Below are 115343 nucleotides of genomic sequence, written 5' to 3' on the forward strand. Positions count from 1 at the left end.
GTGGACCACCACCACCAAATGCCACCATTGTAAAGTCTTCAGGATCGTAGCCTTTACGAATAGAGATCAGCTTCAGTGCATTTAACATATTGGAGTTTGCAATATCTAAAATACCTTGTGCTGCTTCTTCTGCTGACACATTAAATGGTTTCGCAATTGCTTCAACAAGAGCCTCCTCCACTTTGTCAATGGATACTGGGTTATCAAAGTTTGCTAAGGATAATCTTCCTAAATAAACATTGGCATCTGTAATTGTTGGCTGTGTATTCCCTAAGCCGTATGCTACAGGCCCTGGCTTTGCCCCAGCAGAATCTGGTCCAACCTTTAATGAGCCAAACTGATCTACACGTGCGATAGAGCCACCGCCATTTCCTATTTCCACAATATCCACTACAGGTGTTTTAATTGGATAGCCCGCAAATTTTTCATTTCTTTCAATATAGTAATCTGTTGTAACATTGACTTTGCCATCTGTAATAAGCGAACATTTTGCTGTCGTCCCACCAACATCAAAAGCTATGATATTCGATTCATTTAAAAGTTGACCTAATTTAGCTGCCCCAAACATCCCTGCTACAGGTCCAGATTCAACGAGGTTGATTGGTAGCTCCATTGCTTTATCAAAGCTTGTAGTCCCGCCATTCGATTGCATAATTTTTAAATGGTCTGTAATGCCAATTGTGCTTAATTTCTCTTTTAGGCTTTTTAAGTAGGCATGTGCAATTGGCTTTACATAAGAATTAAGGACTGTTGTGTTTGTTCTTTCATACTCACGGTATTCTTTAATCGTTTCACTTGAAAGTGTGATATATACGTCAGGCCAAATTTTTAAAATGGCTTCTTTTAACTGTTGTTCATGAATTGGATTTTTATAGCCGTGTATCAAGGAAATGGCAATCGCCTCAACACCTAATTCCTTAAATTTATATACGATCTCGTCAACTTCCTCGGTATTAAGCGCTTTCATAATATTTCCTTTAAAATCAATTCGCTCATCAATTTCTTGACGTAAATAACGCTCTACAAATGGTTCTGGCTTTTTATATTTAAAGTTATATAAGTCTGGTCGATTTCCACGAGCAATTTCTATAACATCACGGAAACCCTTTGTTGTAATTAACCCAACTACGCCCCCTTTTCTTTCCGTTAATGTATTGATGATAACCGTCGATCCATGAATAAATGATTCAATGAAAGAATCTTCCGTTACATGTCGTCCTAATACATTTAATATGCCATCCTCAAAGTGACCAGGTGTCGTATGTCCCTTATCAAAATGAAGATTTCCTTTTTCATCTGTGAAAACTAGGTCAGTAAAAGTACCGCCAATATCTGTTGCGATTTTCAAGACTTCATCCCTCCGTGTTCCTATAATCGGTACAGTGTTCCGAATTAGAATTAAATAAATTATATTTAAAAGAAAAAGAAAATTCAATGTATTTTTTAAATAAAAATTCATTTGACAATTGTCCTTCGTTGTAAAAACCCGCTCTATCTTTCCAATATCAGAGAACTATTTATAAAAAATACCAAATACATTTATATAAGGAAAGTTCTCGTGATTTTTGTGCAACATAAAAAAGATCCTAGTTTTCACTAGAATCTTAAAATCACTTAAAAAAATTAATTTTTGCGAATTTTTACTCAAGGGGTAGAGGCAGGAAGCATCCGAAATTTCACTTTTATACCATGTTTGCATTGTAGATAGTCGATGAGTTAGGCCACTTCCAACGAACCAAATTTACCAAAATTATCAATAAAAAAAAGCTGCCGATTTAAGTAGGCAGCTTTTAATATCATTTAGAACAATCCTACCGCATGTCCTTCGTTGTCGACATTCATGCGTAGAGCAGCTGGTGCTTTTGGAAGTCCTGGCATTGTCATAATATCGCCAGTTAGACAAACTAAGAAGCCTGCACCAAGCTTTGGAATAACTTCACGAATTGTGATGGTAAAGCCTTCTGGACGACCAAGTAAACTTGGTTGGTCTGATAAAGAATACTGGGTTTTCGCCATACAAATTGGAAGGGAGTCCCAACCAAATTTTTCGATTTGGGCAATTTGTTTTTTGGCTTGGTCTGTAAATTGTACATCTTTCCCGCCATATACCTTTTGCACAATCGTACGTACCTTTTCTTCAATCGACTCCGTTATATCATATAAAGGAGAGAAGTTGTTTTCTTCCTCTAGCACAGCTAGTACTTGCTCAGCTAAGGCTAGACCACCTTTACCGCCCTCTTCCCAGACATTTGTACGGGCAATGCGAACATGATTTTCTTGACACCAGTTTAGAACGGCTTCTAGCTCAGCCTCTGTGTCCGTAATAAAACGATTTAACGCAATAATTGGTTCAACGCCAAATGTACGAACTGTATCTACATGTTTAGCTAAATTCTCAATCCCTTGTAGAAGTGCTTCCACATTTTCGCCTACAAGCGCTGTTTTCGGTACACCTCCATGCATTTTTAAGGCACGAATTGTCGCTACAATGACAACTGCGCTTGGTTTAAAGCCTCCCTTACGAGCTTTAATGTTCATGAATTTTTCAGCACCTAAATCAGAGCCGAAGCCCGCTTCTGTCACCACAATATCAGCTAGCTTACGAGCGGTTTGTGTCGCCATAATGGAATTACAGCCGTGAGCAATATTCGCAAATGGACCACCATGGATAATAGCAGGTGTTCCCTCTAATGTTTGAACTAGGTTTGGCTTAAAGGCATCTTTTAATAATAGTGTTAAGGCACCCTCTACCTGTAAATCACGCACAAAGACAGGCTCACGCTCGAAAGTATAGCCAATCACGATACTAGCGATTCGCTCACGTAAATCCTCAATGCTTGTTGCTAAACAGAATACTGCCATAATTTCAGAGGCAACCGTAATATCAAAGCCATCCTCACGCGGCATGCCTTGAACAGGACCACCTAATCCCACCACTACCTTACGAAGGGCACGATCATTTAAGTCCATGACACGCTTCCAAATAATGCGTCGTGGATCAATGTTAAGTGTATTACCTTGGTGGATATGATTATCAATAAATGCGGATAAAGCATTGTTAGCTGTTGTAATCGCATGAAGGTCGCCAGTAAAATGTAAATTAATATCCTCCATTGGTATAACTTGTGCGTAACCTCCGCCAGTTGCGCCACCTTTTACGCCCATAACTGGACCTAATGATGGTTCACGTAATGCGACCATCACCTTCTTATCTAATTGATGAAGGGCATCTGCTAGTCCAACAGTCACAGTCGACTTTCCTTCACCAGCTGGGGTTGGACTAATAGCTGATACTAATACTACCTTTGCATCCTCGCCCTGAGCAGTAATTTTTAATGGGTCGATCTTTGCTTTGTAGCGGCCATACTGTTCAAGAGCATCCTCTGGAATACCCGCAGCATTGGCAATTTCCGTAATAGGTTTGATCACTGCTTGACTAGCGATTTCTAAATCTGATAATGGTTGATTTTTCGTTGTCATTTGGCATCCTACTTTCTATGTTGTTCATTTCCATTATAGTCTTAATTGTGAAAAAAAAGAAAGCCAGATATGCAAGCATTTCGTCAATCAATTGACATCTTTGTTCAATTCCTGTATGTTCTAAGAGAAAATGCAATTTTTTCACATTTTCTCAATGAGTGCACCATTTATTTAACTTTATTTTACATTCAAGCGCATTGGAGGCGAATGCTTATGCAACAGGGGATCGTAAAGTGGTTCAATAATGAAAAAGGTTATGGCTTTATTGAATGTGATGATGGCGAAGATGTATTTGTTCATTTTACGGGCATCCAGGAGGAAGGCTTCCGTACACTTGAAGAAGGTCAAAAGGTTTCATTTGATGTTGTGGAAGGCAATCGTGGACCCCAAGCATCAAATGTTGTAAAACTATAAGCATAATGGGGCTATCCATGTAGTTCCAGATTAGCAGCGGATTAGGAAATGCATCGTTTCCTTCATCCGCTTTTTGTATTGTTTTATAAGCTGAATGCCCCCTCCATGTTATAATAGAAGTAACAATACGTAAGGAGGGATCTCGATGCAAAAACAAAATAAACCCATGACTGAAGTTATTTTGAAGCATAAAGAACGACAAAGTGTAGCAGAATTTGCAGCAACACTGGAAACGATTGCAAAAAAGCTTAAAGAAAATGGTGAATTCACTTTTGTTCAAGACACAGAGCCAACAGTTGTCAGCCCAAGTGAACAGCTCAAAATCGAATACTCCTATACAAAAAAGGGCGACAAGCATTCATTTGAAATTGAATTTGATTGGTATACAGGTACAGAAACACCGAAAAAAATGACAATTGAATAATAATTGGCAACGAAAATCCACTTCTCTGATGAAGTGGATTTTTCCATATTGTTGAATTAAAGATCATGTCACTGCTAAAACTTTTTAGCAAGGTGAGGGGGTGATTTCGCTCCAGGGTCTCCTCTATAACGCTAAATCCACAGGAAAGCAAGTAGCCAGCATAATAAATTCTATTGATGGTTTTGTTTTTCAATACTTATGTAAAAAGGCGAGAGCAAAAGTGTTTCAGCCCATAAAAATACCGAGCTATCCACTAAAACGCTTACGAAGTGTTTCGGAATAGTTCGGTTTTTCTAGTTATCATGTTTGTTAATGTAAAGATTATTCGGCTTAATGAAGGTCCCTGTTAGTGATGTTCCAGCCTTTTCTCCTTATCGATTTATCCAATAAAAAGCACCAGGGCAAACTAAAGTTTCCTTTGTTCGTTTAGAATCCTTTAATGTCACACCAAATGGTCCCTCTTTGACATGACCAAGTGTCATTGTCATCGCGCTCTCTTCCTCATAGAAATCTAAACGCATATTCGGTAGCTGTAGTGACATATACTGCTCATATTGCGTAGGCACTGGTAGCTGTAACACCTCTTGCCACAGTTGTACTGTTGCCTGCATGTCCTTGACGTAGAATTGGACGGATTCCATGGTTATAGCCTGTTTGACATCAATGGCACCACTTGCCTTTAATTGAACCAAACGCTCTTCATCTGCCTCCGCCCATTCAATCAAAAATGGAAAATCAATTGGCAGATCTGGCTTACCAAAATGCAATAGCTTCCATTCTACCACAGTGCCATCTGGTCTTGTTCTGCTACATGCATCTGGTCCATATACTTCATAGCCCAATGCTCGCAAGCGTCGACCCTCTTCCTCAATATTTTTTGTGCGCAGAGCAATTCGAGAAAATCCCTGGCGCTCTTGATCACGTTTAAACGTATAATGTAGGGAATATGGGTATTGTGCCGCTTGCTCAAATAAATCACGATCATAGATAGCAATTTGTTCAATATAGCTTAAGCCAAAGTAGCTTAACGTATTATAAGTCCCCCACATCGTGTGCTGCCCACCATTCACTGTATGGACATTTCGTTTATTGAAGAAAACCTTTATATTTTCTGGTGATTCCACTTGATGAACCAAATGATCAAAATATAAAGTCATGGCCATTCCCCTTTCTTTCCCCATTACCTTTACCTGTATGTTTGATTAGTTTAAAATTTACTCAAGAAAAGGAGTTACTAGTAGGATATGAAAAAAAGTTTCGTTTACCTACAAACTCCGTTCACTAATTTCATAAAGAGGTGATTTGAATGACAGATTTAGTAGCTGCTTTTAAATTGGCATTAGGTAATTATCCTACAGGCGTAACAGTTGTCACGACATGTCATGACACAAAACCGATTGGCTTAACCGTCAATTCCTTTGCATCTGTTTCAATCGACCCGCTCCTTATTTTGTGGTCACTCGATAAAAAATCTCAGCTCCATCCTTATTTCACGACTTCGCCAAATTTTGCGGTCAATATTTTAGCGAGTGATCAAGAGCATTTATGTACACTATTTGCCAGTAAAATCCCTGATCGCTTTGCACAAGCAAAATGGTCAACTTCCTCTTTAGGACTACCGATTTTACATGATACAGCAGCTAATTTACAATGTAAAACATTTCAGCAAATCGATGCTGGCGACCATACCATTTTTATTGGGCAGGTCGTAGACATTACAAATGCTCAAAAAGAGCCTTTGCTTTATCATCGCCGTCATATCGGTCCCATACCAAAAAGCTTTTATAGCTAGCCTTTACACAAAAAAAGGGCCATTTGTAAGCACAGGAAATCCTTCATGCTTATAGGTGGCCGTTTGACATAAGTTCTACTGAAATCATTGTTATTTTTTCTGCGGAAATCTCTGCTTTTCAAGCCTATTAATTTGCACAATCACACCATCTTGAATCGTAATATGCACTTCACCAAATTCAAGATTTTGAATCGCCTTCGCAATTGCCTCTAGTTTCTTATCATCTACTTTTACTGACTGAGCCATACGATACACCCCTTCTTTTTTATCCTTATTGTTCATAAAGAGGCCAACGCATCAAACTGATTGATAGCCCCTCCTATCTCTCAGACACCATCTGTTGGATTTGGCACCTGTTGTTCGGTTGCCGAGGCTTCATTGGGCCAAGTCCCTCCACCTCTCTTGATAAGAGTACTGCGTTTCTTGAAAATAATTCTATAATTCTGCTATAGGAATGTCAATACAAAATATTAGAAAACCTAGTTGAATACTATGCAATATGTCGTTTAGATTAAAAGACTCCCTATACCTAAAGTATTTTATGCCTAGTCAGTGAGAAATAGATGGCAATCCATTAATTTATTACAAGCTCCATTTCCTCATCATGAATTCAAGTGGGCCTCGATGATGTTTAGTCCTCCACCATACAGAAACCACGACACATCCTAAAAAATAACAGCAGGCATACAGCATGGAAAAAGCAAGTGTTTGGTTCTCCAGCTTTTGGCAAATAATTAGTATTCCAATGCCTATAACAACATGGCCAACATAATGCGTTAAAGACATTTGTCCAGTTAATATGAAAGATTGAATAACTTTATTTTTACATGTCTCTACAAGATAGATGGAGCCAACAATGATAACAATAGCCGAAGCCGAATTAGAGAGGACATACATCATATTCGGTGGAATCGGTCCTGTATCAAATAAATACAATGCACTCTCTACATCTAATAAATGAATGGTTGTCATCTTAATGAATAACGTTGAACAAGTCTCAGTCACGATGACTAGCAATAAGCCTATCACCAGTAAGTTTTTTCTTAATGTATGATTTGTTAAATCTAATGTGCCCATTACCATCCCTATCAGAAAGAAGCAAATCCAGGGGAATAGTGGATGATAGCCATTAAACATCAAATTTCTTATAAATCCAGCTGGTGTCCAAAAATCAAGATACTCTAGTAGCACATATGTTGGATGCCAACCAGCAAGGTAACTAAATTGAATTTGAAGCCATTGTGAAAGGATAAGGATGGCACCAATTATGAAGATCATCATTTTCTTGGATTGGGCAATCAAACAAGCAGCAACAAACATATACACGCCATAATAATGTAAGATATCTCCTGTCCAGCCGATTGCATATAATATAATCCCTATCGTAAATAACAAAAGCGCCCTCTTCCACAAAGTAAGTCGATTTTGACGAAGAAGGATTGGGTCCTTACTCTCTCTAGCCTGACGAGTCATTAAGGCTGTCCCTATTCCTGCTAGCATGACAAATACGGCCGAAGCACGTCCCTCGAAAAGATGTTGGAAGGCCATTAACCATGTTGAACCATTCGTTGTAGAACCTGTTATGACGCCAAAATTGACAATGAACATGCCAAGCATGGCGAGAGCTCTTGCAAAATCAAGACCTTCAATGCGCCGATCATCATTTCTTTTTGTCATCTTTGCCCCCTTGGATAACGCTATTCACTGCCTCCTTCCAAATAGCCCTATAGTTCAATTGGTTGCCTGTTAACATGAAATTACCGATATTATCATAGACGAGGGCTAGCATCTGTGCCTTCGCTTCTATATGGGGAGTATCCTCTAGCACGCCTAGCTGTACGCCATATCGTAGGATAGCAACAAAGCTCGTTAAAAAGCTTGTTTCTAGCTCTACTAATTGTCTTTTATAGTTTTCATCGCGGGCCGCTAATAGTACATATTGATTAAATATTTTATTAAAATAAGGGTCCTTGTCCTGTGCCTCAATAGATTTATAGCCTAGCTTAAGTAATTCCTCCTTAAAATTAGCAGAAGAAAGCTCTTTATACTCCACAGCGACATCATGTTTAATTTCTTTATACAATTCATCAAATATGAAAGCGATTAATTGATCTTTTGATTGAAAATAATAGTAAATGGCTGGTTTTGAAATACCGACCTCTGTAGCAATCATTGCTAAGCTTGTTTTTTCAAATCCATTTTCCGCAAACATCCCATAAGCAATTTCTATAATCTTTTGAAAAGTTTGTTCTTTATTTCCCATTATTACCCTCCTTTTTTTACCGACCGTTAAGTAAATATTATAGGATGCTAACCTTTTAGACAAGAAAAAACTGCGTAGAAATATTTCTCTACACAGTTCATATTTATTGATTTTGTAAATACATCATTAAAGCTTCTGCTGTTTTTTGCTTGCCCATTACTTTAAGAGGCTGTCCATCAGCAGGTACAATCCAATGAGGTTCATCCCCCCCATATAAAGACTGAGAGCTATTTGCTACCATAAATTGTGCATTGGCTGTTTCCATACGCAGTCTGGCACGAGCTAACAAGAATTCCTCATCATTCGTTGCTTCGAGCTTAAAGCCTACTAACGTTACATTCGGTTGCCATCCCTTAATTTGACCTAATACTTTTGGTGCTTTTTTAAAATGAATAATAGGTGGTTCGTCAGAAGGCATTTTCCCCGTTTCCTCCATTAAATTACCTGATTGATCATATACTTTGTCAATGACCCAATCAGAGCCCGCAGCCGCCATAATGACGATATCGACATGTTGTTGTTGAACTGCATGACGCACCTTTTGTCCTAAATCCTCTATGCCTTCAAATTGAATCAATGTCATATCATTTTGGTTTTCTGGGAGCTGTGCAAAGTAACCATGCATGTATACTACGTTAGCGCCAGCAGCCAGCGCCGCCTCTGCTAAATAACACCCCATTGTGCCTTTTGATAAATTCGTATGACCTCGTACACGATCCCATTTTTCAAGTGTTCCCCCACTTGTAATGAGTACGGTTTTGCCCTGTAATGTCCCCATACACTCACCTATTTTCTGAAATATATACAAATACTATTTTAACGTAATGTAAGGATAGGCTTCAATAGCCACTATTTTAGGGAGCTGTTTTGTTCTTTTAGCCAAGCACTTAATATCTCTGCAAATTTCTTTGTGACGGGCGAAGCATGGTGTTTCATGGCAATACCAATTGTTCGGTAGCCACCTTGCTTTAATGGAATCGCTCTCAATGTTGGCGGTAAATTTTGAATAACCAACTGAGGTAAAATACTGATCCCTAAATGATGGGAAATCATGGAAAGAATCCCTACCTCCTCGGAAAGCTCAAAGCGGATATTCGGCTTAACATGATATTGCTCTAATAGCACCTTGACATCATTTGTCCCTTTATAGGAAGTCATAATAAATGGCATATCCTCTAAATCTACGATATCAATTTCTGTCTTATCAAACAATGGACTTTTATCCGAAACAATACATAATAATGGGTCTTGTTGGAGCTCAGTGAACTGATATTGCTCTGACTTTTGACCATTCAAAAATCCTGCTTCTACTTCACCACTTAAAAGCCATTGTTCAATTTCATAGTAATCTCCCTCTCGTAACTCCACCTGTATCCCTGGAAATTGATTATCCATAATTCGAACAATCTCTGGCATCCAATTGGAAGAAATACTCGATATCACACCAATTCGAACCTTACCTCGTGTCACGCCATGAATGTGAGCTGCTTCCTGTTGCAATAATTCTTGAGCATCCAAAACCTGACGCATTGCCCTTAGCATTGTTTGTCCCTCACTCGTTAATGTCACACCCACACGACTTCGATGAATGAGCGCAAAGCCAAACTCTTTTTCTAAACTCGACACGGCATGACTCACAGCAGATTGTGTTAACCCTAGCGCATCAGCTGCTTTTGTAAAGCTTGCCACCTCTGCCACCTTTGTTAAAATCTCATATTTCACTAAGCTCATCCGCAATCCCTCTATATACATGAATTTTTTTAATCCTATTCATTATAAACATTCGTTTTACTAATCACAACACAAGATATATAGTAATTTTTAGTATAAAACTGTTTTAGTACACAGATGGTAGGTGAACATAATGAGTATCCAAGGAAAAGCAAATGTATTGATGGTTATTGTCACAATGTTTTGGGGGCTCTCTTATACCTTTATGGTCATGGGGCTAGAAACGTTGGCAGTTTATAATGTGGTGGCATTACGTTGTATCATCGCATTTTTCGTAGCAGGACTTATTTTTTACAAACGGATGATCAAAGTAAATGGTAAAACATTAAAATATGCGGCTATTCAAGGATTTTTATTATTCATTGTGTTCGCGTTAAGTTTATTTGGTTTACAATCTACTTCTGTTTCAAATGCTGGCTTCATCTTGAGCCTAACGGTCGTGTTAGTGCCGATTTTTAGCAGCTTTATTGAAAAAAAATTACCTTCTCGAGCAGTTAGCTTTGCGATCATTTGTACCATGATTGGTATTACCGTTTTAACAGCACACGGCTCATTCACATTCCATAAAGGTGATTTATTAGTAGCAATTGCTGCGTTATGTTATTCAATTTATTTACTTTTAAATAGCTCATTCACACGAAATGTAGAGTCCATTTCATACGGAATTTATCAGCTTGGCTTTGCTGGTATTTATGCACTTGTGTTAACCTTTCTATTCGAAACACCGACAATGCCAAATTCAGCAATATCCTGGATTGCAATTTTAGGGCTTGGCATCATCTGTAGTGCGTTTTGCTTTGTGGGTCAAACTGTTGCACAACAGTATACTTCTGCTACACATACAGGTCTTATATTCTCCTTAGAACCAATTTTTGCCGCTATGTTTGCCATGATGTTTATCGGAGAAGGCATAACAATGAAATTAATGATTGGTGGCAGCTTCATTCTTATAGGGAATTTAGTAGCACAATTAGAGCATTTCCATGTATTACGTTTTATGAAAAAGGATGCACAGGAAAAAGTCATACAATAATATAGTGCATATGAATAAAAAAGGAAGCTGAGCGTTATTTCTCAAGCTTCCTTTTACTATGTATTGATTTTATAGCACGATTGCATGTAAAATAGACTAATTTTTACAGGTACGAAAATAAAGGAGATTCATACATGCAATTTCAAACCTTACATACGTCATATTATTTACCAAACAAGGATAATCAACCAATTCAAACACAAAACCTACTGGATTTAATGAGACATGTCGGTGGCCGTGAAGAGGAAGACGAAAAAAAGAACAAATCGAAAACTGAGGTCAGATACGAAAATGGCTATGTACGTCAATACCTTGTCAAACCAACAGGACAAAGGGTTCTCCTCATGGAAACCAAACAAAGCCTTGATATTAGAGAATCTACTAATTTACAAGACCTGCTTTCGCAACCTTTTAAAAAGAAAACAAGTGATCCTATTCTCTCAATACTAAATGCGAAAAATAACATTTCTAAATATAAAGATGGCATTTAAAAAATAGCCCTTCTTTTCAAGAAATGCTAGATAAAATAATAGACAAAGTCGAAACAATCGACTTTGTCTATATTCAAACTAGCGAGGAATAGTCATATCTCGTTAGTTTGATTCATTATAAAAATCTTCTATATTGCTCTGCCTCTGCCATACGCTGTTGATTTCTTAAACGCTCCTCTTGCTCTTCAGCTGTCTCTGGATATGTTTGGAGTGTATCAACATCATCCTCATGTTCTGCATATAAGACAATACTTCCTTGTTCTACAAGATGCGCATAGTAAGCGATTTGTCCCTCTGACAGATTAAATCGTTTTAAACCCTCTGTAACGGCTGAGTCGCCTGTAAACCAAGATTTAAATTGATCTACCCAATTTCCAGCCTCATGCGTTTGCACATCGGCATCCCATTTTACATCCTCAAACTGTTGGGGATCTCTCGCAATAATATGAATATCGTCTTGGTGATAACCTTCCATTCGCATATTCTCTAAAATGTGAAGCATTTCATCCCTTGTATGGGCCACCTCAATTTTTGGATTTTGTTCATTCATCATGTTCAATTCCTCCTATGTTGTATGGCTTACTAGGTAATTACCCGCACTACACACAAACAAACCCAATTTACTAAACTGTAATAATTGTTAAATTGCCTTAAACTACGTTGCTGATTTGACATAATAAGTTTAGGGCAGAAAAAAAGCATGCTGGAGAGAATTTCTTCTTCAGCATGCAAATTGTCAATTTTTACTTGTCAAGAAAGGCCTTTAACATCCATGTATGCTTTTCAAGAGACTGATACATGGCATTGAGTAAATCCTCTGTACGGTCGTCTCCTTCTTCTGCAGCTAGCTCCATTGTAGAATTTAAAGCTTTCATCAACTTTTGGAAATCTGAGATTGTCGTTGCAACCATGTCCTCTGTCGTTTCTTCACCTGTTGCTTCATCTACATAGGATAGCTCTAGATGCTCTTTTAATGTTGCCACTGGCTTGCCATCCTTTGATAAAATACGCTCTGCTATTTCATCTAAATTCAATGTTGTTTCATTATATAGCTCTTCAAATTTTGCATGCAGTGTAAAGAAGGCTGGACCTGTGACATACCAATGATAATTGTGTAGCTTTGTATAAAGCACAGACCACGTCGCCACTAGCTTATTTAATTGTTTGTTTAAGTTTTGTGTCATAATCAATTTCTCCTCCAATATGTCTTGTTCTAGCCATTAGTATGAGTCATAAAAGATGTTGGCTATACACTCATTGTTCCCGACCGACAATATTTCAAACATCCTTCATGAGAAACGATTTAGAGTAAGAATATTTCAACTATTCTATGAAATTATTTCACTTTCCGAAATAGTTTCGTTATAATGAAATCACTTATATGTAAAGGGGTGTCCATAAATGAAAGTTTTACCATTACGAAAAGATGTTGCAGTAGAGGAAACTTGGGATTTAACAGATTTATTGAGCAATGAGGCTGATTTTGAACCTACCTTAGCACAATTAGTGGAAGATGCACTTAGCTTCGAGCAACAATACAAAGGTACGATTACAAATGCACAAAAAGTAATCGACGTGTTAACAGCCTTTGAAGAGCTACAAAAAAAGTTTGTTCCGATTGGCACATATGCAAGCTTAAATCTTGAGACAGATCGCACAAATGATGTAGCACAAATGCGTGCGGCAAAGTTTGGTACAGCTATCGGAAAAGTCAGCAGTGCACTATCCTTCGTGCGCAGCGAGTTACTGGCATTGGATGAAGCTGTTTTACAAGAAGCAGCGACATTAAGCCCTCTTTACAAACGATATCTAGAGGAATTATTAAAACGAAAACCACACCAGCTCCATCATGAAGTGGAAAAAGCGCTGGCAGCCTTCAGTGCCACATTTGATGCACCATATAAAACGTACAATACGACAAAATTAGTGGACATGGATTTTGGCGAATTTGAAGCCAATGGCGAAAAGCATCCTCTTAGCTTTGTGCTGTACGAAAATGACTGGGAGTTTGAAGCAAATACAGATGTACGCCGTGCTGCCTTTCAAGCCTTTTCAAGCAAGCTACGCGATTACCAGCATACAACGGCACAAGTATATAACACACATATTCAACAAGAAAAAACAATGGCTGACCTAAGAGGCTTTCATTCTGTCATTGACTATTTACTATTTGATCAGGATGTCGATCGTTCACTCTATAATCGTCAAATTGATTTAATCACTAAAGAGCTTGCCCCACATATGCGTCGCTATGCAACGTTAATTCAAAAAGCCAACGGAATCGACCAAATGACATTTGCAGATTTAAAAATTGCACTTGACCCTGATTATGATCCAAGATTATCGATGGCTGAGGCAAAAGAATATGTTGAAAAGGCTTTAGCCGTTATGGGGAATGACTATAATCAATTAATGGAGAGAGCCTTTAATGAACGTTGGATAGACTATGCGCCAAACAAAGGAAAATCTACAGGGGCATTTTGTTCAAGCCCGTATGGTAGCCATCCTTATATTTTAATGTCCTGGAATGAACAAATGAATGAAGTCTTTACACTTATTCATGAGCTTGGTCATGCTGGGCATTTTGCAAATACGTATGAACATCAATCGTATCTTAATAGTCGTCCATCCCTATACTTTATTGAAGCGCCATCGACAATGAATGAAATGCTGTTAGCAAATTATTTACTAACACATAATGAAGATCTACGCTTTAAACGTTGGGTAATTTCCAATATTGTAGCGAAAACATATTATCATAACTTTGTTACACATTTACTAGAAGCTGCCTATCAACGCAAAGTATATGAATTAATTGATGCTGGAGAAGCAGTTAATGCAACCATCCTCAATCAATTAAAACGTTCCGTGTTGGAAGATTTCTGGGGCGATACAGTCGCTATTTCTGAAGGTGCTGAACTCACATGGATGCGCCAGCCGCACTATTATATGGGCCTTTATCCATACACATATAGTGCAGGGTTAACCATCTCCACACAAGTGTCTCAACGTATTTTAAAAGAGGGCGCTCCAGCTGTTGAAGATTGGCTAGCAGTTCTTCGGGCTGGCGGTACAAAATCACCAGTGGAGTTAGCGCAAATGGCTGGTGTTGATATTACGACTGACCAACCACTTCGTGATACAATTGCCTACATTGGCCATTTAATTGATGAGCTTGAACGTCTAACAGTGGAAATCGAAGCGGTTCAGCAATAATTTAACTAGAAGACGGTCCTGCCTATTCAAGGTATAGATCGTTTTCTTTTTTTAGTTCTAAGTAGAAAAATACGTACATATACTAGAATCAGGGCGTCCCTCTATATTTTTTAGATATTTCAAAATAGACAATTATTTTTCTTCATACAAAAGTACCGTTATTATTAAGAGTACGCAAATTATTTAGCAATATACGATTAACAATGATTAAAGGAAGTGTTCTAATTATGGTAAAACGTAATGATCCATGCCCATGCGGTAGCGGCAAAAAATATAAAAAATGTTGTGAAGGCAAACAACAAGTAACAGTGGAAGCAGTACAAATCGAAGAATTAGAGCGTGTGCTACAAACATTTTACTTAGAATATCCAGAACGTAAAGATGTTCGTGCCTATATTGAGCATGTGGGCACATGGCAGCCTAAATTAGAGAGCGTTTTACAGCGAGAGCTTATTGAAGCCATCGCTTTAGACGACTTTTTCTTCCATCAAGAGCCATCTATTTGGAAAAATTATTTGAAGAAAACGAAGAAAAAAGCGGTAAGACCTTCTACAGTCAAAGTACTTGAAGATTGGTCTCAGCCTACTTTATTTATTGGTACGGTGTCTGTTGTTGAGGAAAAATATTTCAAGGCTAATCATATACTTACAAATGATGAGCTTTATATTCGACGTGAAAATAACAAACCGATTCCTGAAGGTATGCATGTATTTGCCTTCATTTTACCAGATGGCACAAAGAAATCGGCTCATTATTTAGCTGTGTCTACACTGATTTTCTTCCCAGAGGATCATGCGAAGGTCTTTGAAGAATTTAAGAAGCGCTTTGAGGCTTCAGAGAAGAAGGTTGGCTCCTTCTTAAAAGAAGAGCACCTAGCATTTTGGGAGTTATTAGTATCAAATGGCTATAAAGGTGAGGAATTCTCAAACTTTGAGAGCAATGTCCTGACACAAGTAAAAGACTTCCTAGAGCAAAATGAGCGTGAAACAGCACCGATGCTTGAGCTTTTAGAAGACTATTTAATTGAAGGTCAACCGACTGCGCGTAAAGAAGCGGCCATTGCAGCTGGTGCTATTCGTTACGGTCAGGAAAAGGAGCTGTTTGAGTCCCTTTCTATGACGGTAAAAGAAATCGCTGCGACATTTGATATTTCGGCTTCCTCTCTTACAAAGTATTATCAAGATCTAAGCAGCTATGCTGAAACGAAATAATCTTGGCAATTAAAGAAGCTACATGTACTAGCGTTTTGCTAATACATGTAGCTTTTTCTCATGTGTTTATTTGCTATAAACTTTTAAAAGTTCTTCCCCTAGGAACTGTAGCTTTTCTCCAACTGAACAGGCTTCAATGCAGAAACGATGAGCCCCTGGTTTACCACGTTCTTTACGTAATTGCTTAATCACTAAGCAATCCGAACAATACGTATCATGCAGTTCATCAATATCCTTCATAACCGTCACTTTATCCATGTTGAACTCTCGCTCCTTTCACGTCCAAAATTCACTTCCTACTATTATGAAGCGTTCAATTTCAACAAGCAACTATTTTGTTTACTTCCTACGTATTTTTTTCAAACACGATTTGCCCCACAAGGATGCTTTGCCCATAGCCTTGTTGTACAATTATAGAGAAGTCAAATCACAAAGTAGGGATGATATGTTAGAGGTTTATATAGATGCTGCCAGTGCAGGAAATCCTGGGCCAAGTGGTATAGGAATATTTATTAAAGGTGAAGGTCACCAGATCCAAATTAGCGAGTATATTGGGGAAACAAACAACCATATTGCTGAATTTTCGGCATTGGTTCGTGGTCTTGAAGAAGCACAAAAGCTAGGCTCCCCTCTTGTCTCGGTGCGTTCAGATTCCAAAATCGTTGTTGCTTCTATGGAAAAAGAATATGTGAAAAATGAGGAATTTAAACCTTATTTAGAAAAAGCTTTAGCGCTTGCTACTAGCTTTGATTTATTCTTTATCAAATGGGTGCCCGACTCACAAAACAAAGCGGCCGATGCCTTGGCACGAAAAGCAATCCAAAGCAAAAATAGTTAGCCTCATTTCACAGGACTGTTCTATAGGAGCAGTCCCTTTTTCTTTTCCCTATTCTTTAGTTACTTACTATCCCCCAATTTCATAATTTTATGATATTCAAAAAAATGCTAGAAAACGCCGCTCATTTTCTGATTAATCCAAAACGATATTGACATTGCTAGAGTACGATGTTATCCTTTAACACATTAGTAGTTTAGCAAACGAAAGCGTTAGATTATAGGGGGAAACTAAAATGAAACGTGTATTGACTTTATTTATGATGCTGACAGCTGTCATCGTTTTAGCAGCATGCGGGACTTCAAAAGAAAAGACAGCAGAAAAAGACGAAACAGCAGCAGATCAAGAAAAAATTATTATCGGAATTGACGATAAATTTGCACCAATGGGCTTCCGCGATGATAAAAACGACATCGTTGGATTCGATATTGATTTAGCTCGCGCTGCAGCAGAGCATATGGGCGTTGAAGCAGAATTCCAGCCAATCGATTGGAAAACAAAAGAGGCTGAATTATTAAGTGGACGTATTGATTTAATATGGAACGGTTATACCATTACAGATGAACGTAAGGAAAAGGTTTTATTTACAAAGCCTTATCTCGAAAACTCTCAAGTTGTGATAACAAAGGCAGATTCAAAGATTACGAAGCTAAGTGATTTAGCTGGACAAGAAGTAGGTATTCAATCCCTTTCTTCTGCAGCAGATGCATTAAACGGTAACCCAATTCACAAAGAAGTGAAAAAAATTACAGAATTTGCGGATAATGTTTTAGCATTATCAGACTTAAAAACAGGCCGTGTTGATGCTGTGGTAATTGATGCTGTAGTTGCAGAATATTACATGACACAAGAGCCTGACACATTCAAATTATTAGAGGAATCACTCGCACCTGAGCAATACGGTATTGGTGTGAAACCAGGAAATGAAGCCTTATTAGAAAAACTACAAGCCGCATTAGACAAAATGAATGAAGACCGTACTGCGGCTGACATTTCAACAAAATGGTTCGGTGAAGATAAAGTATTAAAATAATGACAGGATACATCAACTGTAAGAGTTTCCTTAGCGGAACTCTTACTCTTTTTGGAGGGACATCGTTATGGCGGATTACTGGCAAACTATGATATTACCGATGCTAGAAGGGGCAAAAATGACAGTTTTACTGTTCTTCATTGCCATTCTGGTATCGATTCCATTTGGCTTTTTACTAACACTCGCCGTAAAAAGTCGGATAAAACCACTCGCTTGGCTTGCACATACGTATATTTATATCATGCGTGGTACACCACTATTACTACAATTATTATTAATTTGCTTTGGTTTACCTATGCTGCCAGTAATCGGTGAATATTTAGTATTGGATCGTTTTGTGGCCGCTTGTCTTGGCTTTATTTTAAATTATGCTGCCTACTTTGCAGAAATATTCCGTGGTGGTCTTCTTGCCATCGATAAAGGACAATATGAGGCAGCCCAGGTACTCGGCTTATCCAAATGGCAAACGACGACACGTGTTATTTTGCCACAAATGTTTCGTGTCGCCTTACCCGCATTATCAAATGAATCCGTTACACTAATTAAGGATACAGCCCTACTTTATGCAGTTGCTGTTCCCGAATTACTACATTTTGCGCAAACGGCTGTCAATCGGGACTTCACAATTACACCGTTCTTTATTGCTGGTGCAATTTACTTAGTCATGACCCTTGTCTTGACGGTGTTCTTTAAATGGCTAGAAAAACGCTTTAAATTCGAATAGAGGTGACACATATGGCATTAATGGAAGTAACAAATTTGAAGAAATCTTTCGATCAGGTGGAGGTTCTGAAACAAATTACATTTTCAGTAGAGAAGAATGATGTCATTGCAGTTATCGGTCCCTCTGGATCTGGGAAAAGTACAATGCTTCGAAGCTTAATACATTTAGAAGAAATCGATGGTGGCAGTATTGTAGTAGATGGCGATTATTTAGTGCAAGATGGTCGATATACAAAGCCACAAGACATCAAAGCAATCACAGCTAAAATGGGGATGGTCTTTCAACACTTTAACCTGTTCCCCCATTTAACCGTTCAGCAAAACCTTGAAATGGCACCGAGCTTATTAAAAACAGAATCGACAGAAGCCATTACAAAACGCTGTCAAGATTTACTACAAAAAATTGGTCTTGCCGACAAGGCCAAGGCTTATCCAGCCAATCTTTCTGGTGGTCAAAAACAGCGGGTAGCAATTGCACGTGCCCTTATGATGAATCCTCAAATTTTATTATTTGATGAGCCTACCTCTGCCTTAGATCCTGAGCTGACAGGCGAAGTATTAAAGGTTATGAAAAGCCTAGCAGAGGATCAGATGACGATGATTGTGGTAACACACGAAATGGGCTTTGCACGAGAGGTAGCAAATAAGGTAGTCTTTATGGATGGTGGTCAAATTATCGAATCCGATCATCCAGACAACTTCTTTACAAACCCTCAAAACGACCGTACAAAGGCATTTTTACAAAAGAATTTTAACTAAGTTAAGGGAGAGTTGGCTTATGCCGCTCTCTTTTTTTATCTTCTTTACGTACACAAAAGGAATAGGACTCGCATGTATCCTATTCCTTTATTACATTATTCATTTGGAAATTTAGGTAGATAAATCATGACCTTAAATAAATCACCATCTACTTGAACTAAGAATTTGCCATTCTGGATGTGAATAAGGCTTTCAGCAATCGACAACCCTAATCCGCTACCTTGACTTGATCTTGATTCGTCACCTCGTTTAAAGCGTTCCATTAACTCATCAACTGAAATATTTAATTCATATGCTGAAATATTTTTAAATGTCACAAGTATTTCATTCCCTACATCTTCAACACCAATATATACCCTTGATGTAGGCAGTGCGTATTTAAAAATATTCGAGAATAAGTTTTCGATGGAACGCCATAGGAGTTTACCATCAGCCTTCACATACACTTTTTCTGTTGGATGGGCTAACTTAAAATCTAATGACGAGGCTTCAATTTTTTCATCCATTTCTCCAATTCCTTGCGTTAGTAATGAGACGATATCAATCCGTTCTAACTGAACAGGTATACTACCACTTGATGCTTTAGCCGCTTCAAATAAATCATCCGTTAAAAGCTTGAGTCTTTTCGATTTTTGATCTAACACATCTACATATTCTTCAATCATTTTAGGATCGTTTTCTAATTTCAATAAATCAACATACGTAATAATTGACGTTAAAGGCGTTCTAATATCATGCGAAACATTCGTAATAAGTTCTGTTTTTAAACGCTCACTCTTGATTTCACTATCCACTGCCTTTTTTAACCCATCAGTAATACGGTTAATATTTTCTGCAAGTTGATTAAACTCCCCTTTTCCGTCAACTTCAATTCGATGATGAAGATCTCCATTTTTAATTTGCTCTACGCCCTCTTTAATGCGGTTAAACGACTTCACCTTTCTCATTGCCAACCAGGCAGCAATCCCCATCGTAATAGGAAACATAAAAAACGTAGCCGCCACTACTAATGGATAGCCAATAATTAGCAGCACAATTTTGACGCCTGTACTGCCACTGTCAAAAACATGTTTCAGCAAAATAAATAGCTTTTTGAAAAGTTGATAGAGGAGTGTATGCTGAAATAACGTTCTGTTTTTAATATGCTTTACGAGTGATAAAATCAATAGTAAGCCAATGATAAATATAGGCACGGTGAAGAACATGTACATATCACGGAAGACTTCAACAATCATGGCGATCCACATCGCTGTTAAGCAACCGATAAGCACAATATTAAGGTCATTATAAAGTTTATCTATGACATGGAAATGAATTTCTTCTTTATCCAATGGCGTTCTTCCAATAACTATGATTAAATACACAAAACTTAAAATAAACCCTGCTAGAAATACTATCCATTCATTCAGAAAACCTTGGGCAGCCGCTTTATCTTTTTCCCATTCCGATATTTTTTGCTGTAGGTAAGAATCTTTAAAGGCCACATAAATAACATCTGTTTGTGGGTTCAACATGTTAACTTCGTGTGTAAAGTAATCCAAGTATTGACTTTCTTTCACTTCATTTGGGTAAAGCTTTTGTTGATAATCTTCAAATAACATATAGGCATCAAAGGATTCAAATTGCTCTTTCTTTGTGAGATCACTATTGGAGAACTTATGTTCACCGTCACTCGCATAAAAAACAATTCCTTCATAGGCTTCGAGCGTACTACGTAATTGATAAAAATTTCTTACCTGTTCTGTCATACTTTCTTCTTTTGTTCTAGCAATGTCTTTTGCATATTTTTCTTGATAGATGTGCTTATTTTCCTCTTCACTCAAATTAGGATTATATCTGTAAGAATTGCGGAAATCATAATATAATTCCTCTTCGATTCTTCTACTATCCTCCCCTGTTAGTGTCTTACCACTTAAAATATATTCTTCACTTTTGTATTTTCCAATTAATTGCGCTAAAGGAGCAATAATGCTGTAACTTTCATCAGCGAATGCTCGGCTTTCAAAATAGTTATCTTGATTTATACTACTAAGATGAATCTCATTAAATTCCATGTTAAACATTACTCTCGCTATACCAGTTAAACAAGCGACAGCAATTAGAAACACAACTACTTTCGTAATAAGTGCATGACTAATACTTCTCAACTTTCTCAACCTTATACCCAACTCCCCATACAACTTTTAAATACTTCGGCTCTTTTGGATTAATTTCAATTTTTTCTCGAATCTTTCGAATATGAACCGAAACCGTATTTTCAGGATTAATAGCCCTGACATTCCATACCTTTTCATAAATTTCTTCAATCGTGAATACTCTTCCAGCATTGGCTGTCAGAAGCTTTAAGATTTTATATTGCACTGGTGTCAAATGAACCTCTTGTTTATCAACAGTAATGATTTTCTGTTCATCATCAATCACAAGACCACCCGTTTGAAATACAGCACTACTCCTCTCAAGACTTCCAAAGGTCGTATACCTTCTGAGCTGCGATTTCACTCTAGCCACAAGTTCTAATGGGTTAAACGGCTTGGCCATATAATCATCCGCTCCGATATTTAATCCCAGTATTTTATCATAATCCTCTGATTTAGCAGAAAGCATAATTAATGGAATCATATTATCTTGCCGAATCTTCATCGTCGCCGTAATCCCATCCATTTTGGGCATCATAATGTCCATAATAATAAGATGAATAATGTGATCTCGAATAAGATCGATTGCCTCTATCCCATTGTAAGCTTTGAATACTTGATAGCCCTCATTTTCTAAATAAATGCTAATCGCCCTAACAATTTCTTTATCATCATCACAAATCAAAATGTTCAACTACATTCACTCCTCCACCGCTTTAGGTTTATGTCAATCACCCCTATAGGATTCGTATAAGGATATAATACTAATTAAATCTTAACAAACTCAGACATCAATTCTTAAGATTTTCTTAGTGTTTTCCTTTATGCACACTTTATGTCAAATACAAATTCGAAAAAATCGACGAATACAATAAAAAATGGAGAGCTGGTTTGAGCGGCTCTCCTTTAATCGTCAAATAGACAATTCATATTATTCAGCTTGAGATGTCCATCAAAATAGTTAGGTAAATGTAGATTATTTAAATGACAAAAAGCTAATTTTACTTGTGATTCGGTATTTCTAGCCATTGATAGAGAGGGCGTTCATTTTCAGCAAAGAACGCAACAGCGTTAGTTTCCATGCCTTCTTCTGCCCGTCCTTCAATGATTTCACATTGGATAAACATTTTATAGACATGGTAGAGAGATGGTGGATGAGGGTGGCACTTCTTATCTAATACACTTATGAGTTTGATTGCTTTTACATCAAATCCTGATTCTTCTTTCACTTCTTTGATGGCTACTTCACTAGGTGTAAGGCCGATGTCGCCCCAGCCACCTGGTAATGACCATCACCATCCATTTTTTCTTTAACCATTCCTATTTTATTGTCCCTAAAAACCATCGACCGAATATCTATTTTGGGGTGCATAACCCGTCTCATGAGCAAATAAATCACGTATAACTGTCTTATCGCTCTCTGTATGGTGTGCTATAATAGCAACGCTTATTTCTCTTAATGATTCAAACCTTTCCAAGTCATAAATATCCTTCGAATAAGTTAGTCCTGCCTATGCAATTGATTGTAGTTGTTTTACCAACTCAAGCCATTTAGGCTCCATATATTTTGTTTCCTAAAAATCATTGTAGTACATGACAATTAAATTTAAATTATTTGAAAAAAACTGTTTATCCATGTTATAATCATTAGTGAAGATGTATATAAGTAAATAAGACCATTGGTGCTGGAACACCAATGGTCCTAGTAACAAGACGAATCGCTTCAAAGGCGATTTGCAAAGTGATAAAAGTAAACCATCTCACATGCTGGCGAGGCAGGGGCGGTTTACTTTTTTTGTGTAAAAGTAAATGACAATGCAAGGACAGAAACAATAAGTGTTGAAAGACTTATCGCAACCATTATTGCTTCAAAAATAGTCAAAGGCATCAACTCCTTTCTCTTCCATAAGTTGAATGAGATAGGTTAATATTGTGCCAACCGCCCATGAAACCTCTATCTAGTTACTCTCTTATTATACCATATTTTGGTCTAAAACAGCCACGCTACCTGATTGCCTATAATCATAAAAACAGTTGGGACAGACCCAACTGTTTTACTATATATTCACTACTTTTTTCGGTTTCATCTTTGCAAGTCGTAATAGATAAATAATAAAGACAACTCCTAGTAAGCCTGCACCTGACAGGTAGACTGAAGCATAGCCTGCCTGCACGGCTACCATTCCTAAAATATAGGAACCTAGTGCGATTCCAAGGTCAAACATCGTAAAATAGGTTGCTGTAGCATAGCCACTTCGCTGGATGGCTGTGGATTGAACGGCTAATGCTTGCAAGCTTGTCGTCACAGCACCATAGCCGAAGCCTACAAAAATAGCAGCACTCAAAAATAATACGGGCCCCTCTACAAAAGCAAGCATAACGAGCCCGATGGCGAAGGAGATAATGCCGGGAATAATAACAAATTGAGGTCCCTTCGTATCATAAAGTTTACCTGTGTACGGACGCGTAATTAGCATGGATGCAGCAAACACCGCATAAAAAAGACTGGCCACAGCCATTAAATCCTTTTGCTGTGCATAGACCGATAAAAAGGATAAAACACTGGCATACGAAAAGGCTACTAAACTAGCAATCGCAGCAACAGGTAACGCTTTTCGCTCAAACAAATCATCAAATTTAAAGGTTAGTTTTCCTTCATGTGCAGGTTTCGGTAAATCATCAGTATTGACCGTTAACGCTAGAATTCCTCCTGCTAGAATACAGATACTCATAACGATGAACAATACGTTAAAGGTACTATATTGTATTAATAATAGTCCGATAAATGGACCAATAACGACAGCTAGATTTGTAGACATCGTGAAATAGCCAAGGCCTGCTCCTTTTCGTTTAGCTGGAACGATATCAGCTGCTAAAGATCCTGCAGCTGTTGTAATAATACTAAAGAAAATCCCTTGTATAAAACGTAGACCAAGTAAAAGTCCGAATGGATGAATAAATAAATATAAGACGGTACATATAAAATAGCCCATGATTGAGAGGACTAACAGTTTTTTCTTCCCGAATACATCCAACAGTTTTCCTGAAAACGGGCGTACAATGATAGCTGACAATAAAAAGCCAGACAACAGAAGCCCTGCCTCTTTATCTGTCTGATGTAGCTCCCCTATTGCATAAAGCGGCAAAGTCGTTACAAGTCCATAAAATACAAAAAAAACTGAGATATTCGTTAAAAATAGACTAATGAAACGCTTCGTCCATATTTGTGTATTCTCTTCTTGCTGCATGTCCATCAACCTTTCATTTTTTCCAATAGCTTCAGAAATTGCTCTTGTTCTTCAGCAGTTAAAGAACCTACCATTTCCTCCTCAAACGCTCGAATAGTCGCTGTAATGGCTGGTAGGCGCTCCTCTGCTTGTGTGGATAAAGTCACTATCTTTTCTCGTTTATCCTCACCATCTAATCGTTGTACCCAGCCCAATGCCTCAAGCCTTGTAATCGCCCTGGTGATACTTGGCGCTTCCACATTTAAATATTTCCAAATTTGCGTCAATGTCATCGGTCCATTTTTATGTAAGCAATATAAAATGGTCCACTGAGAACTATATAAATGATGCTGCTTCAGCACTTCATTTAAGCAATTAGTTAAATAGCGATTTTTTTGGAATAAAGCATGGAAAATTGGATTCATCACTATCTACCTCCTAAAATTATTTACCTAGCTAAATAAATACTATACGCTTCATTTTTTTCTTTGTAAAGGAAGTAATTTGGCAAGATGGCTTGACCAGCAGCAGGAAATTTTTTGCATGTGTCGAATAAAAGTTAATAAACTTTCAATGTAAAGGAGATGGAATCATGGGGAAAAAAGTTTTAATACTTGCAGGAGATGCAGTAGAGGCTTTAGAGATTTTTTATCCTTATTATCGTTGTCTTGAGGCAGGCTATGATGTCACAATCGCAGCACCGTCAGCTAAGAAATTACAAACTGTACTACACGATTTTGTAGATGGCGTCGATACATACATCGAGCGACCTGCCTATGGTTTAGAGGCACATGCTTCTTTTGCTGATGTTGATCCAACCCATTTTGATGGATTGATTATTCCTGGTGGTCGTGCGCCAGAATACATTCGTTTAAATGAGCATGTACCACCACTCGTATCTCACTTTTTTGAAACGAATAAACCGATTGCAGCCGTTTGCCACGCAGCACAAATTTTCGCAACGATTCCTGAAGTGCTAAAAGGACGTGAGCTGACAGCCTATATTGCTTGCAAGCCAGAGGTGCAAGTGGCTGGCGCTACTTATATTGATGCCAATCTTCATACAGATGGCAATTTAGTAAGTGGACATGCATGGCCTGATTTACCAGGCTTGATGCGTGCATTTATTCAAAAGCTTGAAGGTTAAATGAATGAGGATGCCTTTTCTGGGCATCCTTTTTTTCATGACGTGCTTTCTTGTAATTCAATTTTTTCTACCTTTTGTGTGGCACTTTGATAACTAATTCTTACATAGACACCAAATTCCTTATCGGGTTGCTTGAGCCAAAGCTTAAACTTTTCGATTGTTGACGCCCCATGTACTTCTTTACCCTCATGCAAATAATCGATAATTTTGGCTGAAGGATATTTTGCCTTTACCTCTTTGATGGCCAGTTGTCCCCATTTGGCATAGGCGGGTGTTTCTTGTTGTGCATTTGCGACCATTGCTGTTTGTATGAACACAGTAAGACAAACAAGCACAACCCCAAATAAATACAACTTCCTCACTCGAATCACTCCTTTAAAAAAATAAGCGCTCCAAAAAGCTTTGGAGCAGCTTGTCTTTATTGCTTTGGTTGTTGAGGATTATTATGAATGACTTGGTTAAACTCTGCTGAGTACTCCTCACGATCATTCTTTTTATGTGTATCTTCCTTCTTTTTCTTTTTAAAGCTTGTTTTTCTCTTTTTTGCCATGATTTGTACCTCCACTATTTCGTTTTATTGGACTGCTGGTTTTTATCATGATTCGTTTTATTGTTTTTATTTTTAGCTTTCGCATCAAATTCTGCTGCGAATTCTTCATTTAAGTTGTCATTCGGATTGTTATTATTGCTATTACTTCGATCAAGATCCTTGCTTTTGTATGTCCCAAAAGGATTATGTGTTCGCATATTCATGGTTTTACTGTTATTTCGATTATTACGTTTCCCCACGTAACATCACCTCCTGTACATAATTTGTTCAAATAGAGGCGTTACTATGTAGATCAGTTTCTTCGCAAATTGTAAAAAAATGAACATGACTAATGTGCATTAGTCATGTTCATTATCCTTAGACAATTGTATATTCTGTAATGTTCAGCAATGCTCCAACAGCACCTGAAAAACCATGATCGTTAATAAAAACAGGTGTGTGCTTCTTTGTGCGTGTATAATTTGCAATCACACGGGCAAGATGAGCATTATTACTAAGAGTTGATCCAATATAAACAATATGCTGTGCCTTTTTTTCCTCCGCATATTGAATGCTAAGTGTTGTAATTACTTCGCCTACTAGACCCTGAACCGTCGCTATAATATCCTCTGCTGGATGTTTCATGGACCGTGTAATGCCCACTTTCCCAAAATTACTTGCAGTTAAATGACCATCAATAGGTGTATCCATTCCCTGATAAATGTCCTTAACTAATAAATCAATGCTCTCTCGATGACCATTGTCAGCCATTTCTCGTATCTCATTGTAATCTGTAATCCCTGTTGTAAGCGCTGACAATCCAATTAATGTCCCTCCACCAACGCCTGTCCCGCCAACGCGAATATGGGTATTGCCCTCCATGTAATGAATGGAAGTGCCTGTCCCAATATTGGTAATCATGCTACGCTCAAAAAAGTAGCCTTCTTTATTTAATAAAAATCGGACACCCTTTAATGTTGCTTCAAATTCCACTATATAATGAATCGATTTCATTGTTTTAATGACATCAAGTAATTGCTCTGTACGTCCCCCCGTAACACCAATATCCTCAATATCTGGATGATCAATAATCCATTTTTTTACAGACTGTAAATCATTAGACGGAAAGGTTGTTAAAACAAGTTCATTGTGTTGATCTAAATATGCAACCTTTGTCAATGTGCCGCCTGCATCAATACCTATAGCCTTTGGCATACAATTCTCCTTTGTTTTTATTACGCAACTTTGTCATATTTGCAGTTTACGCGATGATTAAGGCAACTTTTAAAGTACATGCCCTCTTTGGTACGAAGGATTTTGCAAGGAGTTTTGTGTGCCAAAATCCTGACCAATTAATTTGTTTGTACAAAAGCAAAACGCTCCGTACAATCCCCCAAATTGTATAATGACATTTTCGCCCTTTCTAAACTTTAACGCTGTTGAAATGATTGTGCAATAACTTCGTAAACTTTCATGAAAAAATCATGGAAAATATCAAATTTTTTCTATTGGGTAGCTGAATGTTCTATTGCATATCTAAAGCTTTATCATCATTCTACTAAAAAAATAAAGCTTTGTTAAAGTATAATGCTGTTTTTGAAATTTAACGAAGATTTATATAGGCAGATTCCAGGAGAACGCTTACTAGTGCATGAAAGGAGGAGTTTAACTATGCACGATGCCTATCATATTGGGAAAATTGTATTCCTAAATAAAATGCAAGGCGTTTGGGATGGCTCGTGAAATAATGATGGGAGTGTCCAAATTGGACGTTCCACTATTTCACCTTAAAAAAATGCAAAAAAAAAGTGAAAATGCACTGCTTGAGCAGGCACTTTCACTTTCCTAAAACGATTAATTAGCGTGCTGAATAGCCACCATCAATGACAAGCTCAGCACCTGTAATGTAAGAAGCTTCATCAGATGCTAAAAATAAAATAGCATTCGCTACTTCTTCTGGTTGACCAAGGCGGCCCATTGGTGTTGTTCTTACTAACATATCCATTGCTTCTTTTGCTTCTGATAATTTAGCAGTCATTGGTGTTTCAATGACACCAGGGAATACTGTATTAACACGAACATTGAAAGCACCAAGCTCAGATGCCGCTGCACGAGCAATCGCACGTAAAGAGCCTTTAGAAGCTGTATAGGCATTAAAGCCTGCACCAATAATCGCTGTGTAAGAGGATGTATTAACGATAGAGCCTTTTCCAGCTTCTTTCATATAGTTAGAGACATGTTTAATGCCCAAGAAAGGTCCAAAAGCATTGATATTATGCATGATTGACCAATCCGCTTGTGTAATTTGATCTGGTCCTTTTTCGGATGATATACCAGCATTGTTAATTAAAATATCAATGCGACCATATTTCTCCACAATGGCTTTCGTCACTTCTGCCCAGTTTTCGTCAGAGGAAACATCTAATTTCATCCCCTCTACATGATCAAGCTCCGAAATTTTTGCTAGGTTATCTTCATTAATATCAGCTGCAATTACCGTAGCACCCTCTTGTGCAAACAATTTCGCCATTGCTGCACCCATACCAGATGCGCCACCAGTAATCATCGCAATTTTATTATCTAAACGTCCCATTTTTCTAAACTTCCTCTCTTCTGAAATGTGGTTTAACTTATACTTTCGTCCACAATGAAAGTATAGGTTTAAATAGTTTACTATTAAACTATATCACTTTTAGTAAACGTTTTCAAAGAATATCTCTCTAAATATGAACAATCTGTTTTATCTTTCCCTATTTTTACGATACGATATACTATAGATGTGGAACCATTTGAACGGAGGAATACAAGTGAACGAGCAAAAAAGACTTTACAAAGAAGCGATGCAGGTTTTGAAAGATACAAGCCGCACGTTTTATATACCTATTACATTTTTAAAAAATGATTTAAAGATATCAGTAGCTGCAGCCTATTTAGCAATGCGTGCCATTGATGAAATTGAAGACCATGAAGAACTTTCTAATGATGTAAAATTTGATTTACTGTCAGCTACGAGTGAATTACTAAAGGACAATTTCAATAACGAAGCCTATCAGTCATTACTTGCACCTTATGCAGAGCTATTACCTGAAGTATCCCTTCGTTTAGCAGATTGGCTGACATTTTGCCCTGAGGAATCCAGAAAAATTGTACAGGCTTCCACAAGTGAAATGGCTTTTGGGATGGCAAAATGGGCAAAGGCGAATTGGCAGGTCCGCACACGTGAGGATTTAGACGATTATACATACTACGTGGCTGGGCTTGTAGGGACGATGCTGTCTGAGCTTTGGGCATGGGGTGCAGGCGTTCAAACGGATCGCGAGCTAGCAATAGGCTATGGCCGTGGATTGCAGGCTGTCAACATTTTACGTAATCAGCATGAGGATTTAGATGAACGTGGTGTAAGTTTCGTACCAGAGGGATGGACACGCGAGGATTTATTTGCGTATGCAGAAGAAAATTTAGCCAAAGCAGATTTATATATGAAGGATATCAACAAACGTACTATTCTGCTGTTCTGTCGCCTACCACTTGCCTTAGCCCACAAAACACTAAAGGCAATGCAAGAAGGGCGAGAAAAAATGACTCGTGCCGAGGTAGAGCAAACTGTTGAAGAGGTACAGGCAGACTAACATCAAAAGCCCCAGTAAACGATTACTGGGGCTTATCTTATTTATATCGCATCAATAAATCTTACAATTAATTCATAGCTCAAATAGATGGATAGCATCGATAACAACATCAGTACGACACCTTCTACCTTGCTACCAGTTTTCGTTGTCAGCGGAAAACGAATGGAGACAGTCGCAGGGAAAAATAGTTTAACCCCTTTTTTTGTACACATATCAAGTATGATATGACTAGCCATCCCGATAATTATTCCAATAGATATCGCTCGATAAGGAATCAACATATGTAATAACACCATCATGCTTATTAAAAACAACAAACTATGTGTAAAGGAACGATGTCCAAATACTGTATTTACTAGCTTCGCGATGAGGGGAAATGTTCGACCTATTTTACTACCTCTATGACAAATATCTGGAAGTAACGCACCAATAACCCCTGCACCAACTAAGACAAGTGGGTTATCATTTGAAAACTGTGCAAAGGCAAGACTTGCTGTAATGCCCCCTACGATATGGGTATTCCCTTGCATAAATTACTTCCACTCCTTTTCTCTTATTTTTCCTTCTTAATGTAACATAATTCGACACAAAAGGGAACGTACATTCCGAACGTACGCTCGAAACTTTTTTCCTATCTGATTGTATAGCTAGTTAAATTATGGATAAACATAGGGATGGAGGTTAAATATGAGAGCCTATAAAGGAATACTTTTTATTTTCATCATTTTGTGTGGTAGTGCTTTGCTTTGGTATTTTAGCAAACCCATGGCACCGATCCATCCGTTAAACACACTAAGTCATGTCATTGGAGGCTTAGCCATAACTTGTTTATTTCTTGTATTCTTATTAGCTACAAGAATAAAAAAGTTGGAGCGTTGGTTTAGTGGTCTAGCGCATGTCTATTTTTATCATAAATTACTAGCAATCCTTTCACTTGTATTGATTCTTATTCACGGGCAATTACAAAAAATGATTCCTGATGAAGAGCTAACACAACAAACACCACTCAACGAATTCGCAAAAGATCTTGGCGAGCTTGCTCAATACGGCTTTATCTTCCTAATCATTCTTGCCTTTATTGCAAAATTCCTGAAGTACGAGCATTGGCGCTGGCTTCATCGATTATTACTTGTGCCCTATACACTGGGTATTTATCATGCTTATTTTTCTAGCCACTATGATTTATTACAACCCTCAGCTTTAGGGATTTTTACAGCATTAACAACTACGATTGGATTTATGTCAGCCCTTTATATGCTGACAATGTATCAGGATATGTTCTTTCCCTATAAAGGTCAGATTTCATCCATTCAAAGGCTGACTCCTGAGATATTGGAAATTAAGTTGAAGCTTACAAAACAGCTGGATTATCGACCAGGACAATTTCTCTTTCTGAAAGTCTTTCAAGAGGGTATCGAAAAAGCACCGCATCCCTTCTCTATTTCTGGAGGGTGTGGACAACAAATCAATCTTACAATGAAAGCTATTGGAGATCATACCAAACAGGTCTACAACCTTATTCAGGTTCATACAGAGGTTGCTGTAGATGGCCCCTATGGTCATTTTGACTTCGGCAACGGGAATGCACAGCAGCTATGGATTGCAGGTGGTATGGGCATCACCCCATTTCTTGCCTATTTACACACGCAGCCTGATAAGAAAATTGACTTATATTATTCTTTTCACGGGCAAGACAATGTCATCTACAAAGATTTTTTAGAGGATTATGCACAAGCAAATGACCATTTTACTGTCACATTTATTGATACAACACAGCGCAATAGACTCTCTGTTGATGAGTTATCCGTTTCTCCACAAACTAGTATTTATATATGTGGACCAGAAAAAATGATCAAGCATTTCAAATCGGCTGCACCTAAGAAAAATGTAAAATGGGAAGCTTTTTCATTTAGATCTTAAAAAGGTGTACACCTAAATCTAGATGTACACCTTAGCACTAAATCGTGAATTTAGTTGCTTCTTCTTGCAGATTTTGAGCAAGTTGCGCTAATTGCTCTGAGGCTACAGACATCTCATTCATTGTCGATGCCTGCTCCTCCGTGATGGCCGATACATTTAATGTATGATCATTTGTTGCAAGTGCCTGTTTGCTAATTGCCTGTACTTTTTCGGTTACTGCCTGCAACTTTTCAAAAGCATCAGATGTCGTTTTGCTTGTCTTTTGCATGGTGTTTTGGAGACCTTCAGTTGCACTGGCAATTGTATCGAAGGTCATGCCTGCTTGTTGAACAGAGCCAATGCCTTGATGAGCTATTTTTCGACTTTGCTCCATCATCTCTACTGCGTCATTCATTTGTTCCTGAATCGTCTGCACAACCTTTGCAATATCTAACGAAGCACGGCTAGTTTGTTCAGCTAGTGCTTTCACCTCTCCTGCAACAACGGCAAAGCCTTTCCCTGCTTCCCCTGCTCGTGCTGCCTCAATGGCAGCATTAAGAGATAGTAAATTAGTTTGGTCGGTAATAGCCGAAATGAGCTGACTCATCTGCTCGATTTGAATCGAATGCTCCTTCAAGCCATTCACCAGATTGGCACTACTGTCAACCTGTGCATGTAGGTGGACAATATCATTTACGAAACCATGTATTTTTTGTGATCCGCCAGTAGCGAGTTCAGAGGTTTTTTGTGATTGTTGGACTGCTTCATGTAAATCGTCCATGGCGGTCTTCATATTCCCACCTAGTTGTGTTGTTACACCCTCTAACGCCCCACTCACCTGTTGTTGTGAACTCGTATTTTCTGCCACCTCTTGCATAGAAATCGCAACTTCTGTGACAGTTTTATTGACCTCTTGCACACTTGCCGTTAATTCCTCTGCAGTAGAAGCAACTGTGTCAGTTTCAGCTACAATGCGGTGCATCATCGAACCTAATGCTTCCACAGAGTCATTATAATATTGCGCCATTTCACCAAATTCATCCTTTGTATGAATGGCCATTTGTTGCGTTAAATCACCCGTAGCAAGATAGCCTAAATGAGTATTCATCGTTTTCACTTCCCCACGGATATAACGAGCAAGGAAATAAATACTAATTGCGATAAGTAAAATTAGAACGACACTCATCACGATTTGCTGTTGAAGCATGGCCTGTATTTCGCCATAAAGCTCCGTTGTCGGAACCAGTAACACTAACTTCCATGGCATATCTTGTATTTGCATAAATTGTAAGGTAAAATCACTACCCTGACTGCTTGTATGTATTAACTTTTTTTGATCAGAAATCTGCTCCACAGGCATGTTCAACAACTGCTGGATCGTTTCTTTATTCACTTTATTTACATCAGGGTGCGTTAAAATTTTGCCACTATCATCAATTATAAATGCATAACCACTCTCTCGAATTTTCACGTCAGAAACAATGGATTGAATTGAATCTAATACATAATCCCCTGTAATAACGCCAATGGGCTTAGAATCTTTGACAATTTGTGTACCAAATGAGATAAACATTTCCCCCAGAGCTTCATCAAAATAAGGTGCAGTATGAACTACCTTATTAGATTGGATACTATTGCGATACCATTCTTGCTCGTGAAAATGATAGGCAGGATCTTCATAAGCATCCGTAGAGACAATTTTTTCTTCTTCCTTATAGGCATAAGGCCCGAAAATTTCTCCCTTTGCCACACCCTCCTCTAGCCATAATCCCATACCATACGTTTCCTTATTGAAAGGCAATAGCTGCTGTACGTAGCGAATAAATTGCTCTCTGGTCATCATACTGTCAGCCGATTCTATTGTTGTCTTTGCACTATTTATGAGCTGAATGTGTGCATGCAATTTGCCCTCAACGGAACCTGCAACATCATCCGCGAGTATAGACATTTCATTTTCAATAGAGCTTTCAAGTTCATTGGATACGTTCAAATAGTTAAGGAAGGTCATACCACCTAAAAAAACAGTGATGACAGGAATAAGCATTGCGATTTTTGCCATAATATTTAAATTTCCTAATAGCTTTTTCATTCACCTTCACTCCATATCTATTATTATTGCTCTATTCCATCTCTAGTATAAATGGATTATACCTACAAAAATATGTTTTTTTTGTAACTTTTAAATCCTATATTCGAGACTCTTTAATTCGAGCAATTTACTTGGAAAATGAATTCATTTATCGTATAGTAAAAAACGCATCATACCAAGAAGGAGACAAAATAATGACAGTGACAAAAAGTTCTTTAACTAAAGTTATGCACGAGCGTAAATCCGTTCGTAAATACGATGAAAACTTTAAAATCCCGCAGCAACAATTAGAAGAATTACTTGTAGAAGCGACGTCTGCTCCATCGTCTAGTAACCTACAGCCTTGGCGCTTTTTAGTAATTCAGGATGAAGCGGTCAAAAAAGAGCTACGTGCTATTGCCAATAACCAAGAACAAGTAGAAACTTCCTCAGCAATTATTGCCGTTTTAGGTGATACAAAGATGTACGAAAATGCCGAGGCTATCTATACAAAGAACTTCGATCTTGGCTATATCAATGAGGCAACAAAAGATTTAATGATTAACAACTCAATCAATCTATATTCTCAACTTCCCCAAGAAGTGTTAAAAAATATCGTTACATTTGATGCTGGTCTAATTTCCATGCAAATCATGCTACTAGCTAAAGACATGGGCTATGATACAGTGCCAATGGGTGGATTTAATAAAGAAGCCTTTGCTCAACGCTTTGAATTAGCTGACCATATCGTCCCAGTTATTTTAATTGCCATTGGTAAGGCAGCCGCACCTGCTTACAATTCTTCCCGCATTGAACTTGAGCACATCGCCAAATTCATTTAATACACGTGAAAATAGTCATCTTACAATGTAGTTAAGATGGCTATTTTTATTTTTTGTGGCATTTCTTGTGCATCTACCATCATAGGATAGTAATGTTTTTGTACGTAATTTTTGAAATTAATAAAACGGAAAATGATTCTCAAAAACTAGCATAATAATGTTTCCAAGGATATTTTTTGCATTTTTATCATAAGGCACTCAAAAAATCATCATTAAAGCCTTAAATAATCCACTTCATTCTAGTACATTTGTGCGATTTCTACTAAATATTACATCTAAATTGTTGTAGCTTTAACATTTGAGGATTGTTATGATTAGGAGGTATTTTCATATGAAGGGAGGTTTTTCTGATGAATTATGACTATAATGATTCTTATTATTACTCAGATTTAGATGCAGCCATGGGTGGTTTATTTTTTATCTTTATACTAGCCGCTCTTGCTATTGGTTTAATTGCCTACATTATTAGTGCACTTATTTATTTTATGACATCTAAAACAAATGGTTTTGGAGATGTAGCCTATATTGCTTGGATTCCCATTATTAATGTATATAGTCTCTTCCTGCTGACAGCTGGTGGGGATACTCGAGAAACAATACGTGCAACAGCTTTAAAAAATACCCTTATTTATGCAGGCTTGATCATTGTTTCGTTTATTCCATTTATCGGTATTCTGGCTTCTTTAGGAGCGGCAGGCTTTACACTGTATTTCACGTATCGCCTATTCTACCGCTGGTGTGGCGAAACAGGTAAGGCAGTATTATACACAATCTTAATGGTAATAACAGGTGGATTGTTCTTTGCCATCTACGGCTTAATGCGTATGAACAGACCTTTCGTTGCTTAATTGTTTAAAACCTCTTTATGCCCTTAGGCTAAAGAGGTTTTTTACGTAATTTCACAGAGTAATGGTGCATGGATTTAGGAATTCCCTTTAATTCAAAAACCCCGCTATATATTAAATAGCGAATTCTATATTCTAAAAAGAAGATATTTGGGGGGGCATCCATTCTTGTTAATAGCTCTGAGATGAATTCACCTGTTTGTATAAAATCAGTACCCCCTTGCTCCTTATGAAGTTGTTCAATCGTTGACATAATCAAATTATCATAATAATTCTCTTGGACTGCTTGAATTTGTCGATGTAGCCATAGTCGACAAACATCCTTTGTCTGTGCTAAACTTTCCCACTGTTGCTGAAAAATTAGACGCTCCTTTGCGGACATTCGCTTTATATCATACATTTCCATGTTCCATTGATGGTTGATAGCCCGCTGTTCACCTGTGTTGATAAGAACAACTTCATTGGTTTTATTACGTAATAAATAGAGTAGGAATCTAAGACCACACTGTTCTTCTGCATTGTACCCACACCAAATGTAAATCAGCAGGTTGCTTGGAATATCCTGTATCTCTCTGATTGTGTTCATTAATTTATTTCGATTTATAAAATCATCCATTCCATCATTAATATTTTCTCTTAGCCACTCATCACGGAATGCCTGTCCTCTTTTTTCATCGAGTTTCCACAATGGTCCAATCGACAAATCCTCTGGAAACCCGATCACATATTTCGGTGGAGCAAGTGTCGCTCGTAAGGAGCCTGCTGCAGATTCCGAGCAAACAATATGTACTATTTTTGCTGAAGTAGTGGTTATGACCTGTTGAATATAATCATTAATAATTTCTACCAACTGATAGAGCTCTTCCTGCCCCATAAAGAAAGACCATCCCTGCTGAGGTGTGCTTTGTTCATGATGAAATGCTGTAAAAGATTCAGATGGCTCAAGCTCATACCCCTGCCATTCCCCCTCCCTCATCACCTCTTCTATTGTGATATACTCTAACGCTTGAATTCTATATACTAGCACCTGGTTTGTGTCGTAGAAGAAATAGATAAATGGATAATGCATGGATGTTTCCATTCGCACTGCCTCCTTTTTAAAAATTGTACCACAATGACAATCTCTTCCATCATTTTTCAAAAAAGTAGTTAGCTAGCACCATAAATATGCTATTATTATAGTTAGAAAATTTTGAATTTCTAGCAAAGGGGATAAATGAATATGTATGAAAATATTTTAAGACATCCAGGGCCAACACCGATTCCAAAAAAGGTACAGCTTGCGATGAATCAGGATATTTTTAGTCATCGTAGTCAGGAATTTGTAGAATTATACCGAGAAACAATTGAATTAGTAAAGCCTGTTTTCGGTACGACACAGGACATCTTACTTTTACCTTCGGGTGGGACAGCCGCGCTTGAGGCTGCAGCTGTTAATACTGTATCTGCTGGTGAAGAGGTTGTCGTCATCACAGTTGGAGCTTTTGGCGACTATTTCGTTTCAATCTGTGAGCAATATGGCTTCCATGTACATAAGCTCGAAAAAGAATGGGGACAGGCTTGTACAGCCGAAGAGCTTCGAGCATTTTTACAGCCATTACAAACTATTAAAGCCGTTTTTGTGACGTACAATGAAACATCCACAGGTATTTTAAACCCTGTTGCTGAACTAGCCCAGGTAATCCGTGAAGAAACAGATGCCCTCGTTATTGTTGATGGTGTAAGCTGTATTGGTGGCGCTCCTGCTGAAATGGATGCTTGGGGCATTGATATTCTGGTGACAGGCTCTCAAAAAGCCATGATGCTCCCACCTGGACTCTCTCTTATCAGCGTAAGCGAAAGAGCTTGGGAAGTCATTGAAGAAAATCAAACACCTGCTTATTACTTAAATCTTCAAAGCTATCGTAGCTGGGCGGAAAAGGGCATGACTCCTAATACACCTGCTATTACACTGATTTATGGACTGCATGAGGTGTGTAAGTTAATCGAACAGGAAGGTGGCTTTACGCAAACAGTTGCCCGCCATGACCTCATGAAAAACATGGTGCGAAATGCAATGAAAGCATTACACATGGAGCTATTAACTGAAGATCAATACGCTTCTCCAACTATTACAGCAATTAAAACACCTCAAGGAATTGATCTTGGTGAATTTTTGACGCACCTTAAGCAACACTATCATTTAGATTTCGCAGGCGGTCTAGGTCATCTACAGGGTAAAATTTTTAGATTCGGCCATATGGGCTATTGTTTCCCAAGTGACATTTTACAAGCCGTTTCCCTACTTGAGGCTGCCCTACAAGACTTCTCCTATGATTTCGAACCAGGAGCAGGCATCCTTGCCGCACAAGAAGTATACTTAGCCGCACAACGTAAAGCACTACAACGTTAAACAGCAAAAACAGGTGGAGAAAAATGACTCCACCTGTTTTTTAATTTGTTCTACTAAACTTGAAGTTGCGTTTGATCGTTTGTGGACGCAATCTGTGCGGGTTTCTTCACTTTGTTAGCGCTTTGAACTCCTGGTTGAGCGGGTCCACACATTTTACGAGCGCTTTGGACTCCTATTGGAGCGGGGCATCTCACTATTCGAATGCCTTCCCCCATGCTTGAACGGGAAATAACTAATAGAGGTCAAGCTTCCATCCAAACATAGCTCACATTATCTTTAATTAAATTCCTTGACCTTTGCTAAATAAGCAGCTCGCATTGTAGGTGGGACCATACTACCGCCAGTTGCCCATACAAGATGTGTGGCTTGTGGTAGATGGTTTACTAATGCGTTCTTTTCTAGATAGGATTGACCTTGTTGTAATAAACGAATGGCTCCATACATTCCTGCGTGTGCAGATGGCTCTAAAAATAAACCTTCACTTTCCATCGCTAATCCTAGAGATGTAAACAGCTCTTCATCTGATACAGTATAGCAACCACTTATATACGTCTCCATCACTTTTCCTACAAATTTGGAGGGACGACCAACGGCTAACCCATCCGCTTCTGTTCGATTGTCAAGACCAATATCTTCTACACTAATTGCGTCATGTAAGCCTGTCATCAGCCCGATCGTCATACAAGGAGAAGCGACAGGTTCTGCAAAGAAAATATGCACATGCTCACCGTAAATTTCTTTTAATCCATAGGCAACACCACCGGGTCCTCCACCTACGCCACATGGTAAATAGACGAACAATGGATGTGCTTCATCCACTAAAATATTCGTCCTTTCTAGCTGTTCCTTCAAACGCTTGGCAGCTACGGCATAGCCAGCAAATAAATCCTTTGAATTTTCATCATCAATAAAATGACATTTTGGATCTTGCTCAGCTTCCTGTCTCCCCTGCTCAACAGCTACACTGTAATCAGCCTCATATTCAATCACTGTCGCACCCTTTTCACGCAGTAAGGCTTTTTTCCACTCCTTTGCATCACTCGACATATGTACAACGACATTAAAGCCGAGCTTCTTGCCCATAATGCCGATACTTAATCCTAAATTCCCCGTAGAGCCTACTGCAATCGTATATTGTTGGAAGAACGACTGAAATTCCTCTGTTGCTAAAATTGCATAATCATCCACTTCTTTAAGTCTTCCACTTGCCAAAGCTAGTCTTTCTGCATGTTTTAATACCTCATAAATTCCTCCACGTGCTTTGATCGAGCCAGAGATCGGTAATGCATGATCACATTTTAAAAGCAATTGGCCAGGAATCGCCACACCATATGCTTGTTCAATAGCACTTTTCATTGCAGGAATTTCCTTGATCGTTGATTCAATTAAACCATCACTTTCTAGAAGCTCTGGAAATGCTACTTTTAAATAAGAAGAGAAACGTTGTAATGTTGCTTCTGCATCATCCACTTCAGCCATAGTAAAGAGCGTTGTTTCAGGATTTTTCATCCAATTTGTATTTTCCCACAATACAGTAACCTTTTTTGCTAGTTCGTTCAACTGCGGATATTGTTCGAATAGTTCGTGTTTATGTTCATTTTTCACCTGTAGATTCCTCCAGTTTATGGGCTAAAATCGCTCGTTCACAAATTTGTCGAAATTTCATTTCAAACGAAATATTGTTTTCTTGTGTTCTTTTTTTAGGTCCCTTTGTTCGCCCACCTGCCCTTCTAATTTTTTGACCAACATGCCGCATATCGAGCAAACGTTCGATGTTTTCATTAGACATTTCTCGTCCATTTTGATCAATCGGATACCCCCCTCGCGCTAAAACCATGGCTGCTAATCCATAATCCTGTGTAATAACAATATCGTGTTTTGAAAGCGCGTTCACTAGCGTAAAATCAACCGAATCTGGACCTTTAGGTACAATAATTGTTATTACATTATCACGTTCAACACGATGCGATGTATCGCAAAACAAGATAGTTTCTATCTCAAACTCAGATGATATAGATAGCGCTAAATCCACTACTGGACAGGCATCAGCGTCTATAAGAACCTTCACAATAAAGCATCATTCCTTTCTCGTAATTAGATGAATCACTTAGAACTAAATTATTTCAATATAATTTTTAAACAACCTCTCTTGCTCAATTTTTCACAAACTTTAAAAGTATTTTATTGAATAGTTTGAAAAATAGATATACGATACACCTATCAACTAAATGGGGGTTTTATTTATGACAATTACAACTGTTAGCAATGAACAATTAGCAAAAGAATACGTAGATGGCGTATTTGAGCAACTTAAACAACAGAATAGTCATCAAGCGGAATTTTTACAAGCTGCTGAAGAAATTTTCATCTCATTAGTACCTGTATTCGCACAACATCCTGAATATATTAAGGCCAATATTTTATCCCGTATTGTGGAGCCAGATCGTATTATTTCTTTCCGTGTAGCATGGCAAGATGATAACAATCAAGTCCAAGTGAATCGTGGCTATCGTGTACAATATAGCAATGTCATGGGCCCATATAAAGGCGGTCTTCGCTTCCACCCTTCTGTAAACGAATCCATCATTAAGTTCCTAGGCTTTGAGCAAATCTTTAAAAACGCTTTAACAGGGCAACCTATCGGTGGTGGTAAAGGTGGTTCAAACTTCGATCCAAAAGGTAAATCAGATTCAGAAATTATGCGTTTCTGCCAAGCATTCATGACTGAATTATACCGTCATATTGGTCCAGATGTCGATGTTCCTGCTGGTGATATTGGCGTAGGTGCTCGTGAAGTAGGTTATTTATGGGGCCAATATAAGCGTTTAACAAAAGCAAATGAATCAGGTGTATTAACTGGTAAGACTCCAGGCTATGGTGGCTCTTTAGCACGTAAAGAAGCAACTGGTTACGGTACTGTTTACTTTGTGAACGAAATGCTGAAGGATGCAAATGACTCATTCGAAGGAAAAACAGTCGTTGTTTCTGGATCTGGTAATGTATCTACGTATGCGATTGAAAAAGCGCAACAGTATGGGGCTAAAGTGGTTGCTTGCTCAGACTCTTCAGGCTATATCTACGACCCAGAGGGCTTAGATTTAGATGCCATTAAAGAAATTAAAGAAGTAAAAGGTGACCGTATCTCAACTTACGTTAATTATCGACCAAATGCTACTTTTACAGAAGGTTGTACAGGAATTTGGACGATTCCTTGTGATATTGCTCTACCATGTGCTACGCAAAATGAAATTAACGGTGAGTCAGCTCGTACATTAATTTCGAATGGTGTGAAAGCCATCGGTGAAGGTGCTAATATGCCATCAGATCTTGAAGCAATCAATGAATTCCTAGAGGCAGGCGTATTATTTGGTCCTGCAAAAGCAGCGAATGCTGGTGGAGTTGCGGTATCTGCTCTTGAAATGGCACAAGACTCTAGCCGCGTATTTTGGTCATTTGAAGAAGTAGATGCGAAACTTCATCAAATTATGAAAAATATTTATACAGACAGCAAAGCAGCAGCAGAAAAATATGGCTTCCCAGGTAACCTAGTAGTTGGTGCAAACATTGCTGGCTTTATCAAAGTAGCAGATGGAATGCTTACTGAAGGCGTTTATTAATAACATTCTATTTTCAATGTTTCCTAGGATTTGATTTCGGAATATTCTTAATCTCAACCAAGGTGGTAACGAACATTCGTTATCACCTTATTTTTTATTTACAATCCCGTTATAAAACATAAAAATAAACGTTTTAAACGAACATTTTTAGCGTTAAATATTTAAAACATTCGTGTTATAATTTTAGAGTACTATGAAAAATATTGGAGGGTTTTTTGTGGAATTATTGTATACAGGTAAAACAAAAAATGTGTTCAAATTAGAAGATGGTCATTATTTATTAAAATTTAAAGACGATGTTACAGGAGAAAACGGCGTGTTTGATCCAGGTGCAAATACTGTTGGTTTAACAATTGATGGGGCTGGCTTGGCTGGTTTACGTTTAACTTCTTATTTTTATTCAAAATTAAACGAACAAGGAGTTCCTACTCATTTCGTTGATGCTAACTTCGAAGATGCAACAATGACAGTAAAACCAGCAACTGTTTTCGGTAATGGCTTAGAAGTGATTTGCCGCTTTAAGGCCGTTGGTTCATTCCTGCGCCGCTATGGTGCCTATGTAAAAGAAGGACAAGATTTAGACTCTTTTGTAGAAGTGACAATCAAAGATGATGATCGTTTAGATCCTCCGATTTCCGAAGATGCTTTAGCGATGTTAAACCTGTTAACTCATGAAGAATACGCCATTTTGAAACAACGTACAATTGAAATCTCCAAATTTGTAGCGGGAGAGCTTGCTAAAAAAGGCTTAACGCTTTATGACATTAAATTAGAATTCGGCCGCGATGCGAAAACGAATGAAATTTTATTAATCGATGAAATTTCAGGCGGTAATATGCGTGCTTACAAAGGTGAGCAATATATTGAACCATTAGAACTTGAGAAAATTATGTTAGCTGAATAATAGAAACAACCTTAAAAGAGTCGGCATTTACGACTCTTTTTTTATGTGTGGGCTTATTTTTATTTTCCATGAAACTTTTCTTTACTTCACTCGTATATTAACTATATGTAACAAGCAATTATTCTATTATTTTGGAGGTAGTTTGATGGAAAATTTGAATGAGACATCGAAAGAAGAAAGGTCAAAACTAAATCCATTTTTATCGGTTTGGATGCATCCAAAGCAAACAACTCGTTATATGATTAATGAAAAATCTATCGGCTTTGCAATTTTGGTTTTGTCTATTGGTTATATTGGCTCCCTTATGTCTGGATTAATTGATTCAGAATTTCTTCCTGATTTTTCTCCATGGCTTTTAGTCCTATTATGTGTCATTTTTGCTCCGATCGCAGGTGTGATCGGCACAGCTATTTCTGCACTCATCTCATGGCTATTCGGGAAATTATTTAAAGGTACTGGGACTTACTCGGACTTATTTAAGGGGTTAAGCTTAACAGCAATCCCATATATTGTGCTGGTTCCACTTTATATTATTTGGTTAATGACTTCACCCGATTCATTATTGGATCCTAATTTTATGGGTTCATTACCGTGGATTTTTTGGCCAACTATTTTAGTAAGCATCATTGTGACGATTTGGTCATTTGTTATTTCTGTAGGTGTAGTCGCTGAAGCACACCAAATTTCGAACTGGATGGCTTTCTTCACCATCTTTATTCCAGCCATTATTATCTTCATCGTATTATTTGTTCTTTTCTTTGTCATACTCATTGGAATTATTGGTGTTGGCATGGTCTAAAAACTTGAGATAAAGCCTTTGTTAACTCGACACAGCTAAAAAAGCAGATAGAGAAAAAGCCTGTAACTTTTTTCTATCTGCTTGTTTTATTTTATTAGACAGATAGTGCGGTACTTTGCTGGAATAGCTCAGATACGCCAGATTCTACAGCTGCCCCACTTACTGCGCGTGAGACGATGGCCACTACGCGTTCGTCTAACGACTTAGGAACAATATATTCTTCCTTTAGTTCCTTATCACTTACAAGGGAGGCAATGGCTTCTACAGCAGCTAGCTTCATCGACTCATTAATATCCGTAGCACGCACATCTAAAGCTCCCCGGAAAATACCAGGGAATGCGAGAACATTATTAATTTGATTTGGATAATCTGAACGGCCCGTTCCCATAACACGTACACCCCATGCTTTGGCATTTTCATACGTGATCTCTGGATTTGGATTGGCTAAGGCAAAGACAACTGGATTTTCATTCATGGACGCAATATGTGCCTCTGTCAATAGATTAGCTACAGAAACGCCAATAAAGACATCTGCACCTGTTAGTGCATCCTCTAGTGTACCATGTTGCTTCTCTGGATTCGTCAAATGAGCAACCGCTTCTTTAATCGGGTTCATCCCCTCTGTACGACCCTCATAAATAATACCTTTTGTATCGCACATATAAATATTCTTATAGCCCATTTGTACAAGTATACGCAAGATCGCAATGCCTGCAGCACCAGCACCGTTAATCACAACTTTCATCGTTGCAACATCCTTTTTCACAATACGATTGGCATTAATCATTGCTGCTCCTACAACAATCGCTGTTCCATGTTGATCATCATGAAAAACTGGAATATCACATTCTTGACGTAGGCGATCTTCAATTTCAAAGCATCTTGGTGCTGAAATATCCTCTAAGTTTACCGCACCAAATGTCGGGGCAAGCGCCTTCACAATGCTGACGATTTCATCCGTATTTTTTGTATCTAAGCATATTGGAAAAGCATCAACATTGGCAAAACGCTTTAGTAAAATCGCCTTCCCTTCCATTACAGGTAATGCCGCTTTCGGACCAATATCTCCTAATCCTAAAACTGCTGTCCCATCCGACACAACTGCTACCATATTACCCTTCATTGTATAGTCGTACACAAGCGAAGGATTTTTTTCAATCTCCACACATGGCGCTGCTACCCCCGGTGAATAAGCCAAGCTAAGATCATAGGAATCTTGTACAGGTACCTTTGAGCTCACCTCTAATTTCCCACTATAGTGTGCATGCATTTCTAATGCCTTTTTCATTACGTCCATTCCATCCCATCCTTTTCCCTTTGGTTTTTTATTATATTTCAGAATCATAATACTTTGTGAAAATATAGTCAACGAATTTTCTGTCAATTTATTTTAAACTTCAAAAATTCAAGGTTTAATGACTTTCATTACATTTTTCTGTCAAATTAAACATTTCACAAACAATTTTTTTAAGATAATTAATGTGATTGTTGACACATTAAAAAGTGTACACATAGAGCCATTTAGCCTGTTCAACTTTTCACATAGTATTTTTCTTATGTAAATGAGAATTTTTTCACAAACTTTTGTAAGCGTATCCATTGTCTTCATTGACTTCGTCACAATTTATTCACATTTTTTCACAAAGTTTTTTATTATATAGATCAAAGTATTTGTGAAAATCTTAACAAGCAAAAAAAGAGCCCTATATAAAGGACTCTTCGGTAAAATGATTCATAAAGGCCGTGATGATATGCTTGGAAGACCATTGCTCTCCCGAAACTTTTGTAATCGGATAGTCACGAGGAAAAATTGTTTTGGTGATTTCTTCAACAGAATAACCTTGCATAAATAATTGTTTCACTTTTCCTTGCATGTTTTCCAAATAAGCAATTTTTTCTTGTATTTTCGTTCGCCCATCCTCTATAAAGCCTGCATGACAGCAATAGACGACATCGAAATCATAGTTTACTATTTTCCTCAAAGACGCCAAGGTATGGACAATATTTTCTTCATCAAGCACAACCTTTGTCTTGGGTTGGATAAACAAATCACCTGTAAACATAGCGCCTGTTTCCCGATTGTAAAAAGAGAGATGATCTGTAGTATGCCCAGGTGTTTCAATAACATCCCACGTTGCTGCATTCGTTTGTAATGTTTGACCTAATGGTTGGGCAACAAATGCTGGTCGTTCCCCCCACAATGCCTGACGATAGAATGGATAGTCTCCATCCTCAGCACAAAGATCGACTGAATCACGATGAATATAAATAGGTACATTCTTATGGTGTTGAATCCACGCTGCATTTCCTGCATGATCCTCATGTGAATGTGTTAATGCCAATTGCTCTATCGGTATATCCTTAAAAAAGGATTGAAATTCCTGCGACAGTGAGTAGGAACCCGTATCAATCAGTAACCCATCCACAAAAAAGCTGTACACACTCATACCAATCCCCTGCACCGCAACTTTCCCATGCGCACATTGTACACCGCGATGCTGCTGAATCTCGATACTTTTCTCCCGTTTAAACATCCTGCTCCCCCTTTGCCCCTTGTACAAAAAGTGTAGCATAAAATGAATGGTGAGTCATTTTTGTAAGTAGGTAACAACAAAGGATTTATTTTTTACATGTTTTCGAAGTGCTAACACATGAACAAATAACCGTATATTTACAGCCAATAAAAGCAATGCGCCTAGAAACAATAATCCCATCTGCCAATCACTTGTAACATTCATTAACAGCGTCCAACTTATAATGACAGCAAAGGCAATCGCTATATATTTTTTCATCACTCTTGTAGTGGAACCCTGTATATCGTGTTTTTGTTCAATGCTTAATAAAATTTTTCCAAATTCCATTATGATCAGCAATTTAATTCCTTGAATTAAAACCGTACTCCAATAGAAGAGAAGATGTGAAGAAAAGAAAGTACTCATCAAGGTAAGAATCATAGCGCAAGCCATATATTTGCTGATAGGGGTTTTTTCTTTATAGAATGAAAGACTTTTTAAATAGGCCCCATAAACAAGGATATCTTGTAGAAGATTAGCGTATTTAAAAACATTTAAATAGATAAATTGAAAGAAGAGCGCCACTGCAAACCATTGTAAAAGTTTTACCTGTTGTTTAGATTCACTCATTGTTTTCACGCACCTTTTTCACCAAATTCGACGTAAAATACGCTTGCGAATATACTCTTTTAGTTAAATAACCATCGGGGCCACTAAAGCCTATGGACGTATTGATATCTAAGGGGGCTTCTTTCAATTGAATAGTCAGCTCCAAGCGTTGACCTTTCGTCACTGAAAAAGGAAAATCACTTGCTGTGTAGCGCTGATCGTTTAATCGCCATTCTTTCAACAGTATTTTATCCTCTAATGTAGCTGGAACATAAAATGCATCAAAAACTGCATCCTGCTGAAGGGTAAATGATATGATTTGTTCCGAATCATTTTGTGACTGACTATAGCTATTATTCATGATCTGATTTTCATCAATGAAGGTTTCCCTCGTAAAATGAATTGGGGCAGGTAATTTCACCCCGTCATTTAATACAAGATAAATAGTTTTACTTGCCATCACTTTTTTCATCGTGTTTAAATCAAGCTGAAAAAAAGCTAAACGAATATTTTGATAGCGTAAATCTTGAGAAGTACCCAATGGGTAATAAAAGCCATTGACTAGATTTGCTTGCTCTGTTTGATCATATACTATTGGTAATTGCACATCTTCTGCCTGCAAATATTTCACATATCGATGGTCATCTTTGTTTGTAATATAGCGTATCTCTAAAGCATTCTGTAAGCTATCTGTAACTTCAATTACAGTAGGAACCACTATCGGTTTTATGAATTGATGTTGTAAAAAAATCGTACTGTTACCGATCAGTAAAATTAAAACTACGGCAACACCAATCGTCTTTTTCTGGTCAACGCCAACTTTAAGCTTTTTCCTAGAGATGTATAGTATGATGCATACGCACAAAATAGCCAAAATCCAGTACATTGGCGAAGATAAATGATCTAATTGTGACATTAACGCACTAGCCCGATCATTATCAAAGTGTTGCTTCCCTACCATGAATGCCACAAATCCACCCGTTGCAAGTGTTACAGCAACAGTCAAGACTTTAGGTACCCCGTGCAAAGGCTTATGCTGCTCTTTTGTTGCTTGTTCAATACCTTGTAGACTACGCTGATGTAACGATTCTGGAATGTCTATTTGATCCATCTGCTTTTTTAGATCGTTCACCCTTGCCCCTCCTGTTTCAGTGCCTGCTTTAATTTTTTTAATGCACGATACAACATGATTTTCGTCGTCCCTAATTTAAGCTGCAATACCTGAGCCACCACCCGCTCCCCCCCTTTATCTATTAGACTTTTAAACTATGCAATTTAGCTTTGCAAAACAGAAATTTCCTCATTTTATGTATTACTACCTGAGCATGCTATGCTCTCTCCACTTTGATGGATTTTTTGATCAAGTATAAAATTCTATCCCCTACTTTAAAAGGGCTATCCTTCACTTTTTCATTTTTATCCGTCACTTTGAAGAGGTTATCCGCTACATTAAATTTTATCCGTCACTTTGAACGTTCTATCCTCCACTTTTTCTTCCGTATCCGCCAATCTGAACAGGTTATCCGCTACATTAAATTCTATCCGTCACTTTGAACGTTCTATCCTCCACTTTTTCTTCCTTATCCGCCAATCTGAAGAGGTTATCCGCTACATTAAATTTTATCCGTCACTTTGAACGTTCTATCCTCCACTTTTTCTTCCGTATCCGCCAATCTGAAGAGGTTATCCGCTACATTAAATTCTAACCTCTACTTTACGCTCTATCCACCGCACTATAAAAAAACGCCCACCGAAGTGAGCGTTTCTTTTTATTCGTTTGTGCCTTTTTCCACGTCATATTCTGTAATCCAATCACTGAAGCTACCTACATATAATTGGATGTTGTCATAGCCTTCATCTGCTAACACAGCATAAAGTGGAGAGGCGGTTACGCCGCTGCCACAGTAAACCACAACCGGTTCATCAGCTGCAACTTTTTGACGTAATGCATCGTTTGCCTTTAGTTGACCATTTGACTTCAATTGCTCCCAGTCAAAGTTTTTCGCAGTTGGGATATGACCTGCTACTTTATCCAAAGGCTCTACTTCTCCTCGATACCTTTCAGCAGCGCGCGCATCGAGTAAAGTAGCTTTTACCTCTCCATCTACAATGGCTTTTACGGCTTGGCGTGGTGCATAAAGCTCATCTTTCCAATCAAACTCAATGATAGTTGGAGGATATTTAATAATATCCTTGGTAAAAGGAATTTTTGCCTCTAGCGCAGGGGCACCTCCATTGACAATCACTACATTTGGGAAACCAGCATATGTTAGCATCCACCAGGCGCGTGGGGCAAATGGAGCTGCTCCTTGGTCATAAACTACAATCTGATCTTCATACCGTAATCCTAGTTCTTGAAAAACGGATGCCAATTTTTCTTTGCTTGGCATTGGATGACGACCTTCTTTGCTGTCCATATCCGATAACTGCTGTTCTAAATCAATATAGATAGCACCAGTAGCATGACCTTCCTCGAATGCTTTTTTGCCAGCCTCTTTGTCCTGAAGATCGAAACGAGCATCGATAAAACGGACGCCATCAAACTGAATTTCATCCACTGATTTGAATACTTTTCCCATTAGAATCACCTCATGCGTATTGTAATTGTGCGTAAATCGCTTTCCAAGAAGCTAAACGGCTCTCTTCTTGTAAGGCTAATCTTTCTGTGTCAATTTGTTCAAGCGCTTGATGATAAATATAGTAACGTAATTTTTCGGCTTCCTCTGCTATAAACGTAATCGCCCATGTCATGAGGGAAACTTTCTGTGCATCTAAATAATCTTGTGCATCTGGTTTTGTGATAGCTTCTAGTGCCTCACTCAGCTTCACTTTTTCATTCTTTTCAAAGAAAGCTTTTTGATTGCGGAAATGAGATTTTACGCTAGCATATTTGGAAATATCCGCAAACGGTCCTTCAAAATCCAATAAATTTGGCTCAGAAGATTCAAAGGCTAGGAATGAGAAGCTTCGATTTAACTCTTTCAATTCGCGTACTTCATCTTTAAAACGTTGTTGCATCTTTTTGCTAATGAATTGCGATAAACGGAAGTTTGTTACACGCATTTCTTGAGTAAAATCAAAACGCAAGCTTTGCATCACTTCTTTTAATGCATGCTCCAACGCTTGCTGTGCGGGCATTGCAGCAAAGGTAGAAGGATTGTAGCCTTCCTTAAAGAACTCAGGGTAACGATAATAAACTCGCTGAAGAACATAATAGAGTAGCTCATCAAGCTCCTGCTTTGTTTCACTCTCTAACATGCTCGTATTCAGTACACTGTACTTCGATTGAATATGTTGTTCAAGTGTTGTTAATTCCTCTAGTCGCTCATCTTTACGTTTTAAGTTTTCCTCTGTTTGGGCAATTAAATCCGCCAAACGTTGCTCTGTTTTATCAACTTCCTCTGCAAGAGCTTGAACGGCTAATGCACTCAATTCATCATTTAAGAATGTATGGAAGTCGCTTTCAAACGGTGGCATCCCTGATGTTAAATCCGCACCTTCTACCTTTTCCTTCAACGCTAAAAGACTAGATACCCCATATAGTCTTGGGAAGCGAATGCCAAAGCGTTGTAACTCTGAGCGTACATAGCCTTTTACATCTTCCTGTTCTTCATCCGTTGTTGCCAAATCAATTGCATTGACAATAAAGAACATTTTATCAAGCTCAAATGCATCCTTCACACGACCAAGCTGAATTAAAAACTCGCGGTCAGCTTTGGCAAAGGCATGGTTATAGTACGTAATAAATAGGATGGCATCAGCATTACGAATATATTCAAATGCTACACCTGTATGGCGGGCATTAATAGAGTCCGCTCCTGGCGTGTCAACAAGTGTCACGCCCATACGTGTTAATGGACTATCATAATAGAAGTCGATATTGTCAACAAAGCAAGATTTATTTTCTTGTGCTACAAATTTTTCAAACTCCTCACGGTCTACGCGGAGGATAGAACCAAATTCAGACTTAAAGGTTGGGTAGCCTTCTTTATAGGCACGAATAAATGATTTATGAACATTTAAGCGTTCGTCCGTTAACTGAACTCCAAGCCCTTCATCAGCACGATTATAGGCTTCCTCCAATGTCGATACAGACAAACCAATCGCCGCATAGGAGCCTTGAATATCCTCTAGCATTTGTTCCGCAGTTTTAAGCTGTACATCAGCTGTTTCATGTGGGTGCTCAGGTGTAACTGGACGAATTTTATTGATGGCCGCAGTTGTTGGATTTGGTGAAACAGGTAACACCTTGGCTCCCATTAAAGCGTTTGAAAAGGAAGATTTACCAGCACTAAATGCGCCAAACAATGCAATGGTAAAATCTTTTTTCTGTAGTCGTTCTACTTTATTTTCAAGGTATTGGGCTACTTCGGCAAAGCCTTGCACCTCTTTGACTGCATTAGCAGTATGAAGTGCACGGTTAATCACACCATCGATTGGTAGAATCGTTGCAGTAGTAGCTTGCTGAGCTTCCTCTTGTTGGATGATTTGCTCTTTTGGCTGCAGCATGGACTCGTCAAATAGACGAATTTCTGCTAAATCTTGCTTAAATGATTGTTCCCAATTTGTAAGCTGTTGATTGGCAACTTTACGAATTTCATTGCTCGCTTGATGCATAGTGCTTGCACTATATTGCTGATAGCCTTCAATTTCAAGGACCGCATTAATGGCATCTACTTTGTCCTGCATACCCGCCATTTTTAATTTTGATGGTGCGGCAGTTTCTGTTGCTACAGCTTCAAGAGTTGTCGCTTGCGCATTTTTCCAACTATCTGTCTCCTGAATAAAGTAGCGCTTTGTTGCTTCTGCGATACGGTTAGCGAAGTTTAACACAGCATCACCTGTTAAAATAGCGCCTGTTTGAACTTGCTGCTCAATCAATGAAAAAGGTAAGTCAAATTCATAGGCATCAATAGCAGCGGCACGTTCCTCATTTAATGCACCAACGTCCTTCAATACCTTTTTCATAAGACCTTTTAAATGCCCCGTGATTTGTGCATGGACCACATTTTGATAGGCACTATACGCATTTTCTTTACGTCTGTTTCGCTCTTCCTCTGTTTTTTTCTTTGCAGTAAAGAGCCCTCCAACTTTAAAGCCTTCCTGCATGCTTTCTAAATAAAGGCGTAAGTGATCGCGTAAATCAGCTGGCATAATTGCAGCATTCGCGAGCAACTCCTTACGTTGCTCCTCAAACGTTTCGTTCCAAGCTTCTACTGAAAATAATTCAACCTGACGATTTAATTTATTGTATTGCTCTAATATATCTTGATGGTGTGCCCAGTCATCCGCACTTAAAATTTCTTCATCAATGGCTAAACGATCCTGTCTTTCTTCCATTAAATAATTGTCATGCTCGCTTTGCAATAAACGCAATGTATTCGTAGCTGTTTGGACAAGCTGCTCCTGCCAGTCATTCATACTGTCCATCACGATTTTCTTTACTGCCTCAAAATCATTATGTGGATGCTCTGGCTCTCTTAATGATGTAAAGAAAACACCCTTCGGTACAACACCCCATGCTGCAAAGGACTGATGAACAGTTGCTTTAAATTCTTCGAAGCTCAATTCATTATCCTTATGCTTATCAATCATATTGACAATTAAATAAACATTTGGATTATATTTCATTAATTGCTTTGTGAATTGGAAATTTAATTCCGACTGCACATGGTTGTAGTCCATTGTATAAAATACGATATCGGCAATATGTAATGCTGATTCCGTTGACATGCGGTGTGCATCATCTGTGGAGTCTACCCCTGGCGTATCCATTACAGTAACACCTAGTGGTAATGTAGAGGCACTGTGTCCAATCTCAATCTGTGACACTAAATCCCCATTTTTACTTAGCTCTTTTACTGTTTTAAAATCATAGCCAGCCTCAAATTTTACGGGCTTTTCATTGTGCATATAAACAATTGCATAGTCTTCCTCTGATTTATGAACTTTGACGATGTTCGCACTTGTTGGAATTGGACTAGATGCCAGTAGATTTTCACCAGACAGCGCATTAATCATACTGGACTTCCCTGCAGAGAAATGGCCTGCAAAACCAATCACATACTCTTTTTGCTGAATTTTTCGAGCAAAAAGTGATGTTTTATCCATGCGCTCTGTATCACCATTATGCTGATAAATTATGTATTGCAAAGAGGCTTGCTTTAATAGCCCCTCCAATTGTTGTTCAAAATCTTTCATGAAACCAGTAACCCCTTTTTCATTAATTATTCATAATTAGTATTCTACCTTATTCAACTAGCAAAGTATAACACTAATTTAAAGCATATATGCCAACGTTTCCATCCTTACAAAAACATGTTTATACAAAAAATCTATGCCAAATGATAGATGGTCAACTAGTTCTTTTTATATTTACTTCATATTTTATAGTAAGCATATTCGGGGCAAAGTTATATTTTTTATGAAGGGAGTGTGATGCCATATGATAAATCCTAAGTCTCATCAAATCATTGAAAAATATTGTTCATGTAACTGTGAGGATCGATTTATCTGGCCCCGTATAAAAGCAACAAACGGAATACCCATGGTTCCTCCTGAAGTAGTCCCTGAAGGTATGATTATACCAACGATCCAGCGATATTTTTATATCGTTACAGCTGATCTTGATCTATCGAATGGGGCAACTCTTCCAGCCAATCTCTTTTGGAATGATGAAGCAAATTCTGTTACTGAGTTTACAATTTTTTCACCTAATGGTTACGTTAACCTTTATATTAATGCAGTAATGCAGGAAGGCGGTATTTATTCGGTAACGCCAGCCTCCCTGACAATCGTACCTTATAATGCGACATTGTATAGAGGAACACCCATTATTATTGAATCGCTAGGCTTTACAACGAAATAAAGGAAATGAAAGGAGGTGAATTGGGTGGCACTTTCCATTATTAATATTCACGTCAATGTAACAGGTAGTTCTACAAGGTTTTTTAACGTCTTAGCTGCACCCCTTGTCATTGCAGATGGCACAACAGTCGCTGCAACAACGTTTTTAAATGATAGCGGTACAGCCGCAACAGCATTCCCAGAAGTCGCAAATGGTTACTATAACTTATATATCAATGGTGTTCTTCAGGAGGGTGGTGCCTATACAGTTTCTACAACTGAAATAACGTTTAATACTGTCACAGGTACACTTTCTGCTGGTACGCCAATTGTGCTCGAAGCTGTGGAGCTAGTGACAACAATCTAAATAAAATGGATGCCTTGTTTAGGGCATCCATTTTATTGTAATTGCTTTCTGAGACCTGCAATTTTTTTGGCGTAATCTATCGCACGTGGGCCATCTCCGTGAATACATAAGGTTTGCACCGCAACTTTAATTTTTTGGGACTCGACCGACAACACTTCATTAGCAGTCAAAATACCTTTTACATGCACTAGCATTTCTTCTTCCGATTGTATTAAGGCATTTGGTTCCTGTCTGTTCACTAATGTGCCATTATCGTTATAGCGTCGATCCGAAAAAACCTCCTCATATACTTGAAGCCCTATGTCTCTAGCAATCTCTACGATGAGGCTACCAGATAAGGCATATAAAATAAGGTGTGGATTAAAATCATACACTGCATGGACTACAGCCAACGCTTTTTCACGGTCGTTCGCGCATTGATTATAAAGTGCGCCATGTGGTTTAACATGATGAAGCGTACCATTTTCAATCTGCACAAATGCTTGTAAGGCACCAATTTGATAAACCATCATATCGTAAATTTCACCTGGGCTACATTCCATGTTACGGCGACCAAACCCCTCTCGATCTGGATAGCCTGGATGCGCACCAATGTGAACGTTTTTACGAATGGCGCTGCGTACAATTTGATGCATAATTGAATGATGACCCGCATGATAGCCGCATGCAATGTTGATGGAAGTTACATAGTCTAATAATTCTTCATCCTTACCCGTGATAAAAGCATCTAAGCTTTCACCTAGATCACAATTGATATCAATTGACATCATGTTTCCTCCAGTACAAAGTGAATTGTGTTAAACATACGCATTTGCGCTACTTTATGTAAATCTTCTTCATGAACTGTTGCAATAATAGGATAGCCTCCTACTGTTTGAGCATCAGCCATTAGGATAATGGGATCACCACTTTGCGGCACTTGGATTGTTCCGAACTGTGTAGCTTCTGACAGAATATCCTTCATTTCCTGAAGTTGTAAGGCAGGTCCTTTTATGTAGTAGCCCATACGATTGCCGCCGATAAATTGAAAAGGATTTTGTAAAAATTGTTGCTGACTCTTTTTTGTAAATAAATGAAAGTGTGGTCCTTTAAACAATCGAACCGTAATAGAACTGTCAAAATGTGGACGATAGGATGGATATAGCCCTCTATTATATTTTAAAGACGATGATACCTGCCCATACAAAATACTTCCTTTTGTAATCCGTGTTCCCAAATTGCCAAGGGGGAGGCAAGATTGGCTACCAAGCTCATCGGTTGTATGAAAACCTCCTAATGGAGTTAAGTAAACAATAGAGCCTTGATGGACACCCTTGATAGATAATCTATCTCCCCTCGTTAAATGGAATGTTTTCCACATTTCGATTGGTACATGATTAACCAAGCATGTACTATGCCCCCCTGTTAATACATAGACACCATCAGCAAGCGCCTCAAATTCAAAACCACCAACAAACATTTCAAAAGACGTTTGATCATGGTGATGATGTAAGATTCTTTGAGCTGCATTAAACGATCGATGATCCATTGGACCAGATAACGGAATACCAAATGCCCGATAGCCGTACCTTCCTTTGTCTTGTAAGCTACCATAAACCCCTTGTTTTGTTACGAGCAGAAGTGGCTTCAAACGCTACACTCCTTTGCTTTTCATTTCCCAAAATTGCTGTTTGGTTATTTCATAAAACTGAACTTCATCACCAAGTTCAAATAAAAATGGCTCTTTGCCATGAACATCAAATAAATCCAAAGGTGTTTTCCCTATAATATTCCAGCCACCAGGTGAATCGACAGGATAGATTCCTGTTTGTCCACCCCCAACCCCAACAGAGCTTGCCGATACAGATGCCCTTGGTTTCTGTAAGCGTGGCACAAATAATTTAGAATCAAGCTCGCCTAAGTAAGGAAAGCCAGGTAAAAAGCCGATTAAATACACATAATAGCTTTTGGACATATGCAATGTTTTAATGTCCTCAAAAGGTAAACCTGTGAATTTCATGACGCGCTTTGAATCTAAGGCAAATTCCTCATCATAGCAGACGGGTATTTTTAAAAATCGATTCGTTCCTTTATCAATTGTTGTGGAGGCTTGCATCTCAAGCCACTGCATTTCTAAATGTTCAACATCTATTTTTTGTTTAATATAAGCTGTTACTGTATGGTAGCTTGCAACACTTTCAACTAGGTTATGTCGTAGCTGCAGTTTCAGAAAACGATTAAACGTTTGGACCGCACGAAAGTTTGAGTGGGAGATTTCCTCCTTGAATGCAAATCGAATAGTATGTTGACTAATCCACATCGAATGAGGAAAATCAATGATTGCTTGCACGTGCCGTCTCCTCAATACAAAGCTGTACTGCAGCTATCAAATCTCCGATATGCCAGCCGGGAATTTTGCCATGTTGGATGGCCAGCTCAAATGATGCTGGAATATGAATAAAGCCAGCACGAACCCCTTTATGTTGCTGTGCATAAGCAAGCCCCTCATACATAATGTTATTACACAAGTATGTACCCGCTGTATTGGAGATTTCCGCTGGATATCCTTCAGCCTGCAAACGATTTACCATACTGCGAATCGGTAAGTTTGTTAGATAAGCATCTGCCCCCTCCTCATAGATATGCTCATCAACTGGTGTATAGCCATTATTATCAGGCTCTCCGTCTTTCACATTAATGGCAATGCGCTCTGGTGTTACTTTAAAACGACCTCCTGCTAACCCTAATGAAATGATGATTTGTGGTTTCACTTCTTCTATATGTTGTTTTAATTGCTCCGCTGATTGCTGAAAATCTACAGATAGAATTCGTCCGACGATATCATAGCGATCTATCTTCTTTCCATTTAATGCTTCCACAATTTGCATTGTTGGATTTATTTTATAATCAAGAAATGGCTCAAACCCTGTTACTAATATTTTTGTCATATTTGTCACCTGATTTCTATCGGACGTTTTTTAAAGTAGCGTCCAAATTGTTTAATTTTAGTTACTTTAGTAGAAAGTGCTGCTTCAATAATAGCTTGATTAAATAATTTATGTGCTTCAATACAAGAAGTTAATTCTTCATCGTAAACAATTTCATCAGACACTTCAGAAATGATATCTAAAGCCACCCACTGCGGGTAGCGTAATATACTTACAGATGCGTATGTTGGCGTAACTTCCATACTTCGATAAAAATTTATATTTCCCATTTCTTCAATGGGGTACTTTTGCGGATCCCACTTTGTGCCATATTTATAGTAGCGTTCACGCCAATAAGTATTTTCTTGGGCAAATATTGTACCCTCAAAAATCATATTCACTTTTTCAGCTACTTGTTCTAGATTTGTAGCCTGGACTTCCCTCGTATCATAATCCGCATAACGACCAATTCCGTAGATCTTGGCACTTGGAAGCGTGTAAGAAACAGGGAAAATAGGTGGACATGCATATCCTGCGAATGGTTGAACCCATTCACGAGCAGGGATACCATGATCATCAATCACTATATCAGGTGCCCATTTTTTTAAGATGAGTGGTAAAACATTTGCTTCACCAAATACACTTTCTTGGAATTTGACATAGGCAAACTCTAAACCTACCGCATTAAATCTTGCAGCATGATGTTTCCATTTTGGATGTTCTTTTGTCAAGCTCTCCATTATTTCATAACCATCTGGATTTGATAGCGGAATAATGATTATATTAATCTTTTTTAAGATTTCAGGATGGTGACAAATAATATCTTCCATAAGCTCTAATATTGCAGGTGTACTAGATACTTCGTTTGGATGATGGCCAGCTTCAAAGACAATCGTATGCTTTTCATCCGATTTTTTAAGTCCTGAATAAAAGTCACTAGTAATAGGCTCAGTTACTTCAAAAAATGGAATGACATTCCCTTTGTAAGATATATCCCCATAATTTAGTTTGACCTCAGAATAATTTTGATACCGAGTGGATAGTTGATAAACATTTTTAATATTGTATTTTAAATTATCATTCATTTCCATTACTTTCAGATAATTACCTAAATACATTTCTACTGTTTCAAATTGCCCCTCTTGGTTAAATAAAATTCTTTTTGTAACTGGAACTAAATTGGTTTTTTCATGCCATTTGTATGCGCGTATTACACTTTTAATAGGCTTATAAATATTTTCCTCTATATGAATAAAGGGAATAATACCACCAGGAGCTTGATAAGGTTGATTAACTAATCGGCGACCGAGCTCATTAAAATAATCAAGCGTGTTAAAATAAAGGTCTTCGTATAACGCTTCAAAGGACGAGTTTGCTTCTTGCTTCACGTTTAGTTCTTCTTCAATTCCAGATGAAGTAAAGTCAATTTCGATGCGATCAAATAAAGGGAACAATTGTCCTTGATCACGATTTGTTACATCAATATTTAATTTTCCTACTATCTGAGGAAGTAACTCATTGATATACGTTTTATAGAAACGCTCGCGATCTGACAATATTGCATTTTCTTGAACCAGTTTTCCATCTTCAAATAACCTATATCCAGCTGTAGTTGGATAGACTTTTCTCTGACCATCAACATAATCCAATTCACTAATCAGCGGATTTAATTCAGCAATTAATAGATCATCAACATAGACACTATAGATGTGCTGCTGTGTGCTTGAAAGCTCAAATTGTACATGTTCTTTCGGTATACCATATTGCATTTCAATCAATTCATCCACAGGGTAAAGTTCCATAATCCAGCGATTATGTTGTTCTAACCCATTTTTATTAACCCCATCTTTACATATTATTTTTACTTGTTCAAAATGACCCGAAATAGATGGAAGTACTTCCTCTAATATCCAGTATAACCCTGTTTTAAATGCAGAGCGAACTGTAATTGTTTTTAAATTTGAAAATTTCTTATACAAATCTACACTATATTCATCTCGATTTTTTTTAGAAGCTGTAAGATAGATTTCAGCATCAAGCATTTTATTTGGTTCATCTTGCAAAGCATTTAAAATATACGATGCTTCCGATTCATCTTCCCATGTTGTTTCATACAATAAATCTGCTATATTCACTTGTTTTTCGTTTAGCTCCCAAACACCAAATAAGCCACCTTCAGACACATGCTTTTCTTTTGCTATGGAATGTAGGACAGTCGGTAAGCAATCTTTTGTACCACAAATTTGAATAACGTTTCTAGTACTTAACTCCATTAAATTTGCAGTTCCTTGCTTGATATCAATCGTGAAATGTCGATGTTCTTCTGTAACAACTGGTAAAGAAACAGAGGTAGCATACAGTCCTAAACGTAATGCAAGATAGCAAACTTCTTTTATAATGGCGTTTGACATTATTTCTTGTTGTAAATTAATTTTCACACTTAAATGCTGTTGTGGATGTGCCTCGTCCTTCTCACCAGTTCCATAGGCTGACCACAGATGACTTAAACTTTCATAATAAGAGGATGGAATATCCGTATGGGTTTCGGCCACTCCTTCACTTGCTATCGTACTTAACAACGTTGACAGCGAAGACTCAGTCTCATAATAGAGTGTAAAGATAGACCCATTCTGTGAAATAAATGTACTACTATGTTGTAAAAATTCCATTGAGTACTGCTGATTAGACGCTTGAAATAAATCAAAATCTATTTCATTTGACTCTAAGCCTAACCTCGCACAAAAATTAATCAATCCGATTGGAACAAGATTTTTAGGTAAGTTTATAAATAAAGAAGGCTTTTTTATGGTTTCATTCTTATTAAATAAAATTGAAAATATTTTAGAGTTCACAATATCACCTAAACTTTCATATTTGGATCTAAGCGATCTCGTAGCCAATCTCCTAGTAAATTAAAGCCTAGTACAGTTAACATAATTGCAATACCTGGAAATACAGAAATCCACCAAGCTGACGTCATATAATTCCGACTGTCTGCTAACATTCCGCCCCACGAAGGTACTGTCGGTTCAACACCTAACCCTAAAAATGTTAGTGAAGCCTCTAATAAGATAAACTCTGCGATACACATCGTTGCTAACACTAAAATCGAAGAAGCAACATTTGGTAAGATGTGCTTAAGGATAATTTTAAAATGTGTGCCTCCGATTGCCTTTGCAGCCTGTATATATTCTTGTTCCTTTAGAGCTAAAATCTCCCCTCGAATTAGCCTAGCAAAACTAACCCAATATGTAAGTCCAAGAATAATAATGATTTTTTCAATCCCTGTTCCAAATACACTCATAATGACAATTGCTAGTAAAATAAATGGCAGACCTAATTGAACTTCAGCCAACCTCATGATTAAATCGTCCATCCATTTCCCAAAATACCCTGACACAATTCCAAGAAATGTTCCAAGGACTAACGAAATGAGCACACCACAAATCCCTACCAAAAGGGAAATACGAGCACCATATATAATCCTACTTAGCAAATCCCGTCCAACTTGGTCTCCCCCCAGTAAATATTGGGATTTACCAGTATCATCTAACCATTTAGGCAAATCTAGACGATGTCCTAAGCTAGCTGCTCCTGGATCATGTGGAGCAATATAAGGGGCAAATATCGCACATAGAATAGTCGTGACAACTAATAATAGACCGATTATCCCAGTTGGATTATTTTTAATAAACTTTAAAATACTTATTATTCTACTAACCTTTTTTATTTCGACTGTTTCTGCTTCCATTATCTGTGTCATTAATTGTCACCTCTTCCAGTGCGTATTTTTGGGTTAATTAATGAATAACATAAATCAACAATTAGATTGACAGCAATCATGATAAGAGCTAGGAGAATTACCCCACCCTGTACGACTGGATAATCTCGTTGATTAATAGAATCAACAATTAATCTTCCGATTCCTGGCCAAGAAAATACTTGCTCTACAATAACAGCCCCCCCTAAGAGTCCACCGAACTGTAACCCAACAAACGTCACAGTTGGCAATAAGGCATTGCGAAAGGCATGTCGAATAATGACAAGCCATTCTCTAATTCCTTTTGCTCGAGCAGTTGTCACATATTGCATTTTAAGCACTTCAAGCATAGAGGTACGAATTAATCGAACTAAAATACCAGATAAAATCAGACCCAATGCAATGGATGGAAGGATCAATGAGCTAAACCCATCAAAGCCCGATACAGGTAACCATTTTAACTGAACAGCAAAGATCAAGATTAGCATAAACGCTAACCAAAAATTAGGGAAAGAGATACCTAATAAAGAAAAAATACGACCAAAAATATCAATGGACTTGCCTTTATAAACTGCAGATAGGATACCGATAGGAATAGCGATTAACAATGCTACAGTCATCCCCCCTAAAGCAAGTGCTAGTGTTGGCCATGCTCGTTCTAACAACATTTCCAAAACAGGACTATTCGAACGATACGATGTACCAAAATCAAGCGTTACTAAATCTTTCATGAATATGATATATTGCTCCCAAATAGGTTTATCTAAACCCAACTTTGCTGTCAGTTCCTCTACTGCTTGTTGTGAAGGTTCCCCAGCACCGAACATGATGCTTACGGGATCCCCCGTTAAACGAATGGCGAAAAATATAATTAATGAGACAGCTATTATCACCAACACTGTATGCGATATACGTCGTAGTATATAGGAAAGCATAATTCCATCCTCCTAATTTGAAATGAAAGAGATAGTATGACAAGCATACTATCTCATAATTTTTTACTTACTCGACAGTGACACCTTCAAATCTAAAGCGGCCATCATGAGGTGGTTGGAAATCTTTTATTCGTTTATTCACTGCGTATATTTCAACCTCAGAATATAAATTAACTTCTGTAGCATCTTCATATAACACTTCTGTCAGCTCTTTAAAGATTTTTTGACGCTCCTCATTATTAATCGTTGCTCGCTCTGCCGTTAATAATTGTTCAACTTTTTCATTTTTATAGGATGGATTCCAGAATTCCCCTTCGTGATACATTAAATAAGCTGTATTATCAAAATCTAAAGTCCAACCACCCCAGCCATTTTTATACATTTGACCAGCTTTCCCTTGTGGTATTAACTCTGATTGGAATGTAGTATTTTCCACACTATTAATAGAAACTTTTAATCCCACTTCTTGTAAATAAAATGCTACTGCTTGGGCTATTTCTTTAAAAGTTCCATCCGTACCTGGAATAAAGAATTCAAGAGTAGTACCTTCAGGAACCTTAGCTTCGGCAAGTAATTTTTTTGCTTTTTCTGGATCATATGGATATGGCTCTAAATCTTTGTTATAGCCAAAAGATAGATTACTTTGGAACGAACTAATGAGGTTGCCATAGCCACCTAAAATTTCTTTCACTATTGTTTCCTTATCAATGGCATAGTTAATCGCTTGACGAACACGTACATCATCTACAGGCTTTTGTGCTGTATCAAAACGAATTGAATACGCTGTAGGAGTGGACACATCCTTTAATTCAATGAAATCAGTTCCTTCTGCTGTTGCTGCTTGCGAAACCTCTAAACGTGTCATAATATCAATATTTCCTGTTTGTAATTCTGCCAGTGCCGTCGCTGTTTCTGGAATCACTTTAAATGTTACTTTATCTAGTTTAATAGCATCTTTATTCCAATAATCTTCATATCGCTCAATAACTACTTGTTTATCACGTTGATAATCAGTCATTTTAAATGGACCCGTACCAACCGGCTTCATGTCAAAATTCTCTGCACCCTGTTCTTGGATATATTTAGGTGGTACGATGACAGCACCATATCCTGAAAGTTTAGTCAATAATACTGGGTCAATGGCATTTAGGTGCATAGTGACTTCATAGTCACCTGTCACTTCAACATTGTCAATCGACGTATAGTTTGAATATTGCGGTCCTTGTTGACCTTCTTCTCCTAGTAGACGATCAAATGTAAATTTAACTGCTTCCGCATTAAACGGTTCGCCATTATGGAAGGTAACACCTTGTCGTAATTTAAACACAATCGTTTTATCATCTATATATTCCCATGATTCCGCTAACCCTGGTTGAATCTCTAAATCTAAAGAACGACTTACTAATCCTTCAAATATCGATGTTGCTACTGTACTCCAAGCAAGTAAAAATGTATCAATTGGGTCCCAGTTTTGTGGGTCTCCTGCCACACGAATAACTAATTCATTTCCACGTGTTGCTGCTGGATTATCACCAGATGATTTGCTACTATTTTTACTTTCGTCTTTTGATGATGTACCGCCACTACATGCTGTTAAAACAACCATCATACAAACAAGTAATAGCGCAATCCATTTTTGTTTCTTCATACATTGTTCATCCCCTTTTGTATTTGTGCTATCTATACGCCATAAGGATATGGCATCGAATAACCTAGTTCAGCAGATATTGAAGCTGCCGTTTCCCACAGACCTTCTAAAAATGCATTTATTTTTTCTTTTGGTATTAGTGTCTCTATGCCCGCTATACTAATCGAGTATTCTACTTTGCGTTCGCTATTGAAAATCGGTACGGCTATTGATACAGTACCTTCTTCCAATTCTGACACGCTGTAGGCATAGCCATTTTTTTTTCCAAATTCAATTAGTTCGAATATCTCTTCATCAGTAACAGGTGTTCCACTAGCATATTTTTTACGAGTTTTTTGAAGTACCTCACTAATTTTTTCTTCTGATTGAAAGGATAAAAGTATTCGTGAACAAGCGCCTGCATAAAGAGGTGCTCTTCTCCCCACCCGTGTATATAATAAAACTGGTTTTAAACTTTCGATTTTTTCGATATAAAGACCATCTGTTTCATCCAGTATGCTTAGTTGAACAGCCAAGTCAAACTTCTGTTGCAACATCTTCATATATGGTATAGCCAAAGAACGAATTTCAATTGAATTTGCAGCAATTGCACCTAATTCAATGAGTTTATTCCCAAGTAGATAATGATCACTCAATACTAACTGTCCACCGCTTTGAACGTAAGGACGTTTTAATACGCCTAAATCTGTAAATGTTTTTAAAAACCTATGTAAAGTCGGTTTAGGAATATCTGTTTCGATCGCTAGCTCGTCTAACCGCCAAGAAGGTTTTTCTTCAGTAAATAACGTTAAAATATTAATACCTTTTTCCAATGTTTTGCTCATGTTAATCGCTCCATTTGCTCTTCATAAAGTAAACAGGAAACTTCATGCTTATCGCCAATTTTTTTTAATTTTGGAGGTGTCACTTTACATATTTCCATGCAGTTTGGGCATCGTGTATGGAATGTACAGCCCGATGGTGGATTAGCAGGATTGGGAACATCTCCACTTAGCACAATTCGCTCCTTTATTTTTGAAGGATGAGATTTTGGTAATGCCGATAGTAAAGCTTTTGTGTATGGATGTTTAGGATTATTAAATAATTCGTGTTTATCTGCCATTTCCACTAACTTACCTAAGTACATTACCCCTATGCGGTCACAAAAATGATGCACTACACTTAAATCATGTGATATGAAAATGTAGGTAAGGTTCATTTCCTTTTTTAAATCTTTCATAATATTTAATACTTGAGATTGAATGGAAACATCCAGAGCAGATACTGGTTCATCTGCAACAATCAATTTTGGATTGGACACTAATGCTCTAGCAATTCCAATTCGTTGTCTTTGACCACCCGAAAATTCATGTGGAAAACGTTCTAACTGCTTTTGTGTAAGTCCAACCTGTTTGGCTACTTCATAAACGCGTTGTTTTCTCTCTTCCTTTGTACCTATTCCAAAATTCACCAAAGGTTCTTCGATTATTTTAAACACCTTCATACGAGGATTAAGGGAAGAAAAAGGATCTTGAAAGATGATTTGCATATCACGGCGCTTTTGACGTACCTCTTTTGGGCTAAGAGTGGCAATATTTTCTCCATTCAGTAAAATTTCACCCTCAGTAGGTGTTAGAAGTTGAATTAATGTTTTACCCATAGTGGACTTTCCGCACCCAGACTCTCCGACAATTCCTAAAACCTCACCCTCATTTACAAAAAATGAAACATCATCTACTGCTTTTAAATGACCTGAACGTGATCCTTTAACTGAAAAATATTTCTTTAAATGTTTAACTTCTAACAATGGACTGCCCATTGACAATTCCCCCTCCTACTTCGTTCTCTTCGTACAGCCAACATCTAACTTTGGTACCCATAGAGGTTGTATATAGATCAGGCTTCTTTTTACATTGATCTGTTGCAAATTCGCAGCGATCGAAAAATCTACAACCTGAAGGCATATCGGATGGTGATGGCACCACCCCTTCAATTGATGGAAGGTACTCTTGTTCTGATTCAATGTCAGGCAATGAATTTAATAACCCCTTTGTATATGGATGAAGCGGATAATTAAACAAATCTAGCACTGTTGCCTCTTCAACAATTTCACCAGCATACATCACAATTACTTTCTCACATATTTCTGCTACTACACCAAGATCATGGGTAATTAAAATGATGGACATATCTAATTTTTCTTGTATGTCTCTCATTAAATCTAAAATCTGAGCCTGGATTGTCACATCTAATGCTGTAGTAGGCTCATCTGCAATTAATATTTCTGGTCCACAAGCCAATGCCATGGCGATCATAACCCTTTGTCGCATTCCTCCTGATAATTGATGAGGATATTCATTTACTACTTTATCTGGTCGAGGAATACCTACGAGACGAAGCATATCAACGGCACGTTCATGAGCTTCTTTCCTTGAAATTTTTTCATGACTATGAATCATTTCCATAATTTGTGAACCAACCTTATATACTGGATTGAGCGAACTCATTGGTTCTTGAAAAATCATAGAAATTTTTTTCCCACGAATCTTTCGCCATTCCTTATTCGATTTTTTATTAATTTGTTTTTGATCTATGTAAACTTCTCCACCTTGCCAGTTAACCCCAGCAGGTAACAATCCCATAAGTGAAAGTGATGTCATGCTTTTTCCACACCCTGATTCCCCTACAATCCCCAAAGTTTTTCCTTTTTCAAGTTGAAATGATACTCCATTCACAATGGCAATATCTTTTTTATTTTGTTGAATACCTATTTTCAAATCGCTTACTTCTAAAATATTCAAACTCATTTCCCCCTCCGTTCCAAAATATGAAACGCGATTCCATTTTTTAAAATCTTAACAGAAAAAACTTAGTTATTTCAATAGTTTTCAGAAAAAAATAAAAATTCCTCTTAATTAAATTATTCTGAAAAAATATTTAATCTAGCGCTGCATTCCTAGAAATACAAAAAAACATGGTCCGAATATTCGGACCATGCCTAAACATGTTTATCAAGTATTAGCTCTTATTTCAAATGTGCAGTTGCCTGGTTCATGACGTATTTTCCAACTCCAATATAGATCACTACAGCTGCTCCAATTAATACGAAAGTCATTGCGAACCGCTCCTTCTTAGTTATTTTTCGTTAAGTTTTCAGACGTTTACATTGAATTTGAAAATCATTCTCATTAATATATTATAAATTTCATGTGAATTCGTCAAGACATACTTTCATCTTACCCTTTTTACATGGTAAGATGTAGAAAAGTCGGAAAAAGGATGCGGTAATGATGAGTAATTCGAAGTACTTTCAAACTATTTTAAACGGGACAATTCACGCTTTAAAAACCATTCTTCCTATGGATATAGAAGTAAAGTCGCCTAGTATTATTTCTGAACCCTTTCAACAGCAACAAATGGGCGTATTAATTGGCTTAATCGGAGATTTAAAGGGACGCGTCATCATTGACTCCTCTCCCGAAGTGTTCAGTGGGATCGGTAGTACCATGTTTGGTATGCCGCTTGAAGGAGAAATGCTAGAATCTTTTACAGGGGAATTTGGTAACATGATTGCAGGAAATTTATGTACAGCTGTTGGGCAAGAAAGCTTAGAAATTGATATCACTCCGCCAACGGTGATGGTGGGCAATACAAAATTATATGGCTTTGAAAAGGCATTTGCACTCCCAGTTTCGGTCCCAAGCGTCGGTGCCCTAACAGTTCTATTAACAATTGAAGAAGAAGCGGAATAGCGCTTAGTAGGTTTTAGTCTGTTACAAATAAGACATTATATGCAAGACATTCAGCATTTATTTGTAAGATTTGCCGTTCGCTCAAAAGGAATAAGAAGGACTGTTCTCCTTCCTTAAAATCTACTATTTTTATTAAAAAAAGTTTATTATAATCATTAAACAAGCCATCTCAATGACTTTTGAGATGGCTTGTTTTTTTTCTCTCTTAAATTCTTCACACTTTTTTCACATAATTCCCTTAGAAGTGTGATTTTTTTCACATCAAAATGTAGGGGATTTTTATATGATGACAGTAAGAAACACAACAATAAAAAGCGTAGGAGGAGCAAAAATGGCAAATAAAAAGAAGTCAGATGAAAATTTAAAAGGTTCACTCTATGCAGTTTTTGGAGTAGGTATTATCATCATTTTACTTTGGGTGTACTGCTTCGATTTGTTCATTGGACGGTTTTAATCTACGAAGAAGGGACAGAAATATATGCACATACATAAGTATGAGAAATACTGGCTTGTGTTTGGAGTTACCACTTTAGTGGCATTCCTGATCATTCTCGGTATCGGAGCATTTCATCAAGGCTCCCATCCAAACAATGGTAAAAAAACACTAGATTACGAGAAAGTGAAAGAGACAGCGCCTTTTGATAATCCAGGTGTCCATAAGGTTGAAGGTAAAGATTGGGATTACGAAGTGGTAGTAGTTGCTTCTGCATTCAATTATAATCCTCCACAAATTGAGGTTCCACTTGGTGCGAAAGTGAAATTTATCGCGACAAGCGAGGATGTTATGCATGGTTTTGAGGTTGCAGGTACGAATATCAATATGATGCTTGAGCCTGGCTATATTTCGGAATATGTAACAGAAGTCAATAAGGTCGGCGAGTTTTTAATCGTATGTAATGAGTATTGTGGTACAGGACATACGATGATGCACTCTATGCTAAAGGTGGTGGATTCAAATGAGTCACACTAATTCAATGACAAAAGTGGATCGTCGAGATGCAAAGCTAGCAATGGCACACATTTACGTGGCATTTATCGCATTGTTATTAGGTGGTCTTGCAGGTTTATTACAGGTTTTTGTACGTTCTGGTCAATTTACTTTACCAGCAGGCATTGGTTATTATCAAGTATTAACAGTTCATGGTGTATTACTCGGTCTTATATTAACTACATTCTTTATTTACGGCTTCCAAATTGCAAGTGTAAGTCGAACTTCTGGTACATTCACTGATACTCAGAGAAGACTTGGCTGGATTGGTTTCTGGTTAATGACGATCGGTACAGCTGCTGCCGCAACGATGGTGTTATTGAATAAAGCAACTGTTCTTTATACATTCTATGCACCATTAAAGGCACATTGGATTTTCTATTTAGGTCTTACATTAGTCGTAGTTGGTTCTTGGGTTGGTGGAGCAGGTCAAATTTTACGCTATGTCCAATGGCGCAAAGAAAATAAAGCGAGTGGACAACGCAGCCCGTTACTATCATTTATGGTAGTTGTTAATAATTTAATGTGGTTCGTGGCAACGCTTGGTGTTGCAGCTTCAGTTTTAATTCAATTGTTACCATGGTCCTTAGGTTTAATTGAACGTGTCGATGTGGCATTATCACGTACCCTTTTCTGGTATTTTGGTCATGCACTTGTATACTTCTGGTTATTACCTGCCTATATGGTTTGGTACGTGATTATTCCAAAAGTAATTGGCGGAAAAATTTTCTCCGATTCTTTAGCAAGACTTTCGTTTATGCTGTTCTTACTCTTCTCTATTCCTGTTGGGATTCACCATCAGTTAACAGAGCCTGGTATTGATGGTACATGGAAGTTCATTCAAGTTGTTTTAACATTTGCTGTAATCGTGCCTTCTCTCATGACAGCCTTCTCGATGTTTGCAATGTTCGAGTTACGTGGACGTGAATTAGGTGGCAAAGGACTATTTGGTTGGTTTAAAAAATTACCTTGGAAGGATGCTCGTTTCTTCGTACCATTTATCGGTATGGTGTCATTTATTCCAGGTGGTGCTGGCGGTATTGTCAATGCCTCTTATCAAATGAACCAATTAATTCATAATACCATTTGGGTTACAGGGCATTTCCATTTAACGATTGCAACAGCTGTTGTGTTAACTTACTTCGGTGCGGCGTTCTGGTTAATTCCACATTTAACAGGTCGTACACTTTCGAAGTCTTTAAATAATCTTAGTAATTTCGCTGGTATCTTATGGGCTACTGGTATGACGATTATGTCTTCTGCAATGCATATTGCTGGTCTGTTCGGCGCACCTCGTCGTTCAGATTACTCCGAATATGGTGGCGCTCAGCAGGCTTATGATTGGATTCCTTATCAAATCGCGCAAGCTGTGGGGGGAACAATCCTCTTTATCGCCATCCTAGTGATCATTTATATCGTCGTGAAATTAGCTTGGTTCGCACCTAAAGGTGACGAAGAATTCCCTGTAGGTGATGTACATGAGCTTAGCGGTCCAACACCAGCTATTTTAGAAAACTTTAAAATCTGGCTTGTTATTTTAGTAGCCTTAATTTTATTCGCTTACACAGTACCAATTATCGATATTATTTCAAACTCACCAGCCGGCTCTAAAGGCTATCAATTGTGGTAAGCATCCAAACGCATCTTCCTATAAAAAAGCGATTTCTCTGTAACGAGAAATCGCTTTTTTCACTTTATAATCAAAGCTTGTTCTTATTGAATGGCATCGATTAAATTTCTAAAGTTCGATAATTTTTGAAACTCTTGTTTTACAAAGCACCTCGTTAACTCAATTAGTAATACATTATTTAACCAACGTTTGAAGACTTATTAACACGGGGGCATACACAATTAGTGGAATAAGCAAAATGACTGCACCAATTTTTCTATTCCCCTTTTGTAATAATAAAATAGTAGTCAAGAAAAATAATGGATAAATAATAAATGTAATTATTAATACACCATCAACCACTTGATATAATTTTCCTGTAAATGCACTTATGAATGGAATTGAAATCCATTCTAGTACGCAAAATGCAATAACCAATATCCACAACCATTTAAGTGTCATCATAATCACCCCTAAATTTTTGATTGGTCAAAAAAGTAAAAACTATATACGGTTCATCATACATAAGCTACACAAGTAAATATTTACTCAACAATCTGGCCAGATTGTTTAACACCATAGTTCACTTTAAAAATGACGCTTTATAATGTTGCACATTATATAAAAAATATTGATGTAACATGAAATGTAGCTTACTTTAAATCTTGACTTGTAATTTTAGTAGCCTTATTATATTCGCTTACACCATTCCAATCTTCGAAATTATTTCAAATTCACCAGGGGGCTCAAAGGCTTTAAGCTTTGGTAAGAATATTTTCAAAGCAACAAGCGATTTCTCATGTTAGAGAAATCGCTTGTTTTTCTATAGCTGATATAGTTTTGTATATTTTTCTTGTAAATAGTCTGCTAAATACTTAGCATTTAAGCCTTCCCCTGTCGCTTCTTTCAGCAATTCAAATGGCTTTTTCAATGCTCCATACTGATGAACTTTATCAGTTAGCCACTCTCGAATTGGCAGTAGCTCTCCCTTTTCTAGTAGCTCATCAAAGTTTGGAATATCCTTGTCCATCGCATGCTTCCACTGTGCTGCATAAATCATCCCCAATGCATAGGATGGGAAATAGCCAAACATACCACCTGACCAATGCATATCTTGTAGAACACCTTGTGCATCAGTCTCAGGGCGAATGCCTAAATACTCCTCATATTTATCATTCCATACTTGCGGCAGATCTTTCGCTTGTAAATCCCCATTGAATAAGTCACGTTCAATTTCATAGCGAATCATGATATGTAGTGGATATGTTAGTTCGTCCGCTTCAATACGAATGAAAGATGGTTCAACCATATTAATAGCACGTAAGAAATCAGCTAATGCCACATCTCCAAACTGTGCAGGTGAAAAATGCTGAAGACGTCCGTAGTTATGCTCCCAGAACTTTTCATTTCTGCCGACAAAGTTTTCATAAAATAATGATTGTGATTCATGAATCCCCATCGATGTACCAGTCGCTAATGGCAGTCCTGCAAGCTTCTCATCAATATTTTGCTCATACATCGCATGACCGCACTCATGAATTGTGCCAAAAATAGCTGAACGGAAATCATTTTCATCATATTTCGTCGTAATACGCGCATCACCATAGTTTAAGCCAATCATGAATGGATGGACACTTTCATCCAAGCGACCAGCATCGAAGTCATAGCCGAGCTGAGCAAGCAATTCTAACGATAATTCACGCTGTGCCTCACGCGGGAAATGCTTAAATAACATGGTAGTATCGGGTTTATTCGATGAATGAGCAATTTTTTGAACAAGCGTCACAATAGACTCTCGTAATTCACCAAATACTTGATCTACGACATCTGTTGTCATATCTGGCTCGTATAAATCTAGTAATGTGTTGTATGGAGATCCATTTTTAATGCCCCAATATTGAATGAATTTTTTCTGCCATTGTATGATTTCTTCTAGGTATGGTAGGAATAGAGCAAAATTATTCGTCGCCTTCGCTTCTTCCCAAGCCGTTTCTGCCTTCGATTGAAGAATGACGAATTCTTTATATTCATTCGCAGGGATTTTTTTATTTTGATCGTAATTCTTTCTTACTTCTTCTACTAAACGTAGTGTTACATAGTCAAGATCAGCTTTTTGTGCCTCTAATGCTGCTAGAAGCTCTCCTAGTTCTTCACTCGTCTGCATATCAAATAAGGAGGCTGATAATGTACCAATTACCTCAGAACGTTGTGCAAACCCCTTTTTCGGTGCACCCGTCCGCATATCCCAATAAATCACATTGAGCGCTTCCTCATAATGCTGCATTTTCTTCACATAGTCTGTAAATTGTTGAACAGTCATGCATTCATCCTCCTTTTCACGTTATAAGTTTATCATATTTTCGAAAATTTTGTATATTGCGGACTTTCTAGGATAATTATTCAGAATATTCCTTTTTTATCTTCTCTATTATTTTGATGTATTGTCTATCCCCGAATCCATAGTGTGGAAATAGGGAAAACAATTGCTTTAACAGGTCATTTTGAGATAGATTGAGGTGTTTTTTTATATACGTAGTGATCTCATTCTCTTCAATTAAATAGCTGAAAAATAATTGAATGCCCTGATACATGACAGGTATAAGCGTTGTCTTGGGTAGACGATGGTGCATTAAGACCTCTTGATAGACCCCCCCATACGGTCCAAGTTCTATCTCTGTTTCTTCCACATCATAGGTCATTTCCTTGACCATATAATAATAGACTTTGCCTTGATACCTTTGTTGCTCTAGGAAAGCAAGGACGGTCAATAAATTCATCTGACAAAACATATCATCTCCAAACCATAAAACAATACATTTATAGTCATTTGTTAACAATGGCTTCAACGGCTTCAATGTCACCTGCTCATATTGCTGTAAAGACACCTCATGCCCTATAGCACGCAGTTTATTAAATTCTTCACTGAAAATCGGACTAATCGTTGGATTCGTACACATCGCTTCATTGAAAGGAACGTAATCACTGTTGCCCATTAATTGTTGTTTTGCGAACTCCTCATACATCATTTGACCATTTAATACATTCAATAGCTCTTGATCGTATTGCACATTCATCTTCTCTTGTAATGCTTCAATTTTTAATTTCTGAGAAATATCCATCGTCAACTATCCTCCATCATCCTGTAATCTCAACTTTACAAAGGTTTGTAAAGGTTGAGGAGACTTTCTGTAATCATTCGGACTTATACCAAAATACCTTTTAAAAGCTCTAGAAAAGGATTCCTGCGATGAAAAGCCGTAGTGAAAGGCGATGTCGATTATTTTCTATTGGGGATCTTTTAATGCAATAGTAGAAAGATAAATTTTACGTAGTGATCTATATTTTTTAATCGTCATCCCTGTCGTCTGATGGAATTTAAAAGAACAGTAATAAGGAGAATAACCCATATCCTTTCCTAATTGCTCTAATGAAAATCCTTCTAATAGATGAAGCTCAATCCAATCAATCATCTTCTGTACAATGTTGTTCATCCACATCCCTCCTAATTTCATTATAGTAGAGGCGATAATTTTTTTTATGATATAAGTTGTGAATAAAAAAACTGCAGCAAACTTTACAGAGTCTGCTACAGTTTCTGCTCCCATAACTAGAGGAGAGCTTTCTATATAATTGGGGATTTATACTAGCCTTCAAGTCATGTTCGGTTTCCAATCAAACATTTTTTGAGCTATCATGAAGTTTTATTGGAAAGAAAGTTGGGGATCCTTTCGATCCATTTAAAAATAGAGTCTGTTTACTCTATTCAATGTTTTGGCAAATAGCAATTACCTGTTTCACAGCTTCTGCAGAGTGCTGAAGGGCTGTTTGTTCTTCATTTGTTAGGTGCAATTCGATGACAGATTCGATGCCATTGCCACCTAAAATAGTTGGTACCCCTAAAAAGAGATCGTGGTACCCATATTCTCCTTCTAATAGGGCAATAGAAGGGATAATTTTTCGTTGATCTTTGATAATAATTTCAACCATTTGGGCACACGCTGCGGCTGGAGCATAGTAGGCACTACCATTACCTAGTAAGCCAACAATTTCACCGCCGCCTTTACGCGTACGCTCCACGATTTGCTGTAGTCGTTCCTGAGGAATTAGTTTCTCTAATGGAATGCCGCCTGCATAGGAATAACGGATTAGTGGTACCATTTCATCGCCGTGTCCTCCTAGGACGAAGCCTGATACATCCTCTGGTGCAATGTGAAGCTCCTGCGCCACAAACGTGTTGAAGCGAGCTGTATCTAACACACCAGATTGACCGATGATACGATTTTTGGTAAAGCCTGTTTCCTTATAACACACATACGTCATAGCATCAACAGGATTACTCAACACAACAACAATACTATTTGGAGCATAGTGTTTAATTTGTCTTGAAACCTGTTGAATAATTTTAGCATTTGTTGTGACTAAGTCATCCCGACTCATTCCTGGTTTACGTGGAATACCTGCTGTAATAACAACAATATCCGCGCCAGCGATATCTTCATATTGACTCGTGCCTTTAATGGACACATTAAATTTTTCGATGGGGCCTGTTTGTAGCAAATCCAAAGCTTTCCCTTTTGTCGGGTTCTCGGCTTCTGGAATATCAACAAGCACTACATCGCCTAATTCTTTCTGTGCTAAAAATAAACTCAGTGTGGAACCAGTGTGGCCTGCTCCAATAACAGCGATTTTATTTTTACGAAATGCCATTATGCCTCACCTCGATTATCTGTCGCCGATGTTGTTTCTGTTGTTTTTTTAGCACGGGTTGCTGCTGGTGCAGAGACAGCCTTTTTCTTTGGTGCCTCTGGTCCTTTAATCATTTTAAAGACATCTTCATCAGGTCTCGGAATGACGTGAGCGCCTAATAATTCACCAACACGCATAGCTGCTGCTTTTCCAGCCTCTACTGCAGCTTGTACAGAACCTACGTCACCCTTCACGACAATCGTCACGATGCCACCATCCACAAATTCTTGTTTGACGATTGTGACATCTGACGCTTTAATCATCGCATCAGCGGCTTCATAAGAACCAACTAATCCTTTTGTTTCGATCATTCCAATTGCGCTACTCATTGTCCTCACCTCTCATTACTTCTGTAGAATCAATAATACCAATGACAACTGCATCAATCGGTAACGGATTATCTTTCATAATATAGCGAGATGACCCACCACTTGTAATCAGGACATCATCACCAATACCCGCTCCTATACGATCAGCTGCAACCATTTCTGTGCGAATCGGCTGTTGATTGGAATCAATAGGTTGAATGATTAGTAACTTTAAACCATTCAGCCCCTCCTCCTTGCGTGTTGCCCATACACTGCCTATCACTCTTCCCATTTGCATGAACTTCACCCTCTTTATGCGACACAGATTGTCTTACTAGTCTGAACGAATCGTTAATGTTTTATTTAACTCTCGCAGCTTATCATAAGCCAATGCTGTCACAATGGTTTTCTTTGGAACGACAATTTCTTGTGCATCGATATCGAGCACTTCTATTTGCGAAAGTAGCTTTTTGTCATAATGATAGACGGACGGTTGCTCTACTTTCTGTACGACTGGCGACTGCTCTTTCACAGTGATCATCGGTTCACTTACTTGATGATGCACGATTTCTGCAAGCGTTCCTTGCTGAATTAACCCTGCATTTGCTTCATCTGTATCAATATGCATTTCTAAGCGATAGCGCTCTGAAACACGGATACCCACATTCGATAAAATAATTGGGCGAATACCTTCTACCTTAATTTGGACAGATTGCCCATCTACGACTTGGAATCTCGCACTATCCGCTGGGGACATATGAATATGTGCCTGTGCAATAATGAGGCCTTCATTTAACACAACACTTCCCTTTGGACCAATTAATGTAACAGGACTGGAACCTTGAATATCACCAGAAATTCTTAATGGTGGCTTCAGACCTAATTTCATAGCATCTGTCCAGCTTACTTCCACTTGCGATAAGGAACGAGCGGGACCAAGAATACGCACGCGCTCAATTGACCCTTTTGGACCTGCAATTACTACAGTTTCCTCCGCAGCAAATTGCCCTGGCTGTGAAAGCTCAAATTTCGGTGTGAGCTGATAATTTTCACCAAAGAGCTGTTCAACTTCTGCTTGTGCAAGATGGACATGGCGGGCAGATACACCAATCGGAATTTTACCGTCATGTGGAGGGGAAGATTGATTTTTTAAGACTTGTTGCAGAACTTCTTCCACAATTTTTTGCACTAAATTTTCTTGCATCTTGCCTCCTCCTTACGATGATACTTTTATTAATTTACCCTGTGCCTGCTGTTCGATAAAACCAGCATTTGCTTCATCCGTATCAATGTGCATTTCCAGACTAAAATCATTGGAAACACGTACAACGACACCTCGGAAAGTGACAGGTCGATCACTTACAACTTCTACTGAAACTAATTCATTATTGCGTACTTCCAATGCTTTGGCATCTTCCTCAGTCATATGAATATGCGCTTGCGCAATGATGACTCCCTGCTGGATCTCTATTTCTTTGTCTTGAGAAAGTATTTTAATACCCGCAGAATTGTCAATATCACCTGATTGACGTAAAGGTGGTGTCACTCCTAGCTTCATGGCATCAGTGCGGCTTACCTCTACTTGGGTTGCTGGTCTTACAGGTCCAAGGACACGGACATTATGAATAACGCCTTTAGGTCCCTCAATAGAGACGCGCTCTTTTGCAGCAAATTGCCCTGGCTGTGATAAGTCGAAATCTTTCGTTAGGGTTGCATTTGGACCAAAAAGTGCTTGTAAATCCGCTTCACTTAGATGGATATGACGAGCCGAAATGGCCACTGGAAAAGTTTTTGTTGCTGTTGTCATGTTAGCCACCTCTTTATTTTGTTGATTATTTTATCAGGACAAGGTGAGAGCTGTTCTAAAGTTAGATCCAGCTCTCTTCTATATATGGTAGTTATTTTTCCATCTATAGCGTTTGAAAGAACATGAAATTATGCTTCTGCTTTTGGTAAAATCATTTCTAATTCGTGGTGTGGACGTGGAATTACATGGACAGATAATAGCTCTCCTACACGTTGTGCTGCTGCTGCCCCTGCATCTGTTGCTGCTTTTACTGCACCTACATCACCACGTACAAGAACTGTTACGATCCCGCCACCTACATGTACTTTGCCTACTAAATTAACGCTTGCTGCCTTTACCATTGCGTCTGCTGCTTCAATTGCTCCTACTAAACCTTTTGTTTCTACCATTCCTAATGCTGTACTCATTTGTCATTCCTCCAAATAATTTATTTATTTTGTAATGTGATTTGTTTTAATACTTGATCGACAATTTGTTGAACCATCGTTGTATCAAGAGTAGGTTCTTGTGAAACTACCGATTCAACAACGGACTGTACTTCGAATTCTGGTTTTGGCACTTCGACATCTTTAATGCCATACGCCATACGTTTGATATTTAATAAATGTCTTGCTGTAATGTTGTCTGACGTAATATTGCCGCCAAATGTCCCACAGCCTAATGTAAAGGATGGTGCTAAGCCCGTTGTGCCACCTACTGCACCAATTGAGGATAATGTATTAACCACAATTCGTGATACTGGTAATTCGACAGAAAATTGCTCTGCTAATGCTGCATTTTCAGTGTGAATTGAGCATGTATGTCCGCGTCCTCCAATATTTAGCAGGTCAATCATCACCTGCTTGGCTTCTGTACTGTTTTCAACAACATAAAGCGCAAAGATTGGTGATAGTTTTTCAAGAGAAAACGGAATATTTTTACCAATCATTGTTTCGAAGCCCACAAGAACTTTTGTATCGTCTGGTACCGTGATACCAACAGAATCAGCTAGGCAAGTAGCTGATTTACCGACAATCTGAGGATTTACTTTCCCAGGAACTGGCGAGATCAATTTTTCCATTTTAGCTTTTTCTTCGGCATTTAATAGATAGGCACCATTTTTCTTTAATTCTGTTTGCACTTGCTCGGCAATCACCTTATCCACAATAATAGCTTGCTCTGTTGCACAGATTGTGCCATTATCGAACGATTTACTTTGCACCAATTGGCGTACAGATTTTTGAATATTAGCCGATTTTTCAATGTAAGCTGGTACATTTCCTGGTCCAACCCCATAGGCAGGTTTGCCAGAGCTATAGGCTGCCTTGACCAATGCACCACCACCCGTAGCTAAAATTAAATGGATGTTTGGATGCTTCATTAGCTGCTGTGTTGCTTCCATGGAGGACATTGTTAAACATTGTAGTAATCCTTCTGGCGCGCCTGCTTTCTCAGCAGCTACTCGACAAATATCTAAAGCCTCTTTTGTACATTTCACTGCATATGGGTGTGGACTAAGCACTAAACCATTTCTCGTTTTTAAAGAAATAAGTGTCTTAAAGATCGCTGTAGAGGTTGGATTTGTTGTTGGTACGATACCAGCAATGACACCAAAAGGACTTGCAATTTCGGCTACTTTTTTCATCCGATCATAGCCCACAATACCAACTGTTTTTAATTCTTTAATATCTTCATAGACATCTCGTGAAGCTACTTCATTTTTCATCTTTTTATGGTTAGGAATACCCATTCCTGTTTCTTGCACAGCCATTTTTGCTAAACGCTCTGCTTCCTTAAAGGCAGCATCCGCGACAGCCTTTACAATGTTGTCTACTTGTTGCTGAGAAAATTGCATATAGGCAGCCTGTGCTGTATTAGCATGTTTAACGGCATCTCTCATTTCCTGAATCGCTAATAAGTCTTTGTCTAATGTGGCCATAAAGCCGCCTCCCTTCTAAATCACTGGGTTTCTAGCTATATTTTCAATAGCTTCTCTGAATGCATGTGCCGCAGCCTCGCATGAAGATTGACTGCCAGTTAATAAGCCGCCCCCAAAATTGGTTTCAGATGGTGGACCAAAGAAAACCTTTAGCTCAACATCTGCAGCCTTTAATGCTGCATCTAATCCAACAACCGCTTCAAGCGGCGGAGCAATTAAATAAGCAAGTGGGGTGCCAACCTTTACATCTGCAAGCTCAGCAAGATACGTCCCACAGCTTGCCACGGTATGGGCAAACAAGGCATGATTGTCATTATTATTAATGGCTTCAAAATACGTATCAAATTCAATTTTTTGTTGAATGGCATCAAGACCACTACGAATTTCATCAGGTGAGCTTCCAGCAATAATACCAATCACTTCACCTGACAATGGACCAGACGCATGTGCCGCTCCAGCATAAAAGCTTTTTGCATAAACAACATCGACATCTGCCTTTTTCGTCGCCTCATCTAAGGCAACATAGCCAACATCGTCGATTGTCAGTGTGACAAGCCCAATGCTATGATGATGTGGCTTTAAATCTAACTGCTCTGCTAGTTCACTGTTGACTCTTGGAATGGTTTGCATCGCCAAGATTTGCGCCATAATTTTTTGAGGATACATATTTCAGCCTCCTAACCTTCTTTTGCGACAAGCTCTACGCCACTTGCCTGATAACGCAGGATTTTTTCTACGACTGTGCCAAGATAAGCTCCCGCTTCTAATGGTGGGATACCACCCTTATGGATATTTGAAATTACCATACGTTCCGCTTCCACTGTCCCAATTCTTGGCTTGTAGCATAAATATGCACTCATCGATTCTGCCGATACGAGCCCTGGACGCTCACCAATTAGATAAACAATAACCTCTGCCTGTAGCAGCTCACCAATCTCATCCATTAAAGCAACACGCCCTTTATCGATATAGAACGTAGTACCAATGTCAATATTTAAATTGCTAAGACTTTGCTGAAGGGCTAAGTAAACATCTTGAACATTCTCCTCAATCGCACTTGCACTCAAGCCATTCGAGATAATAATCTGTACCTTTGGCTGTGGTTTACATTTTTGCTGAATCAATGCCTTTGATTCTTCTGATAAACGACGCCCTAAGTCAGGTCTTGTAATGTATTCCTCTTTATCTGTGACTTTCGTTGTGACCTGAAAGACATCAAGCTTTTGTAAAAGATCTTCTGTCACTTCGCCATATACAGCATCTACCGCAGCAGCATGATCAAGTCGGAATTTTAACCAGGTTTTCGTTTTCGGTCTTGTCCCCGCTCTTCCTACACCAATACGAGCAGGTGTATGTTTCTTAGCAGCCTGCACACTTTCACTTAACGAGCCCGCCTCAAACTGAAAGGGCTTGATTGGCACAGCATCATTTACTGGTTGTTCGAAAGTAGCAGAAGTAACCGTCGTTACTTGCTGTGGAGCTCCATGCTGATACAGCTGAATTAATGGTTCCTGTGATGTTGCGATAGTTTCTGTTGTTCCTGAAGAACGATTTTCTACTGTATCATAAAATTTAATAAGTGGTTGTTCTGTTGGAGTAGCTGCTATTTCAGGTGTTTGGCTACCTGTACTTTTCTCCATCTTCTCCATGACAAGCTGTGTAATCATAGAAACTAATTGATCATTCACTTGACTCACCTACCTTTCAAAAATGGATAAATCGCCAGCTCTTGCTGACAGTCGACCATTTTCATAAATGCCCATTTTCTCTAACCATGCTAAATACTCTGGTGCTGGTTTTTTACCAAATGTTTGGAGTAATGTAGCCACATCATGGAAGCTCATCGATTGATAGTTGAGCATCACGTCATCGCCCATTGGCGCAGCAATAATAAAGTTAACACCAGCAGCTGTCAGCAATACACTTAAATCTTCCACATCATTTTGGTCTGCCTTAATATGGTTGGTATAGCAAATATCTACCCCCATAGGAATACCATGCATTTTGCCCATGAAATGATCTTCGAGACCTGCTCGAATTACTTGTTTATTGTTGTATAAATACTCTGGGCCAATAAAGCCAACTACAGTGTTCACAATATAAGGATTAAAATGTCTAGCAAATCCATAATTGCGCGATTCCAGTGTTACTTGGTCAATGCCCATATGTGCCTCTGCCGATAGCTCTGAGCCTTGACCTGTTTCAAAGTAGAATAAATTTGGACCAGTACCTGTTCCTTGTTTTTTAATGAGCTCCTCTGCTTCTCTTATTAAATCAGCAGAAATACCGAACGAACGGTTAGCAATTTCTGTGCCTGCGATACTTTGGAAAATCATATCTGCTGGGGCGCCTTGTTTAATTGCCTTCATCTGTGTTGTAATATGAGCTAATACACAGTTTTGCGTAGGAATGGACCAATCATTGATGAATTCCTTTGTAGCCGTAAGCACTTTTTTGACACTTTCAACTGAATCATCTACAGGATTAATGCCGATAACAGCATCCCCAATACCATAGGACAGTCCTTCTTTTAGAGAGGCGATGATGCCATCAATATTATCTGTCGGATGATTTGGCTGTAGACGAGATGACAGCGTCCCTTTTTGACCAATCGTAATATTACACGTTGAAAGTATTTCAACTTTATTGGCTGCATGTACAAGATCTAAATTGGACATTAGTTTTGTAACAGCGGCAATAATCTCGGAATTCATCCCTTTACTTAAACGCTTTAATTCACGATCACCCGTGTCATTTGATAAAATGTATTCACGCAGCTGCTCGATGCTCCAGTTTTTGATTTCTCCATATATTTGCTCATTAATATCGCCCTCAATAATGCGTGAAACCTCATCATTTTCTTGTGGCACTAATGGGTTTTCGCGGATATCTTTAACTAAAAGCTCACTTAATACTGCCTTTGCTGCGATCCGTTGTTGAACCGTCTCAGCGGCAATACCTGCTAGCTGATCGCCTGATTTTTCTTCATTGGCCTTAGCCATAACATCTTTTAATGATTTAAAATTATATTTTTCTCCACCAAATATCACCGATAAGTTCACATTCATCCTCCTTACTTTGAATGGAAGGCAAGGGTCTTCACCACAACAGGAACGACGCCAGATGGCAGAACCTCTCCAATGTCGATGTAATCGCCCGTTTCCACTTTAATTTGATCGATGCAAATAATTGGTACTGTCGCATTTATGGCTTGTATGGTCTGTCCAATAATCTTTGCATAATCTGATTGAATGACTATGATAATTGGTATGTCCTTAGAGCATCTTGTCGCCAAATGTAACAAAATGGCCTGACACAATGCATGTACATCCTGAAAGCTTAAATATGGCAATTCACTAAAATAGAGGGCAAATGGCGAACGATTGTCCTGTATAGAAAATAAATCATTTGCTCTCTCTACTGCTGTCTTTACCGTCGAGTTAAAATCTGTTGAAGAATCTATATGACAATTGAAGACAGGTACATTTTTTAGTGGTAATACTTGGGCATCCACCTGAATGGTTGCCCCACTGATTTCAGTGGTTTGTGTACCAGCACCAGTCACTGTTGCACGTGCTGTTTCCTCTGGTCGTAACCATAAAAATGATTGTAGCTGTTCATGCTGAAGTAGCATTTTCGCTAATTTTTCACCAATATCATCATATTGACGCTGGGTACATTCATTTTCATAAATACAAGAGGCCACACCACCCGTAAAAACGATGGCATCCACAGGTTTATGCCAGTTTGGTAAATGCCCTAGTAATAATGGATGCTTTTCATCTCTGCATTGTCCATGAAGAATCATGGCAAGTGTTTGCACCATTTCTTCAATACAATGTGTCACTCGAATATCTTCGGCCGCATCACCGACCGCTAACGGATTAGTCCATCGTTCCATCAATCGCATGAGTGGCGGAGAAATTGATTGAATCTTGCCATCCTTAAACTCAATCAATCTACCACCAACATGTAAGGTACATGTACCAATGACCTCTCCAAATTGCATAACAGCAATATTCGCTGTCCCTCCACCAATATCGATATTGGCGATGACTTTGGATGAATTCTTTGATTGCTGTAAAGTACCTGCCCCTTTGGCAGCAATGATGCCCTCTAAATCAGGACCTGCGGTAGCAACTAAAAAATGACCTGCGCCATCTGCAATGGTATGGACAACCTCACTTGCATTTTCCTTCGTGGCTGATTCACCAGTAATGATGATGGCCCCAGTTGCAATATCAGATGGAGCAATTTGTGCCAATTGATACTGTTGAGAAATAAATTCCTCTATCTTTTTCATATCAATGATGTCTTTATTGATAAAAGGGGTTCTAATAATTGGACTTTGATGCAACACCGTTTTCTCAATAATTTCAATCCTTGGCACATGTGTTACGCCAGCCACATTCTTTAACAGAAAACTACTGACAACCATTTTTGTGGTACTTGTCCCAATATCAATGCCTGCACTAAATATTTTTTCAGTTTTCACCCTACACCTCCCTCTCGCTACTGTGAGCAATACATGAGATACGGACTATCGCTTTCCTTAACAAATTGTCGAATTTCTTCATTTGTCTTGAGTTGAATCAATGGTTCAATCAATTCAATGCCAAGCTTTTGCCATGAAGAGGTTTTCACGATAGGGCCCTGCGTCATAACATTTTTTAATAAGGCGGTAGCCCTTTCTACATCTGCATCAGGGGCATCAATCTTGGTAATAACCCCTATTTGTATTTTGGGAATCCCTAAGCTGAATTGCGGAGGGAATACACTCCTTGCTGATGTGGCATCCTGCAAGTAAATCACATGGGTTACTTCCAAAGATGTTGCCATAATATTCCTGTAATACATTGGATTTTCAACATATTCACCTGGTGTATCAACAATCCAGTCATCATAAACGAGTGCTTGTGTTTTGTTGGCACTGCTTTCTTTGCCCAACAATGTATTCATCAATGTTGACTTTCCTGCTTGCACACCGCCTATTATCATTACTCGATTTTTCATATGACACATCCTATGATTTTGTTATTTTTGATGGTGTATAACCTAATACCTCGGATAAAAAACGATTGATTTCTAACATCGCCATTTCTACCTCTGACACACTACCAACAATAACGAGACTACCTGTAAAACGATCTAAAAATCCTAGTTTGACATTGGCAGCCTTTGTTGCTAAGTCTCCTGCAATAATTACCGTTTCACTTGGCGTACAAGTCATAATGCCAAGGGCACCTGCTTCTTGGATACCTAGCTTTTGAAACATTTCTGGATCAGGATTGGCAATAAGGTGACTCAATGTTAGCTGTTTACCCGGCACAAACTCCTGAATAAATCGTTTTTTCTCTTCACTCACACGTCATCACCTCACTTTTTAATCAATTAAGATTGTTGATCTGTTAAATACTCGCCTTCTTTGATAATGCCAGCCTTACGATCTTCAATTTCCAACCTTAATGCAGTTGGTACTGAAAGCTTATAGGCTAAAATAATCGCAATAACACCCGCTAAAAACTTCCCTGCAATAACAGGTAAAATAATGGTTGGCTGGAAGTTCGCCGTGAATGATAAGTGATCACCTAATAAAAAGGCGGAACATACACCAAATGCAATGTTAATTACTTTGTCTTTTGGTGGCATATGGCGAATTAGTGTAAACATCGCTAAAATATTCGCAATCGTTGCTAAAATCCCAGCACTTCCTACAGAGGATAAGCCTAATTTTTTACCAGCTGCTTCAAGTGGCTTGGAAGCATACTTTCGAATTAGATACACCATTGGGAAGGCACCCGCTAGCATAATCCCGATATAACCGGCTGTTTCTAATGCTCGGAACTGATCGATTTCATCAGCCATGATTGGATCGAAGCCCCACGCGCCAAAAATCTTTGTAAAAATACCTGTAAAAATCTCAACAATAGAGAACACTAACACCAATTTAATTCCCGCATCCATTACACGACCGAATACCATGAAGCCAGTAATCATGCCGTTTGGAATAAGCTTTAAGCCTAGTGCGATTAAGATAACGAAAATGAATAAAGGTAGTAAGTTAATTAATATTTGTAAAACAGAAATGGCAAATACATATGTAGGAGCCTCTGTTGTACTAATGACTTCACGTACTTCTGTGTTGAATAGCACAATCATGATCGAAGAAATAAATGCACCAATCGGAATTGTTAAAACGCCAGCCATAATTCCTAGCGCCATGTATTTATGATCACGCTTATCCAACATCGCAAGGCCCATTGGAATTGAGAATACGATAGTAGCACCTGACATAAAACCAACAACAAGAGCCATTACCCATCCCTCATAAGACTCCTTTAATGCATTGGCTAATTGGTAACCACCCATGTCCGAGGCTAAAATCGTCGTCGCTGCAATCGCAGGATCTGCGCCAATTAATTCAAAAATCGGACTAATAAAATGACTAATAAACCATGTTAAGTAAGGTATAGCTGCCATGATCCCTGCTGCTGGGACAAAAATATGACCAACCGTATGGATCCCATTCATAAATTCTTTCCCAATTCCATACTCAGCATCTCGGATAGCTCCGATTGCCCCTAAAACAGCACAAATCATAATAATATAAACGATAACCGTTCCTATCATTGCCATCTTACTCATCACCCCTTTTTTATTTATAAATTTATATAAAAAAAGGCACTTTAAAGAAGAAATCTCTTTAAAGCGCCTTTGCTTCAACTATTGACTTGTAAGTTGTTAATAATTTGCTGTGCAATATGCACCATTTCCTGTTGTGTTTGCATGCTTTCATTGCGAATCTTACGGTAAGCCTCGTCCTCGCTTATATTTTCAGCCTGCATCAGCAAGCCCTTCGCTCGTTCAATGACTTTTCGCTTATCTAATTGTGTTTGCTTATGTAAGATCTCCCCATTGAGACGGTTGAATTTATCAATTTGATGAAAAGCAACCTCAAGCACAGGCAACACATTTTTTTCAGAAAACGGTTTCATTACATATCCTAATATATTATCCTGCTTCATGTATAGCAACAATTCTTTTTCACTATAGGCCGAGATGAAAAGAACGGGTATACCAAGCTGTTGTTCAATAATTTTACTTGCCTTTAAACCGTCAAGTTTAGGCATTTTAATGTCCATTAAGATTAACTGAGGTTTGTGTAAAAAGGCTAATTCAATGGCTGTTTCCCCATTGTTCGCTTGAGCTACAACTTCGTAGCCGTTATCTTCTAACATAAACTTCAAATCAATCGCAATCAGTGATTCATCTTCGACAATCATAACTTTCCTAGTCATTTACGATAAATACCTCCTCACTTACAGGGAACTGAATTTGAGTATGTGTACCTTCATTACTAGGGATAATTGAAAATGAGCCAGCTAAATCATATTCTACAAGCCTTGTGATAATCTCCATACCAAAAGATGCCTTCACCTCTTGCATTCCAACGCCGTTGTCAGAAATATGAAGCGAAATTGTAGAATCTTCCTGAATGAATTGAATATCGATAACTCCTTCATCACGTCCGATAAACGCATACTTTAATGCATTTTGCAGTAGCTCACAAATAATGAGTGCTAAAGAGACTGCCTTTTTTGAATGGCAGAACAGCTGCAAATTTTCATGATGAAAGGCTAGTTGAATAGTTGCTGTATTAGACGTACCAATCATTTTATGACCAATTTTTTTAGCTAATGCGATAACGTCTACTCTTTCTTCAGCGTTATCTTCATTTTCTAAAATCAGCTCATACACCGATGAAATACTATAGATTCGATTTAATGCCTCTTGAAACGCACTTGCATTTGAAGCAGACAGATCATTTCGCATTTGTAAACGTAATAGACTTGTCACTGTCTGAAGATTGTTTTTCACGCGGTGGTGAATTTCTCGTATCGCAAATGTTTTCATCATTAGCTCATTTTCTTTCAGCTTAAGCTCTGTTAGATCATGAATAATGAGTAGCGTGACTTTCTCGTTTTGACTGCGAATAGGAATCTTCTTCACAATAAAGGACTTACGATCAATCGTAATTTCTAGGAAAAAGACATCGTCGCCTTTATCATAGACCTCCTGTAAAAAAGGTAAGATTTTATCCAACGCTATATTGTCAAAATTTTCTAATCCAGATAGCTCCGAAATAAAATGATAGCCTGCTGGATTACTATAAATCACTTTATTTTCGTGATTTGTGAGAATAATCGACTCTACGAGTAAATCAGAAACAACTGGAATTGGTTGAGAATTAGGTTCGACAATATGCTCAATTAATGCAAACGGCATATTTTGAAAATCATCCTTCGGTGTCGTTTGCATCTTCACCATTTTTTCCTGAATCAACACAGCAATTACTTGCTGCTGCTCATTAAAAATGGGAATGACATTTTGCTCCACCGTTATGCCTTCCTGCGTAATTGCTCTGGAAATGGATGATTTTTCTTTATGTTTAAACGCAGCAAATACGGCTGGTTCAAAACTTTCAAATACGAATTTTCCGATAACTGATTTTTCGTATAAACCAATCTCTTTCTTCGGGAATGCCTCTGCCACAACAATTGCATGCGGTAAATTCTCCAACAGGCAATCTATGAACATGTAACAATCAGTCAACTCAGCATAATACGTTAGCGTAGCCTCTATTTCTATTAACTTGTCAATATCCGTTGCCGATAGATTTGTATATTTTCTACACAATGATTGAATGTTCGACAGGTTTAAGCCCCCTATCAAGGAATAGTCAGCAAGCAATTTGACTATTCTTAAAAATCTTTGTCATTATTATAAACCTTTTGTGAAATTATTTTCAATATAAAAAATATATTCTTTCACAAGATTTCGTTGCATTACAAAGAACTATATAGCTTAAAAGAGAAATATTCAACAGTTTTTTAAAGATCCATAATTTAACTACACACATAATGTTATTTCGATATAACAAAAAACGAGCTTACCGTTTGGGTAAACTCGCTTCTTTTTATTTTATTTCTGGTACAACTGCTACTATATTTTCAAAGGCTGCGCGCTGCTTTTGTTCATCTTCATTTAATAAAATGTGAATGTCACCATGGTCATTCGATGTACGAATTAAGCGCCCCATCCCTTGCTGCAAGCGTAATTGCATGAAAGGTAATTCCACTTCCTCAAATGGGTTTTCGGCAAATGTACGTTTCGCATCAAATAATGGGTCCTGTGGAGGAAACGGTAAATCATAAATAATCACACGTGTTAATGCTTCCTCAGGCAAATCTAACCCCTCCCATAAATGATATGAACATAATGTTTTAACTGTTCCTTGCTGGAAGTCTCGAACAATGGCTGAAAGCTCTCGATCTCCCTCAAATGCTACATACATACGTTCCATTAGCGGTAATTCTGCCTTGAAGTTTAGCATGGCTTGCTTCGATTTAAACAAAATCAACGTTTGCTCACCATCACGCAGCAACTGCTGAACACGCGCTGTTTTGTCTCGTTGTGTAAGCTCATGTAAATAGATTTTCATAACCTCTTCATAGTCGAATGGGGATGGCACGGAAAATGATTGGTAATCTCGAATTCCTAAACTATAGGCAATATAAGAAAAGTCTTTATTGACCGATAGAGTGGCAGAAGAAAAGACGATTGGAAGCTTTTTAGAGAATAATTTTTCTGCTAAAACTTCTGTGATTAAACGAGGCATAATGACGAGCGTTTCTTCACCATCTGTTTCCTCTAACCAATCTACTGCATCTCCCTGTGCGATGAAAATACGCAACGAAGCCTCATATTGTTCTAAATATTCTTCCGCCATATTTAGCTCATATTCAGGAATCATGTACATTTCTGATTCAAAAACGAATTCTTCCATCAATGTTTCTACATCATCTATTAATTGCTTCCCATAAGCAAGCAATGTTTTTGATTTGTTTATGCGTTTGCGATCTTCATTAGAAGCAACGATATCATCACGAAGCTGATCAAAAAATAGTTCATGATCATCCTGTAATTTCTCCATTGCATACAGTGTGCGCTCGCGTACACCATCTACCATCAAGCGCTCCAATAATTGCACGATAGTCGTCGCCTGTACTTTATAGGTCATCGCTTTTTGCGCAGCATACTCCAATAAATGTCCTTCATCCAGCACCATCATTGATACCTCAGGCAGTAATGCTAACTGACCTTCACGCTCACGAGATTCCTTTGTAGCTAAATGCTCCATTAGAAAATCTTGTGAACAAATAACAAGATCGGTTGATTTTCGATAATGAGAGCGATGCAATGTTTGCCCACAGCGATTACGAAGGTCACAAACCGAACATTGCATAATCGAATTGTAATTAACCTTTTGCCAATCCTCATCACTGACTGTTGGATAATCACTGCGTTCCCCATATGGATGAACAGCAATCATCGAACCTTGTGCATAAACACCATCAGGGATAGAAAAGGAAATATCATCAATCCATTCATCCGACTCCACTTTCTCTGCTTCCTCAAAGCGTTTTAAGCATAAATACTGATCTCTCGATTTTGCTAGTCGAACATCAATATCAAGTCCTAACGTTTTTTGGAGTTTATAAATATCGCCCCCCTCTTTTACAAGTTGGTCGATTAATGTTTCATCTGCACAAGCAATCAACGCAGGTTTCCCTGTGTAACGTGCGTAGGAAATAGCTGGAAGCAAATAAGCGATCGTTTTGCCAGTTCCCACTCCTGCCTCTGCAAAGAGAACATTTTTTTCTTTTAGTGCTTGTTCTATTTGATAAGCCATAAAGATTTGCTCATCACGGCATTCAAAGCCCTTTTCTGGTAATTCATCATAAAGAACATCGCCCATCCAGTCACCTAATGAATCGAAAAATGAACGGTCCTTTGATAATGCAAATGGTAAAGATTTACGCAATTAATGTTCCCCCTCTAACTATCTGGTGCTATTATACGCGACGAAACGGAAGATAAGAAAAAATCTTATCTTCCGTTACTATTCGTTAATCTCTTTTAGACTTTTGACCCCAGAACTGATAATAATTTGTTTCAATAAAACCATTAAATAATTTACGTTTTTTCGTCGCTTGGCGTCCATATAATTCTTCAAAATTCTTCATGGAGGATAGCATATATACAGACCAAGTTGGATAGTTTTTCATGACCTTCCCAACATCGCGAATCACCTGTTCCACGACTTCCACATCACCAATACGCTCTCCGTACGGCGGGTTCCCAATCATGACACCATCCGTTAACTGTGTTGTAAAATCACGTGCTTGCATCTGCTTAAACGTGATTAACTCTCCAAAGCCTGCTTCCATTGCGTTTTCTTGCGCAATGCTGACCATACGGTGATCAATATCGGAACCAATAATTTCTAAAGGCTGATCATAGTTCGCTAAACTATCTGCTTCATCACGAACCGTATCCCAGATTGCAGCTTTCATCCATGGCCATTCCTCAGAAATAAATTCTCGGTTATAGCCTGGAGCTATATTTTGTCCAAACATCGCCGCTTCCAATGCAATAGTACCAGAGCCACAGAATGGGTCAACAAACGGGCGATTTGGATTCCATTTTGAAATTTGTACAAGTGCAGCTGCTAATGTTTCTTTTAATGGTGCCTCACCTTGAGCCTGACGATAGCCACGCTTATGTAGGCCAGCTCCAGATGTATCAATCGTTAGTGTCGCCACATCTTTTAAAATTGAAACCTCAATTTTGTAAGTCGCTCCAGATTCATCTAAAAAGCCAAGACGCTTATAATGCTGTTTCATTCGCTCAACGATTGCTTTTTTGGTAATGGCTTGACAATCAGGTACACTAAATAATTTCGATTTTACGGACTTTCCTGAAACAGGAAAAGCAGCGTCCACTGGTAAATACTTCTCCCAAGGGAGTGCCTTTACACTTTCAAATAATTGTTCGAACGATTTTGCTGGGAATTGCCCAACAACAATCTTTACACGATCCGCTACACGTAGCCATAGATTGGTACGCGCAATCGCCGTTTCATCACCTTCAAAATATACTTTGCCATTGTCAACGGTTGTTTCATAGCCAAGTGCTTTTACTTCTTGTGCCACAATAGCTTCTAAGCCCATTGCTGACGTAGCTACTAATTGATAGTTTGCCATAGATTATTTCCTTCCTTGATGCTCAATTTCCCAATACTCCATAAACTCCATCAATTCGTTTAACGGGAGTGGTTTGCTGTAATAATAGCCTTGGATAATATCACAGTTCATTTTACGTAGTATATCCACTTGTTGTGCTTGTTCTACACCTTCAGCAACAACTTTCATTTTTAAGCGATGGGACATTTGAATAATCGCATCTACAACTGCCTGTTTTTCATCGAGTGATCCAATATGCTGGATAAAGCTACGATCAATTTTTAAACAATCTAATGGGAAGCGAACCAAATAGCTTAAGGATGAATAGCCAGTCCCAAAATCATCGATTGAGATTTTAAAGCCTAATTGTTTTAAACGAACCAATTTACTAACTGTCTCATTGGCACTGTTCATCACCGTTCGCTCTGTCACTTCTATTTCAAAATTGTTAGCTGGCATATTATAGCGCTCTAATATTGTTTGTATCGACTCCAAAAAATTCTGCTGTTTAAAGTGAATGCTCGAGATATTAATGGCGACAGGTGTTTTCCAACCATATTGTTGCATTTGAATGACTGCCTCACATGCTTTTTCGATAATAAGCTCACTTAATGGAATGATTAGACCTGTATCCTCCGCATAAGTGATAAACTCAGCAGGCGAAACAAAGCCTAGCCTCTCGCTATTCCAGCGGACTAGTGCTTCTAAACCTTGAATCTGCTCATTTTCCATAGAAATCTTTGGCTGAAAATGTAGCTCAAATTCACGGTTTTCAATTGCTCTTCTTAACTCAGAATCTAGCAATAGCACTCGTTGTGCGTCGGTTTGCAGTTCATCAAAATAGAAGGAATAGCCGTTTAATTCATTCTTTTTTGAATAAGTCATCGCTCTATCTGCACAATTGATCAGTTCTTCTGTGTTTTTACTATCAACTGGATAAACGCTAATACCAATACTTGTAGAAATAAAAACTTCCTGATCATTTATCATCATTGGCTGTTCAATACTACTAATAATTTGTTCAGCAAATTTTGCAGCCTCTTTCACATTTTTCACATTGGTTAATGTAATGACGAATTCATCTCCGCCATATCTTGCAATAATATCTTTATTTTTCAGTAATTTTTTTAGTCGATTTGCTACTTCTATTAAAATTGAATCTCCAACAGCATGGCCTAATGTATCATTAATTTGCTTAAATCGATCCAAATCTAAGAAATAGATCGCATGCTGCACTGAATGAGAAATAGCAGAAGTCGATTCCAAGAGATTATCCATTCTTTCGATATAGGCAAAACGATTGGATACATCTGTTAATGAATCCGTGAGCAAACGCTTTTCTAATTCATTTTCTACTATTTTTCTTTCAGACAAATCTGTGAAAATACCACAGTAATTTGTAACCTCACCCTCATCGTTGGTTACACAAACAATTGTTAACCATTCAGGATATACGTCTCCAGTTTTACGACGATTCCATATCTCACCTTGCCAAATGCCTTCTTGTCGTATCTGCTCCCACATCTCTAAATAGAACGGCAATTCATGTACACCAGATTGTAAAACGGCTGGCGTTTTTCCAACCACATCATCACATGTATAGCCTGTCACAAATTCAAAGGCAGGATTAACCATTACTATTTTTTTGTATTTATCAGTAATCATGATACCTTCAGATACATTTTCGAAGATTTTAAGTATTAAGGTAGTCGGATATTTAGATATCAGTTTCAGTTTATCCGTACTTTCCCAATTGTTTACTCCGTTCATGTTTCCGCTCCATCCTATCTCTCTATACTCCCTCTCAGAAGGGCATTTACGTCAGGCCAACCACTATGTAATTATTACGCTCGGTGTAATTGTCACTGACGCTTCTCTTTTGTGCAATGAATGCGTCCAGATTTTTCGAATTTGCTCGAAAAGCGCCTCAAGTAAATCTATGACAATCGCCGAAGGCATTCTCTTGATAAGCAGGTAACCCCATACATCTTAAACAAATAAACCACTTAAAGAGGTAGTTGCTATACCTGGCGTTTGCTTACAATACAAAATATGTGAGCAGTCAAGATCAATACATCACATTGATGCGATAACCGTTTTCAGATGTTGTGACTTAGAAGCGGTAGCGATACTTCTCAAACGTATAGCGCATACCAAGACTTGATTAACAAGGTTACTTTTTCCTCATGAATTCAAAATAAAAGCTCTCCACCGAATTGGAGAGCGCTTGTTATTTCGTAGATAAGCATCAAAAAATTCCATAAGCCATGTTTTGTTCCCGAGTACTCAAACAGCTTGCGCCTCGTACGATCAGGTGGTAATCATCTATCTACAGAGCAAACTCTGTCCCTCTATCCGTTCAATTCCTTCTAGAGAGTGCCCCTACCATAATTTGGGTTTCTCACTCGTGGGGTTTACCTCGTTCCACCTTGCAAGTTTCCAAGCAAGCTTCGTCACTGTGGCACTTTCAGGAAGTGTCAACCATATCCAGAGGACTTAGGTTTTCCTTCCGCCGTCAGCCTTAATAGCTGCCTTACCTTATTTTTTCAGTAAGCACGAACACTACGGTCATCTCAGAACCGTGCGAGCATGGACTTTCCTCTACGACGTCTAGCGCCGCAGCGATTACCAGAATTTCGTGATGATACGAAAGATTATACTAGAGTTTTATGTTAAATACAATATAATTGACTAAATTTATTCGTACAGCTTGCTACCAAATACATGTTTTTCTAAATTAGAAAGACGTTTTAAAATATCAAAATTCGTTGTACCAGCTGCCGCTGAAGCAACAGGTTGTCTCTTAGGTGTGCTTTCAATTTCTTCTTTTAACTGTCTATTTTCTTCACGTAGTTGGGCCACCACTTTTTCAAACGTTTCATAGTCTTGAATAATTTCATCAAGAAAAGAATCTACTTCTTCTACATTGTAGCCTTTAAAGTTCTTTTTAAATTCCTTTTCAAGGATCATTTTTGACGTTAATTTAATGTCCATTCACATCGCCCTTCCTCACACTACATACACGAATACATTATAGCATACTTCATCACATTATATCGTCTGAAAATACTAATTGTAAGGCTAAACTTGTCGTTTCACGCGCTTACCCACGAATTTATTTCTTATTTCCTAATCTGTGTAGTCTCTTTTCCCAAGAAATTTCCCATTTTTGTTTTTGTTCTGCTCTCCATTGCCCATTATTTCGAATGAGACGTATGCCTTCTTGCGTATAATAAAGGGCCTGCTCATAATCCTTCATTTGGTGCTCATAAAGTATGGCTAGCTGCTCAAGGGCATGTAACTTTGTTCTTGCTTCAACAAAATGAAGGGAGGCCACGAATGAGTCAATAGCTTCACTATAGCGTTTATTCTTCTTGTGCTGTAAAGCTAAATAATATTGAGCATTGCCCGCTTCTAGCGCATCAAATTTTGATGTCACCTTTTCTAAAATCCTCACACTTTGTGTGCTTTCTCTTAAATCACCATACCATTTCCCAATGTTGGTGAAAGTTTTTGCCGATTCTTCATGGTCCTGCTCGAACAATAAATACGTAGAATGACTATACAGTGTGATAAGTGATAGTAAATCCCACTCATTATGATGCAAAACCTTTATAAGAGCATCTGGAATGCCACTTTTTACTGCATCCAAATAAATAATAGGTGCGAGATGGCCTGGAATATCCCCTTTACGCGAAAAACCAAGCTTTTCTTCCTCGACAGATTTTAATTTTAAGCGCTCCATATCATTTTTCCATAAACGCTTCGAACTATGCAACAAATCGATCTGTCGCTGAGAGCGTAATTTTGGTAAGGTTTTTTGATGCAATGTCCATCGTGTTTCAAGCTGTGGCCAATCAAAGCTTTTCCCATTATAGGTAATCACAGTAGCTGACTTTTGCCAAAGCTTGGATTCAAATAAGAAGGCTGCTTCATGTGCAGGATCTGCCATAATATATTGTGTGAGGATAAAGGATTCTTCAGCTACCTCTAAAAATCCAAGCAAAAAAATATGGGTCCCAACACCCTTTAAACCTGTTGTTTCCGTGTCAAAAAATAAGACGGACTCTTCCATATCGAGCGCATAAGGATGATCAAACTCAGCATCTTGCCATTTTTTCAGGGCTTCAAAGAACGATTGTAGTTGATAATGACCATGCTGATAGCTAAACGGATAGCTTACTTGACGCTTAAATACGATACCGTAATCATTTTCCACAACCGTTAGTCCCTCCTGTTTCCATTGCTCTGTATAGCTTGGCCTAGCAGGCTTTTGGAACGCTGATTCTTCAACTTTTTTAGCGGACATCGGTTTTTTTTCCAGCATTTTTTTCATTTGTAATATTTTATTTTCGTAAGACATGAATTTCACTCATTTTCTGCTTATTGTATAAGACATCTCTCTTGCAAGAGTAACATGATTGTTAACCTCATTCAAAATATTCTTCGTTGAAAATTGACTTACCTTGAATACAAACAAAGAGGGTGAAAGAACAAATTGACGTTCCTCACCCTCAGTTTACTATGCCATTAATTGTTGCAGTAATTTAGCTACCTTTCCTTTTGTTTGAAGCAATGATTCTTGTGCCCCAATACAGGAAGGACAGCCCGATTCGCATGCACAATTTGTAACATGCTCATATGTTTTCATGATTAGCTCTTCCCATAGTTCATATACCTTTTCACTTAAGCCGATGCCACCTGGATACTTATCATAGACAAAAAACGTTGGCCGCTCATTATGTGTGGCCTTCACCTGTGGTACAACGGCCACATCACTACTATCACATTGAATAAACAAAGGAATGAAGGCATTCATCGCGTAGGCTACCCCAGTCATAGCATCTGTTAGCTCTTCCTCTGTCCATTTATCTGGTGCTGTAAACGATAGCCACGAAGCACTTGTATGCATTTCATCAGGTGGTAAATGTATAGGTCCTGAGCCAATATTGTCATGTGTGCCAAAGCGTATTTTCTTGAAAATCGTCGCTTGTGCAACTAAGCCAACATCGCCAAAGCAGATTGTACCACCTGCGTATGAACGGTTACGATCTTCCTCTAAAACTTTCATTTCAACTGCTAGATTGGCATCTGTATAGTAATCTACATCTACTTCACGCACATAGGCTTTCTTTTCCTCCCAGTCAAGCTTCTCTACTTGGAACTGAATGCCTTGGTGCAAGTAAATGGCTTCTTCATGCAAGAGTGTCATGGCACTATGACGATCCATTTCACCAATCACCTTTGTCTGTGCAGGAATGGTAAGATCAATAATGACTACATTTTCTTGTGACGCTGAACGTAAGCTAATATCATGCGCCGGGAAACGATCACTCATCCAATGCCATTTATCACTCGTCTTAAAAACTACCCCTTCTTCTGCTAAATACTCCAGCAATTCTTGTATGTCATATTCTCCATACGTATCGCCTGTTGAAAAAGGTAGCTCGAAGGCAGCACATTTCAAATGATCCATTAAAATCAGCATATTTTCTGGATAAATACGTGCTTCCTCTGGGGTACTGCCTAGTAAAAATAGTGGATGATTGACTACATACTGGTCCAATGCGGAAGATTGCGCAACATAAATAATCAATGCCTCATCCTGACGTCTCCCTGCACGTCCTGCTTGCTGCCAAGCACTCGCAATATTTCCTGGGTAACCTGTCATAATACATGCTTGTAATTGACCAATATCGACACCTAATTCTAATGCATTGGTGCTAACTACTGTTTGGATTGTCCCATCACGTAAGCCTTTTTCGATGACACGTCGTTCAGATGACAGATACCCACCTCGATAGCCACGTACAGATTCATCGAGCAGCTTATTACGTGTAAGTTCCTTTAAATAGGTTACAATCATTTCTACTCGTACCCTACTTTTGGCAAAAATAATGGTTTGAATGCCAGCCGTGTACAACCTCTTAGCTAAATCACTTACCTCTAATACAGCACTTCTACGCACGCCAAATGTTTTATGAATAATCGGCGGATTGTAAAAAAGAAAGGTTTTCTTACCAACTGGAGCACCCGAATCAGCAATGAGCATGTGTGATTCATTCGTTAGTAGCTCAGCAAGCTCTTTAGGATTTTTTATGGTAGCCGATGTACAAATAAACGCTGGTTTACTCCCATAAAATTCACAAATTCTTTTTAATCTCCGAATAACATGCGCCACATGGGAACCAAACACACCTTTGTATGTATGCAATTCATCAATCACAATATATTGTAGATTCTCAAAAAGTGAAACCCATTTTGTATGATGCGGCAAAATCCCCGAATGAAGCATATCAGGATTCGTCATCACGATATGCCCTGCCTTACGAACCTTTTGGCGAATGCCTGGAGCCGTATCTCCATCATAGGTATAGCTTAAAATCTCCTCACCGCTTTGCTCAATGAGCTCATTCAAATCATTTTTCTGGTCCTGTGCCAGTGCCTTTGTTGGAAATAAATAAATGGCACGTGCATTTTTATCCTCCATTATTTTTTGTAGCACTGGCAGATGATAGCAATAGGATTTACCTGAAGCAGTTGGCGTAACCGCTGTAAAAGATGTACCACTCTGTGCCAAATCAAATGCCTCTCGCTGATGTGTATAAAGCTGCTCAATCCCTCTTGTCTGTAAGGCTTTCACTAAAGAAGGATGTAAATTCCTAGGAAATGGTGCATAGTTAGCTGGACGCCCCTCTAATGTTTGCCAATGCAGGATACGCTCTTTAAGTTCTTCATCATATCTCCACTCATGTAAAAGCTCACTAATCGTTCGTTTCTTCGATAACATCCTTTTCTCCCTCCTTAACTAATCGTTCAAATATTTTCAAAGTATAGGAAGTAGAATGTATGGCATCTAAAAAGCGTTTTTTACTTGTTTCTTTATAAAAAGATTGCACAACAAATTGCTCCATCGATTCAACGACTGAAGCAATTTGTTGCGTATGCATGTATTTCGGTCGATTTTTTTGAATCCATTTATTGGCTTCTTGCTGCCATTCCTTCAAAAGTTGATGGATTTCATCTGCATGTGGCTTTACCTCTTGAAAAAAATCAGGTGTTCGATCTTCCTCACGCATTTGCCAAAAACGTGAAACGCACTGATCACATTCATCTATTAATTTGGATGTTTGCTGGATAACTAACAATTTTGCACCTCATCTCTCAACAATTACACATAGCAAATATATTTCGGAGTGACGGCATATACATGGAAAGTATGTCTTGTCCAGTACGTCAGCTATGGAAATATCACTGTTTATGACAGCTATTTACCACACCTTTGTGGAAAATAATGTATCAATCTTCATGCTATTGCGTTAGTTCAATTGCTTATGAGATAAGTGTACCAAAGTCTATGATTTTTCACTACTAATAGGCGAACAAGCATTCTTTACTTGCCAGTTCTTTTCTGCTAAGCTTACTTTCTGGCTAACCGCTTTAAGTTGCATAAAAAAATGCAAACTATGAGCATTGTTTTCCAGTGACACTCTCGTGAAAAGTAATTGATTGACCAGATCTAACTGCGCAACTAATTGTTCTAACTTGTTCAAAATAACGCCTCCTTTGCTTTACTTTAGTATTCCTCGTATGTATAGAATTACCTTCATGCGTGACAAAATAAGCGTAAGTTAGCTGAAAGAAGAAGATTTTCGATAAATTTTTAATAGTGAACCTCTGACAAAAAAAATCGTCATGAATGAAAGGTCACTGTGTGAGTATATTTTCATCCCAATGACCTATTTAAATTTATCAGTTATTTTGACGATTCTAGTAATAATAAAGCTGGCGATTTTTCGACGCAAATTATTCATACTTACCATTTGTTTTCTACTATTCTAGTAACAATTTCATGAATGATGGAGGTAGAGAACAGCTATTAAAACATGGTAAACTAGGGATAGAAAAGCAGTAAGGTAAAGGGTGAGCTTAATGACAATTCGTTATCCAAACGGGAAATTGTATACCCCAAATGCTTCTGTACAGAAAACAGAAAAAAAGAGCAAAAACAAAGATTTATCTTTTAGTAATCGGGGGAAGACGCTAGAAGATGAAATTAATGAAGCAAACGACTATTATATAAAAAGGCGACTTGCTATCATTCACAAGAAACCTGTTCCTGTGCAAATCGTCAAAGTAGAGTACCCTTCACGAAGTGCTGCTGTCATTCGTGAAGCTTATTTTCGAACACCCTCTACAACCGACTACAATGGTGTTTGGAAAGGGCATTATATCGATTTTGATGCAAAGGAAACGGCTTCCAAAACAAGTTTCCCCTTAAAAAATATTCATGAGCATCAAATGACACATATGCAGCAAGTGACGGAACAAAATGGTGTGGCTTTTATTATCGTTCGTTTTTCGGCTTTTGAACGATATTTTATTGTGCCATACAAAGTTTTACAAAAGGCCTGGCAAGCAATGGAAAATGGCAATCGTAAATCGATACCCTTTTCGATCATCGAAGAAGAGGCATATGAAATTCCTACGAGCTATTATCCGCGTATCGATTATTTACCCATCATCCAACAATTGATTGATGCAAAATGCTACGGGTCTGAAAGTGAGGAGAAATAAGAATGACTGAACGTCGTCGAACACGTGGAGAGCATCAAAAAGCTCTCGCTGAAAAAAATAAAAATAAAAAAACCAAACCAGCCTCATCCGCTAAGTCATGGTTTAAACGCATTTTCTTAACAATCTTAGCCATCGGTGTAGCTGGCTTAATTGGAGGAGCTGCATTATTTGCCTTCTATGCAAGCACGGCTCCAGAGCTCGATGAAGAATTACTGAAAGATCCTGTTTCTTCAGAGTTCTACGATAAAAACGGTGAATTATTTGCAACAATCGGTGCTGAAAACCGTAAATATATAAAATATGAAGATATACCTGAAGATATGATCAATGCTATTCTGGCTACAGAAGATGTACGCTTTTTTGAGCATCATGGTATGGATTTTTATCGCCTAGGTGGTGCAATCCTAGCAAACTTCCGTGATGGCTTTGGTGCGCAAGGTGCATCGACTTTAACACAGCAAGTAGTCAAAAACTCATTTTTACAAAACGAGAAGAAATTAAAGCGTAAAGCACAGGAAGCATGGCTTGCCTTCCAATTAGAGCGTAAGTATACGAAAGAAGAAATTTTTGAAATGTACTTCAACAAAATGCTTATGTCAGGTCGTATCTATGGCTTCGGCACAGCCTCACAATACTTCTATGGTAAAGAATTAAAAGATTTAACTTTAGATGAAGAAGCACTATTAGCAGGGCTAGTGCAACGACCAAATGCATATAATCCATTAAAAAACCCTGAGCTTGCAAAAAAACGACGTAATACCGTTTTAGGATTAATGTATCAACACGGAAAAATTTCTAAAGCCGAAATGGAAGAAGCCAAAAAAGCAGAAGTTCAATCAGGTTTAGCGGATGATGCAACACGCCAATCATTTGCAGGTTCCAAATATGATGCCTTCCTGGATATTGTTATTAATGAATTAGAAAATAATGGTGACGGTTCGGCAATGGCAGAAGGAATCAAAGTCTATACGACGCTTGATCCAAATGCTCAACAAGTTGTAGAAAATGTGATGAATGATGATAGTAATTTCCCAACTGAAGATATTCAGTCAGGTGTGGCGGTCGTTGATACAAAAACAGGTGCCATTCAAGCCGTTGGTGGCGGTCGTAAATATGGTGCAGAACGTGGCTGGAATTATGCCGAGGACTTAACAAATAATCAACCAGGTTCCACAATGAAACCGTTAGTTGACTATGGGCCAGCAATTGAATATTTAAAATGGTCTACAGGTCAAACACTTGTCGACGAACCAATGAACTATACAGGTACAAAGCAAACAATCACAAACTGGGATGGCAGATATATGGGTGCCATGACTGCACGTAAAGCATTATATGCTTCACGGAACGTTCCAGCTGTCAAAGCATTACAGGAGGTTGGCACAGAAAAAGCCAAGGAATTTGTTGGACGTTTAGGAATTGAAACAGAAAACCTCTATGAGTCCGATGCAATTGGCGGTGGTGCTATTACTATCTCTCCTATTCAAATGGCAGCTTCCTATGCTGCTTTCGGTAATAACGGGGTCTATACAGATCCACATTCGATTACAAAAATTGTCTATCGAGATGGTAAAACGTCTAAAAACTATACACCTGAGTCTAAAGTGGCTATGAATGATTATACGGCTTACATGGTAACAGACATGCTACGTGATGTAGTCGGCAATAAGCCTGATGCCTCAGGAACTGCAGCCAATGTGCCTGGCTTAGATATCGCAGGTAAAACAGGTACAACTAACTATTCAGCAGAAGACTTTAATAAATATAATTTACCGAATACGAGTGTGCCAGATTCATGGTTTGCTGGTTACACAACTAACTATTCCATCGCTATATGGAGTGGCTATGAAAAACACTTTGATCCAATTACAACGTGGGAAGAACGTCGATTACCACAAAACTTATTTAAGACGATTATGCAAGAAATTTCAGCGAATGTTGAGACAGCTAGCTTCAAAAAGCCAAGTACTGTTGTAGAAGCAACGGTGGAAGTAGGCTCTAAACCTTTAAGATTGGCAAGTGACTATACACCTAGCGAACTACGTCAAACAGAGTTATTCGTTCGCGGGACTGAACCAACAGAGGTTTCTGAGGTCTATGAGGCGCCAGAGCTATCTACACCTTATAATGTTTCAGCAAACTTAGATTTAGGAGCACAGTCGATCAATATTTCTTGGGAACATGATGCCATCCTAAATCCAGAAACCGATGAACCATTACCAACTTCATTTGAAGTTTCTGCCACACGTGAAGGTGGAGAAACGGTTGTCCTTGGCACAGCAGACACGAAAGGCCTAACTGTTGCTAACACACTTGAAGATGGTAACTATACAATCTCTGTCGTAGCCATTGTAGATGGCACACGCAGTGAGCCTGGGACAACTACCTTCCAGATCACAAGTACCCCTGAGGAAGATTTGGAAACGGAAGATCCAGATGAACCAGATATTGATTTACCGATTGATCCTGGTCAAGAGGATAATGATCAAGGTAATAACAATAATGGCAATGGTGACAACGGTAATAACAATAATAATAATGGTAATAACGGGCATGGAAATGGCAATGGCAATGGTGGAAACAATGGCAATAATGATGGAAATCAGCAGCCAACACCTCCTACCGAGCCTACCAACCCAAATGAAGAAGACCAAAGCTCAGAATAAAGAAAAAACCGAGAAGCAGTTCATTCACTGCTTCTCGGTTTTTTTATTGATGAAGGGCTCTGAGGAGGCTATCCGTCAGTTTTGACGGTCTATCCTTCACTCTACAAGGTCTATCCGCCACTTTTCGCGGTCTATCCTTCACTTTACATGTCCTATCCACTTTTTATACTCTAGCCATCCACTCTAACTTTTACTAGCTTGAATCCGCAGTCGTGCTGTGCGCTTTTTCGTTTCTTTAAATAGCTCATCTAGTTGACGATAGCATGCATATTGACCTGGCTTAGCTTTAATAAAGGCTAATCGCTCAATCCCATTAATCGGTAGCACTTCATCTCCTGCAGCTTGCACAAGTTGTTCAAATAGCTCGATGGCATCTTCCATTAGCCCTTTTGCCAGTCCATTTCTTGCATCATGTGCTGTATGGATAGCGGCTTGTAGTGAAGTCCATTGGGCAAACCATGCATCTACTTTTTCTTTTGCAATGGCTTCGCTATTCATGCTTCCTTCACCATGCCTTTCTTTAAACGCTTTTGCCCTTCACGACAATCGTCGAGTAAAGGGCAAGTACCACATCCAGGATTTTGGGCCTTACAATGATAACGCCCAAAGAAAATTAATTGGTGATGCGTTTTTGACCATTTGTCCATTGGCGTTTTCTTCATAATCGTTTCTTCCACTTCAAGCACCGAATCTTTCCATCGACAGAGCCCTAGGCGTTTGGATACTCGCTCCACATGGGTATCCACTGCAAGTGCTGGAATATCGAAGGCTACTGAAAGCACAACATTGGCCGTTTTTCGTCCTACACCTGGTAATGTCACCAATGCTTCACGTGTTGCAGGGATTTCGCCACCGTACTCATCTAGTAAACGTTGACATAGAGCCTGAATATTCTTCGCCTTATTGCGATAAAGGCCAATAGAGCGAATATCCTGTTGCAATTCCTCTATAGAAACAGCTAAATAATCTTCTGGTGTTTTATATTTTTGAAATAAGGTTTTCGTTACTTTATTGACTAGTACATCTGTACATTGTGCAGATAATAATGTGGCAATCGTTAGCTCAAAAGCATTATCATGGACGAGCTCACAATGTGCGTCGGGAAACATTCGATCCATTTCTTCTAGACAATGCTCCCACTGTTTTTTCGTTAACAAACTGGATGCCCCCTATTCTCTTTCTTCCAACCAATTATAAAAAGGAACTCTACCCGTTGACTGCGTTTCTTGTTGAATTGTTCGAGCTGGTGCTCTGTTAAATGTCTGTTTCTCACGGAACTGTTCACTTTGCTTTTGTGCGGCTTGTGGTGTCGTAATATTTTTCTTTTTCCATTCTAATAAAATGCGATCAATATAGCGAATACTCAATTTCCCAGCAAAGACAGCCTCCTTTAGCGCCTCTTTGATGAGTGCGGGACTATGCTTGTCCTCATCAAGCCAGCATCCAATTTTTTCAAGTTCTAAAGGAGATAAAAGACGCCCCATTTCCTCTTCAAAAAGACGGAATATCTCCCCTTCTTCTTGCTGAAGTGTCACTGCCGTTTGTTGCTGCTCTTTCATATCAATCATCTGTAAAATGCGCTCCCATAGCGGGTATACGGAATACTTTTCATATAGCTTGCCACCCGCGTCGACATCTCGTGTTATTTCAAGAAAACCCTTCTGCATTAATCGCTGTAAACGGGATGTGATGTCATTATCAGACATTGTGAGACGATTTTTTAGATCATTAGGTGTTGGGAAGTCATTCTCCTCCATATGAAAGGCCAATAAGTGCATGACAATCAGTGCTTCTTCATCCTCCATGTTTAACTCCTTATAAAACTGAAAAAAAAGCTGTGGAATGGGAATCATTCTCTGCTCAGTCCATGTACGGAGTCGATGATTATTTACGTTCATTATTCTCCAGACTCCTTCTTTAAGTAAGTAGAAAAGCCGCGTAGATAGTTCACTACGCGACTTTTAAATTGATTAGCTTATGGATATAAGCGGTTTAGTAAACGTGGGAATGGAATTGTTTCACGGATATGTTCTGTGCCTGAAATCCATGCTACAGTTCGCTCTAACCCTAGACCAAAACCTGAATGTGGGACAGAGCCATGTTTGCGAAGCTCTAAATACCAAGCATAGGCATCTAATGATAGGTTATGCTCTTCCAGACGTGATTTTAATAAATCGTAGTCATGGATTCGCTCTGAACCACCAATAATTTCTCCGTAACCCTCTGGTGCAATTAAATCAGCACATAATACAACATCATCACGTTCTGGGTGTGGTTGCATATAGAACGGTTTAATGCCTACTGGGTAACAAGTAATAAATACTGGTTTGTCAAATGAATTCGCAATCGCTGTTTCATGAGGCGCACCAAAATCATCGCCCCACTCAATATCGTCGAAGCCTTGTTCGTGTAAAAGCTTAATCGCATCATCATAAGAAATTCGAGGGAATGGCGCTTTAATGTTTTCAAGTGTTGATGTATCACGGCCAAGTCGCTCAAGATCTAATTTGCAGTTTGCAAGTACAGATTGTACGATGTGCGCTACATATTGCTCTTGTACTTCTAAATTTTCTTCAAATTCTACGAATGCCATTTCAGGCTCAATCATCCAAAACTCAATTAAATGACGACGAGTCTTAGATTTTTCAGCACGGAAAGTTGGACCGAATGAGAAGACTTTTCCTAAAGCCATCGCAGCAGCTTCCATGTAAAGCTGACCAGATTGAGATAGATACGCATCTTCATCAAAATATTTTGTATGGAACAGCTCTGAAGTACCTTCAGGCGCAGAACCTGTTAAAATTGGTGGGTCCATTTTTGTAAAACCGTTGTTGTTGAAAAATTCGTATGTAGCGCGAATAATTTCATTACGAATTTTCATAATGGCATGTTGTTTACGAGAGCGCAGCCATAAATGACGGTTATCCATTAAAAATTCTGGACCATGTTCTTTTGGTGTGATTGGGAAATCTGTTGCTGCATGTAGTACCTCGATACCAGTTATAGCAAGCTCACAGCCAAAGCTTGAGCGTTCGTCAGCTTTCACCTCACCAATCACATACATAGAAGTCTCTTGCGTCATCCCTTTTGCCGTAGCAAAAATTTCTTCGCCTACTTCTTCTTTCACTACAACGCCCTGTACAAAGCCAGAGCCATCACGTAGCTGTAAGAACGCGATTTTTCCGCTTGAACGTTTATTGGCTAACCAAGCGCCAATTTTGACTGTTTCACCGATATGCTGTGGCATATCTTTAATCATAATTTTTTTCATAGAAATCCTCCAAAGTTGACTAGAAGGATTAGTCTTGCCATTTTGATTTTACGAATGTATCAATACGACGGACTGCCTCTTCTAATAAGTCTAAAGATGTAGCATAAGATAATCGCATAGTAGTTGGTGTACCGAAGCCAGAGCCTGGAATCACTGCTACGTTTGCTTCTGTTAAAATATCCGCAGCAAATGCATCTACTGAATCATAGCCAGTGTGAGCCATAGCTTCTGCTACGTCTGGTAATAGGTAGAATGCACCCTGTGGCTTTAATACATGGAAGCCAGGAATAGCACTTAACTGTGGGTAAATTTTTTCAAGACGAGATTCAAATGCCTGACGCATTTCCTCTACCGCATCCTGAGAGCCATTATACGCCTCCACAGTTGCATATTGTGCTGTTGTTGTCGCATTAGATGTTGAGTGTGATGCAAGGTCAGTCATTGCTTTAATAATGTCTGTGTCACCTGCAGCATATCCAATACGCCAGCCTGTCATAGAGTGAGATTTTGCCACACCATTAACAACGATTGTACGTGCTTTCACTGCATCAGAAAGTTGTGCAATTGAAAAATGCTCAATACCATTGTATACAAGCTTCTCATAAATTTCATCTGACACGATTAAAATATCTTTTTCTTCTGCAACAGCAGCAAGTTCTGCAAGCTCTTCACGAGAATAAATCATGCCTGATGGGTTACTAGGAGAATTAATAATCACTGCTTTTGTCTTGTCTGTCACAGCTGCTCTCAGTTGATCCGCTGTAATTTTATAGCTTTGTTCACGTGTACCTTCAACATAAACTGGTACGCCGCCAGCTAATTTCACTTGTTCTGGATAAGACACCCAATAAGGGATTGGAATAATAACCTCGTCGCCTTCATTTAAAATCACTTGGAATAGCGTGTATAAAATATGCTTTGCCCCTACACCAACAATGATTTCATTTGGCTGATAGGTAAGGTTATTATCACGTTGAAGCTTATCAATAATGGCTTTTTTCAGAACTGGAAGTCCGCCAGCGGGTGTATATTTTGTATACCCTTTTTCCATTGAGTCAATGGCAGCATTTAAAATATTTTGAGGTGTATTAAAGTCTGGTTCACCAGCTCCAAGACCAATCACATCAATACCTTGCTCTTTCAATGCTTTTGCTTTTGCAGTAATCGCTAATGTTGAAGATGGTGTTAAAGTTTTTACACGTGTTGCTAATAAATTTTTCATTCGGGATCTACTCCTCTTATAAATTCGTAATGCGCTTCCACCAGTCGCCATCCTTAAACAGAATATAGACATAGTTGAGCTGGTCGTGGTCGTTCAGATATGTAATTTCCCAAACTGCGCCAGGCTCCTCATAGCCTAATTTCATGTGGAGGACTTTTTGTACATTTCCTTCATTTTTAAAAACCGATAATGCTTGCTTTTCCGTAATACCATCTTCTAATATCACTTCCTGAATGGAATCCTTGTCTAGATTCGTCGGAACAAAGACAGCTTTTTTATCACCGTATTCGTCTACCCCGAACACAGTAACATACGAATGTTTGCCATTATATGTGTAGGACTCCGATACAATTGCGAGGGCTTTGGCATCGAGTGCCAACTGTTCAGCCTGCTCTTCAATTGAACGGAACGGAGCCTCGGCTTTCCAGAGTACTAAAATACTAATGACAAGTGACAACGAAACAATAAAGACAGAAATGAAAATTAACCAGTTTTTCATCTATTCACCTTATGTTTCACATCGAGCTGTTTTGGCATAACACATAGCTGATGCATGTGTGTGTCTACAACTGTGTAACCATTCATTTTGCTTTCCATTTTGTCAACCTGCTTTCTTTCCTCATACCACAACATTATACAACAATTTTGTGCTGTCGTGTTTCTTAATTTCATATATTGTACGTTGCTAGAACAACGTTTTCAAATGATGACTACAGTAAATTTCATTTCACCTCATAGAAGCCTCGTTTTGGGCATAAAAAACATGGTCCTATCACAAGAAAAATTCCTATTTAACTATGTAAATAGGAACCTGTCATTATGATAATTCGTATAGCACACAGCTCGCACGGCCATTCGCCTTTGCTTGGTATAAACAGCTATCTGCTTGCTCAAATAGCTCCTTGTATTGATAGTTTTTCTGATTATTCACACAAGCACCCATACTGACCCTTAAGGGATAACTTTGCTGTTCCTGTTTGAGCTTTAGTGAGAGCAAATAGGCATGTGTGTTATGGACCAATGTTTTGATATAGTCCTTCTGAGAATGCCTAAAACAAAGGATGAATTCATCTCCGCCATAACGAATAATTTCTACATCTTCATCCTGTAAAAAATCCTTCAAGCTGTTAGCTAAAAGCTGTAAAATCATATCTCCAAATAAATGACCATGCGTGTCGTTAAATAGTTTAAAATAATCGACATCCAAAACCGTAATACATACATAGGATTGCGTTATTTCGGCTGCATTGAGCCATTCCTGTAGCTCATAGTCTAAAAAATGTCGATTTAAAACGCCTGTTAATGGATCATAATGTGCTTTTTTCTCAAGCTTTTCCTTTTGACGCTTAAATTCCAAGTTCATTACTTGTTGTAATAAATTTGCAACACTCATTTTTTCCGAGAGATCAATATATTCACGCTGTACATCAAAAATTTCATCTCGCCAATCCAATTGATACAATACATTTAACAGTAAGCGCATCACTTTTTTTGTAATTGGCTTATCTCCATAAGATCGGGCAAGATCGATGGCTTGTTTATAATAAAATACAGCTTCTTCAAGCTTTTGCTGTTTTTCAAATAAAAAACCGTAGCCAAACAATGCCGCTACTTTTTCTCGTTTATGATGATGAATAATAGTAGAGGATAACGTACTGTCCAGCAATGCCTTCCCCTCTTTAAAATCCCCTTCTAAAATATATACATCTGCTAAATTATTATTAATACGAATATCATGTAATTTTGCTAGATCAGGCATTGTTCTAGCAAGAGATTTATTATATTCCCTAGCTAATAGCCCTGCTTGAAGTGCTTCCTTTGTACAGCCCTTCTCTACCTCTAAATAGCACAGATTATTATGACAGCGAACAAGCATGACAGGATCTTGTAGCTCCTGTGCATAGGCGATAGATTTTTTCGTCATCTCCACCGTTTTTTCACGGATGCCAACTAAATCATAGATTAATGACATTACTAAATGATAATGCATTAAATCTTTTGTCGTACCATAATTTTGACAAATGGCCTCATAATCATGAATAAGATTAACCATGCTTAATGTGTCACCTAAAGAATGATGAACTAATATTTTTTGATAGTACAAATCCATGACATATGGATAGTTATTGCTCTCTAATGCGACTAAAAGACCTTGATCAGCAAGCTTTAGTGCTTTCGTTAAATACCCCTTTGTGCGCATCTCCATTATCGTTTTATTTAATTCTTCTAATGTTAATTCCACCGTTTCACCACTTCTCCATACCCCATATCATCCAGTTTACTTTGTGCTTTCTCAATTATAAGACATATGTATTCACTTCGTCCGCCTTTTTCGTATGATACCAACTATTACCTACAACGCAAAAATCTTTTGTGATGATTGTTTTAAAATCTTACATCTGTTTGCTTGAAAGTGAATCATCTTATCCCATCATAATATGTAGGTAAATTTTTTATGTCTTTACACATTTTTCTCCATTTTTGTCCTCGTTACCTGTTGTTTTTACCCATATGATGAGTTAATTAGCTTTTTTAGTATTGAAAAGGGACGTGATGTTGTGAGTATGCAAATTAACCCTTCTGATCCAGCAACGATTCCAAAATTTGTAGATGAACTTCCAAAACCAATGATTGCTAAACCAAAATACAGCAGAGGGCAACAAAAGAATGATTATTACGAATTGGTCATGATGGAGGGCCAGCATCGTTTTCATAAGCATTTTCCAAACTCATTAATTTGGGGCTACAATGGGCTTTACCCAGGGCCAACCATAGAAGCTTCTAAAGATAAAACTATCTATGTGAAATACAAAAACCAGCTGCCCTTACAGCACTTTTTACCAGTAGATTTTACACTTCATGCTGCAAACGATTCACAAGAAGTAAGAACAGTTACGCACTTACATGGTGCCAATGTGGATTGGCAGAGTGATGGCCATCCTGAAGCATGGTACACAAGAGACTATCGGCATACTGGTCCAAAATTTAATAAGGAAATACATGAATATACGAATCATCAACCTGGCACTACCATGTGGTATCATGACCATGCCATGGCTTTAACACGTTTAAATGTATATGCAGGATTAGCAGGCTTTTATTTACTGAGGGATGCCCTTGAGGAACGCTCTAATTTACCCTGTGGAGACTATGAATATCCGATTTTAATTCAAGATAAAACGTTTAATGAGGATGGCTCATTGTTTTATCCTGACGAACCACCCTTTCCCGTGCCTGTTCATCCCTCTATCACACCAGGCTTTGTTGGCAATACGATAGTGGTTAACGGAAAACTATGGCCTTTTTTAGATGTTGAGCCACGTAAATATAGATTTCGTTTACTAAATGGCTCTAATCGACGAGGCTATGTCATCAGTCTTTCCAATGATCAACCAATGTTTCAAATTGGTACAGATGGCGGTTTCTTATCAGCACCACAACTTATCCAATCTGTCGAGTTGCTGCCAGCTGAACGCACGGATGTCATTATCGATTTTTCAAGCTGTGCTGGACAGGAGATTACCTTACTTAATACTGATACCGATTTCAGTGATGAACACACAAACGTGATTATGCAGTTTCGAGTAACTTTACCTTTGAAATGTGAAGATACAAGTGAGATTCCAGAAAGACTTGCCGTTTCTATGGATTTACATCCACACCATGCACATATTGAAAGACAACTACCATTGACGGCGACTACCGATGAGTTTGGTCGACCTATGTTGCTGTTAAATGATCGTATGTACCATGATCCAGCAACGGAAAAACCTTCTTTAGATAGTGTGGAAATCTGGAGCTTTATTAATGCTACACCCTTTATCCATCCTATTCACCTGCACCTCATTCAATTTAAAATTCTGGAACGAAGGCCGTTTGATTTAGAAATCTATCAAAATGAAGGCATCGTACAATTTACAGGGCCGCCTGAAGAACCAAGAGACTATGAGCGAGGTTGGAAGGACACGGTGAAGGCTGACGCTGGAAAGGTAACAAAAATTATTATGCATTGGAAAGATCATGTCGGGAATTATATGTGGCATTGTCATTTCCTTGAGCATGAGGATCATGATATGATGCGACCCATTCTCGTTATGAAAGACGTCCATGCTGTTCAGCAGCCTCATGCAGCAGTAGAACATCCTGGAACACATCAAGAATCAACAGCTCCCACAAATCCTACAAATCCTACAAGTACTACCCATCATAGTGAATCTTCAGCACCACTATTCAATGAGGTAGAACACTCACAACTTGAGGAAGAAAAGGTAGTCTCACCTCAAGAAGAAGAATCCATTACTATTCATATAGGAGATAATACACAACATATGCCAACGCTACTGTTTCCACCCCTTCCTACCAATACTCCTACGAGCAGGCATAGGCCTCGTCAAAGAACCCGAAGATTTTAGCTAAGTATCGCTTTACAAAGAAAACTACCAATGAAAAGGTGGTTTTCTTTGTTCTAGCAATTTATTTGACCTCCAATCGCCATATTCTTTTCGTTACGAAAGCTAATAATAATACACATACAGAGATTATAAAGACTGGTATATAGATGTTGGCTTGAAAGAACTCAAATAGCAACCCATACCCCATCTGCCCAAGTGGTGCCATACACTGTGATACTGCCATCATAATTGCCATAACCTTCCCTAATTGTTCATTTGGTGTTTCTTTTTGCACAAGGGTCATTACGTAAATGGAGATGATCGTCATCATCATCGCAATGATAAGAGCACAACCAATAAATAAGCTATACGAGGGATAATAGCCAATTTGAAGGGCGCGAGGGAGCACAGACATAGCCATGGGAATTACCAAAAAGGCTGACATCAATACCCAAATATAGAGTGTGTGAATACGCAGCTTTTTTGCAAAGTACCCCATCGTTAACGCGCCTAAAATCGTCGCAAAATCAATAATCCCCATTCCTATTCCATACCATGTATCACTACTGTTCATCGTGACACGAAGAATAATAGGCACACCAACGATAAAAAGTGGAGTCAATAGTAAATTCAATAAAGCAGCAAGTAGCGTACATTTTAAAATAAAAGTTTGCTTCACCACATAAGTAAAACCTTCTTTCATGTCTTTGATTAAGGTCGGCATCAAATGACCATCATAGCTACGTTTTACAAATGGGATTGTCATAAACATTTCTATAATAGCCGTAAAGAAAAATAATAAGCCACTTACTATGACGAGAAGTTTGAGGCCAAGCATTCCATATAGTATCCCCCCTAGCACAGGTGCTGTCACTCCTGCTAATGCCTGGACCCCATTGACGATCCCATTAGCCTGCTCAAGCTTTTGTTCGCTAACTAATAGCGGAATACTAGCCATTACAGCTGGCGTGTACATGGCACTAATGAATGAAAGAAGCACCATAACCAACCCAATCCATAGCACAGAATGATTGTCTGTTAGTAATACAATAAAAAAAATCAATACAATGCCACTACTGATAAAATCAAATAGGACCATTAAATTTCGCCGATTAAAACGATCTGCTATAGCGCCACCAAATGGTGTAAGTAAAACAGGAAGGCTTGAAATAGCGAAAAGCACAGCAAAAAGATCTGCCCGTCCTGTTATATCTAAAACAAAAAGTGAAAGAGCAAATCTTAAAAGCGCAGAGCCTAAAATAGAAATAATCTGCCCAGCTACCATAATGATAAAATCTTTCGAAAAGCCTTTTTCTTTGACTAGCATTTCCATATAAAAAACACCCCTTATTATTTTTAGACCGACAGTCGGTCATTTAATATGTTAAAAAATTGTAGGCACAAGTTGAGGCTTTACAAGCTTCTAGGACTTGCCCTACAAATTAGACTGACTGTCGGTTTATAAATAGTATATGTGAACTCCCCAAAAAAAGGAACATATTTTTATATCTTCCTTTTTGTTAACCCTATTTACTTTTAAAGTAATGTTTAATTTGCTCAATCATAGCAGTAGTTGCCTGACTAACATAGCGATCTACACGGAAAATAATGGATAGGCTTCGGCTTGGAGCACCATTTGAAATTCGTATACTACACAAACTAGGATCATTCATTTGTTGGAGCAAAGGATAGGGTTGCACCGTTACACCAATATTGGCTCGAACGAGATTCATAATGGACGTGACAGAGCTTGTTTCAAGAATAGAATGAATGTGAAAACCATGCTTTTTTACAGCCTCTTCTACTATCTCTCTACCAAGAAAACCTCCAGGATACATCACCATAGGAAGGCCCTCTAATTCAGCAATTGGGATCACTGTTTGCTGTGCCAATGGATGCTCCTTTGAAACGGTCAGTACATATTCCTCTCTACATAAAGGAATAATGACCAATCGATCATCTGATTCTACATTCGTCCCAATACCGATATCCACTTCATTTTCGAGAACCTGCCGCATAATATCGATGGAAGCAAGTATCTTTAATTTTACCTTTGGAAATTTTTGATGGAAATCAATAACAAGCTGTGTAATCCGATAATCAAGATCAGATGGCATGATGCCAATACTTATTTGTCCCCCTTGTAGCCCCTGTAAATCTTTAATCGAATCTTTGACATTTTGTAATGTATTAAATACCTCTGTTGTATAGCTAAACAAAAGAGAGCCTGCCTCAGTCACAACAATTTTTTTGCCAATACGATCGAACAATGGCATTCCTAGCTCATCCTCCAGCACACGTATTTGCTGGCTTAACGTTGGCTGAGAGATGCCAAGTTTCTCAGCAGCTTTTGTAAAATGTAGCTCCTCATAGACTGCCATAAAATAATGCAGATGCCGTATTTCCACATAGATCACGCCCTATCATAGTTTCTAACTATCATTGTAATAGTAATAATAGTATTGTTCAATCATTCTAATTCAGATAGACTTCAATTTAGGCTTACTATTTATTTGATAGGACGGAGAGGAAAGACAATGAATATAAAACACAAAATTGTACCAATTATTGCCATTATTTTAGCTTCTTTTAATTTACGGCCTGTCATTACTTCGGTGTCCCCCTTATTAGGAACTATTCGCCAGACTTTACATATGAGTGCAGCTACTGCTAGTTTGCTAACTTCTTTAGCTGTGCTATGTATGGGCTTATTTGCACCTTTCGCAATCAAACTAGCTAATCGTTGGAGCATCGAGCGAACTATCGCTTACGCTCTTATTCTTATTGGATTAGCAACAGCTACCAGATATTTTGCTAATACTGCCTGGATCATGCTAGTAACAGCCTTGTTATCAGGCATTGGCATTGCCATCGTAGGACCACTGTTATCGGGCTATATTAAGGAGAAATTTGCGAACCCTTCCCGTGTAGTTGGGATTTACTCGCTAGCACTTGTAGTAGGAGCTGCACTTGGCTCTGGGCTTTCTATTCCATTAAGCAATTTTTTTCATTCATGGCAAGCTTCTTCTGCCTCCTGGGCTATTCTTGCTTTACTCGCTTTATTCTTTTGGTGGAAGCCAATCGAACAAAAAGCAGTTACTGCTTCAGTCACAGATTTACCTAGTAAGAGCAACAGTGTGAAGCAAATGTTAATGAATCAAAAGGCTTGGCTTTTAACAGGCTTTTTTGGGTTAATGGCCTTCATGTTTTATACCATCATGGCTTGGTTACCTCCCATCGCAGAAAATTTAGGTTATAGCAAACACGACGCTGGAATGATGCTGACACTATTAACAATTGCCCAAATGCCAGCTACATTTTTAGTGCCTATATTAAATAACCGTTTTCAGCATCGAGCCGTATGGCTAGTAGGTAGTTCATCATTAGAATTAATTGGTTTATTGATGCTACTGTTTTCTTATAATCCTTGGCTGAGCAGTATTCTGATTGGCCTTGGTGCAGGTGGGCTTTTCTCATTAGGACTAACATTACCAATTGATGAGGCCAAAGATATTCACGAGGCTAGCTTCTTAGCTGCTATGACACAATCAGTTGGCTTTGTATTTGCTGCATTGGGCCCCTTCTTTGTCGGTCTTGTTCGAGATTTCACAGGCAATTTTACAACTGCTATTATTGGCATGATCATCATCGTCCTTGTGATGATTCTGATTCAACTAAAAATTGGAAACCAAAAGCAACCGCAAATGCATCATATTCACATGAAAAAGACGACTTTCTAACAAGGAAGGTCGTCTTTTAATGATGGAATCGATTTTGTGCATTTGTTGTATTGCCTTCACGGGATGACACTGGACATACATGTAGCGTCTTCAACTGATGATTGCTAATTAGCTGACTGAAGCATATCTTAGCACAACTGCCTCTAAAACATCGATTCCTATTAATATATCTTCAAGCTCCGTATGTTCATCTGGATGGTGACTTAAACCATCCACCGAAGGAATAAAAATAAGGCCAACTGGTCCGAGCCTTGTCATATTCATAGAATCGTGACCTGCTCCACTTTGCATATATTGATAGGATAGTTTTTTCTCTACACAAATTGTTTCTAAATCTTGCATTAGCTTTGGAGAAAGCAGGACAGGATCCTCTGAGCTAATGACATTGTATGCAATCGCAAGCTGCCTCTTTTGTTGAACGTTTGCAATAACCGTATAAAAATGCTGAAGCACACGTTCTCTCGATTCCACAGAGGATGATCGGATATCTACAGTTAACTCCACTTCACCTGGAACTACGTTCATCGAGCCTGCCACAACCTCTAGTATTCCAACAGTTGCCACAGTGCCAAACTCCTGCTCTGCTATTGCCGCTTTTTCTAATTCTAATGCCAATTCGGATGCTCCTAAAAGAGCGTCCTTTCTCATATTCATTGGAGTCGTGCCTGAATGGGACGCTTTTCCATTTAACTTCATTAATAAGCGAACTGGTGCTGCTACCCCTGTGACAATACCAATTTTCTTTTCATAGTTAATTAGCAGTGGTCCCTGTTCAATATGCAATTCGAAAAAGGCATGGAATCCTTCCTCTACTCTTGTCGCTTGATCAACACTACTAAAATCAAGTCCACAATGAGCAAAAGCCTGCTCCATCGTCATACCATCTCGATCGACTAAATGGCGATATTTTTCTTTATCAATTAATCCTGCCATTGCTTTACTGCCTACTGTTGACACACCAAATCTTGAAGACTCCTCACAGGCAAAGGCGATAATTTCAATTGGATGCTCTGTCACAATAGATCGCTCGTTTAATCGCTTGATGACCTCAAGGGCAGCGGTTACCCCTACAACGCCATCATATTTACCGCCTTGATAGACAGTATCTAAATGAGATCCCATGACAACAGGCTGCAATCCTGGCACACTGCCTTCTCTTCGAGCAATAAGATTTCCACAATGGTCAATATGAATTTGAAGATTTTCATCTTTACATAAACGAATAAAGGCATGTAAACAAGCCTGTTCTTCATTCGTATAG

At 38.4% G+C, this 115343-nt stretch carries 108 protein-coding genes, 1 other RNA gene, 2 pseudogenes and 1 riboswitch (2 of these 112 only partly in view); of the genes and pseudogenes, 30 read left to right on the top strand and 81 right to left on the bottom strand.

What is annotated here, in order from left to right; genetic code table 11:
• Together NY607_RS02960 and NY607_RS02965 are read right to left on the bottom strand one after the other, a co-directional pair.
• Positions 1–1348 carry the 5' portion of a hydantoinase/oxoprolinase family protein gene (locus tag NY607_RS02960; protein ID WP_131519774.1) on the bottom strand. It extends 689 nt beyond the left edge of the window, so only the first 1348 of its 2037 coding nucleotides appear in the window; it begins with the start codon at positions 1346–1348; its stop codon lies off the left edge, out of view.
• A 452-nt stretch (positions 1349–1800) separates the two neighbouring features.
• A complete protein-coding gene (locus NY607_RS02965; RefSeq protein WP_131519773.1) occupies positions 1801–3480 on the bottom strand; it encodes a formate--tetrahydrofolate ligase in 1680 nt (559 codons plus the stop codon).
• Between the two features lie 213 nt (positions 3481–3693).
• On the opposite strand from NY607_RS02965, the gene NY607_RS02970 reads away from it, so the two are divergent.
• A complete protein-coding gene (locus NY607_RS02970) occupies positions 3694–3894 on the top strand; it encodes a cold-shock protein (RefSeq protein ID WP_004269397.1) in 201 nt (66 codons plus the stop codon).
• Between the two features lie 145 nt (positions 3895–4039).
• Positions 4040–4318: an amphi-Trp domain-containing protein gene (locus tag NY607_RS02975; RefSeq protein ID WP_048390101.1), complete on the top strand. Its 279-nt coding sequence runs from the start codon at positions 4040–4042 to the stop codon at positions 4316–4318.
• 371 nt (positions 4319–4689) lie between these two features.
• Here NY607_RS02975 and NY607_RS02980 read toward each other — a convergent pair whose 3' ends face one another.
• A complete protein-coding gene (locus tag NY607_RS02980) occupies positions 4690–5475 on the bottom strand; it encodes a VOC family protein (protein ID WP_131519772.1) in 786 nt (261 codons plus the stop codon).
• A 149-nt stretch (positions 5476–5624) separates the two neighbouring features.
• On the opposite strand from NY607_RS02980, the gene NY607_RS02985 reads away from it, so the two are divergent.
• On the top strand, positions 5625–6110 hold the full coding sequence (locus NY607_RS02985; RefSeq protein ID WP_131519771.1) for a flavin reductase family protein: 486 nt from the start codon (positions 5625–5627) through the stop codon (positions 6108–6110).
• Positions 6111–6200: 90 nt separating this feature from the next.
• On the opposite strand, the gene NY607_RS02990 is transcribed toward NY607_RS02985, so the two are convergent.
• From NY607_RS02990 to NY607_RS03010, 5 genes are all read right to left on the bottom strand, one after another.
• Positions 6201–6356, bottom strand: a complete 156-nt coding sequence (locus tag NY607_RS02990) for a YezD family protein (protein ID WP_004269393.1) — start codon at positions 6354–6356, stop codon at positions 6201–6203.
• 70 nt (positions 6357–6426) lie between these two features.
• A riboswitch (SAM riboswitch) is annotated at positions 6427–6522 on the bottom strand.
• 170 nt (positions 6523–6692) lie between these two features.
• Positions 6693–7787, bottom strand: a complete 1095-nt coding sequence (locus tag NY607_RS02995; RefSeq protein WP_131519770.1) for a DUF418 domain-containing protein — start codon at positions 7785–7787, stop codon at positions 6693–6695.
• Entirely contained in the window at positions 7771–8373 is a 603-nt protein-coding gene (locus NY607_RS03000; protein ID WP_259419134.1) for a TetR/AcrR family transcriptional regulator, read from the bottom strand. The genes NY607_RS02995 and NY607_RS03000 overlap by 17 nt, the downstream gene beginning before the upstream one ends.
• 103 nt (positions 8374–8476) lie before the next feature.
• The gene (locus NY607_RS03005; protein WP_048390090.1) at positions 8477–9151 is read right to left on the bottom strand and encodes a phosphopantothenoylcysteine decarboxylase domain-containing protein; all 675 of its coding nucleotides are present in this window, start codon (positions 9149–9151) and stop codon (positions 8477–8479) included.
• Between the two features lie 71 nt (positions 9152–9222).
• A complete protein-coding gene (locus NY607_RS03010; protein WP_048390089.1) occupies positions 9223–10104 on the bottom strand; it encodes a LysR family transcriptional regulator in 882 nt (293 codons plus the stop codon).
• Between the two features lie 133 nt (positions 10105–10237).
• Between NY607_RS03010 and NY607_RS03015 the strand changes: the two genes are divergently transcribed.
• Complete coding sequence (locus tag NY607_RS03015) at positions 10238–11137, top strand: DMT family transporter (protein ID WP_004269389.1); 900 nt, start codon at positions 10238–10240, stop codon at positions 11135–11137.
• Between the two features lie 134 nt (positions 11138–11271).
• Positions 11272–11628 carry a hypothetical protein gene (locus tag NY607_RS03020; protein ID WP_131519768.1) on the top strand — a complete coding sequence of 119 codons (357 nt, stop codon included), beginning with the start codon at positions 11272–11274 and terminating at the stop codon, positions 11626–11628.
• Between the two features lie 115 nt (positions 11629–11743).
• Here NY607_RS03020 and NY607_RS03025 read toward each other — a convergent pair whose 3' ends face one another.
• Together NY607_RS03025 and NY607_RS03030 are read right to left on the bottom strand one after the other, a co-directional pair.
• On the bottom strand, positions 11744–12181 hold the full coding sequence (locus NY607_RS03025; protein ID WP_048390084.1) for a general stress protein: 438 nt from the start codon (positions 12179–12181) through the stop codon (positions 11744–11746).
• A 190-nt stretch (positions 12182–12371) separates the two neighbouring features.
• Entirely contained in the window at positions 12372–12812 is a 441-nt protein-coding gene (locus NY607_RS03030; RefSeq protein ID WP_054550810.1) for a Dps family protein, read from the bottom strand.
• Positions 12813–13029: 217 nt separating this feature from the next.
• On the opposite strand from NY607_RS03030, the gene pepF reads away from it, so the two are divergent.
• Together pepF and NY607_RS03040 are read left to right on the top strand one after the other, a co-directional pair.
• Positions 13030–14844, top strand: a complete 1815-nt coding sequence (gene pepF / locus NY607_RS03035) for an oligoendopeptidase F (RefSeq protein WP_131519767.1) — start codon at positions 13030–13032, stop codon at positions 14842–14844.
• 227 nt (positions 14845–15071) lie between these two features.
• On the top strand, positions 15072–16055 hold the full coding sequence (locus NY607_RS03040; protein ID WP_004269384.1) for an SEC-C domain-containing protein: 984 nt from the start codon (positions 15072–15074) through the stop codon (positions 16053–16055).
• Between the two features lie 66 nt (positions 16056–16121).
• Here NY607_RS03040 and NY607_RS03045 read toward each other — a convergent pair whose 3' ends face one another.
• Positions 16122–16313: a zinc-finger domain-containing protein gene (locus NY607_RS03045; protein WP_004269383.1), complete on the bottom strand. Its 192-nt coding sequence runs from the start codon at positions 16311–16313 to the stop codon at positions 16122–16124.
• Positions 16314–16500: 187 nt separating this feature from the next.
• Between NY607_RS03045 and NY607_RS03050 the strand changes: the two genes are divergently transcribed.
• From NY607_RS03050 to NY607_RS03065, 4 genes are all read left to right on the top strand, one after another.
• Entirely contained in the window at positions 16501–16893 is a 393-nt protein-coding gene (locus NY607_RS03050) for a ribonuclease HI family protein (RefSeq protein WP_131519766.1), read from the top strand.
• A gap of 232 nt (positions 16894–17125) precedes the next feature.
• Complete coding sequence (locus NY607_RS03055) at positions 17126–17923, top strand: amino acid ABC transporter substrate-binding protein (protein WP_259419135.1); 798 nt, start codon at positions 17126–17128, stop codon at positions 17921–17923.
• Between the two features lie 67 nt (positions 17924–17990).
• Complete coding sequence (locus NY607_RS03060) at positions 17991–18647, top strand: amino acid ABC transporter permease (protein WP_004269380.1); 657 nt, start codon at positions 17991–17993, stop codon at positions 18645–18647.
• A gap of 11 nt (positions 18648–18658) precedes the next feature.
• The gene (locus NY607_RS03065; RefSeq protein WP_048390072.1) at positions 18659–19405 is read left to right on the top strand and encodes an amino acid ABC transporter ATP-binding protein; all 747 of its coding nucleotides are present in this window, start codon (positions 18659–18661) and stop codon (positions 19403–19405) included.
• A 95-nt stretch (positions 19406–19500) separates the two neighbouring features.
• Here NY607_RS03065 and NY607_RS03070 read toward each other — a convergent pair whose 3' ends face one another.
• The 5 genes and pseudogenes from NY607_RS03070 to NY607_RS03090 all read right to left on the bottom strand — a co-directional run bounded on the left by NY607_RS03070 (position 19501) and on the right by NY607_RS03090 (position 25192).
• Positions 19501–21561, bottom strand: coding sequence for a HAMP domain-containing sensor histidine kinase (locus tag NY607_RS03070; protein WP_131519764.1), 2061 nt, complete (start codon positions 21559–21561; stop codon positions 19501–19503).
• Positions 21539–22234: a response regulator transcription factor gene (locus NY607_RS03075; RefSeq protein ID WP_048390068.1), complete on the bottom strand. Its 696-nt coding sequence runs from the start codon at positions 22232–22234 to the stop codon at positions 21539–21541. The genes NY607_RS03070 and NY607_RS03075 overlap by 23 nt, the downstream gene beginning before the upstream one ends.
• Before the next feature lie 212 nt (positions 22235–22446).
• A pseudogene (locus tag NY607_RS03080) lies at positions 22447–23102 on the bottom strand (NUDIX hydrolase).
• A gap of 495 nt (positions 23103–23597) precedes the next feature.
• Complete coding sequence (locus NY607_RS03085) at positions 23598–24788, bottom strand: MFS transporter (RefSeq protein WP_396631590.1); 1191 nt, start codon at positions 24786–24788, stop codon at positions 23598–23600.
• Between the two features lie 5 nt (positions 24789–24793).
• Complete coding sequence (locus NY607_RS03090) at positions 24794–25192, bottom strand: MarR family winged helix-turn-helix transcriptional regulator (protein WP_004269373.1); 399 nt, start codon at positions 25190–25192, stop codon at positions 24794–24796.
• 167 nt (positions 25193–25359) lie between these two features.
• On the opposite strand from NY607_RS03090, the gene NY607_RS03095 reads away from it, so the two are divergent.
• Positions 25360–25914: a DJ-1/PfpI family protein gene (locus NY607_RS03095; protein ID WP_131519762.1), complete on the top strand. Its 555-nt coding sequence runs from the start codon at positions 25360–25362 to the stop codon at positions 25912–25914.
• Positions 25915–25949: 35 nt separating this feature from the next.
• Here NY607_RS03095 and NY607_RS03100 read toward each other — a convergent pair whose 3' ends face one another.
• The 5 genes from NY607_RS03100 to NY607_RS03120 all read right to left on the bottom strand — a co-directional run bounded on the left by NY607_RS03100 (position 25950) and on the right by NY607_RS03120 (position 29036).
• The gene (locus NY607_RS03100) at positions 25950–26276 is read right to left on the bottom strand and encodes a DUF3889 domain-containing protein (RefSeq protein ID WP_131519761.1); all 327 of its coding nucleotides are present in this window, start codon (positions 26274–26276) and stop codon (positions 25950–25952) included.
• A gap of 56 nt (positions 26277–26332) precedes the next feature.
• Positions 26333–26464 carry a hypothetical protein gene (locus NY607_RS03105; protein ID WP_004269370.1) on the bottom strand — a complete coding sequence of 44 codons (132 nt, stop codon included), beginning with the start codon at positions 26462–26464 and terminating at the stop codon, positions 26333–26335.
• 14 nt (positions 26465–26478) lie between these two features.
• Positions 26479–26703: a hypothetical protein gene (locus tag NY607_RS03110; RefSeq protein ID WP_004269369.1), complete on the bottom strand. Its 225-nt coding sequence runs from the start codon at positions 26701–26703 to the stop codon at positions 26479–26481.
• Positions 26704–26821: 118 nt separating this feature from the next.
• Positions 26822–27658, bottom strand: coding sequence for a type II pantothenate kinase (gene coaW / locus NY607_RS03115; RefSeq protein ID WP_131519759.1), 837 nt, complete (start codon positions 27656–27658; stop codon positions 26822–26824).
• Between the two features lie 643 nt (positions 27659–28301).
• Positions 28302–29036: an SDR family NAD(P)-dependent oxidoreductase gene (locus NY607_RS03120; RefSeq protein ID WP_131519758.1), complete on the bottom strand. Its 735-nt coding sequence runs from the start codon at positions 29034–29036 to the stop codon at positions 28302–28304.
• 214 nt (positions 29037–29250) lie between these two features.
• Here NY607_RS03120 and NY607_RS03125 point away from each other — a divergent pair, with 214 nt between their 5' ends.
• Positions 29251–30072 (top strand): squalene/phytoene synthase family protein, encoded by an 822-nt coding sequence (locus NY607_RS03125; RefSeq protein ID WP_082148098.1) that lies wholly within the window; start codon positions 29251–29253, stop codon positions 30070–30072.
• A 41-nt stretch (positions 30073–30113) separates the two neighbouring features.
• Here the strand turns inward: NY607_RS03125 and NY607_RS03130 are convergent, their stop codons facing one another.
• Positions 30114–30602, bottom strand: coding sequence for a metal-dependent hydrolase (locus tag NY607_RS03130; protein ID WP_131519757.1), 489 nt, complete (start codon positions 30600–30602; stop codon positions 30114–30116).
• A gap of 157 nt (positions 30603–30759) precedes the next feature.
• Here NY607_RS03130 and NY607_RS03135 point away from each other — a divergent pair, with 157 nt between their 5' ends.
• Positions 30760–31992, top strand: coding sequence for a ferredoxin reductase family protein (locus NY607_RS03135; protein ID WP_259419137.1), 1233 nt, complete (start codon positions 30760–30762; stop codon positions 31990–31992).
• A 37-nt stretch (positions 31993–32029) separates the two neighbouring features.
• Here NY607_RS03135 and NY607_RS03140 read toward each other — a convergent pair whose 3' ends face one another.
• Positions 32030–34060: a methyl-accepting chemotaxis protein gene (locus NY607_RS03140; RefSeq protein ID WP_259419138.1), complete on the bottom strand. Its 2031-nt coding sequence runs from the start codon at positions 34058–34060 to the stop codon at positions 32030–32032.
• A 194-nt stretch (positions 34061–34254) separates the two neighbouring features.
• On the opposite strand from NY607_RS03140, the gene NY607_RS03145 reads away from it, so the two are divergent.
• A complete protein-coding gene (locus NY607_RS03145; RefSeq protein ID WP_131519754.1) occupies positions 34255–34881 on the top strand; it encodes a nitroreductase family protein in 627 nt (208 codons plus the stop codon).
• 350 nt (positions 34882–35231) lie between these two features.
• Positions 35232–35729 carry a hypothetical protein gene (locus NY607_RS03150; protein WP_004269361.1) on the top strand — a complete coding sequence of 166 codons (498 nt, stop codon included), beginning with the start codon at positions 35232–35234 and terminating at the stop codon, positions 35727–35729.
• A 28-nt stretch (positions 35730–35757) separates the two neighbouring features.
• Here NY607_RS03150 and NY607_RS03155 read toward each other — a convergent pair whose 3' ends face one another.
• Positions 35758–36807: a DUF1835 domain-containing protein gene (locus tag NY607_RS03155; protein WP_259419139.1), complete on the bottom strand. Its 1050-nt coding sequence runs from the start codon at positions 36805–36807 to the stop codon at positions 35758–35760.
• Between the two features lie 141 nt (positions 36808–36948).
• On the opposite strand from NY607_RS03155, the gene NY607_RS03160 reads away from it, so the two are divergent.
• On the top strand, positions 36949–38118 hold the full coding sequence (locus NY607_RS03160) for a pyridoxal-phosphate-dependent aminotransferase family protein (protein ID WP_131519752.1): 1170 nt from the start codon (positions 36949–36951) through the stop codon (positions 38116–38118).
• Between the two features lie 276 nt (positions 38119–38394).
• On the opposite strand, the gene NY607_RS03165 is transcribed toward NY607_RS03160, so the two are convergent.
• Together NY607_RS03165 and NY607_RS03170 are read right to left on the bottom strand one after the other, a co-directional pair.
• A complete protein-coding gene (locus NY607_RS03165) occupies positions 38395–39723 on the bottom strand; it encodes a D-serine ammonia-lyase (RefSeq protein WP_259419140.1) in 1329 nt (442 codons plus the stop codon).
• Positions 39713–40186, bottom strand: a complete 474-nt coding sequence (locus NY607_RS03170; protein WP_004269357.1) for a YaiI/YqxD family protein — start codon at positions 40184–40186, stop codon at positions 39713–39715. The genes NY607_RS03165 and NY607_RS03170 overlap by 11 nt, the downstream gene beginning before the upstream one ends.
• Before the next feature lie 175 nt (positions 40187–40361).
• On the opposite strand from NY607_RS03170, the gene gdhA reads away from it, so the two are divergent.
• From gdhA to NY607_RS03185, 3 genes are all read left to right on the top strand, one after another.
• Positions 40362–41735 carry an NADP-specific glutamate dehydrogenase gene (gene gdhA, locus NY607_RS03175; protein WP_004269356.1) on the top strand — a complete coding sequence of 458 codons (1374 nt, stop codon included), beginning with the start codon at positions 40362–40364 and terminating at the stop codon, positions 41733–41735.
• 217 nt (positions 41736–41952) lie between these two features.
• Positions 41953–42639, top strand: coding sequence for a phosphoribosylaminoimidazolesuccinocarboxamide synthase (locus NY607_RS03180; RefSeq protein WP_131519749.1), 687 nt, complete (start codon positions 41953–41955; stop codon positions 42637–42639).
• 145 nt (positions 42640–42784) lie between these two features.
• Positions 42785–43438 (top strand): Yip1 family protein, encoded by a 654-nt coding sequence (locus NY607_RS03185; RefSeq protein WP_016995151.1) that lies wholly within the window; start codon positions 42785–42787, stop codon positions 43436–43438.
• Between the two features lie 94 nt (positions 43439–43532).
• Here NY607_RS03185 and NY607_RS03190 read toward each other — a convergent pair whose 3' ends face one another.
• From NY607_RS03190 to NY607_RS03215, 6 genes are all read right to left on the bottom strand, one after another.
• The gene (locus NY607_RS03190; protein WP_004269353.1) at positions 43533–44735 is read right to left on the bottom strand and encodes an NAD(P)-dependent malic enzyme; all 1203 of its coding nucleotides are present in this window, start codon (positions 44733–44735) and stop codon (positions 43533–43535) included.
• Between the two features lie 406 nt (positions 44736–45141).
• Complete coding sequence (locus NY607_RS03195) at positions 45142–45972, bottom strand: MBL fold metallo-hydrolase (RefSeq protein ID WP_131519748.1); 831 nt, start codon at positions 45970–45972, stop codon at positions 45142–45144.
• 54 nt (positions 45973–46026) lie between these two features.
• A complete protein-coding gene (locus tag NY607_RS03200) occupies positions 46027–46581 on the bottom strand; it encodes a hypothetical protein (protein ID WP_259419141.1) in 555 nt (184 codons plus the stop codon).
• Positions 46574–47692: a hypothetical protein gene (locus NY607_RS03205; protein ID WP_259419142.1), complete on the bottom strand. Its 1119-nt coding sequence runs from the start codon at positions 47690–47692 to the stop codon at positions 46574–46576. Before NY607_RS03205 ends, NY607_RS03200 begins: the two co-directional genes overlap by 8 nt.
• Before the next feature lie 637 nt (positions 47693–48329).
• Positions 48330–49139 (bottom strand): sulfurtransferase, encoded by an 810-nt coding sequence (locus NY607_RS03210; RefSeq protein ID WP_131519746.1) that lies wholly within the window; start codon positions 49137–49139, stop codon positions 48330–48332.
• A 10-nt stretch (positions 49140–49149) separates the two neighbouring features.
• Positions 49150–52761 (bottom strand): dynamin family protein, encoded by a 3612-nt coding sequence (locus NY607_RS03215; protein ID WP_131519745.1) that lies wholly within the window; start codon positions 52759–52761, stop codon positions 49150–49152.
• Positions 52762–53005: 244 nt separating this feature from the next.
• Between NY607_RS03215 and NY607_RS03220 the strand changes: the two genes are divergently transcribed.
• Together NY607_RS03220 and NY607_RS03225 are read left to right on the top strand one after the other, a co-directional pair.
• Positions 53006–53428: a DUF4183 domain-containing protein gene (locus NY607_RS03220; RefSeq protein ID WP_066037690.1), complete on the top strand. Its 423-nt coding sequence runs from the start codon at positions 53006–53008 to the stop codon at positions 53426–53428.
• A 24-nt stretch (positions 53429–53452) separates the two neighbouring features.
• Positions 53453–53773, top strand: coding sequence for a DUF4183 domain-containing protein (locus NY607_RS03225; RefSeq protein WP_048390025.1), 321 nt, complete (start codon positions 53453–53455; stop codon positions 53771–53773).
• Between the two features lie 32 nt (positions 53774–53805).
• Here NY607_RS03225 and NY607_RS03230 read toward each other — a convergent pair whose 3' ends face one another.
• From NY607_RS03230 to NY607_RS03280, 11 genes are all read right to left on the bottom strand, one after another.
• Positions 53806–54540, bottom strand: coding sequence for a 5-oxoprolinase subunit PxpA (locus tag NY607_RS03230; protein ID WP_131519744.1), 735 nt, complete (start codon positions 54538–54540; stop codon positions 53806–53808).
• Positions 54540–55403 (bottom strand): 5-oxoprolinase subunit C family protein, encoded by an 864-nt coding sequence (locus NY607_RS03235; RefSeq protein WP_259419143.1) that lies wholly within the window; start codon positions 55401–55403, stop codon positions 54540–54542. Before NY607_RS03235 ends, NY607_RS03230 begins: the two co-directional genes overlap by 1 nt.
• Positions 55404–55406: 3 nt before the next feature.
• Complete coding sequence (gene pxpB, locus NY607_RS03240; RefSeq protein ID WP_259419144.1) at positions 55407–56102, bottom strand: 5-oxoprolinase subunit PxpB; 696 nt, start codon at positions 56100–56102, stop codon at positions 55407–55409.
• The gene (pcp, locus tag NY607_RS03245; protein WP_259419145.1) at positions 56086–56700 is read right to left on the bottom strand and encodes a pyroglutamyl-peptidase I; all 615 of its coding nucleotides are present in this window, start codon (positions 56698–56700) and stop codon (positions 56086–56088) included. Before pcp ends, pxpB begins: the two co-directional genes overlap by 17 nt.
• Positions 56701–56705: 5 nt before the next feature.
• Positions 56706–59348 carry a M14 family metallopeptidase gene (locus NY607_RS03250; protein ID WP_254660038.1) on the bottom strand — a complete coding sequence of 881 codons (2643 nt, stop codon included), beginning with the start codon at positions 59346–59348 and terminating at the stop codon, positions 56706–56708.
• A gap of 191 nt (positions 59349–59539) precedes the next feature.
• On the bottom strand, positions 59540–60442 hold the full coding sequence (locus tag NY607_RS03255; RefSeq protein ID WP_016991918.1) for an ABC transporter permease: 903 nt from the start codon (positions 60440–60442) through the stop codon (positions 59540–59542).
• Positions 60442–61374 (bottom strand): nickel ABC transporter permease, encoded by a 933-nt coding sequence (gene nikB / locus NY607_RS03260; protein ID WP_066037685.1) that lies wholly within the window; start codon positions 61372–61374, stop codon positions 60442–60444. The genes NY607_RS03255 and nikB overlap by 1 nt, the downstream gene beginning before the upstream one ends.
• A gap of 67 nt (positions 61375–61441) precedes the next feature.
• Positions 61442–63022, bottom strand: coding sequence for an ABC transporter substrate-binding protein (locus NY607_RS03265; RefSeq protein ID WP_066037684.1), 1581 nt, complete (start codon positions 63020–63022; stop codon positions 61442–61444).
• 32 nt (positions 63023–63054) lie between these two features.
• Positions 63055–63846, bottom strand: a complete 792-nt coding sequence (locus NY607_RS03270; RefSeq protein WP_066037683.1) for an IclR family transcriptional regulator — start codon at positions 63844–63846, stop codon at positions 63055–63057.
• A complete protein-coding gene (locus tag NY607_RS03275; RefSeq protein ID WP_066037682.1) occupies positions 63843–64820 on the bottom strand; it encodes an ABC transporter ATP-binding protein in 978 nt (325 codons plus the stop codon). Before NY607_RS03275 ends, NY607_RS03270 begins: the two co-directional genes overlap by 4 nt.
• A complete protein-coding gene (locus tag NY607_RS03280) occupies positions 64795–65808 on the bottom strand; it encodes an ABC transporter ATP-binding protein (RefSeq protein WP_175400757.1) in 1014 nt (337 codons plus the stop codon). Before NY607_RS03280 ends, NY607_RS03275 begins: the two co-directional genes overlap by 26 nt.
• Positions 65809–66291: 483 nt before the next feature.
• Here NY607_RS03280 and NY607_RS03285 point away from each other — a divergent pair, with 483 nt between their 5' ends.
• The 4 genes from NY607_RS03285 to NY607_RS03300 all read left to right on the top strand — a co-directional run bounded on the left by NY607_RS03285 (position 66292) and on the right by NY607_RS03300 (position 69371).
• A complete protein-coding gene (locus NY607_RS03285) occupies positions 66292–66753 on the top strand; it encodes a chemotaxis protein CheX (RefSeq protein WP_004269332.1) in 462 nt (153 codons plus the stop codon).
• Positions 66754–67084: 331 nt separating this feature from the next.
• Entirely contained in the window at positions 67085–67207 is a 123-nt protein-coding gene (locus tag NY607_RS03290) for a hypothetical protein (protein ID WP_009370491.1), read from the top strand.
• Positions 67208–67231: 24 nt separating this feature from the next.
• Positions 67232–67723, top strand: coding sequence for a cupredoxin domain-containing protein (locus NY607_RS03295; protein ID WP_004269330.1), 492 nt, complete (start codon positions 67232–67234; stop codon positions 67721–67723).
• Positions 67710–69371, top strand: coding sequence for a b(o/a)3-type cytochrome-c oxidase subunit 1 (locus NY607_RS03300; RefSeq protein ID WP_066037680.1), 1662 nt, complete (start codon positions 67710–67712; stop codon positions 69369–69371). Before NY607_RS03295 ends, NY607_RS03300 begins: the two co-directional genes overlap by 14 nt.
• Positions 69372–69545: 174 nt before the next feature.
• On the opposite strand, the gene NY607_RS03305 is transcribed toward NY607_RS03300, so the two are convergent.
• The 28 genes and pseudogenes from NY607_RS03305 to NY607_RS03440 form a co-directional block, all read right to left on the bottom strand.
• Entirely contained in the window at positions 69546–69812 is a 267-nt protein-coding gene (locus NY607_RS03305; protein WP_066037679.1) for a hypothetical protein, read from the bottom strand.
• 361 nt (positions 69813–70173) lie between these two features.
• Positions 70174–71670: a carboxypeptidase M32 gene (locus tag NY607_RS03310; RefSeq protein WP_259419146.1), complete on the bottom strand. Its 1497-nt coding sequence runs from the start codon at positions 71668–71670 to the stop codon at positions 70174–70176.
• A 76-nt stretch (positions 71671–71746) separates the two neighbouring features.
• Positions 71747–72841 (bottom strand): annotated as a pseudogene (locus NY607_RS03315) (helix-turn-helix domain-containing protein).
• A 268-nt stretch (positions 72842–73109) separates the two neighbouring features.
• Positions 73110–74057, bottom strand: a complete 948-nt coding sequence (gene mdh, locus NY607_RS03320) for a malate dehydrogenase (RefSeq protein WP_259419147.1) — start codon at positions 74055–74057, stop codon at positions 73110–73112.
• Positions 74057–74425: a BMC domain-containing protein gene (locus NY607_RS03325; protein ID WP_016991930.1), complete on the bottom strand. Its 369-nt coding sequence runs from the start codon at positions 74423–74425 to the stop codon at positions 74057–74059. The genes mdh and NY607_RS03325 overlap by 1 nt, the downstream gene beginning before the upstream one ends.
• Entirely contained in the window at positions 74418–74702 is a 285-nt protein-coding gene (locus NY607_RS03330; protein WP_004269324.1) for a EutN/CcmL family microcompartment protein, read from the bottom strand. The genes NY607_RS03325 and NY607_RS03330 overlap by 8 nt, the downstream gene beginning before the upstream one ends.
• Positions 74703–74738: 36 nt before the next feature.
• A complete protein-coding gene (locus NY607_RS03335; protein WP_259419148.1) occupies positions 74739–75608 on the bottom strand; it encodes a phosphate propanoyltransferase in 870 nt (289 codons plus the stop codon).
• 12 nt (positions 75609–75620) lie between these two features.
• Entirely contained in the window at positions 75621–76211 is a 591-nt protein-coding gene (locus tag NY607_RS03340; protein ID WP_054550779.1) for a phosphate propanoyltransferase, read from the bottom strand.
• 128 nt (positions 76212–76339) lie between these two features.
• Positions 76340–76618: a BMC domain-containing protein gene (locus NY607_RS03345; RefSeq protein WP_004269321.1), complete on the bottom strand. Its 279-nt coding sequence runs from the start codon at positions 76616–76618 to the stop codon at positions 76340–76342.
• Positions 76619–76638: 20 nt separating this feature from the next.
• A complete protein-coding gene (locus NY607_RS03350) occupies positions 76639–78129 on the bottom strand; it encodes an aldehyde dehydrogenase family protein (protein ID WP_009370494.1) in 1491 nt (496 codons plus the stop codon).
• Between the two features lie 15 nt (positions 78130–78144).
• Positions 78145–78795, bottom strand: coding sequence for an ethanolamine utilization microcompartment protein EutL (gene eutL, locus NY607_RS03355; protein WP_036077522.1), 651 nt, complete (start codon positions 78793–78795; stop codon positions 78145–78147).
• Positions 78796–78806: 11 nt separating this feature from the next.
• Complete coding sequence (eutC, locus tag NY607_RS03360; protein WP_259419149.1) at positions 78807–79817, bottom strand: ethanolamine ammonia-lyase subunit EutC; 1011 nt, start codon at positions 79815–79817, stop codon at positions 78807–78809.
• 9 nt (positions 79818–79826) lie between these two features.
• Complete coding sequence (locus tag NY607_RS03365) at positions 79827–81197, bottom strand: ethanolamine ammonia-lyase subunit EutB (protein WP_008176446.1); 1371 nt, start codon at positions 81195–81197, stop codon at positions 79827–79829.
• A gap of 5 nt (positions 81198–81202) precedes the next feature.
• Complete coding sequence (locus tag NY607_RS03370) at positions 81203–82624, bottom strand: ethanolamine ammonia-lyase reactivating factor EutA (RefSeq protein ID WP_054550776.1); 1422 nt, start codon at positions 82622–82624, stop codon at positions 81203–81205.
• A 17-nt stretch (positions 82625–82641) separates the two neighbouring features.
• Positions 82642–83142 carry a EutP/PduV family microcompartment system protein gene (locus NY607_RS03375; RefSeq protein WP_004269315.1) on the bottom strand — a complete coding sequence of 167 codons (501 nt, stop codon included), beginning with the start codon at positions 83140–83142 and terminating at the stop codon, positions 82642–82644.
• Between the two features lie 10 nt (positions 83143–83152).
• The gene (gene eutS, locus NY607_RS03380; RefSeq protein WP_004269314.1) at positions 83153–83494 is read right to left on the bottom strand and encodes an ethanolamine utilization microcompartment protein EutS; all 342 of its coding nucleotides are present in this window, start codon (positions 83492–83494) and stop codon (positions 83153–83155) included.
• A gap of 26 nt (positions 83495–83520) precedes the next feature.
• A complete protein-coding gene (eutH, locus tag NY607_RS03385) occupies positions 83521–84765 on the bottom strand; it encodes an ethanolamine utilization protein EutH (RefSeq protein ID WP_054550774.1) in 1245 nt (414 codons plus the stop codon).
• An 83-nt stretch (positions 84766–84848) separates the two neighbouring features.
• Positions 84849–85427 carry an ANTAR domain-containing response regulator gene (locus tag NY607_RS03390; protein ID WP_004269312.1) on the bottom strand — a complete coding sequence of 193 codons (579 nt, stop codon included), beginning with the start codon at positions 85425–85427 and terminating at the stop codon, positions 84849–84851.
• On the bottom strand, positions 85420–86880 hold the full coding sequence (locus tag NY607_RS03395; protein ID WP_259419151.1) for a sensor histidine kinase: 1461 nt from the start codon (positions 86878–86880) through the stop codon (positions 85420–85422). Before NY607_RS03395 ends, NY607_RS03390 begins: the two co-directional genes overlap by 8 nt.
• A 226-nt stretch (positions 86881–87106) precedes the next feature.
• Complete coding sequence (locus NY607_RS03400) at positions 87107–89014, bottom strand: ATP-dependent DNA helicase (protein ID WP_048389992.1); 1908 nt, start codon at positions 89012–89014, stop codon at positions 87107–87109.
• An 85-nt stretch (positions 89015–89099) separates the two neighbouring features.
• The gene (locus NY607_RS03405; RefSeq protein ID WP_048389991.1) at positions 89100–90236 is read right to left on the bottom strand and encodes a THUMP domain-containing class I SAM-dependent RNA methyltransferase; all 1137 of its coding nucleotides are present in this window, start codon (positions 90234–90236) and stop codon (positions 89100–89102) included.
• Between the two features lie 3 nt (positions 90237–90239).
• Complete coding sequence (locus NY607_RS03410) at positions 90240–91985, bottom strand: GGDEF domain-containing phosphodiesterase (RefSeq protein ID WP_131519732.1); 1746 nt, start codon at positions 91983–91985, stop codon at positions 90240–90242.
• A 486-nt stretch (positions 91986–92471) separates the two neighbouring features.
• Positions 92472–92852: RNase P RNA component class B (gene rnpB, locus NY607_RS03415), an RNA gene on the bottom strand.
• Positions 92853–92912: 60 nt separating this feature from the next.
• Positions 92913–93209, bottom strand: a complete 297-nt coding sequence (gene gpsB / locus NY607_RS03420) for a cell division regulator GpsB (protein ID WP_004269307.1) — start codon at positions 93207–93209, stop codon at positions 92913–92915.
• Between the two features lie 121 nt (positions 93210–93330).
• Positions 93331–94578, bottom strand: coding sequence for a ribonuclease H-like domain-containing protein (locus NY607_RS03425; protein ID WP_259419152.1), 1248 nt, complete (start codon positions 94576–94578; stop codon positions 93331–93333).
• Positions 94579–94737: 159 nt separating this feature from the next.
• Positions 94738–97005 (bottom strand): DEAD/DEAH box helicase, encoded by a 2268-nt coding sequence (locus NY607_RS03430; protein ID WP_259419153.1) that lies wholly within the window; start codon positions 97003–97005, stop codon positions 94738–94740.
• Positions 96980–97363: a YppE family protein gene (locus NY607_RS03435; RefSeq protein WP_237900165.1), complete on the bottom strand. Its 384-nt coding sequence runs from the start codon at positions 97361–97363 to the stop codon at positions 96980–96982. The genes NY607_RS03430 and NY607_RS03435 overlap by 26 nt, the downstream gene beginning before the upstream one ends.
• 207 nt (positions 97364–97570) lie before the next feature.
• Complete coding sequence (locus NY607_RS03440) at positions 97571–97768, bottom strand: hypothetical protein (RefSeq protein ID WP_004225568.1); 198 nt, start codon at positions 97766–97768, stop codon at positions 97571–97573.
• A gap of 379 nt (positions 97769–98147) precedes the next feature.
• Between NY607_RS03440 and recU the strand changes: the two genes are divergently transcribed.
• Both recU and NY607_RS03450 read left to right on the top strand, forming a co-directional pair.
• Positions 98148–98792: a Holliday junction resolvase RecU gene (gene recU / locus NY607_RS03445; RefSeq protein ID WP_004225567.1), complete on the top strand. Its 645-nt coding sequence runs from the start codon at positions 98148–98150 to the stop codon at positions 98790–98792.
• A 2-nt stretch (positions 98793–98794) separates the two neighbouring features.
• Positions 98795–101458, top strand: coding sequence for a penicillin-binding protein 1A (locus NY607_RS03450; RefSeq protein ID WP_259419154.1), 2664 nt, complete (start codon positions 98795–98797; stop codon positions 101456–101458).
• Positions 101459–101641: 183 nt separating this feature from the next.
• On the opposite strand, the gene NY607_RS03455 is transcribed toward NY607_RS03450, so the two are convergent.
• The 7 genes from NY607_RS03455 to NY607_RS03485 form a co-directional block, all read right to left on the bottom strand.
• On the bottom strand, positions 101642–101956 hold the full coding sequence (locus tag NY607_RS03455) for a YpoC family protein (RefSeq protein WP_112117716.1): 315 nt from the start codon (positions 101954–101956) through the stop codon (positions 101642–101644).
• On the bottom strand, positions 101953–102615 hold the full coding sequence (gene nth, locus NY607_RS03460) for an endonuclease III (RefSeq protein WP_048389975.1): 663 nt from the start codon (positions 102613–102615) through the stop codon (positions 101953–101955). Before nth ends, NY607_RS03455 begins: the two co-directional genes overlap by 4 nt.
• Before the next feature lie 12 nt (positions 102616–102627).
• Positions 102628–103356 carry a DnaD domain-containing protein gene (locus NY607_RS03465; protein WP_237900158.1) on the bottom strand — a complete coding sequence of 243 codons (729 nt, stop codon included), beginning with the start codon at positions 103354–103356 and terminating at the stop codon, positions 102628–102630.
• Between the two features lie 77 nt (positions 103357–103433).
• Positions 103434–104729 (bottom strand): asparagine--tRNA ligase, encoded by a 1296-nt coding sequence (asnS, locus tag NY607_RS03470; RefSeq protein ID WP_237900156.1) that lies wholly within the window; start codon positions 104727–104729, stop codon positions 103434–103436.
• 28 nt (positions 104730–104757) lie between these two features.
• Positions 104758–105951, bottom strand: coding sequence for a pyridoxal phosphate-dependent aminotransferase (locus NY607_RS03475; protein WP_048389971.1), 1194 nt, complete (start codon positions 105949–105951; stop codon positions 104758–104760).
• Positions 105952–105967: 16 nt separating this feature from the next.
• Positions 105968–106450: a cell wall elongation regulator TseB-like domain-containing protein gene (locus tag NY607_RS03480; protein WP_259419155.1), complete on the bottom strand. Its 483-nt coding sequence runs from the start codon at positions 106448–106450 to the stop codon at positions 105968–105970.
• 318 nt (positions 106451–106768) lie between these two features.
• Positions 106769–108193 (bottom strand): tetratricopeptide repeat-containing diguanylate cyclase, encoded by a 1425-nt coding sequence (locus NY607_RS03485; protein ID WP_259419156.1) that lies wholly within the window; start codon positions 108191–108193, stop codon positions 106769–106771.
• A 316-nt stretch (positions 108194–108509) separates the two neighbouring features.
• On the opposite strand from NY607_RS03485, the gene NY607_RS03490 reads away from it, so the two are divergent.
• On the top strand, positions 108510–110363 hold the full coding sequence (locus tag NY607_RS03490; protein WP_396631591.1) for a multicopper oxidase family protein: 1854 nt from the start codon (positions 108510–108512) through the stop codon (positions 110361–110363).
• 61 nt (positions 110364–110424) lie between these two features.
• Here NY607_RS03490 and NY607_RS03495 read toward each other — a convergent pair whose 3' ends face one another.
• On the bottom strand, positions 110425–111675 hold the full coding sequence (locus NY607_RS03495; protein WP_259419157.1) for an MFS transporter: 1251 nt from the start codon (positions 111673–111675) through the stop codon (positions 110425–110427).
• A gap of 193 nt (positions 111676–111868) precedes the next feature.
• Positions 111869–112750, bottom strand: a complete 882-nt coding sequence (locus NY607_RS03500; RefSeq protein ID WP_131519727.1) for a LysR family transcriptional regulator — start codon at positions 112748–112750, stop codon at positions 111869–111871.
• Between the two features lie 129 nt (positions 112751–112879).
• Here NY607_RS03500 and NY607_RS03505 point away from each other — a divergent pair, with 129 nt between their 5' ends.
• Entirely contained in the window at positions 112880–114082 is a 1203-nt protein-coding gene (locus NY607_RS03505) for an MFS transporter (protein ID WP_131519726.1), read from the top strand.
• A gap of 108 nt (positions 114083–114190) precedes the next feature.
• Here the strand turns inward: NY607_RS03505 and NY607_RS03510 are convergent, their stop codons facing one another.
• Positions 114191–115343, bottom strand: partial view of a Zn-dependent hydrolase gene (locus NY607_RS03510; protein WP_131519725.1) — the 3' portion only. It continues 83 nt past the right edge of the window; only the last 1153 of its 1236 coding nucleotides appear in the window; its start codon lies off the right edge, out of view; its stop codon occupies positions 114191–114193.

It is taken from the genome of Lysinibacillus sp. A4, from assembly GCF_024919535.1.
Taxonomy (GTDB): Bacteria; Bacillota; Bacilli; order Bacillales_A; family Planococcaceae; genus Lysinibacillus; species Lysinibacillus capsici.

Bases quoted from the DNA above. Each gene is read 5' to 3' on its own strand.
- NY607_RS02965 (WP_131519773.1), bottom strand. From the start codon at position 3,480: ATGACAACGAAAAATCAACCATTATCAGATTTAGAAATCGCTAGTCAA.
- NY607_RS02970 (WP_004269397.1), top strand. From the start codon at position 3,694: ATGCAACAGGGGATCGTAAAGTGGTTCAATAATGAAAAAGGTTATGGC.
- NY607_RS02975 (WP_048390101.1), top strand. From the start codon at position 4,040: ATGCAAAAACAAAATAAACCCATGACTGAAGTTATTTTGAAGCATAAA.
- NY607_RS02980 (WP_131519772.1), bottom strand. From the start codon at position 5,475: ATGACTTTATATTTTGATCATTTGGTTCATCAAGTGGAATCACCAGAA.
- NY607_RS02985 (WP_131519771.1), top strand. From the start codon at position 5,625: ATGACAGATTTAGTAGCTGCTTTTAAATTGGCATTAGGTAATTATCCT.
- NY607_RS02990 (WP_004269393.1), bottom strand. From the start codon at position 6,356: ATGGCTCAGTCAGTAAAAGTAGATGATAAGAAACTAGAGGCAATTGCG.
- NY607_RS02995 (WP_131519770.1), bottom strand. From the start codon at position 7,787: ATGACAAAAAGAAATGATGATCGGCGCATTGAAGGTCTTGATTTTGCA.
- NY607_RS03000 (WP_259419134.1), bottom strand. From the start codon at position 8,373: ATGGGAAATAAAGAACAAACTTTTCAAAAGATTATAGAAATTGCTTAT.
- NY607_RS03005 (WP_048390090.1), bottom strand. From the start codon at position 9,151: ATGGGGACATTACAGGGCAAAACCGTACTCATTACAAGTGGGGGAACA.
- NY607_RS03010 (WP_048390089.1), bottom strand. From the start codon at position 10,104: ATGAGCTTAGTGAAATATGAGATTTTAACAAAGGTGGCAGAGGTGGCA.
- NY607_RS03015 (WP_004269389.1), top strand. From the start codon at position 10,238: ATGAGTATCCAAGGAAAAGCAAATGTATTGATGGTTATTGTCACAATG.
- NY607_RS03020 (WP_131519768.1), top strand. From the start codon at position 11,272: ATGCAATTTCAAACCTTACATACGTCATATTATTTACCAAACAAGGAT.
- NY607_RS03025 (WP_048390084.1), bottom strand. From the start codon at position 12,181: ATGATGAATGAACAAAATCCAAAAATTGAGGTGGCCCATACAAGGGAT.
- NY607_RS03030 (WP_054550810.1), bottom strand. From the start codon at position 12,812: ATGACACAAAACTTAAACAAACAATTAAATAAGCTAGTGGCGACGTGG.
- pepF (WP_131519767.1), top strand. From the start codon at position 13,030: ATGAAAGTTTTACCATTACGAAAAGATGTTGCAGTAGAGGAAACTTGG.
- NY607_RS03040 (WP_004269384.1), top strand. From the start codon at position 15,072: ATGGTAAAACGTAATGATCCATGCCCATGCGGTAGCGGCAAAAAATAT.
- NY607_RS03045 (WP_004269383.1), bottom strand. From the start codon at position 16,313: ATGGATAAAGTGACGGTTATGAAGGATATTGATGAACTGCATGATACG.
- NY607_RS03050 (WP_131519766.1), top strand. From the start codon at position 16,501: ATGTTAGAGGTTTATATAGATGCTGCCAGTGCAGGAAATCCTGGGCCA.
- NY607_RS03055 (WP_259419135.1), top strand. From the start codon at position 17,126: ATGAAACGTGTATTGACTTTATTTATGATGCTGACAGCTGTCATCGTT.
- NY607_RS03060 (WP_004269380.1), top strand. From the start codon at position 17,991: ATGGCGGATTACTGGCAAACTATGATATTACCGATGCTAGAAGGGGCA.
- NY607_RS03065 (WP_048390072.1), top strand. From the start codon at position 18,659: ATGGCATTAATGGAAGTAACAAATTTGAAGAAATCTTTCGATCAGGTG.
- NY607_RS03085 (WP_396631590.1), bottom strand. From the start codon at position 24,788: ATGCAGCAAGAAGAGAATACACAAATATGGACGAAGCGTTTCATTAGT.
- NY607_RS03090 (WP_004269373.1), bottom strand. From the start codon at position 25,192: ATGAATCCAATTTTCCATGCTTTATTCCAAAAAAATCGCTATTTAACT.
- NY607_RS03095 (WP_131519762.1), top strand. From the start codon at position 25,360: ATGGGGAAAAAAGTTTTAATACTTGCAGGAGATGCAGTAGAGGCTTTA.
- NY607_RS03105 (WP_004269370.1), bottom strand. From the start codon at position 26,464: ATGGCAAAAAAGAGAAAAACAAGCTTTAAAAAGAAAAAGAAGGAAGAT.
- coaW (WP_131519759.1), bottom strand. From the start codon at position 27,658: ATGCCAAAGGCTATAGGTATTGATGCAGGCGGCACATTGACAAAGGTT.
- NY607_RS03120 (WP_131519758.1), bottom strand. From the start codon at position 29,036: ATGGGACGTTTAGATAATAAAATTGCGATGATTACTGGTGGCGCATCT.
- NY607_RS03130 (WP_131519757.1), bottom strand. From the start codon at position 30,602: ATGCAAGGGAATACCCATATCGTAGGGGGCATTACAGCAAGTCTTGCC.
- NY607_RS03135 (WP_259419137.1), top strand. From the start codon at position 30,760: ATGAGAGCCTATAAAGGAATACTTTTTATTTTCATCATTTTGTGTGGT.
- NY607_RS03140 (WP_259419138.1), bottom strand. From the start codon at position 34,060: ATGAAAAAGCTATTAGGAAATTTAAATATTATGGCAAAAATCGCAATG.
- NY607_RS03145 (WP_131519754.1), top strand. From the start codon at position 34,255: ATGACAGTGACAAAAAGTTCTTTAACTAAAGTTATGCACGAGCGTAAA.
- NY607_RS03150 (WP_004269361.1), top strand. From the start codon at position 35,232: ATGAATTATGACTATAATGATTCTTATTATTACTCAGATTTAGATGCA.
- NY607_RS03155 (WP_259419139.1), bottom strand. From the start codon at position 36,807: ATGGAAACATCCATGCATTATCCATTTATCTATTTCTTCTACGACACA.
- NY607_RS03160 (WP_131519752.1), top strand. From the start codon at position 36,949: ATGTATGAAAATATTTTAAGACATCCAGGGCCAACACCGATTCCAAAA.
- gdhA (WP_004269356.1), top strand. From the start codon at position 40,362: ATGACAATTACAACTGTTAGCAATGAACAATTAGCAAAAGAATACGTA.
- NY607_RS03185 (WP_016995151.1), top strand. From the start codon at position 42,785: ATGGAAAATTTGAATGAGACATCGAAAGAAGAAAGGTCAAAACTAAAT.
- NY607_RS03190 (WP_004269353.1), bottom strand. From the start codon at position 44,735: ATGGACGTAATGAAAAAGGCATTAGAAATGCATGCACACTATAGTGGG.
- NY607_RS03195 (WP_131519748.1), bottom strand. From the start codon at position 45,972: ATGTTTAAACGGGAGAAAAGTATCGAGATTCAGCAGCATCGCGGTGTA.
- NY607_RS03200 (WP_259419141.1), bottom strand. From the start codon at position 46,581: ATGAGTGAATCTAAACAACAGGTAAAACTTTTACAATGGTTTGCAGTG.
- NY607_RS03210 (WP_131519746.1), bottom strand. From the start codon at position 49,139: ATGGGAAAAGTATTCAAATCAGTGGATGAAATTCAGTTTGATGGCGTC.
- NY607_RS03215 (WP_131519745.1), bottom strand. From the start codon at position 52,761: ATGAAAGATTTTGAACAACAATTGGAGGGGCTATTAAAGCAAGCCTCT.
- NY607_RS03220 (WP_066037690.1), top strand. From the start codon at position 53,006: ATGATAAATCCTAAGTCTCATCAAATCATTGAAAAATATTGTTCATGT.
- NY607_RS03230 (WP_131519744.1), bottom strand. From the start codon at position 54,540: ATGTCAATTGATATCAATTGTGATCTAGGTGAAAGCTTAGATGCTTTT.
- pcp (WP_259419145.1), bottom strand. From the start codon at position 56,700: ATGACAAAAATATTAGTAACAGGGTTTGAGCCATTTCTTGATTATAAA.
- NY607_RS03250 (WP_254660038.1), bottom strand. From the start codon at position 59,348: ATGGAATTTTTACAACATAGTAGTACATTTATTTCACAGAATGGGTCT.
- NY607_RS03255 (WP_016991918.1), bottom strand. From the start codon at position 60,442: ATGACACAGATAATGGAAGCAGAAACAGTCGAAATAAAAAAGGTTAGT.
- nikB (WP_066037685.1), bottom strand. From the start codon at position 61,374: ATGCTTTCCTATATACTACGACGTATATCGCATACAGTGTTGGTGATA.
- NY607_RS03265 (WP_066037684.1), bottom strand. From the start codon at position 63,022: ATGAAGAAACAAAAATGGATTGCGCTATTACTTGTTTGTATGATGGTT.
- NY607_RS03270 (WP_066037683.1), bottom strand. From the start codon at position 63,846: ATGAGCAAAACATTGGAAAAAGGTATTAATATTTTAACGTTATTTACT.
- NY607_RS03275 (WP_066037682.1), bottom strand. From the start codon at position 64,820: ATGGGCAGTCCATTGTTAGAAGTTAAACATTTAAAGAAATATTTTTCA.
- NY607_RS03280 (WP_175400757.1), bottom strand. From the start codon at position 65,808: ATGAGTTTGAATATTTTAGAAGTAAGCGATTTGAAAATAGGTATTCAA.
- NY607_RS03285 (WP_004269332.1), top strand. From the start codon at position 66,292: ATGAGTAATTCGAAGTACTTTCAAACTATTTTAAACGGGACAATTCAC.
- NY607_RS03290 (WP_009370491.1), top strand. From the start codon at position 67,085: ATGGCAAATAAAAAGAAGTCAGATGAAAATTTAAAAGGTTCACTCTAT.
- NY607_RS03295 (WP_004269330.1), top strand. From the start codon at position 67,232: ATGCACATACATAAGTATGAGAAATACTGGCTTGTGTTTGGAGTTACC.
- NY607_RS03300 (WP_066037680.1), top strand. From the start codon at position 67,710: ATGAGTCACACTAATTCAATGACAAAAGTGGATCGTCGAGATGCAAAG.
- NY607_RS03305 (WP_066037679.1), bottom strand. From the start codon at position 69,812: ATGACACTTAAATGGTTGTGGATATTGGTTATTGCATTTTGCGTACTA.
- NY607_RS03310 (WP_259419146.1), bottom strand. From the start codon at position 71,670: ATGACTGTTCAACAATTTACAGACTATGTGAAGAAAATGCAGCATTAT.
- mdh (WP_259419147.1), bottom strand. From the start codon at position 74,057: ATGGCATTTCGTAAAAATAAAATCGCTGTTATTGGAGCAGGCCACACT.
- NY607_RS03325 (WP_016991930.1), bottom strand. From the start codon at position 74,425: ATGAGTAGCGCAATTGGAATGATCGAAACAAAAGGATTAGTTGGTTCT.
- NY607_RS03330 (WP_004269324.1), bottom strand. From the start codon at position 74,702: ATGCAAATGGGAAGAGTGATAGGCAGTGTATGGGCAACACGCAAGGAG.
- NY607_RS03335 (WP_259419148.1), bottom strand. From the start codon at position 75,608: ATGCAAGAAAATTTAGTGCAAAAAATTGTGGAAGAAGTTCTGCAACAA.
- NY607_RS03340 (WP_054550779.1), bottom strand. From the start codon at position 76,211: ATGACAACAGCAACAAAAACTTTTCCAGTGGCCATTTCGGCTCGTCAT.
- NY607_RS03345 (WP_004269321.1), bottom strand. From the start codon at position 76,618: ATGAGTACAGCATTAGGAATGGTAGAAACAAAAGGTTTAGTAGGAGCA.
- NY607_RS03350 (WP_009370494.1), bottom strand. From the start codon at position 78,129: ATGGCCACATTAGACAAAGACTTATTAGCGATTCAGGAAATGAGAGAT.
- eutL (WP_036077522.1), bottom strand. From the start codon at position 78,795: ATGTATCCTCAAAAAATTATGGCGCAAATCTTGGCGATGCAAACCATT.
- NY607_RS03365 (WP_008176446.1), bottom strand. From the start codon at position 81,197: ATGAATGTGAACTTATCGGTGATATTTGGTGGAGAAAAATATAATTTT.
- NY607_RS03375 (WP_004269315.1), bottom strand. From the start codon at position 83,142: ATGAAAAATCGAGTAATGATAATAGGCGGTGTGCAAGCAGGAAAGTCA.
- eutH (WP_054550774.1), bottom strand. From the start codon at position 84,765: ATGGCAATGATAGGAACGGTTATCGTTTATATTATTATGATTTGTGCT.
- NY607_RS03390 (WP_004269312.1), bottom strand. From the start codon at position 85,427: ATGACTAGGAAAGTTATGATTGTCGAAGATGAATCACTGATTGCGATT.
- NY607_RS03405 (WP_048389991.1), bottom strand. From the start codon at position 90,236: ATGGCAAACTATCAATTAGTAGCTACGTCAGCAATGGGCTTAGAAGCT.
- NY607_RS03410 (WP_131519732.1), bottom strand. From the start codon at position 91,985: ATGAACGGAGTAAACAATTGGGAAAGTACGGATAAACTGAAACTGATA.
- gpsB (WP_004269307.1), bottom strand. From the start codon at position 93,209: ATGGACATTAAATTAACGTCAAAAATGATCCTTGAAAAGGAATTTAAA.
- NY607_RS03425 (WP_259419152.1), bottom strand. From the start codon at position 94,578: ATGTCTTACGAAAATAAAATATTACAAATGAAAAAAATGCTGGAAAAA.
- NY607_RS03430 (WP_259419153.1), bottom strand. From the start codon at position 97,005: ATGTTATCGAAGAAACGAACGATTAGTGAGCTTTTACATGAGTGGAGA.
- recU (WP_004225567.1), top strand. From the start codon at position 98,148: ATGACAATTCGTTATCCAAACGGGAAATTGTATACCCCAAATGCTTCT.
- NY607_RS03450 (WP_259419154.1), top strand. From the start codon at position 98,795: ATGACTGAACGTCGTCGAACACGTGGAGAGCATCAAAAAGCTCTCGCT.
- NY607_RS03455 (WP_112117716.1), bottom strand. From the start codon at position 101,956: ATGAATAGCGAAGCCATTGCAAAAGAAAAAGTAGATGCATGGTTTGCC.
- NY607_RS03465 (WP_237900158.1), bottom strand. From the start codon at position 103,356: ATGAACGTAAATAATCATCGACTCCGTACATGGACTGAGCAGAGAATG.
- asnS (WP_237900156.1), bottom strand. From the start codon at position 104,729: ATGAAAAAAATTATGATTAAAGATATGCCACAGCATATCGGTGAAACA.
- NY607_RS03475 (WP_048389971.1), bottom strand. From the start codon at position 105,951: ATGAAAAATTTATTAGCAACACGTGTAAAAACTTTAACACCATCTTCA.
- NY607_RS03480 (WP_259419155.1), bottom strand. From the start codon at position 106,450: ATGAAAAACTGGTTAATTTTCATTTCTGTCTTTATTGTTTCGTTGTCA.
- NY607_RS03495 (WP_259419157.1), bottom strand. From the start codon at position 111,675: ATGGAAATGCTAGTCAAAGAAAAAGGCTTTTCGAAAGATTTTATCATT.
- NY607_RS03505 (WP_131519726.1), top strand. From the start codon at position 112,880: ATGAATATAAAACACAAAATTGTACCAATTATTGCCATTATTTTAGCT.